The following is a 92466-nucleotide window of genomic DNA, read 5'->3' as shown; positions in this document are numbered from 1 at the left end:
GAAAACACCTGCCGAAGCACTGAATGAGTATCTAAAGTCTGTACAACAATCCAGTGTTGCGACGACCAGTTGAATCCGCCTTGCGATCCCTGGTCCGAGTGGAATAGCAGATCCGAAGGCCTGCCACGCTGCTCGTAAGCCATATCCAGCGCTTTGATCACCAGCTCAGCGTCTGGCTTTTCCGACAGCGCCCAGCCCACGATCCGACGCGTACAAAGATCCAGGACGACAGCCAGGTAATGCCACTTTCCTTGCGCCCAAATGTAGGTGATATCGCCGCACCAGACTTGATTGGGCGCTGGCACGTCGAACTCGCGGTTCAATGTGTTCGGGATATCCAGTCTTTCTACTGTTGCTCGTTTGTAGGCATGGGAGCCGGGTTGTTTGCTGACTAAATCAAGCTCGCGCATCAAGCTGCGCACTTTGAATCGACCGATCTGCTCACCGTCTTCACGCATCAGCGACAAAATGCTGCGACTGCCCGCAGCACTGCGACTTTGTGAGAACAGCTCACTGACACGACTACGCAATCGAAGCCGTTCAACATCGGGTGAGCGGCGCCGCAGGCGCTGGGCGTAGTAACACGAGCGAGTGACGTCAAACACCTTGCACAGCCAATCAACCGGCTCATGGGCGCTCAACTGGTCAATCAGCGCGAACGCTCGTGATCTTCCGACATCAAGAGCGCGGTAGCCTTTTTTAATATGGATTTCTCTCGCTCAAGCCGAGCGATCCGGGCCTCCAGCTCCTGAATTTTTTGCTGTTCCGGCGTCAGCGCCTTGCTCTGCGGGGTGATGCCTTTATGTTCTTTCTGAATCTGGTCAACCCAGCGGCGCAATGCTGACTCACCAATGCCGAGTGAACGGCTGGCTTCGATGTAGCTGTAGTTTTGTTTGAGCACGAGGTCGGCAGCCTCGCGCTTGAATTCAGGAGTAAAGGAGCGGCGTTGTTTGGTCATCTGACACCTCGATCTGGCGAGCATTCTCGCCTAAATGGGTGTCCGGTTTCATTAGACCACTACAGACGGGCCGACAGCTGGAACAGGCTGATTCGGCGAACAGCATTGCGCATCTTGAGCAATCGTGTTCCCGTCAAATCGGTGACGTGTTCCTGCACTGAAAGCCCCGGTTTTAAAGGGATTCAACCATTCTGGAACACCTTGAACACCAAGAACACGGGATTTTACGGAGGTATGGAAAGACATCATCACACTGCCTTGCCGAAGGCAGCTTGAATGACGTTCCCTTTTTCCAGACCATCAAGATAATCGGCATACCATTGCATCATCGTCGTGCGCTGCTCCAAATATTGCGCCTTGTTGTATACCCCGCGCACACCAGGCGCTTTATGGCTGAGCTGCGCCTCAACGTGATCAGAGACAAAACCATGCTCGTTTAAAATTGTGCTGGCGATATGGCGGAAGCCGTGACCCGTCTGACGGCCCTCATAGCCCAGGCGCCGTAACGCCATCAAAAACACAGTGTCACTGCGTGGCTTCGTACGGTCGCTTCTGCCGGGAAACAGCAGCGCGTAACTGCCGGTAAGCCCCTGCAGCTGTTTCAACATATCGACCGCTTGCCGACATAGGGGCACCAGGTGCTCCCGTCCTTTCTTGCGGCCCTTCCGCTCAATAGGGATCGTCCAAAGCTTCTTTGAAAAATCAAATTCTGACCAGCAGGCTTCGCGTAACTCGCTGGGACGAACAGCGAGCAGGGTTAGAAGACGTAAGCCGAGTTGAACGTCTGTGGCATGAGGGTAGGACCGGATTGCACGTAGCAGGGCTGGTAGTTCATCGATACTGACGTGAGCGTAGTTTTCAGCCTTCCCCGATGCCAAGAACTTGTGGACACCCTCTAACGGATTATTCACGGCCCTGCCTGTCACTCGGGCCAGGTCGTATACATCCTTGCAATAAGCTCTGACACGACTCATCTGTTCAAGAATGCCTTGCTGTTCGAGGCCGCGCAGCAGATCCATCCACTCCATGGAAAGAATGCCCGAGTATGGTCGCTTACCAAAAGTTGGGAATACGTGGCGTTCAAGAGCACCCATGATGCGTTTAGCGGTGCCTGCGTCCCATGACCCGTTTCTGGAAGCGTGCCACTCTCGTGCCAACGATTCGAAAGTGTTGTTGCTGGTGGCCTGCTCAGCAGCTATGCGCGCCTGTTTGGTGGCGATAGGATTTTTACCTTCGGCTGCGTCAGTGCGTAGTTCGGAAGCTTTCTGGCGGGCAAGGGCGCCGCTTACCTCAGGGTATCCGCCTAGCCCCAGCCAGCTCCACTTGCCTACCGGCGTTTTGTAACGCAGCTGCCAGGACTTCTGGCCGTCAGGTTTCACACGGAAGTACAGCCCGTTCCCATCCTGCTCCCTGTACTCCTTGCTGTCAGGTTCAAGGCTAGCCAGGGCGGTGTCAGAAAGTGGGCGGCGCTTGATCTCTGAGCGCTTCATGGGCTTGTATCCCCTCGGTTCGATTTTTCATCAAGGATACACAGGGGGATACACGGCGGGAAGATATAGGGGTAGACAAAGAGATACAGCCAGAAACAAGAAAGCCCGCACAGGGCGGGCTTCTTGGGGTTGTTTAGAGACTCATGGAGACATCTGTAAACAGGTACTTGGTGGCTACACAGGGACTTGAACCCCGGACCCCAGCATTATGAATGCTATGCTCTAACCAACTGAGCTATGTAGCCAAGTGGCGCGCATTATTCGCTCAGATCAAAGATGTGTCAAGCATCTCTTTAAAGATTTTACGCGTGTGATCAATCGGTTAGGGTTTTTACGTACTCATTCCCTATGTAGCGCTGTGCTCTCGTCACCTTAGTGACAGTTTTGCCGAGCGCCCTGAGTGATTTTGCCCCACTTTCGTGCATTTCTTATGCACCGTTCTTGTTCGCGCGCCCATTTAGATGGCTTCTTGCTATCGGTCCGTTTCTTGCTTATGCCAGCCACATACGCTTGTTCCAACGCGGGGCATTGATGCGTCTGCAAGATACCGCCCATCGCTCCTCGACACAGGGGACAGGCGGTGGTCGTTTTTGAATCAAAGACATGGCATTTTGCCGGTAAGAATGTGAGGCAACGTCTATCGTGGTCACGAGCTGCGGCAGGGGTTGTCCGTGAGGAGTAGTCGGACATGCAAAGTCTTTTGTCGCCAGGTATCCGCCTGCTTGGACGTTTCGGGTTTGCACGCAAGTTTCAGGTGCTTTTCTTTCTGTTCATGCTGCCGCTGGCTGGCAGCCTGTGGATGATCGGACAGGACTACCGAGGCAAGCTGGCAGTGATTTCCGGCGAACAGTCCGGCGCTCGCCAGTTGTTGGCGCTGGAGGGGCTGGATGCGCAATTGACCGCGCAGCGCAATCTCGCCGCCCGCTGGAAAGCCGCTGACATCCTGCATGACCCCACCCCGGCCGCGAAAGCCGCCATGGCCGCGCTCGATGCTGCCAACCCGACACTCACTCAAACCCTGGCCAAGTTGGGCGATGAACTCAAGGCATATAAGGCTAGCCCGGACACCATGGCTCGTTACCAGTCCCTGCTGGCCTTGGTCAAAGGCATGGATTCGGAGTCGCTGCGCACGATCGGCTGGTGGCCCGATGGTTACGACCGTTTCACCTCCGCGCTGACGGCGTTGCAGAGCTTGCGCGAGCAGATTGCCATGGACAGCGGCCTGATCCTCGACCCTTGGCTTGAGACTTATTTGCTGATGCAGGTCGCGACTCAGCAGACTCCGGACCTGATCGAGCGCGTTGGTCGCATGGCCAGTATCGGTCAATCGTCGATCGCGTCCGGGCAGTTCTCCCTGCAAAGCCGCTTGCAGATGCGTGATCTGCGCGGTCGTATCGGGGATGCGCGCGATCAACTGGTCAAGGCGGTGGCGTCGCTGCAAGCCAAGGCTTATCCAGGCATGGAGAGCTGGGCCCGCCAGTACAACGACAGCCTCCAGCGCCTGGACAGCGAGCTGAAGGTGCTGGATGACGGCGTCTTCGGTGGCACGATCAAACTCGACACAGTAGCGTTCGAGCGCAGTGTCGACGGCACCCTGGAAGCCCTCGCTGCATTGCGCAATCAGTCGCTGACCGCACTGGACAGTCGCCTGGATTACTACCACGACCGTGCGATCAAGCAGTTCATCCCGGTTGCCGCGACGTTCAGCATTCTCGCGCTGGCTGCGTTGTATTTGTTCATGTGCCTGCAGGCCTCGATTCGTCGCAGTGCCAAAGGCATCACGACCCTGGCCGAGTCGCTGCGTGACGGTAATCTGTGCGTTGAAGTGGCCGTGGAAGGGCGCGATGAGCTGGCCGCGATCAGCACTGCTTTGAACGTGGCGGTCGTGCAGCTGCGCACCAGCCTGCTGGGTGTGAATCACGAAACCCAGCAGTTGGGTTCGGCGGTCCTGACGCTCAATTCCCAGTCCGGCAGCACTCTCAACGAGGTCGAGGATCAGCAGCAACAGATCAGTCAGATCGCTGCGGCCGCGACGCAATTGGCTGCGACTTCCCTGGGCGTTGCCAAAAGCTGCGAGGAGGCTTCCGGCAGCGCGCAGCAGACGCGCCGGATTGCCGAGGACAGCAGCCGCGACAGTCAGCGCACTACGGCGAGCATCCAGCAGCTCAACCAGAAACTGACCGACACTGCCAACGCGTTGGGCAAGGTCAGCGAGCAGGGCCAGCAGATCCAGTCGGTGGTGGACACCATTCGCGGGATTGCCGAGCAAACCAACCTGCTGGCGCTCAACGCAGCGATCGAAGCGGCGCGCGCGGGTGAGCAGGGTCGTGGCTTCGCGGTCGTGGCCGATGAAGTGCGCAGCCTTTCGCAGCGGACCCAGGCATCCACCGCGCAGATCGCCGGGACAGTCGACAGTTTGCGTTCCACCGTGAGCCAGGCGGTCAGTCTGATGGAAGCGGCGTGCGGCCAGGCCATCACCGACGCACAATCGGTGACTGGCCTGGGCGAACGACTGGGCGAAATTGCCAGCGCGGTGCAGATTGTCACCGACACGCTGGCGCAGATCGCCACCGCCGTGGAAGAGCAGGCTGCAACAGCGGATGAAGTCAGCGGCAATATCCAGCAGGTCGACCAGGCCGCCGGGCGGCTGCTCGACGGCGCGCGGGCAGTGAATCACGCCGCAGACACCCTGAGCAAAGGCAGTCGGGCGCTGAGCGACAATACCTCCAGATTCCAGTTGGGTTAACCCGGGCGCTGTGAGCGAGAGACGCTTTGCAAGACATAAAGCCTTGGCGAAGGGGGAGGGCCATCGATTTTATCCGTGCCCGGGTGTATTGCTGTTTCGAGCGGTTCAGCCCATCGTCTGAGCGTTGCCTTTGAGGGAGAGGCAACGCCGATGAGTCGCAAGGGGCGCTCAGTCCTGTTTCGGTAGATTCGCGGACGTCTGGCCGAACAGGATCTTCTTGCCCTCCTCGGTGACGGTCGCGCGGTTCTGCGATAGCGCCTCACCTTGCGCATAAGCCCTCGCCGTCGCGGGCCGCGCCTGAACAGTAAGGAACCAGCGCTTGAGATTGGGAAAGTCATCCAGGTTCTGTTGCTGACGCTGCCACGGCACGATCCATGGATAAGCCGCCATGTCCGCGATTGAGTAATCATCCCCGGCAATGAACGTGCGTCCTTCGAGGCGCCGATTCAGCACGCCATATAGGCGGTTCGTCTCGTTGACGTAACGATTGATCGCATACGGCAGCTTTTCCGGCGCGTACACACCAAAGTGGTGATTCTGGCCTGCCATCGGCCCCAGTCCGCCCATCTGCCACATCAGCCATTCGGTCACGGTCTTCTTGCCGCGCACGTCGGCAGGCTGGAACTGACCAGTCTTCTCCGCCAGATACAACAGAATCGCGCCTGACTCAAAAACGGTGATCGGCTCACCGCCGTCAGCGGGCGCGGTGTCGATGATTGCCGGCATGCGATTGTTGGGTGAAAACTTTAGAAACTCGGGCTTGAACTGATCCCCAGCACTGATATCGACGGGATGAATGCGGTACGCCAGGCCAGCTTCTTCGAGAAACAGTGTGATTTTGTGCCCGTTGGGCGTGGGCCAGTAAAAGAGCTCGATCATCGGTGTGCCTCCGTCAGAGGAGTAGGAATGGGGGCGGCCGTGCTGCCGGAATCGTCCGCATCAAGCAGAGCCATGACCGGCCTGACGACGCTTTCCAGCAACGAGCGTTGAGGCTTGGCGCGTGCCAGAACGCGAATACCCAGCAACACGCCGAGCAACAGGCGGCCGAGGTCAGCGGCGGGCTGGGCGCGGGAAATGCTGCCGTCGTTCTGACCAGCCTGCACGCAGCGGTGGAAAAAACCTTCTGCGCGGGTCAGGAAGTCATCGATGATCGCCTGCGCATCAGGGGCATCGGGCACGGCTTCCAGGGCCGAGTTCACCATCAGGCAGCCGCGATGCAGTGAGTCATTCATCGACCGATCGATGACCTCCACGAAAAACATCTCGATCGCCTGGCGTGGTGCGAGGGTGCTTTCAAGCCGGATGACGCGCTCGCCGAAGCTGCGTTCGAGGTAGTGCTCCAGCGCCCGGCGATACAACGCGCGCTTATCGCCGAACGCGTTGTAGACGCTGGCGCCGGTGATCCCCATGCAGTCGATCAGATCGCGCATTGATGTTGCCTCGAAGCCCTTGCCCCAGAAGCACTGAATCGCGGCATCGAGCACGATTTGTTCGTCGAATTCTCTTGGCCTTGCCATTGCTGATTTCCTTTTGGTGCACACGCAGGCGTTGCGCGCTGCTCCACAGTTCGCCTAATCTAAAACAATCGTTCTAAAACGCAAGACCGTTTTCTTTCTCGACCCACGTCCACAAGAGATGAACGCCATGATCCGTTTTTATTTCCATCCGACCCCCAATCCTGCCAAGGTCGCGCTGTTCCTTGAAGAGTCAGGGCTGGCCTACGAACTGGTGCCCATAGACACCAGCAAGGGCGAGCAGCATCGGCCTGAATTCCGCGCCGTGAACCCCAACGGCAAGGTGCCGGCGATCATCGACCCCGAAGGGCCGGGCGGCAAGGAAGTGCGAGTGTTCGATTCCAGCGCGATCCTGCTGTACCTGGGCGAGAAGACCGGGCAGTTCCTGGGAAAACCTGAGGACAGGCCGGAGCTGCTTTCCTGGTTGTTCTTCATCGCGTCAGGGCTGGGGCCGTTTTCCGGGCAGGCCGTGCATTTCCAGTACGCGGCGCCGGAGGGCAATGATTACGCCGTAAATCGTTACCGCCGTGAGATCGAGCGCCACTATGAGGTTCTCGACACGCATCTGGCCGGCCGTGAATACATCGTCGGCGACGAGTACACCCTCGCCGACATGTCCACCTGGGGTTGGCTCATCCGCGCGCCCCGTGTGATGAAGGGCGCAGAAGATGCGCTGGCTGACTTCCCCAATCTCAAACGCTGGTTTCAACGCATCGACGCCCGTCCGGCTGCTGCGAGAGCGCGGGATGTGGGCAAGGAACTGGCGTTCAAGAAAGACCTGGATGAAGAGGCCAGGCGTGCGCTGTTTCCGTCGAATTATCCGAAGGGAAATTGAGTCAGGGCCTTAAAACGCGGCTCAATAAAAAAGCCCCCTGATGGGGGCTTTCGGCGCCGATGTCTGGCTGGTGAGCAGCGCTCTAGACGTTGAAGCGGAAATGCAACACATCACCGTCCTTGACGATGTAGTCCTTGCCTTCCAGACGCCATTTGCCTGCTTCCTTGGCACCGGCCTCGCCCTTGTACTGGATGAAGTCGTTGTAGGCGATGCATTCGGCGCGGATGAAGCCTTTTTCGAAGTCGGTGTGGATTACGCCAGCGGCTTGTGGTGCGGTTGCACCGACGCGGACGGTCCAGGCGCGGACTTCTTCGACACCAGCGGTGAAGTAGGTCTGCAGATGCAGCATTTCGTAGCCGGCGCGGATCACGCGGTTCAGCCCAGGCTCATCGAGGCCCAGGGCTTCGAGGAACATGTCTTTCTCTTCGCCGTCGTCGAGTTCGGCAATCTCGGCTTCGATCTTGTTGCAGACCGGTACCAGCATGGCGCCTTCTTCTTCGGCGATGGCGCGAACCACGTCCAGGTGCGGGTTGTTCTCGAAACCGTCTTCGGCAACGTTGGCGATGTACATGACTGGCTTGGTGGTCAGCAGGTGGAAGCCCTTGATCACAGCCTTCTCATCGGCGCCCATGTTCTTCATCAGGCTGCGCGCTGGCTTGCCTTCGGTAAAGTGCGCGATGAGTTTTTCCAGCAGGCCTTTCTGGACCACCGCGTCCTTGTCGCCGCCCTTGGCGTTGCGCGCGACTTTCTGCAGCTGTTTTTCGCAGCTGTCGAGGTCGGCGAAGATCAGTTCCAGGTCGATGATCTCGATGTCGCGTTTCGGGTCGACGCTGTTGGAAACGTGAATCACGTTCTCGTCTTCGAAGCAGCGGACCACGTGGGCGATGGCATCGGTTTCGCGGATGTTGGCCAGGAACTTGTTGCCCAGGCCTTCACCTTTCGAGGCGCCCGCGACCAGACCTGCGATGTCGACGAATTCCATCGTGGTCGGCAGGATGCGTTTCGGATTGACGATGTCGGCCAGCGCCTGCAGGCGTGGGTCGGGCATGGCCACGATGCCGCTGTTCGGTTCGATGGTGCAGAAGGGAAAGTTCTCCGCCGCAATACCGGATTTGGTCAGGGCGTTGAACAGGGTGGACTTGCCGACGTTGGGCAGGCCGACGATGCCGCAGTTGAATCCCATGGTGTTTCCCCTCGAGTGATGTCAGGCCTTCTGGCTGTGCAGGACGCGCATCGCCTTGGCGAAGTCGCCTGCGAGGACATCCGGCAGCACGCCGAGGGCAAAGTCGATACTGGCTTCCAGTTTTTCCTGTTCGGCGCGCGGCGCACGACCCAGGACAAAATTGGAGACCAGGCTGGCATCGCCGGGATGGCCGATGCCGAGCCGCAGGCGATGAAAGCCGTTCTGGTTGCCGAGCTGCGCGATGATGTCGCGCAGACCGTTATGCCCGCCGTGCCCGCCACCCAGTTTCAGTTTGGCGACGCCCGGAGGCAGGTCGAGTTCGTCGTGGGCCACCAGAATGGCCTGCGGAGGAATCCGGAAGAAACCCGCCAACGCCGCGACGGACTGGCCGCTACGGTTCATGTAGGTGGTGGGAATCAACAGACGAACGTCTTGGCCCTGATGACTGAATTTAGCCGTCAGGCCGAAATACTTGCGGTCAGCGGTCAGATTGACGCGCTGGGCGCTGGCAATACGCTCAACGAAAAGAGCCCCTGCGTTATGCCGGGTCTGTTCGTATTCGGGGCCTGGATTTCCCAGGCCGACGATCAGTTGGATGGCGGTCACGTCAGGGGCTCTTCCTTGGGTCGAGTGTGATGGCGCAAAGCACCATCACGGGTTCAACCGGCGTGCGAGTAATGAATTACTCGGCTGCGCCTTCTTCACCTTCTTCAGTTGGAACGATGCGTGGAGCGTGGACGTTGGCGATAGCCAGGTCGGTACCGTGCGCCAGAGCAACGAACTCAACACCTTTCGGTGCTTTCAGGTCGGACAGGTGAATGTTGTCGCCAACTTCCAGCGCACCCAGGTCAACTTCGATGAACTCAGGCAGGTCTTTAGGCAGGCAGGTCACTTCCAGCTCAGTGGTAGTGTGCGAGATCTCGCCGCCTTTCTTGACCGGAGCTTCTTCGTTGATGAAGTGCACAGGAACGGTTGCAGTCAGCTTCTGGCCCGCAATAACGCGGATGAAGTCGGCGTGCATGATGAACTGCTTGGCAGGGTGACGTTGCATCGCTTTAACGATCACGTTCTGCTTGGCGCCATCAACGTTCAGTTCGATAACGTGGCTGAATGCAGCTTCGTTTTCGAACAGTTTGGCCATTTCCTTGGCTTCGATGGTGATCGAAGCAGCGTCTTTGTTACCACCGTAGACAACGGCCGGAACTTGCTTCGCGTGACGCAGGCGGCGGCTCGCACCTTTCCCCAGGTCAGTACGCGCTTGGGCGTTCAGAGTAAAATCGTTCATGTTGTATCTCCAAAATAGCCATTCCCGAGTGACGTTTGCGACCAGCGCCAACACGGTATGGGCAAAAAAGCCCCGCCCCAACAGTGATTGTTGGGGCGGGGCGCTTTTCGTCAACGGATGATTCGAGAGGGCAGGGCCCTTAACGGAACATCGCGCTGATCGATTCTTCGTTGCTGATGCGACGCATCGCTTCAGCGACTACCGGTGCGATATCCAGTTGACGGATACGGTCACAGGCTTGTGCTGCAGCGGACAACGGGATGGTGTTAGTGACCACCAATTCGTCCAGCACGGAATTTTCGATGTTCTCGATCGCACGGCCCGACAGCACAGGGTGTGTGCAGTAGGCGAAGACCTTGGCGGCACCATGTTCTTTCAAGGCCTTGGCCGCGTGGCACAGAGTGCCGGCGGTATCGACCATGTCATCGACGAGAATACAGGTACGGCCTTCGACGTCGCCGATGATGTGCATCACTTCGGAGTGATTGGCCTTCTCGCGGCGTTTGTCGATGATTCCGAGATCCACGCCCAGGGATTTGGCAACGGCACGTGCGCGCACGACACCGCCGATATCCGGGGAAACGATCATCAGGTTTTCGAAACGTTGGTCTTCGATGTCATCCACCAGAACCGGGGAGCCGTAGATGTTATCTACCGGAATATCGAAGAAGCCCTGAATCTGGTCAGCGTGCAGGTCAACGGTCAGCACACGGTCGATACCGACAACAGTGAGCATGTCCGCAACCACTTTGGCGCTGATAGCCACACGTGCGGAGCGCGGACGGCGATCCTGACGGGCGTAACCAAAGTAAGGGATAACAGCGGTGATACGAGTGGCCGAGGAACGGCGGAAGGCATCAGCCATCACGACGAGTTCCATCAGGTTATCGTTGGTCGGAGCGCAGGTCGGCTGAATAATGAAGACGTCTTTACCGCGAACGTTTTCATTGATCTCAGCGGTAATTTCGCCGTCGGAGAACTTGCCGACAGAGATGTCACCGAGAGGAATATGCAGCTGACGTACGACACGCCGAGCCAGATCGGGGTTGGCGTTCCCCGTAAAGACCATCATCTTGGACACGCGCAGTACCTGGAGGCTTAGGGTATGCCTGGATGACTATAGGAAAATGGCAGGGGCGGCTGGATTCGAACCAACGCATGGCAGGATCAAAACCTGCTGCCTTACCGCTTGGCGACGCCCCTGTATCTGTTGCACGAGTGCCTGACACTCGGTTCTCTTAGAGCAGTGTTTGTAACTTACGGTGCAACATCGAAATGTTGCTTCCTTTCGCCACAAACCCTGTAAGGGTCTCTGTAAGAAGGGCCGAGACTTTATCAGCTTCAGCTTTGTTTGGGAAGGCCCCAAACACACAACTTCCAGTTCCGGTTAATTTTGCTTCGGTAAATTTACCTAACAAATTCAATGCGTTACGAACATCTGGATAACGCCTTGCTACAACCGGTAAGCAGTCATTTCGACTGTTTCCCTTGGGAACGGGGCGCACTTTAATGGGCGGCGTGTCACGTGTCAACAGCTGATCTGAAAAAATTTCTGCTGTACTTACAGATACTTGCGGCACAAGCACGACATACCATGGTTCTTCGGGAGTTACAGGCGTGAGGATTTCGCCGACACCCTCAGCAAATGCGGCGTGTCCGCGCACGAAAACCGGCACGTCAGCCCCGAGCTTGAGCCCCAGCGCCGCAAGACGATCTTCATCCCAGCCCAGTTGCCAGAGATGATTGAGACCCAACAACGTGGTGGCCGCATCCGAACTTCCGCCGCCAATGCCGCCACCCATGGGCAGCACTTTCTTCAACCAGATGTCGACACCCAGCGGCGAACCGGACTGTTCCTTGAGTGCGCGCGCGGCTTTGACGATCAGGTTGCTGTCGTGGGGAACGTCAGGGATTTCCGTCTGCAGGCGAACGTCACCGTCCTCGCGCAGAGCGAAGCTGAGTTCATCGCCGTAATCGAGAAACTGAAAAAGGGTCTGCAGCTCGTGATAGCCGTCAGCTCGCCGGCCGAGAATGTGCAGCATCAGGTTCAGCTTGGCAGGCGCAGGCAGGGTCAGCAGTGGCTGGGACATGATCATTGCCCCAGTTTGCGCGGTTGCCAGTCCTTGACGACCAACGTGACGTCCAGATCCTGACCGTGCAGTTTCATCCGCTCAGGCAGCCAGTAGCCGTTTTGTTCGCTGTAACTCAGGTATTCGATCTGCCAGCCGTCCTGCTCCAGATTGGACAAGCGACTATCGCCGTCCAGGGTCAGGCTGCTTTTGCTGTCGGGGGCGGGCAGGCCGCGGACCCACCAGACCAGATGCGAAACAGGCAGTTTCCAGCCCAATTGATCCTTGAGCAGGGTTTCCGGATCCGGCGCATCGTAGCGGCCCTGATTGGCCACTTCCAGCGAGACCGCGCCAGGCCGACCGGTCAGGCGTGCGGCGCCGCGACCCAGCGGGCCCGAGAGGCGAATGTCGTAGTAGTCCTGACGTTGCAACCAGTACAGCGTGCCGCTGCCGGAGTCTTTGGGGGCGCGAATGCCAACCTTGCCGTTGATTTCCCAGCCGTCGAGGCTGGTGAGCTGTAACTTGTTGGCCTGCCATTTATTGGCGTCGCCCTTGCCCTGCACCGCTTCATCGGAAGTGATACCGGCGCAACCGGCGAGCAGGGCAATCAGACTGAATGCAAGTACGTGGCGCAATAGCATAAATCAAAGAGTCTCGGAGCCGGTCAGGCGTTTGAGGGTGCTGCGCAGGACCGGGCTGTCAGGTTGTTGTTCGAGGGCCTTGCCCCACACTTTACGGGCTTCGCGCTGTTCGCCCTTGGCCCAGAGCACTTCGCCCAGATGCGCGGCAACTTCGTGGTCGGGGTAGCGCTCCAGGGCTTCACGCAGCAGGCGCTCGGCTTCGTCGAGATTGCCCAGGCGATAGTTGACCCAACCCAGGCTGTCGAGCACGGCCGGATCGTCCGGGTTCAGCTGATGGGCGCGTTCGATCAGTTCCTTGGCTTCGGCGTAGCGCGTGGTGCGATCGGACAGGGTGTAACCCAAAGCGTTCAGGGCCATGGCGTTGTCCGGCTCACGCTTGAGGATCGCCCGCAGATCAGCCTCCATCTGCTTCAGGTCGTTGCGTTTCTCGGCCAGCATCGCGCGGGTGTAGAGCAGATTGAGATCGTCCGGGTACTGCTTGAGCGCCTGAGTCAGCACTTGCCAGCCGCGGTCGCTCTGGTTGTTGTTGGCCAGGGTTTCGGCTTCGATCAGGTACAGCTGGATGATGTAATCCGGCTGGTCGGCTCGGGCCTGGGCCAGACGTTTCGAGGCCTCGGCGGTGTTGCCGTTGCTCATCAGAATGTCGGCCTGACGCAGTTGCGCCGGCAGATAGTCGCTGCCCGGCCCGACCTGCGCATATTCGCTGAGTGCGGTTTGCGGGTCGTTGCGCTCTTCATAGATGCGACCGAGGTTCACATGGGCCGAGTCAACGTGGCTGCCACGGGCGACCAGATCCTCCAGATAGCCTTGCGCTTCATCCCATGCCTTGTTTTCCAGGCACACCAGCGCCAGCGAATAGCGCAATTCGTCGTCGTCCGGGTACTGCTGAACGAGGCTGGAGAACTGCACTTTCGCGTCTTCCATGCGGTTCTGTTCAACCAGCATGCGTGCGTACGTCAGGCGCAGGCGTTTGTCGTCCGGGTATTTCTTGATGCTTTTTTCCAGCAGCGGGATCGCTTCCTTGCCACGGTTCATGCTTTGCAGCAGACGGGCGCGCAGCAGAATCGGAGCGACTTCGCCTTCACCCGGCGGATTATCTTCCAGCAGCTTGAGCGAGGCCGCGCTATCGCCTTCCTGTTGTAGCAACAGCGCCTTGCCGAAAATCAGTTGACCGTTTTTCGGGTATTTGGCCAGCAGACGATCGAAGCTATTGAGCAGGCCCTTGCGCGTGTTGGAGTCGGTTTCTGCCGCCGACAGCGCCAGGAAGTCGAAATGGGTATCGCCCTGACCTTGCAGGACCTTCTCCATATAGCGCATGGAGTCGTCATAGCGTCCGGCGCGGGCCAGTTGGATGGCTGCGGCGCGTTGCGCTTCCAGGTTGCTCGGGTCATTCCTGGCCCAGATCAACGAGGTGTCCAGGGCAGCCTGATCGGCGCCCAGGTACTCGGCGATGCGGTAGGCGCGTTCGGAAATCCCCGGATCCTGGGTCTGGATCGCTTGGGTCACGTAGTTGTCCAGCGCAATGTCGAAACGATTGCGTTGCCCGGCGAGTTCGGCGGTCAGTAGGCTGACGACCGTTTCCTGGGTGAACGAACCATAAACCTGCGGCTTGGCTTCAGGCGTGGGCGTCGTTTCTTCCGTCGAAGCAGCAGGCTCCGTGGAAACGGGGGCCGTAGACTGACAGCCACCAAGAACGACAAGGGCAAGGAACAACGCGGAGGATTTATTCATATAAGAGAGAGGGCGGCTTACCTGCGGTTTGAAAGCATCATGACACAAGGCAGGGAGCAAACCCACAGCCCACTTGAAAACCCGGACCCGCCGTTTACAGCCCGCGCTTGGACATTTTGTCGCAGGTGCATGGCTGCAAAGCGGATCTCTATAGGGACAATAGACTGTCCCGGACGTTCTGAATGTATTGCGGTGGTTGTTCTGAATCTATTGAAGTAGGACAATTGCCGGCTTCACGTCACCATCAGCGACCTTGAATGGCCTTTCTTGCTCTGGGTATCAACCATAAGACTGCATCAGTGGATGTCCGCGAGCGCGTGGCATTTACCCCTGAGCAGCTGGTTGAAGCATTGCAGCAGCTTTGCCGCCTGACCCAGAGTCGCGAGGCAGCTATCCTGTCGACCTGCAATCGCAGCGAGCTTTACATAGAGCAAGATCAGCTGACCGCCGATGTAGTGCTGCGCTGGCTGGCCGATTATCACCACCTCAACATCGACGAACTGCGCGCCAGTGCCTATGTGCACGAGGAAGACGCGGCCGTGCGCCACATGATGCGCGTGGCCTCGGGCCTGGACTCCCTCGTGCTGGGTGAGCCGCAGATTCTCGGTCAGATGAAATCGGCGTACGCCGTGGCGCGCGAAGCCGGAACCATCGGCCCGCTACTTGGCCGGTTGTTTCAGGCGACCTTCAGCGCGGCCAAACTGGTGCGCACCGATACCGCCATTGGTGAAAACCCGGTTTCCGTGGCCTTTGCCGCCGTCAGCCTGGCCAAGCAGATCTTCAGCGACCTGCAACGCAGTCAGGCCTTGCTGATCGGTGCCGGGGAAACCATCACGCTGGTCGCCCGGCACCTGCACGACCTGGGGGTCAAGCGTATCGTGGTCGCCAACCGGACGCTGGAGCGCGCGAGCATCCTGGCCGAAGAGTTCGGCGCCCACGCGGTGCTACTGGCCGATATCCCGGCGGAACTGGTCAATAGCGACATCGTCATCAGTTCCACGGCCAGCCAGTTGCCCATTCTCGGCAAGGGCGCGGTGGAAAGCGCGCTCAAGCTGCGCAAGCACAAACCGATCTTCATGGTGGACATCGCCGTCCCGCGTGACATCGAGCCGGAAGTCGGCGAGCTTGACGACGTTTACCTGTATACCGTGGACGATCTGCACGAAGTCGTCGCCGAAAACCTGAAGAGTCGTCAGGGCGCAGCCCAGGCCGCCGAGGAACTGGTGAGTGTCGGCGTCGATGATTTCATGTCGCGTCTGCGCGAACTGGCGGCGGTCGATGTGCTCAGGGCCTATCGTCAGCAAAGCGAACGTCTGCGCGACGAAGAGCTGCAAAAGGCCCAACGCATGCTCGCCAACGGCAGCAACGCCGAAGATGTATTAATGGCGCTGGCACGCGGCCTGACCAATAAATTAATGCATGCGCCAAGCGTGCAACTGAAAAAGCTGTCCGCCGAAGGCCGCGTCGATGCGCTGGCCATGGCCCAGGAACTCTTTGCCCTCAATGAGGGCTCCACGGATAAACCCCCGCAATGAAAGCTTCACTGCTCAATAAGCTGGACGTGCTCAGCGATCGATTCGAGGAATTGACCGCGCTGCTTGGCGATGCCGAAGTCATTTCCGACCAGACCAAATTCCGCGCCTACTCCCGTGAGTACGCCGAAATCGAGCCCGTGATCCAGGCGTACAAGCAACTGCAGAAAGTGCAGAGTGACCTCGAAGGCGCGCAGGCGCTGCTTAAGGACAACGACCCCGACATGCGCGAAATGGCAGTCGAGGAAGTGCGCGAAGCCAGGGATCAATTGGTGCTGCTGGAAGGCGATCTGCAGAAGATGCTGCTGCCCAGGGACCCCAACGACAGTCGCAACGTGTTTCTGGAAATCCGCGCCGGCACCGGTGGCGATGAAGCCGCGATCTTCTCCGGCGACCTGTTTCGCATGTACTCGCGTTACGCTGAGCGTCGCGGCTGGCGGGTCGAGATCCTGTCCGAGAACGAAGGCGAACACGGCGGCTTCAAGGAAGTCATCGCCCGTGTAGAAGGCGAGAATGTGTACGCAAAGCTGAAGTTCGAGTCCGGCGCGCATCGCGTGCAGCGTGTTCCCGAGACCGAGTCCCAGGGTCGGATCCACACCTCTGCCTGCACCGTCGCGGTGTTGCCAGAGCCTGACGAGCAGCAAGCCATTGAAATCAACCCGGCGGACTTGCGCATCGACACCTACCGCTCCTCTGGTGCGGGTGGGCAGCACGTGAACAAGACCGACTCGGCGATCCGCATTACGCACTTGCCGACCGGTATCGTCGTCGAATGTCAGGAAGAACGTTCCCAGCACAAGAACCGCGCCCGGGCCATGGCCTGGTTGTCGGCCAAGCTCAACGACCAGCAAACCGCTGCGGCCGCCAATGCGATCGCCAGTGAGCGTAAATTGCTGGTGGGTTCGGGCGATCGTTCGGAACGTATCCGCACGTACAATTTTCCACAGGGGCGAGTGACGGATCATCGCGTGAACCTGACCTTGTATTCGCTGGATGAAGTTTTGGCCGGCGGGGTCGATGCAGTGATAGAACCGTTGCTCGCCGAGTATCAGGCAGACCAACTTGCGGCACTGGGTGAGTAAATGACCATCATCGCCAGCTTGTTAAGAAACGCTGAACTGCCGGATTCTCCGACAGCCCGTCTGGATGTCGAACTGCTGTTGGCGGCCGCCCTGGGCAAGCCGCGTAGCTTTTTGCACACCTGGCCTGAGCGTATTGTCAGCACCGAAGCCGCTCAGACGTTCGACGGCTATCTGCAGCGTCGTCGCGCTGGCGAGCCGGTGGCGTACATTCTGGGGCAGCAGGGCTTCTGGAACATCGACCTCGAAGTCGCGACGTACACGCTGATTCCTCGTCCGGAAACCGAAATGCTGGTGGAAACCGCATTGGAGTTGCTGCCCGGCGCGATCCCTCATCGTTTACTCGACCTAGGCACCGGCACGGGCGCCATTGCCCTGTCGCTGGCCAAGGATCGGCCGCAGTGGAACGTGACGGCAGTCGATCGGGTGCAAGAGGCTGTCGCGCTGGCCGAGCGCAATCGCCAGCGTCTGCATCTGGACAATGCCCAGGTACTGACCAGCCATTGGTTCAGCGCAGTGGAGGGCCGGCGTTTCGACCTGATCCTGAGCAACCCTCCTTATATAGCTTCCAACGATCCGCACCTGGTCGAAGGCGACGTGCGTTTCGAGCCGAGCAGCGCGCTGGTGTCCGGCTCGGATGGCCTGGATGACCTGCGTCTGATCGTCTCCCAGGCGCCTGCACATCTGGAGCCCGGTGGCTGGTTGCTGCTGGAGCATGGCTACGATCAGGGCGCGGCGGTGCGTGAGTTGCTCAGCCGTCATGGTTTCGAGCAGATCCAGACCCGACGCGATCTCGGCGAACACGAACGCATTACCTTCGGGCGCGTGCCGTGCTGAGCGACGAAGAACTGCTGCGCTACAGCCGGCAGATCCTTGTGCAACAAGTCGATATCGCGGGGCAGTTGCGCCTCAAGCAGAGTCGCGCGCTGATCGTCGGCGTTGGCGGCCTGGGCTCGCCGGTGGCGCTGTACCTTGCGGCTGCCGGGGTCGGTGAGCTGCATCTGGCGGATTTCGACACGGTCGACCTGACCAACCTGCAACGCCAGATCATTCACGACAGCCAAAGCGTGGGGCAGAGCAAGGTCGATTCGGCGATCACCCGTCTGACGGCAATCAATCCCGAAATCACGCTGGTGCCCCATCGCGCGGCACTGGATGAAGATTCGCTGGCGGCTGCCGTTGAGGCTGTGGACCTGGTGCTCGATTGCTCGGACAATTTCGCCACCCGCCAAGCGGTGAACGCAGCCTGTGTTGCGGCGGGCAAGCCGCTGGTCAGTGGCGCGGCAATTCGTCTGGAAGGGCAGTTGTCGGTGTTCGACCCGCGCCGCGCCGAGAGTCCGTGTTACCACTGTTTATACGGTCACGGCAGCGAAAGCGAACTGACCTGCAGCGAAGCAGGGGTCATCGGGCCGTTGGTAGGGCTGGTGGGCAGCCTGCAAGCGCTGGAAGCCCTGAAGCTGTTGGCCGGATTCGGCGAGGCGATGGTCGGCCGCCTCCTGTTGATCGACGCCTTGGGTACGCGCTTTCGCGAGCTGAAAGTCAAACGTGATCCGGGTTGCAGCGTCTGCGGCGCAGCCCATGAATAAAACGGTCGAGCATGGCTAGAGACAGCGACGCGCCTGTTGGGGTTTTCGATTCCGGTGTCGGCGGATTGTCCGTGCTGGGCGAGATCCATCAGTTATTGCCCAACGAATCCCTGCTCTACGTTGCCGATTGCGGGCATATTCCCTATGGCGAAAAGACCCCGGAGTTCATTCGCGCGCGTTGTGTCGCCATCGCCGAATTCTTTCGTGAACAGGGCGCAAAAGCCTTGGTGCTGGCCTGCAATACCGCGACCGTCGCGGCCGTCGCCGACCTGCGCGAGCGTTATCCGGACTGGCCCTTGGTTGGTATGGAGCCTGCGGTCAAACCGGCAGCGGCGGCCACGCGAAGTGGCGTCGTCGGCGTACTGGCGACGACAGGCACCTTGCAGAGCGCTAAGTTCGCAGCCTTGCTGGACCGCTTCGCCGCCGACGTTAAGGTGATCACCCAACCCTGTCCCGGCCTGGTGGAGCTGATTGAAACCGGTGATCTGGCAAGCCCGGTCATGCGTCAGTTATTGCAAGGCTATGTCGACCCGCTGCTCGCTGCGGGCTGTGACACCATCATTCTCGGCTGCACCCACTATCCCTTCCTCAAGCCGCTGCTCAGCGAAATGCTCCCGGCGTCCATTTCCCTCATCGATACCGGCGCCGCGGTAGCCCGCCAATTGCAGCGGTTGCTCAGCCAGCGCGAGTTGCTGGCGAGCGGTCGGCCTCATCCGACTCAATTCTGGACCAGCGGCGATCCGGCCAATTTCAGAAAAATCCTACCTTTGTTGTGGAAAAAATCTGACAGTGTGCGAAGCTTCGTTTCGTGAAAAAAACGTGAATAGCACTGGTCCCGGCTGAACTAAAGCTCACCGTCAGATTTCTATAGCCAGTCTTTTGTTATAAAAAATTTCTAACTACATTCGTAAATAGGATGTTTCAGATGAAGCGACTGTTTTGTTTGGCTGCGATTGCGGCCGCGTTGTTGGGGCAAAGTGCGATCGCACAAGCTGATGGGGTCGAGTTTTCGGTGGGCCAGACCGGGGAATCGACGATGACCTATCGTTTGGGCGCGCAATTTGATTGGGATAAAAGCTGGTGGCAGACCGGTGTCGGTCGTCTGACCGGTTACTGGAGCGGCGCCTACACCTACTGGGAAGGCGACAAGAATTCCAGTAACAACAGCCTGTCGTTTTCCCCGGTATTCGTTTACGAGTTTGCCGGTGACAGTGTGAAGCCTTACGTTGAAGCCGGTATCGGAGCTGCTGTGTTCCAGCGCACGGAAGTCGAGGGCAATAAACTGGGCAGCGCCTTCCAATTCGAAGACCGTATTGGCTTCGGTCTGCGTTTTGCCGGTGGTCATGAAGTGGGCCTGCGCGCCACTCACTATTCCAACGGCGGCATGACCACCAACAACGACGGTATCGAAAGTTACGCGATCCATTACACGATGCCGTTCTAAGCGATCAGTCGCTGCGACGCTTCAATCTGTGGGAGTGAGCCTGCTCTCTAACGAGCTGGTACATCCACAGCGGATGTAGGGTCTGGAAGACTGCCTTCGCAAGCAAGCTCACTCCAACAGCTGTGCTCGGTGTCTGTGGCGTTCACAGATACGCCGTGGCAATTCCTTCACGCTCGGTGATGCATTCCGGCGCACCCATCTCGAATTCCCTGCATATCAACGGCCTTTTGTCGTAGATCGTGCACATCATCGTGTCGCGATCCAGCGCCGCACACCAGCCGTCGTCCAGGCGTAGCATGACCTCGCCGCCCCAGTCGTCGGTATCGATGAATCGCTCAGGCACACCCGTGTCGGTGATCAGCATCACCTCCAACTGGCAGCAGCAGGCCGCGCAGGTCGAACAGGTGACGGCGGGCTCGGCGGGTTCGGCAGGGAGTTGCAGCAGGGGAATGACAGTCATGTGCGGCAGTGTAAAGCAGTGGGGCGGCGGTCGGGGGGCTGTCTGACGGGCGCAGGGTTCATGCTAGTCTTTTCTTGAGCCACCCGATCATCCTGCCCAATACGGGCAGGTGCTCATAAAGCAGCGCCCCGGCGTCGAAGAAGTCGCGCTGCTGGAATACCCGATTTTCGGTCCACAGCAAATGCGAGCAGCCCTGTACCGCGATCGGCTCGCCCTTGTTGAGGCGGGGGTGCCGGTAAGTCATGGCCCACCGCAGATCGCCCTTGCCTTCGCGCACCTGATCGTAGGCGTGAAACTCGACCTGCAAATCGCGGACGTTGGCGTAGAGTTCGGCGAAGTATTTGCGCAGGTCGTTCAGGCCGTGAATATCATGCAGCGGGTTGGCGAAAGCAATGTCTTGGGCTATACAACTCGCCGAGCAGTTGCAGATTGTTCCTGTCGAGTTCGGCGAAGCGCCGGGCGTAATCGCGCAGGAATTCACTCATGGCTTTGAGGCTCTGCTTGTCGATGAGGCAGGGATTTGAACGCGGTCAGGGCGCGTTCCCGACTGGATTTGATATCCACGATCGGTGCCGGATAGCCGTCGACGCCGAATAACCTGCCCAGCGCTGAGGGGTAATGGACATCGCGGTTGTTCAGGTCGGCAAGTTCCGGCACCCACTTCTTGATGAACACGCCTTGCGGGTCGAAGCGCTCGGACTGGCTCAGCGGATTGAAGATGCGGAAATACGGCGAGGAATCGGTTCCGGTCGAAGAGCTCCACTGCCAGCCACCGTTGTTTGAGGCCAGGTCGCCGTCGATCAGGTGCTGCATGAAAAAACGCTCGCCCTCACGCCAGTCGATCAGCAGATTCTTGGTCAGAAACATCGCCACGATCATGCGCAGGCGGTTGTGCATCCAGCCAGTTGCCAAGAGCTGGCGCATGGCCGCGTCTATGATCGGCAGCCCGGTCCGGCCTTGTTGCCACGCCTCCAGCTCCTCAGGCGCATGACGCCATTTCAGCGCTTCGGTTTCCGGACGGAAGGCGCGATGACGCGAGACGCGAGGAAAGCCGACCAGCACGTGCTTGTAGAACTCTCGCCACAGCAGCTCGTTGATCCAGGTCACCGAGCCGACATTGCCGGTCTCGAACTCTCCGTTATTACTGCGCAACGCTGCGTGCAGGCACTGCCGTGGCGAGACGACCCCTGCCGCCAGATACGCCGAAAGCTGACTGGTACCGGGTCTGGCGGGGAAGTCGCGTTCGTCGTTGTAGTAGTGCACCTGATCGTCGGTGAAATGCTCCAGACGCTTGCGCGCTTCGTCCTCGCCGGCCGGCCAGAGCGCCCGCAGCGCTTGGGGAGGTGTCGCGAAGCCCTGGACGCTCTCGGGCACTTCGTCACTTTTGACGTGCATGGGCGATTGCTTCTTCGGCAGGCGCACCAGCGACGGCACCGAGTGATGCAGGCGCGCATAGCAGACCTTGCGGAACTGGGTATAGACCTTGAAATAACCGCCGCTCCTGGTCAGCACACTGCCCGGTTTGAAGAACAGCTGATCCAGGTATCGGGTGAAGCCAATGCCCTGTTTGTCCAGCGCAGCCTCGACGGCTAGATCGCGCTTCTCTTCGTTGACGCCGTATTCCTCGTTGACGTGCACCTGCTCGATACCGTGGTGCATGCACAGTTCCAGCAGAGCTTTTGGCGCCTTGTCCCAGGTGTCGGCATGGATGACCAGCAGCGGGATATTCAGGGCATGCAATTCGCTTTTCAGCGCCGACAGGTTGCGCAGCCAGAAGTCGACCTTGGCCGGCGCGTCGTCGTGGCTATGCCATTGCGCAGGGCTGATCATGTACACGGCCAGCACCGGTCCGCGCTCCATCGCGGCGCTCAGGGCGGTGTTGTCGTGTACGCGCAAGTCGGTGCGCAGCCAGATCAGTTGCATTTTTTTGTCCTCAAATGATGTCCAGACGCTGCAGCGCGCTCTGGGCGCTCAAAGGGTCTTCGGCGAGGATGAGCCCGGCGACCTCACTGACAGATACGGACAGCTCGGCTGAATGGATGCGCACGGTGGGTCCGATAATCAATTTCGGGCAGTCGATGTTGTTCAGCAGGCGCGGCAGCTGGCTCAGGTTCAGCGATTTGCTGGAATACAACAGCACAGCGCGGGGCTTGAGGTATTCGCACGCCAGGCTCAACTCGCCGGCGGGCAAGGGCCAGTCGAAGACTTCCACCGGGCAATCGGCGCTGCTTACCAGCCAGGCGGTCAGCCAAAGGTGCGGTTCAAGCGGCAGGTCGGACTGATTGATCAACAACAGGGGCGCGCCGCTGACCTGGCGATTATTGTGGTACAGCCGTGCGCCGAACTTGCTGCGCAGCCAGGAATAGAAGAACACCCGCTCCAACTGCGCGCCGAACTGTCCCTGCCAGCGTTGCTCCAGCTCGGCCAGTAGCGGCAGCAACAGTTGCTCGCACAGAGTGCGCGGTGGGTACAGCGACATGGCTTGATTCAGAGTGTCGTCCAGACGTCGCTCAGACAGCGTGGTGATCGCTTTCAGCAGGTTCTGGCGCAGTTGGTCCCAATCGTTTTCCAGGCTTGGCGCCGGTGGCTGTTGATGGTCGATCAGTTGCTTGACCTGACTGACCGACACTCCGCGATTGAGCCAGGTGAGAATCGTCAGCACCCGGTCCACATGGGCAGTGCTGTACAGGCGATGGCCCTTGGGTGTGCGATGGGGCACGATCAGCCCGTACCGACGTTCCCAGGCGCGCAGGGTCACGGCATTCACGCCGGTCAGGCGGGCGACTTCGCGGATCGGCAGCCAGCCTTCTTCGACGGCGTGGGCGTAGTCCTGCGGATCGTTAAGCGGTTCGAAGTGGTTATCTTTCATGTCAGATGGCATTACGCAGGCTAAGGTTTTCCGGATGCGGCTGCAGGTACACTTGTAAGGCGATATACGGGGCCGGGTGCTGGCGGAAGTGATGCTTGAGCAGGATCAGGGGCACCACCAAGGGCACGATGCCCTGGCGGTACTGATTGATAACGGTCTGGATTTCCTGCTTGTCTGAGGCACTGATCGTGTCGCGCAGATAGCCGCAAATGTGCTGCAGAACGTTAGTGTGGGTGCGGCGCGTTGCCGGTTTTTTCAGAGCGCTCATCAGCTCGCTGAAATAGCGCGGTGCGATCTCGGTCGGGTCGCTGCGCCCCATGTTGCCCAGCAGGTTGCCCAGCGCCTTGTACTGAATCGGATCGTTGGCCATCACTTGGTATTTATAGCGGGAGTGGAATTCAGTGAGGGCGCGGCGGGTAATGCCTTCCTTGAGCAACTGCTGCCAGGCGGCATAGGCGAAGACGCGAGTGATGAAGTTCTCGCGCAGCACCGGGTCGTTGAGGCGGCCATCTTCTTCCACCGGCAGATCGGGGTGTCTGGCGCAGAACGCTTGGGCGTAGATGCCCCGTCCACCAGCGTCGAATGGCGCGCCGTTTTCGCGATAGACCTTGACCCGCTCCAAGCCGCAGGAAGGGGATTTCTGCATGAAGATATAGCCGCAGATGTCGTCCATCTCGTTGGCCATGTGCTCGCCGTACTCGGCGAGAGAACGGGTGACGTTGAGGACCTGGTGGACAGTGCCGACCGCCTGGGGATGTTCAGGATCACCCACCAGCCGGATCGCCTCGCGGGGGATGCCCATGCCGATGGCGACTTCTGGGCAGGCAGGCACGAAATCGAAATGTTCGTTGAGCGCCCGGGTCAGCAGGTGTGATTCCTTGTGCCCGCCGTTATACCGAACCTCGATGCCCATGAGGCAGGCGCTGACGCCCAGTTTTGGCTTCGATTGGCGTTCCAGGGGCGTATCGGGCGATTGATTCGGGAAGACGGGCATGACAAACCTCGAGGATCTACTTGTACAGCCTTGCGTTGCTGTACAACCTGCTGATCATCATAGGTTTGAACTTGTACAAGTCAAATGAATTGTACAAGTATGTCGGGAGAGGGTCTGGCTTGCTGGCGAACCGCACGGGTCAGCTATGAATGATTGATTGACAAGCCGCCGTTCGCCAACAAACCTGCTCCCACAGGGTACGTAGTCTGTCAGCGCGAGCGAGGTGAGCTCGCTTCCACCCCATCATCCAACTTTCATCATCTTGCAGCGCCTGCCAGACCGGCCGCTTGCTACGCTTGGCCAGCACCGCCTGCAGCTCAAGCTTCAGCAAGGTGCCTTCTTCGTCGCAGAATAGTTCGGTTGCCAGAAATGCTTGTCGCGATTGCGGGGATGGGCTGCTGTCCATTTCGACAGCAGCAATTTGTGCGGATTGAAGCGATTCACTTGAGATGTTCGAGCAAGCGGCGTGCTGCCTCCTGACCGCTGAGCCATGCACCTTCTACGCGGCCCGACAGGCACCAGTCGCCGCACACATACAGACCCAGGTCCGGGTCGGATAGTGCACCAACTTCCCGTCCACCCGCCGGTCGCGCATACAGCCAGCGATGAGCCAGAGTGAACGCAGGCGCCGGCATCGCGCAGTTGATCAGCTCGGCAAACGCGCCGTGCAGATGATCAATCACCTGCTCCTTGGGCATATCAAGATGCTGACGACTCCAGGCGCTGGTGGCGTGCAACACCCACGTGTCCATCTTGCTGTCGCGCCCCGGTTTGCTGCGGTTGCGGGCGAGCCAATCGAGGGGGCTGTCCTGCACGAAACAACCTTCCAGCGGCGTGTGCAACAGCGTGTCGAACGCCAGGGCGACGGCCCAGGTGGGCTCCATTTTCACGCCCGCCACGACGCTGGCCAGCTTCGGGGCCGCCGCGAGCAAGGTCGTCGCTTGCGGCGCAGGAAGGGCGATCACCACCTGGCTGAACGGCCCATGGCCGCGGCCGTCGGCGTCGAGCAGGTTCCAGTGCTCTTCGCCGCGGAAGACTTCGGTGATGCGGCAGGAGAACGTGACCGGTATGTCGCCGAGCATGGCTCGGGTGATGGCGCTCATGCGCGGTGTACCGACCCAGCGCACTTGCTCGTCCGGCGACAGGCTCAGTTTGCCGTCGTGGGAATTGTAGAGCTTGGGTTTCCATTCGGCGACGTGACCGTCGGCCTGCCATTGCTGGACCGCGGCGGCGAAGCGGCGATCGCGTGCAGTGAAATACTGCGCGCCCATGTCCAGGGCACCGGCATCGCTGCGTTTGCTGGACATGCGTCCGCCGCTGCCACGGCTCTTTTCAAAAAGGTGAATGCCATGCCCGGCAGCTTGCAATGCGCGGGCGGCAGAGAGTCCGGCGATACCGGTACCGATGATTGCGATAGGTACAGTCATAGGGGCCTCGTTACCTCGTCTGCACAGACTACGCCGTAGGTAAAACCTGTACAATGTTGTTTTTCGGTATAACTTATCGTCCTTCGACGTTCAGGACGCTGATCACCTTGCGATCAATCTTGAGTGTGACGTTTCACCAGAATCGTTCAACAGCGCGAACGGATCATTCGAACGTACATGGCTCAAACCGTTCTCTATAGCTTGGCCTACGCTTCGTTCACAAGCGCATTGTTTGTGAAGAAATAGACTACCGAATTGCGATGAACGCCACGCGAGGAACACATTCATGCACATCTTGCTGACCGGCGGTACTGGCTTGATAGGTCGTCGCCTGTGTCGACACTGGCTCGCTCAGGGCCATCGGCTGACGGTCTGGAGCCGCAGCCCTGATCAAGTGGCCCGCCTCTGCGGCGCTGGCGTGCGCGGCATCGCCCATCCGGATGACTTGGGCAGCGAGCCGATCGATGCTGTCATCAACCTGGCCGGCGCGCCGATTGCCGACCGTCCCTGGACTCGCAAACGCAAAATGCTGCTGTGGGACAGCCGCATCACCCTCACCGAACAACTGATCACCTGGCTCGAACGGCGCGAGCAGAAACCCTCCGTATTGATCTCGGGCTCTGCAGTCGGCTGGTACGGCGACGGTGGCGAGCGAGAGCTGGACGAAACCGCCCAGCCGGTCAGCGAAGATTTCGCCAGCCGGCTGTGTATCGCCTGGGAAGAAACCGCGCAGAGAGCGCAGGCCCTGGGTATCCGGGTGGTGTCGCTGCGCACCGGCCTGGTACTCGCCAGTGACGGTGGCATGATGCAGCGACTTTTGCCGCCTTTCAAACTGGGCATGGGCGGGCCAATCGGCAACGGGCGGCAGTGGATGCCCTGGGTTCATATCGACGATCAAATCGATGCGATTGATTTTCTGTTGAACAGGGAAGACGCCCAGGGTCCTTATAATGTTTGCGCTCCATCACCGGTTCGCAACCGTGATTTCGCCAAGACACTGGCGGCGCTCCTGCATCGTCCGGCATTCATGCCGATGCCCGCGATCGCCTTGCGGCTGTTGATGGGCGAGTTGTCGATCCTGTTGCTGGGCGGGCAGCGCGCTCGCCCGAGCCGGTTGCTGGACGCCGGCTTCACTTTCCGATTCACCGATCTGCACGCGGCCCTGGAAAATCTGTTGGGCCGCCACTGACATCAAGGTGCTGCATGACCGATCACGCGTTGCTGCTGGTTAACCTGGGTTCGCCAGCCTCCACCGAAGTTGCGGATGTTCGCCGCTACCTCAATCAGTTTCTGATGGATCCTTACGTTATCGATCTGCCGTGGCCCGTGCGCCGTCTGCTGGTGTCGCTGATCCTGATCAAACGCCCGGAACAATCGGCTCATGCCTACGCTTCGATCTGGTGGGACGAAGGCTCGCCGCTGGTGGTGCTGAGCAAACGCCTGCAACAGGCCATGACTAAAGAGTGGACCCAGGGACCGGTCGAGCTGGCGATGCGTTATGGCGAGCCGTCGATTGAAACAGTGCTCACTCGTCTGGCAGCGCAGGGCATCCGGAAAGTCACCCTAGCCCCGCTTTATCCACAGTTCGCCGACAGCACGGTGACCACTGTCGTGGAAGAAGCCAGGCGCGTGATCCGCGATAAAAAGCTCAGCTTCGAATTGGCCCTGCTGTCGCCGTTCTTCGACCAGCCCGAGTATCTGCAAGCGTTGGTGCAGAGCGTGCGACCGCATCTGGCGCAGGATTATGATCACCTGCTGCTGAGTTTTCATGGCCTGCCTGAACGACACATCAACAAGCTCGACCCCACCGGAAACCACTGCTTCAAAAATGGCAATTGCTGTGAGAATGCGACGCCGGAGGTTCTTGCGGTGTGCTACCGCGCGCAATGCATGCGCTCATCAGCCGAATTCGCGAAATTGATGGGCATTCCTGACGGCAAGTGGTCAGTGTCGTTCCAGTCGCGGCTGGGTCGCAATAAATGGATCGAGCCTTATACCGAGGCGCACCTCGCCGAGCTGGCAGAGCAGGGCGTGAAGAAGTTGCTGGTCATGTGCCCGGCGTTCGTGGCCGATTGCATCGAGACGCTGGAAGAGATCGGCGATCGTGGGGCCGAGCAGTTCAAGGAAGCCGGGGGCGAGGAACTGGTGCTGATCCCCTGCCTCAACGACGACCCGAACTGGGCCAAGGCGTTGAACGCATTGTGCGAGCGGGCGCCTGCGATGAGCTGAGGTATGCGCGTGTCAAAACTGTGGGAGTGAGCTTGCTCACGAAGACTTACTTTCAACCGCAGAAGATGTTGCGGATGTTTTAGCCTCTTGGTGAGCCGGCTCACATCCACAGGGGATATCTACATGGGAAAAAAAGGGTGCGTCAGTTACTGGCGCACCCTTTTTTCAATTCCGGTGAAACTAAGGCAACTGATCATCCAGATGCTTGTTCTTCCAGGCGTCGTTGCCCGGCAGAATCAGGTTCAGCACGATTGCGGTCACGGCACACAGCGCAATGCCCTTCATGCCGAAGTCGTCCGGGCCGTTACCGGTGCCGATCAATACGCCACCGATCCCAAACACCAGCGTCACCGAAACGATCACCAGATTGCGCGCTTCGGCCAGATCGACCTTATGGCGAATCAGCGTGTTCATGCCGACCGCGGCAATAGAGCCGAACAGCAGACATAGAATCCCGCCCATCACCGGCACCGGGATGCTCTGCAACAGCGCCCCGAATTTGCCGATGAATGCCAAGGCGATAGCAAAGATCGCTGCCCAGGTCATGATCTTCGGGTTGTAATTCTTGGTCAGCATTACCGCGCCCGTCACCTCGGCGTACGTGGTGTTGGGCGGGCCCCCGAATGCGCCGGCAACCGTCGTCGCAATACCGTCACCCAGCAGCGTGCGATGCAGGCCCGGCTTCTTCAGATAATCACGCCCCGTGACACTGCCGACCGCAATCACCCCACCGATATGCTCGATAGCTGGCGCCAAGGCCACAGGCACGATGAACAGGATCGCCTGCCAGTTGAATTCCGGCGCGGTGAAGTGCGGAATGTCCAGCCACGGCGCTGCAGCGATCTTCGCCACATCGACCACGCCGAAATAGAACGACAGCGCAAAACCGACCAGCACGCCGGAGATGATCGGCACCAGACGGAAAATCCCTTTGCCGAACACCGCCACGATCAGCGTGGTCAGCAGCGCGGCCATCGAGATCACGATCGCCGTGTTGTACGGGATCAGCTCCGCTGCGCCATCGCCCGTTCGACCCATCGCCATGTTGGCGGCAATCGGCGCCATCGCCAAACCGATAGAGATGATCACCGGCCCGATCACCACTGGCGGCAGCAGCCGATCGATGAAACCGGTGCCTTTGATCTTCACCGCAAGGCCGAGGAAGGTATAGACGAAGCCCGCCGCCATCACGCCGCCCATGGTCGCCGCCAGACCGAACTGGCCCTTGGCGAGAATGATCGGCGTAATGAACGCAAAACTCGACGCCAGGAAAACCGGCACCTGACGCCCCGTCACCACTTGGAAACACAGCGTGCCTAAGCCTGCGGTGAACAACGCAACATTGGGGTCAAGCCCGGTGATCAGCGGCATCAGCACCAGCGCGCCGAAGGCCACGAACAGCATTTGGGCACCCGACAGTACGGTACGCCACAGTGGATCGTTGAACTCGTCCTGCTTCATCAGGCGTCCTTCTGCTTGGTGCCGAAAATCTTGTCACCGGCATCGCCCAGACCCGGAATGATATAGCCGTGCTCGTTCAGGCGTTGGTCGACGGACGCAGTGTAGAGCTGCACGTCGGGATGCGCTTTCTCCACGACCGTAATACCTTCCGGGGCCGCCACCAGCACCATGGCGCGGATGTCGCGGCAACCGGCTTTTTTCAGCAGATCGATGGTGGCGACCATCGAGCCGCCAGTGGCCAGCATCGGGTCGATGATCAGCGCCAGACGCTGGTCGATCTCAGGGGCGAGTTTTTCCAGATAGGTATGCGCTTCGAGGGTTTCTTCATTGCGAGCGACACCCACGGCACTGACCTTGGCGCCCGGAATCAGGCTCAGCACGCCTTCGAGCATGCCGATGCCGGCGCGCAGGATCGGCACCACGGTAATCTTCTTGCCAGCAATTTTTTCAACCTGGACGGTCCCGGCCCAACCCTGGATGTCGTAGGTTTCCAGTGGCAGGTCCTTGGTCGCCTCGTAGGTCAGCAGCGCGCCTACTTCCTGCGCCAGTTCACGAAAATTCTTGGTGCTGATATCGGCGCGGCGCATGAGGCCGAGCTTGTGACGGATCAGCGGATGGCGGATCTCACGAATGGGCATAAAGGGAAGGCTCCAGCGGGCGGGCAAAAAAAACGGCTTAGGTTAATCTATTCAGCTGTAACTTGTCTTACCGGTTAGGTTCGGGTTTCTTACATTAATGGGACGGAGCTTCTTCACGATAAAGTCGGCGAGCGAAGGCCAGGCATGGCAAAAAGAGGCGAGCAAGCGAGTTTAGGGGCCTAAATGAGCATTGCGAGCCTGTTTTTAATGCAGCATGGGCGAGCGCAGCCACTTTTCGTGAGGAGTCTGTGCAACGTTAGTCCAGAAACACTTGCTCTGAGGAGGACGGATGCGTACCTTTGCCCGCTTTTCCTTACACAGCCCCCCTGGAGGGTGTCATGTCCGCTGATCTCGAGCATATCCGTCAAGTCATGCGCGAGGCTGACTGCCTCTACACCAACGATGAAGTCGAGGCGTCAATCGCTCGCGTCGGCGAGCAAATCAACAGCGTGCTGGCCGACCGCAACCCGGTCGTGTTCTGCGTGATGAATGGTGGCCTGATTTTCGCGGGCAAGCTGCTGACGCATCTGAGCTTCCCGCTGGAAGCCTCCTATCTGCACGCGACCCGTTATCGCAATGAAACCAGCGGCGGCGAGTTGTTCTGGAAAGCCAAGCCTGAAGTCTCGTTCATCGATCGCGACGTGCTGATCATTGATGACATTCTCGATGAAGGCCACACCCTGGGTGCAATCATCGACTTCTGCAAACACGCCGGTGCCCGCGCAGTTCATACCGCCGTGCTGATCGACAAGGATCACAACCGCAAGGCACGCCCGGATCTGAAAGCCGATTTCGTCGGCCTGCCGTGCATTGACCGTTACATCTTCGGCTACGGCATGGATTACAAAGGTTACTGGCGTAACGCTGCTGGGATCTATGCCGTAAAAGGAATGTAAGCAGGTGCCAGGTTTGCCGTAGGAGCGCGCTTGCCCGCGAAGCGTTGTATGAAGGGCCACCGTCTTGGTTATGCCGATGCCATCGCGGGTAAGCATGCTCCTACAAGACATGTGTCATCCCTGTTAGAGTGCCTGCCACTTTGTTCGGGAGGCACCCATGACGTTATCGTTTCGTAGTACAGCTGCGTTGATGTTGCTGTTGACCCTGCCGCTCCCCGCACTCGCTGAACCCATGCACGCTCAATACCTGCCGCCCGACGAATTGTCCGTGCGTGAAGGTGAGCCCGAGCAGCAGCAATTGCTGCAGATCACCGACTACTCGATCGTTGTCGGTAGTCAGCGTCAGTCGAACCAGCAACCCATTCCCGTCACCTCCCCGCTGAGCCTGCGCCTAAAAGGCAAACCCATGAACAAGGGCGCGACGATTTCCGAGGTGCTGATTCACTTCGACGGCGAGAGTAAAAGCCTGAAAAAGCCGGCTTATGATGAAGCCAGCCGAACCCTGACCCTGTATTACCCGGCGAGCCAATACCGCGTGCTGGTCGATCTGCTGCGCAGCGAAAAGGTTTATTGCCAGTTCCTCAGCTACGCCAACGGCCATGTCTGGGCCGACTTGCACACCGGCAGCGTACGCGCGCGTTGAGCCCGTGGCCGGGCGAGGGGTAAACTGCCCGCCCGTGAAATGTCCCGCAAAGTCAGTTGGAGTCCGCAATGCGTAAAGATAAGAAGCAGGTGATTGGCGATGAAATCGGCGATGCCCAGATCAAACTGTTCCTGGATTTCGAGCCGGTCGATGCGACTTCGCCGTCGCTGCACAAACTGATCAAGGCCTATCGCGGCCTGCGCGTTGGCGACTTCGAGCGTTTTTTGCGGTTCTTCAAGGAAGCAGGCTACGACCTGGATGGCAAGGATGAACAGGGCAATGACTTCGTCGCTCTGATCAAGGATCAGCGCAACGCTGAGGAATATATCGAGTTGATCGACAAAGCACGAGGCTGATTACCGGCCTGTTTTGGCTATTCCTATCGCCTTGATAAGGCGCAAAGACTGGAAACCCCGCTGCGTGGGCGGGGCTTTCAGTTTTTTCACCCATTCAGAAAAATCTCTGAATCAGGCAAAGCTTGCCGCCGGGCTGCTTGAAACCAGGTCCAGGCTCTCGTCGCTCTGGGCGCTGACACGCTGATACAACTGCGCGTCGGTTTCCAGGGCTTTTTCCCGAGCCGGGAAGATTTCATTGAGCTTGGCGGCCCATTCGGTTTTGGTTTTTTCGGGGAAGCAGCGTTCGATCAGGTCAAGCATGATCGAAACCGTCACCGAAGCACCTGGAGAGGCCCCCAGCAGCGCTGCAAGGGAACCGTCCTTGGCCGACACCAGTTCGGTACCGAATTGCAGGACGCCGCCTTTCTTCGGGTCTTTCTTGATGATCTGCACGCGCTGACCGGCCACTTCCAGGCGCCAGTCTTCGGCCTTGGCCTGCGGGTAGAAACGACGCAGGGCTTCCAGACGTTGGTCCATCGACTGCCGCACTTCGCTGATCAGGTATTTGGTCAGGTCCATGTTGTCGCGAGCCACGGCCAGCATTGGCGCGATGTTGGCGGCGCGGATCGACAGCGGCAGGTCCATTAGCGAACCGTGCTTGAGGAACTTGGTGGTGAAACCGGCGTAAGGCCCGAACAGCAGCGAGGTCTTGCCGTCGACGACGCGGGTGTCCAGGTGCGGAACCGACATCGGTGGCGAGCCGACGGCCGCCTGGCTGTAGACCTTGGCCTGGTGGTGCTTGACCACTTCAGGGTTGTCGCAGCGCAGCCACTGGCCGCTCACCGGGAAGCCGCCGAAGCCTTTGCCTTCTTCGATGCCGGACATTTGCAGCAGCGGCAATGCCGCACCGCCCGCGCCGAGGAATACGAATTTGGCGTCGATTTCGCGAGTGCCGCCGCTGTTGACGTCCTTGATGGTCACGCTCCAGCCAGCGCCCTTGCGGGTCAGGCCGGTGACACGCTTGCAGTACTTGACCTGCGCATTAGGTGCGCTGGCCAGGTGCTTGAGCAACTGATTGGTGAGGTTGCCGAAGTTGACGTCGGTGCCATGCATGACACGGGTCGCGGCGATCGGCTCATCGGCAGGGCGGCCCGGCATCATGAGCGGCATCCACTCCGCCAGTTTGGCTTTGTCTTCGGTGTATTCCATCGACGCGAAGGCATGGTGCTTGCGCAGCGCTTCGTAGCGTTTTTTCAGATACGCCATGCCTTTTTCGCCCTGCACGAAACTCAGGTGCGGGACCGGCGTGATGAAGGAGCGCGAAGAACCGAAAGTGCCCGTGCGAGCCAGGTAGGCCCAGAACTGCTTCGAGACTTCGAACTGGGTGTTGATGTGAATTGCTTTCTTGGTGTCGATCGAGCCATCGGCCGCTTCCGGCGTGTAGTTCAGCTCGCACAGGCCGGCGTGGCCGGTACCGGCATTGTTCCAGGGGTTGGAACTCTCCGCGGCACCGGAATCCATCAGCTCGACAACCTCGACTGTGAGGCTTGGGTCGAGCTCCTTTAGCAGCACTGCGAGGGTGGCACTCATGATGCCTGCCCCGACCAGTACTACGTCGACTGCTTCGTTATGCGCCATTAACGCGTCTCCAAAAAATCTGCAGCACCAAATTGACGGCATGGGTTCCCGAGGTCAGTTGCCGGGGGCGGGCGGCGCGTTTTCGCGCAGTGCCTCGTACCACCCGACCGGGAGCGTCATGTCCGATTCTTCGCAATTTTTTGCATTTCAGCGCACGCCTTGAGAGGGCCTGGTTGATGCTTTTGTGGAAAGCATGAACTCATTTTTTGGCCTGGACAGCCATTCGACCATCGTCAACACGCACGATCATGCAACCAAATCCGTAGTGGACAGGCTCAGGCTCTGGTTGTGGAGGCTGCGCTGCGCTCGGTCCTGTGCAAGGGGGCTGGGTCAGACGTTAACGGTGCATTTACAAACGCGTAACTATTCATTTGCTTGCCACACTCTTGTGAAGTTGTGAAAACCCGTTTTTTTCACGCTCTTTTGGAGACGCGAACCTCAAAAAAGGGGCTGCGCGATGGCAGCTCCGGCAGATCAGGTTCGAACTCAGTGTGGGCAATGGTGGGCGCGAAAGGTTCGAGTCAATCGACACTTTCATGCTCGCAGGGCGGCACACCGGGCTGCACATGTCTGTGTGGAAGGCTCTCTGTGGGCGATACGGAGGAGCTGATAACAGGTATCAGCGGTGCTGCGAGGCCCGATCAGGAGACGTCCTTATAATCGGGGGACGATTATAGCGATGAAACGCGCAGAAATGATCCAGAAAAAATGACTTTTATTCGCCGTTCGGTCAGATGCTGAGCAATTGCCGGGCGGTAATCGCACGTAGGCGGGGGCTGACGCGGGCGCTGGCGGGGAGAGGCTTGTGCAGCCAGTTCAGGTTGGGCTCGCTGATTTCGACCCATTCATGGCCCTGCGGCGCGTTGGGGCAGTGCTTGAACGACAGGCAGATGCCGTGCTGATCGAGGCGGGCGTAGTGGCGGTGGCGGCGTTGCGGCGAAAACAGGAACCAGAGAAAGTCCACGGCGAGCACTCCGGGTTTTGGGCAGTTGTGAAAAGTATGTCGTGCGGCGATGACATCGCTGTGACGTTGCTGTTGCGCGATGATGTCGTGATGACGCTTGATGGCGTTGGGGCCTTGTCAGGGCGGGAACCGCGAAGGTGGCACTATGTCGTATCTTTACGCTAGTGAGCGACCTTAGGAGGTCGTTATACTGCCGCACAATTTGTGCCTTGGCCCATGGAGAGATGAGCATGTTGCGTCGTGTTTTGTTCGGTTTGCTTGCTGTCGGCAGTCTGACGCTGGTGGGATGTGCCCACAGTCCGCAATCACTTAACCCGCAACCCAAGCTGAACGCCCAGCTGGCGCCAGTAGGGCACGGTCAGCAAGTGGTGGTGCGGGTCGTTGACGGTCGCCCTTCGCCGACCCTCGGAACGCGTGGCGGCCTGTACCCTGAAACCAGTTCGATCAGCGTCGATGGCCAGCAGCTTGTTCCACAGCTCCAGGCCCAGGCAGAGGCGGCCGTGCGCCTGCTGGGCTTCACCCCGGTTCAAGGGGGCAACGGCCCTCAACTGACAGTGACCCTGGCCGAGCTGAAATATCAGTCCCCCAAGGAAGGTTTGTACGTAACCGAGGCCAACATCAGCTCGACATTCCGCGCAGACGTGCAGAATAACGGTCACAGCTATAACGGCCGCTATGCCGCTTCCCTTGATCAACGTTTCGGCATGGCGCCCAACGAAGAAACCAACACCAAGCTGATCGGCGACGTACTCAGCGATGCGCTGACCCGTCTGTTCCAGGATCAGACCATCGGCCGACTGTTGGGCCAGTAAGCCTTCAAGGCAGTTTCGAAAAGCCCCGGTATTGTGAGATGCCGGGGTTTTTCATGCCCGGTAGATCCTGGGCTCAGGCTGTATTCGATCCGAGCGTCGATCAAAAGATATCCAGCAGATGCTTAAGCCGTCTGATAAAAATCCAGAATGCTGACCCCCGTCATCAGATCCACCTCAGGCAAATCGTGGTGTTGATGCCCGCCCAGGGCGCAATAGACCAGCCAGTGGCGATCCTGAACGTTGAACGCCAGGCCATCGATCAAGGCTTGTTGCTCATCGCTGGGGGCGATGAGGTAAAGGCGGTCCTGGTTATGGGCATGCAGCATGGAAACTCCGGTCTGGATGGGGCTGATGAGGCGCTACACAGTGACCGGTTCAGGTGACGTTAAGGTGACAGGCGATACCGTAATCGGTAGACCCCACCGAACTGCGGCGCCCCTGATCTTGCGCCATCGAGGCCCCATGTCGCTCATCCAGCATTCCCCCAGGATGGTCATCAATCTGTTCGCGCTGCTGGCGGCGGGCCCCGGCATCTGGCTGTTACACACCACTCGCAGCCACGAGCAGCGCCAGACCACGCACCTGAACAACCTCACCGAACAGGCGCCGATCGATGAGCCCATGCATATGATGGATGTGCCCACGCTGCGCATGATCCGATTCAGCTACCGGATCGGGGCCGCGTGCCTGGCGTTTGCGTTGATGTTGTCGTGGGTGAGTACCAAGATCTAGTCCAGAGGATCTGCGGCGCGAGCCCGTGTTCCGATGTAAACGCGGCCCCTGCAGGTTTTGCATCGTCGGGGCGTTATCTGTGAAGCAACAAAAACGGCGCTTTTTGAGCGCCGTTCTTCAAGCTGCCGTCATCAGAGCGCCAACCCCGCCTTGACCCGATACTGATTGCGCACCGGCGTGGCGTATTGCAGCACCAGATACGGACGATGCTCTTGCGGGCAGCCATCGAGTCGTCGCTGCCATTCTTCCTGCGCGCGCTCCAGCTCGTCGGCCGGAAACACTTCGGCGGCGCTTGGCACGTTCAAACCTGGATCGGCATCGGCCCATTGCGCATACGCCAGGTAATGCACGGGGAACAGGCGATAGCCGCCAAGGATCTGCCGGTCCATTTCGATCGCCAACTGCTTGGTGTCTTCAAACACTTCAGTGATCGGCGGGGCAAAGTTGACGTGCACCCGGCCTTTGTAGCCGGTGATGCCCAGGGCGATGCTGACGTCATCTTCGCCCGGAGCCTTGGTGTAGCCGCCGGTAGTGGCGCGGATGTACAGCTCGCGCGCCTTGGCGTGATCGCAAGGGTCGTATTCGTAGCTGATCGATACAGGCGTGAGGTTCAGCGACTGAATGACTTCGCCGAACGGCTCGTCCTTGCGGCTCATATGAAACATCTTGAGGATCGCCGATTCAGTGCGGTCGTCGCCGTCTTTGGCGCGACCTTCAGCCTGGGCGATCCAGATCGACTGGCAGTCATTGCGAATCGAATGGTTGATGTAGGCCGACAGCAACTGATACGCCGCCATCTTTTCCCGGCGCCCGGTGATGGAGCGATGCACGATGAAACTCTTGTTCAGGCGCATCAAATCGCTGACGAAAGGCTTCTGCAGCAGGTTGTCGCCGATGGCAATACGCGGCGTCGGCAGGCCTGCGTGGTAGACCGCGTAGTTGACGAATGCCGGGTCCATCACAATATCGCGATGGTTTGCCAGAAACAGATAGGCCACCCCGGACTTGAACTGCTCAACGCCGGTGTAGGTCACACCATCGGTGGCGCGTTCGATTGTATGGTCAACGTAATGTTCGACCTTGTCCTGCAAGGCCGCTACCGAATCGATACCGGCGAACTGACGGCGCAGCTTGCGCGCGATGGCAGGCTGCAGGATCCAGCCCAGGGAGCCGGCCAGACGCGGAAAACGGAAATGCGTGAGAATCGCGAGGAACGCCTTGTCACCCAGCAGCCGATTGAGTACGGCTTTTACTTCGGTGTCGTCGTAGGGTCGGATGGCATCGAATTCGCCCATCATGCTCTCTTGTTGGAAACGGCTAGGGTAATGGTAGGTCGAGTTGGTTTCGAAGAATCAAACCCGGCCTGCAAACAAGTCGGCGATTATACGCAAAACTGCTCTCGGAGACTGTGATGCACGAAATACAACCAGCAGCGCCTTACGAGTGCCCCTATTGCGGCGAGCCGGGGGAAACGGTTCTGGATCTCTCGGAAGGTGACAATAATTTCATCGAAGACTGTGCTGTTTGCTGTCGTCCGATCGAATTTCATCTTGAAACCGATGGCGAACAATGGGATCTGGAAGTCCGTGCCGAGAACGAATGATGCGCAAAATCTATGAGCCGGAAAACATGATGGAGGGCGAGCTGTTGCAGTTGATGCTCGCCAGTGAAGGCATTGAATCGCATATTACCGGCCGCCATCTGCTGGGCGGGATCGGCGAGCTGCCGGTGTTCGGCCTGCTTGGGCTTGCGGTGAACGACGATCAGGCCGAGCGGGCGCGGCAGTTGATCACTGGGTACAATGGTGCCTTTCCGTTGTCGGGCGATGAGCCGGACAGCTATCCCGATGTGCTGTTGTGCTGAAACCGGTGCGGCGTCGCTTGATTCGCCTTTCAAAAGAGTGGCCCTGAGCCCATGTGTGGACGTTATGCGCTGTTTCGTTGGACGCCCGCCTTCGCGGCCTTGCCGGGATTTCCCGCAGACCAACAGGCGCAATGGAACATTTCCCCCGCTGATTCGGTGCTGATGCTACGCCGAATGCCGGGCGAGGAGGGTAGTCGGGAGCTGGCAAGAGCGCGCTGGGGGCTGACCCCGCCGTGGTTGACCGATATGTCACGCACCCCGGCTCATGCGCGTGCCGAAACGCTGGCGGAGCAGCCGATGTTTCGGCAGGCCTTTCGTGAGCGTCGGTGTCTGCTGCCGGCCAATGGGTTCTACGAGTGGCGTGGGACGGTGCGCAAGCGGCCGTTCTGGCTGACACCGGGGGAGGGTTCTGCGCTGTACTTTGCGGCGATCTGGGAAGCCTATCCGGTGCAGGGTCACACTTATCTCAGTGTGGCGGTGGTGACACAACCGGCCATGAGCCAGCGCCGGCCGCTGATTCTCGACGCCGAAGGGCAAGCCGCGTGGCTCGACCCCGACAGTTCGTTGGTGACCCTGCAATCGCTGCTCGCCGCGCCGCAGATGCAGTTGCGCGAGCGTCCGCTGGCGAATCTGGTGAACGATCCCAAGCTCAATGCGCCGGAATGCCTGACGCCACTCTAGCGTTATAAGGCATGCTCGCGATCGTCAGCGCATGCAAACCGTGGGAGTGGGCTCGCTCACCAAGACGGCCTTCCAGACCCTATATCTGATGTGGATGTACTGGCTTCTTCGTGAGCAAGCTCACTCCCACAGAGTCAAACCCGGCCTCTTCGTGAGCAAGCTCGCTGCCACAGGGGCGACCACGGTGCATATGGCGAACGGCTGCCATCTGGCATGCGCATGGCCTAGGATGTGCGCCTTGTTTCCAGGGAGATACAAAATGCGCAGGACCTTTGTTCTTTGTGCCTTGAGCGCAGCTTTGCTCGTTGCGGGCTGTCAGTCCGTCAACACCACCAGCGGAGATTCGGTGGGCGTCGAACGCAAGCAATACATGTTCAGCATGTTGTCGACCGATCAGGTCAATCAGATGTACGAACAGTCCTATCAGCAGACCGTCACCGAGGCCACGACCAAGGGCGTGCTCGATAAGGACAGTGCAGAAGCCAAACGCGTGCAGACGGTGGCCAACCGCTTGATCGCCCAGGCGCCGAAGTTGCGCCCGGATGCCGCGCAGTGGCAGTGGGAAGTGAATCTGATCAAGAGCGACGAACTGAACGCCAACTGCGGCCCCGGCGGCAAGATCATCGTTTATAGCGGCCTGATCGATACGCTCCAGCTCAGCGACGACGAGTTGGCAGCAGTCATGGGTCACGAAATCGCCCACGCCCTGCGCGAGCATGGTCGTGAAGCCATGTCCAAGGCCTACGGCGTCGAGATGGCCAAGACAGGCGCCGGGTCCTTGCTTGGTCTGGGCAAGGACAGCCTCGCGCTGGCCGATACGGTGGTCAATTACAGCCTGACCTTGCCGAACAGTCGGGCCAACGAGAACGAGGCTGATCTGCTTGGCCTGGAGTTGTCGGCCCGTGCTGGTTACAACCCCAATGCGGCGATCACTCTATGGCAGAAGATGCAGGCTCAGGCCGGAGCATCGCAGCCTGAGTTCATGAGCACCCACCCGGCTTCGGCCAACCGGATTGCCTCTTTGCAGGCGGCGATTCCGAAGGTGATGCCGTTGTATGAACAGGCGCCAAAGGGCTGACGTCGTAGCTAAGCGCGATCGGTTGGTGCTGATCCTGTAGGAGCGCGCTTGCCCGCGATTGCGGTGTGTCAGCCAGCATGCAGACAGACAAAGTGCATCGCGGGCGAGCGCGCTCCTAAAACGGTGGCGTCAAACCCAGCCGCTCACCTGCATCGCCTTGTACACCGCGACGACCGCCAGGATGAAGAACGCGCCCGCCGCCAAGCGACGGATCAGCGTCAAAGGCAGTTTTTCCGCCGCAAAATTACCCGCCAGCACCACCGGGACGTTGGCCAGCAGCATGCCCAGCGTCGTGCCCAAAATCACCAGCCACAGATAGGAATACTGCGCCGCGAGCATCACCGTGGCGATCTGTGTCTTGTCGCCGATTTCCGCGAGGAAGAACGCGATCAGCGTGGTCATGAACGGGCCGAATTTGCGTCCGGTGTTCGCTTCATCGTCATCCATCTTGTCCGGCACTAGTGTCCACAAGGCGGTGGCGGTGAAGCTCGCGGCCAGAATCCAGTGCAGCATGGCGTCGGAGAGAAAACTGCTGAACCAGGCACCCACCGCGCCGGCGGCAGCGTGGTTGGCCAGGGTCGCGGCGACAATACCGGCGATGATCGGCCAGGGCTTGCGAAAGCGAGCAGCGAGAATGAGCGCGAGGAGTTGGGTCTTGTCACCGATTTCGGCCAGGGCGACGACCGCGGTTGGGACCAACAGGGATTCCAGCATCAGGATTTTCCTAAGGGGCGGGTCAACACGGCTATGACACGTACAACCTCCCCGCCCCGGGTCAGGATGTTCGTGTCATAGGTCTTGTCAAACCACCGATCCGTCTGTGCGGATCTGGGTCGCACGCACCATGGTCTGAGGACCAAGTATGTTGATGCGCGCCGGACGAACGTGATGCTCGTGGGAGACTACTCCCCTAGGACGGAGCGGATTCTGCCTTCGAGAATCCGGTTCGGCAAGCGTTAATTTCAGGCACGTTTGGCGCGGTAAATCCGGAAGCCATTACCTTCGGCCATGACGGCACATACGCCAAGATGCTGTTCGATGATCGGCAGGTAGCGCAGGAAGCTGTTGGCAACCAGGCGCAATTCGCCTCCTTTTTTCAGATGTTCGCGGGCTTTTCGCAGCAGGTTTTCTGTTGCGGCGTAATCGGTGTGCACCCCGGTATGGAAGGGCGGGTTGGTCAGGATCACGTCCAGGTGTTTTGGCGCGGCATCGATGCCGTCACCAGTAATTACCTCAGCTTGAAGACCATTGGCAGCGAGCGTCAGACGGCTGCTGGCGGTGGCGAACGCGTCGACATCGAGCATCGTCACGTTCATGTCAGGGTTGCGACGTTTGACGGTAGCGCCCAACACGCCCGCCCCGCAACCGAAGTCAAGCAGGTGGCCGGTGGGCAGTCGATCGAGATTTTCCAGCAGCAGGGCAGAACCGCGATCCAGACGGCCGTGACTGAACACGCCCGGCAGGCTGACGACTTTCAACGGGCCGCTTTCGATCTCGATGTCGAAGTGTTTGGCCAGTGTGTTCAGCTCCACAGCTTGCGGGGCATTTTCCACAGTGACTTGCCAGAGCTGGCAATGGCGCGCGCTGTCGAGTTTGCGTGCGCGGCCGAAGGGGCTCAATTGACGGGCGGCCGCTTCGATGCCCGTGCGCTTTTCACCGACCAGAAACAGCTCGCGACCGGCCAGACGGGAGGCTAGTGCGTTGAGCAAGTAGTCGGTGAGGTCGCGGGCTTTGGGCAGAAACAGCACCGCCGCTTCGAAGGGCTCGGCGGGGGCGTCTGTGCCGAAGTGGGTGCGTTCGCTGAACCGGGTGTCCAGCGCGACGAAATCCCCGGCATGCCAACTCCAGCCCCGCGCATTGGGCAGCGTGCCCAGCAGATCGTCGGCAGGCAGGCCGGTCAATAGCAACGAGCCCTGAAACAACTCGGCCTGACGGAGTAACACTTCACTGCGCGGGTCCATCATCGGCTCCTGAAAAAAGGGCGCAGTTTAGCAGGTGAATGGATCGAGGGGCTGTAGCAGCACGGCTTGCCAGCGGCGGTGTCTTTGGAGCCGATACCGCCGGCAAACGGAACGTTGTCCGGCCGTACTGCTACAGGAGATAGGTGCACGGCCAAATATCAGCTGACAACCCGAATCGGCGTACCGGCATAGAACGCCTGCGCATTTTCATTGATTTGCCCGACGATGCGCTGGCGTGCTTCCTGGCTGCCCCAGGCGCTGTGCGGGGTAACGATCAGACGCGGGATGTCACCAGATAGCAGCGGATTGCCGTTGACTGGAGGCTCGACGGTCAGCACATCGGTCGCCGCACCGCCGAGATGACCATTGCGCAGCGCATCCGCCAACGCCTGCTCGTTGATCAAACCACCCCGGGCCGTGTTGACGATGAAGGCTTTGGGCTTCATCAGGCCAAGTTCGTGGGCGCCGATCATGTCGCGAGTGTGTTCGTTGAGCGGGCAATGCAGGGTCAGGGCGTCTACCTGGGGCAGCAATTCGTGCAGCGGCACGCGATCAGCGCGGGCAGGGCGGCCGGGGATCTGCCCGGAGACGACGCGCATGCCAAATGCCTCGGCAAGCTTTGCTACCGCTCCTCCCAGTTCTCCATGCCCGAGCAGCCCCAGGGTCTTGCCTTCCAGCTCGACGATCGGGAAGTCCAGTAGGCAAAACTGTTTCGACTTCTGCCATTGACCTTGATGGATGGCTTGCTGGTAATCCGGCAGGCGGGTCGCCATCGCCAACAGCAGCATCAAGGCGTGTTGCGCCACCGACGGCGTGCCGTAACCCTGGCAGTTGCTCACCACCACGCCATGCTTGCGCGCGGCTTCGAGGTCCACGTTATTGACCCCGGTAGCCGTCACCAGTACCAGCTTGAGCTCGGGGCATGCAGCGAACGCGGCGGCATCGATCATGATCTTGTTGGAAATCGCCACTTGAGCGCCCTGCAGTCGTTCGATCACCTGATCAGGGCTGGTACTGGAATGCAGCACCAGTTCGCTGAACGTTTCGCGCCAGGGCGCAAGGTCGAGATCACCGAGATCCAAAGAGGTGTGATCCAGAAAAACTGCTCTGTTTTGACTCGACATCAGCTGTACCTTTTGCTCGGTGAGTGGGAGGCGTAAGGTAGCGAGCGTACCAGAGCCTGCCGCTCGTCAAAACGCCTGGAGACCTACGATGTACTGGACGGAATTCTTTACCGTTGCCCTGATCCACCTGCTTGCCGTTGCCAGCCCCGGCCCGGATTTTGCGGTGGTGGTGCGTGAAAGCGTAACTCATGGCCGCAAGGCCGGAACCTACACCGCCATGGGCGTGGGAACGGCGATCTTCCTGCACGTCGGCTATTCGCTGCTTGGCATCGGGTTGATCGTTTCTCAGTCCATCGTGCTGTTCAACGCCTTGAAGTGGGCAGCGGCCGCCTATCTGCTTTACATCGGCTTCAAGGCCCTGCGCGCCAAGCCGGCCAATGCTTCGGATGCGCCGGTTGATCTGGCCAAGGGTGAGCGCACGGCGCGCGGTGCCTTTACGGCGGGTTTCGTGACCAATGGCCTGAATCCGAAAGCGACGCTGTTCTTTCTCTCGCTGTTCACCGTAGTGATCAACCCGCATACGCCGCTGCTGGTTCAGGCCGGTTATGGGGTGTATCTGGCGGTGGCGACGGGTGTGTGGTTCTGTCTGGTGGCCCGTCTGTTCAGCCAGGAGCGTGTACGAGCCGGTTTCGCACGAATGGGACACTGGTTCGACCGCGCAATGGGCGGCGTACTGGTGGCGTTGGGGGTGAAGCTGGCGTTGACCGAGATGCATTGATCGAACGCTGATTAGCTTTTCAGGAGCGCGCTTGCCCACGACGGCATTTGTCCAGACACCTCGAAGGTCACTGCCACAGCGCAATCTCGGGCAAACGCGCCTACAACGACGGGTAATACCTACCGCTTCAATTCACTCAACTGCCGCAAGGCTCCCAGATACTCCCGGGGGCTTTCGCCCAACAGGCGGCTGAACATCGCGCTGAACGCCCGGGCGCTGCCGTAGCCCAGGTCGTTCGCCACCCGCTGCACACTTTCTCCATCCAGCAATCTCGGCAGTGCTTCCATAAGCCGCAGTTGCTGACGCCACGCATTGAAGCTCACGCCCAGCTCCTGGTTGAACAGCCGCGTCAACGTGCGTGAACTGGCGCCCACTTGCTGCGCCCAGTCTTCCAGTGTGTTGCCGTGATCCGGGGTCTTGAGCAGGGCGGTGCAGATGCTTTGCAGGCGTCGGTCACGAGGCATGGGGATGTGCAGCGGCAGGTTTTCAAGGCCCGCGACCTCTTCGAGCATCAAGCGTTGAATCAAGGGATTGGCCGCGTGCTCGGGTCCTCGAGTCGCCCTCACGATCAGTTCGCGCAACAGCGGCGTCACGGCCAGCACGCAGCAGCTGTTCAAGCCCGACGGACAATGCTCGGCGCCGATGAACAGCGAGCGCATCAACACCTCGCCGGACATGAAAATCTCGTGCTCGACCATCGGCGGAATCCACACCGCGCGGCTCGGCGGAATCACCCAGGCGCCGCTCTCGGTGATCAGTCGCATCACGCCGCTGACTGCATACAGCAACTGCGCTTCGGGATGAAGGTGACGGGGTTGATGCGCGCCGTCGGGGTAATCGGCGGGATGTGCCGTGACCGGACTGTGACTGAGAAGGCTGATCAACATGGCGGGTTCGATGACTTTTCTGTCTGAAATGCAAATTGTCGCCAACTTAGCATGAGCATCCACAACCACTGCAAGCCCAGGTGCAGAGTCATGAGTCAATCCAGACAAACCAATTCCCCGCAACGTGTAATCCATTTCATCAACGCTGCCCACGTTATCGATCACATGTTCATGCTGATTTTCCCGGCGGCGGTGCTGGGCATGACCCAGGCCTTCGCGCTGGATTACGCGCAACTGATCGGCCTTTCGCTGGGCGGCTTCATCGCCTTCGGTGCCTGCTCGCTGCCCGCCGGCTGGCTGGGGGATCGCTGGAGTCGGCGACACATGATGCTGCTGTTTTTCTTCGGCATCGGTGCGGCGTCGATTATCACCGGGCTGAGCACCAGCACGACGATGCTGGCTGTCGGCATGACGCTGGTGGGGGTATTCGCCGCCATTTATCACCCTGTGGGCACCGCGATGCTGGTGGCGTACGCGCAGAATCGCGGCCGCGAAATCGGCGTCAACGGCATGTGGGGGAATCTTGGCGTGGCGTTTTCAGCGTTACTCACCGGGTTTCTGGTGGCGCAATTCGGCTGGCGCTCGGCGTTCATTCTGCCGGGCAGCGTGTCGATCCTGATCGGGATGCTGTTCGCCTGGCAGGTCAAGGATGAGCCGATTCCGCTGCGTCCGCACGCGGCCCCCAGGGGCAAGTCCGGTCAACGGATTTCCATGACCATGGTCTTCACTGTGCTGGCCATCGCCACTGCCACCGGCGGCGTGGTGTTCAACGCCACCACCATGACTTACCCGAAGCTGTTTCAGGATCGCCTGCATGACCTGTTCGCCTCACCGCAGACCCTGGGCCTGATCGTCAGCCTGGCCTATGCCTTCGGCGCCGTCGCGCAATTGACCATTGGCCGCTTTCTCGATCGCTTCAGCCTGAAATGGCCATTCGTGATTCTGACCGTATGCCAGGCGCCATTCCTGTTCGCGCTGGCCTACGTCGACAGTTGGCCGGTGATCGTGCTGGGCGCCGGGTTCATGTTCGTGGTGTTCGGTCAGGTCACGGTCAATGACGCGATGGTCGCCAACTTCGTCGCTGCGCAATGGCAATCCCGCATCTTCGCATTGCGTTACTTCCTGTCCTTCGGCGCCAGCGCCACGGCCATTCCGCTGATCGCGTATGTCGAGCCACGTCATGGCTTTGCCGGGCTGTATCTGATTCTCGCCGGGTTCGCCGCATTGACCTTTCTCGCCGCAGCTGTGTTCCCGCGCACGCCCGCCGAAAACCGCTCTGCGCAGCTGGCCTAGGACCTTTTCGCCCGTCAAATGGCGTAACGCCTGCATTGTCGCTCGTCTTTCGAATCATCCCTTTGGCTGATTTGACTGGCGAGTGAAGGCTCTAGAGTGCATATTTTCAGCACCGCCAATGCATCTTGAAAAGGGATTCCTATGCTGCAGACACGCGTGATTCCGCCAGCCGATGGCGCGTACCAGTATCCTCTGTTGATCAAAAGCCTGCTGATGTCGGGCAGCCGCTATGAGAAAACGCGGGAAATCGTTTACCGGGACCAATCACGCTATTCGTATCTGACGCTGAACGAGCGGATCTGCAGGCTGGCAAATGTGTTGACCGAGGCGGGGGTAAGGGCGGGCGATACCGTGGCGGTTATGGACTGGGACAGCCATCGTTACCTGGAATGCATGTTTGCCATCCCCATGATCGGTGCGGTAATCCACACCATCAACGTGCGCCTTTCGGCCGATCAGATCCTCTTCACCATGAACCACGCCGAAGACAAGTTCGTGCTGGTCAACAGCGAGTTCGCGCCCCTCTACAATTGCTTCGCCAACAAGCTGACCACGGTCGAGAAGACCCTGCTGCTCACCGACACCACCGACAGGACCGCTGATTTACCGAACCTGGTGGGTGAGTACGAAACGCTTCTGGCGGCAGCAAGCCCGCAGTACCGGTTCGAGGATTTCGACGAGAATTCGGTGGCGACCACTTTCTACACCACCGGCACCACGGGCAACCCGAAAGGGGTGTACTTCACCCATCGGCAACTGGTGCTGCACACGCTGGCGGTTGCCACGATCATGGGCAGCGTCGAGGGTTTGCTGGGCACCGACAAGGTCTATATGCCGATCACGCCGATGTTCCATGTGCATGCCTGGGGTGTGCCATACGCGGCAACCATGCTCGGTGTGAAACAGGTCTACCCCGGCCGTTACGATCCAGAGTTGCTGGTCGAGCTGTGGCGCAGGGAGAAGGTGAATTTTTCCCACTGCGTGCCGACCATCATGCAGATGGTGCTCAATGCCAAGGCCGCCAGGGATGTCGATTTCACCGGCTGGAACATCATCATCGGCGGCAGCTCGCTTAATCGTTCGCTGTATGAGGCTGCCAAGGCCAAAGGCATTCAACTGACCGCCGCCTACGGCATGTCGGAGACCGGGCCGCTGGTGTCGGTGGCGCATTTGAATGATGAACTGATGGCGGGCAGCGAAGACGAGCGCACCACATACCGGATCAAGGCCGGCACGCCTGGGGTGCTGGTCGAGGCGGCGATCGTCGACAGCGAGGGTAACTTCCTGCCATCCGATGGCGAGACCCAGGGCGAACTGGTGTTGCGCGCGCCGTGGCTCACCGAAAGTTACTACCGCGAGCCGCAGAAGGGTGCCGAACTGTGGGCCGGCGGCTGGCTGCACACCGGTGACGTGGCGACGCTGGACAGCATGGGCGGCATCGATATCCGCGACCGTATCAAGGACGTGATCAAGACGGGCGGCGAGTGGGTCTCTTCGCTGGAACTGGAAGACCTGTGCAGTCGCCATCCCGGCGTGCGCGAAGTGGCAGTGGTCGGGATCGCCGATCCGCAATGGGGTGAGCGCCCGTTCGCGTTGCTGGTCGCCCACGAAGGGCACGTGATCGACGCCAAGGCGCTCAAGGAGCACCTCAAGCCGTTCGTGGAACAGGGTCACATTAATAAATGGGCGATACCGAGCCAGATCGCCCTTGTTACCGAAATTCCCAAGACCAGCGTCGGCAAGCTCGACAAGAAGCGAATCCGCCTGGACATCGTCGAATGGCAAAGCACTAACAGCGCTTTTCTCTCCACCCTCTGAAGTTTTTTTCGCGCACATTGCCCTGATTTCGGTCATGGCAATGTGTCGCGAAGGCTCTGCGCCGGCGTCTGCCTTACCTTATTTCGAAATTCAGCCATCCTCGCTTTACCGCGCCAGTCAGTCCGCCGAAATCGGCGGGTTAGAGGCTTTGACGCTTTAAATCACACTTTAGAGGGATCAAGCAGTAGCACCTGCTGGCTATAGTCGGCAGTAGGTTGGACCGGAGAAAAACGCCGTTTCGCTTCGCAGCTTTACATGGGTTGCCCGAAACGCGTTGACACCCAGGCACTGCGGATCGATCCGCCTGAGTCGTTTCTGGAAGCACCCACTGCCATAAAAATAAAAGCACATGGAGTAGCGTCGATGACATCAGCAAACCTGTTCTGGCGCCGGGCAAAACTGCCTCTGGCCGTCAGCCTCGCTTCCACGCTCGCCGGTCCTGCATTCGGCGTCAGTTTCAACATCGGTGAAATCGAAGGTAATTTCGACTCGTCGCTCTCCATAGGCGCCAGTTGGTCCACCGAGAACGCCAACAAGAACCTGATCGGTTCGAACAACGGCGGACACGGCCTTTCCCAGACCTCCGATGACGGCCACCTGAACTTCAAAAGTGGGGAAACCTTTTCGAAGATCTTCAAGGGCATTCACGATCTGGAGCTCAAATACGGCGACACCGGCGTATTCCTGCGGGGCAAATACTGGTACGACTTCGAACTCAAGGATGAAGGCCGCGAGTTCAAGGACATCAGTGACTCGGGCCGCAAGGAGGCCGCCAAGTCTTCAGGTTTCGAACTGCTCGACGCGTTCGTCTACCACAACTACTCCATCGGCGATGAACCGGGCTCGGTGCGTCTGGGCAAGCAGGTGGTCAACTGGGGTGAGAGTACGTTCATCGGCGGTGGCATCAACAGCATCAACCCGATCGACGTCTCGGCATTCCGTCGTCCCGGTTCGGAAATCAAGGAGGGCCTGATTCCGGTCAACATGTTCTACCTGTCGCAGAACCTGACCGAAAACCTCTCGGCCGAAGGTTTCTACCAGCTGGAGTGGGACCAGACCGTCGTCGACAACTGCGGCACCTTCTTTTCTCAACCTGACGTGATCGCCGATGATTGCTCCAACAACCTCGCGGTATTGCGTACTCGCAACAGCCTTAACTCCGCATTGCCTGCGGCGCTGCGCGCGCCAGTGCAAGCCACGCTGGCGGCGCGTGGGGTGAACTTCGGCAACCCTGACGAGGGCGCCGTGGTTGCCCGTGGTCCTGACCGTGACGCCCGCGACAGCGGCCAGTACGGCCTGGCCATGCACTACAACTTCGAGCCGCTGGACACCGAGTTCGGCGCTTATTACATGAACTACCACAGCCGCTTGCCGATCTTCAGCGGCAAGGGCGGGCCAGCCAGCGCCTATAGCGCGTCGGGTCTGGTCGGGGGGCTGGTGGGCCGAGGTGTGCCGCTGGGTGTCGCCACCAGCCTGGCACCCACGTTGCTGCCAGTGGTGGTGGCTGGCAACTCCAGCTACTACGTCGAATACCCGGAAGACATACATCTGTTCGGTCTGAGCTTCTCGACCACGCTGCCGACAGGGACCGCATGGAGCGGCGAATTGAGTTATCGCCCGAATGCGCCGGTGCAGCTCAATACCACCGACATTCTGTACTCGGGCCTGACCCCGCTGAACCCTAGCGCTGCCTTGCTGCAAGGCGCGCCGGGTCAGGATCAGAAAGGCTATCGCCGCAAGGAAATCAGTCAGGCGCAGACCACCTTCACCCACTTCTTCGATCAAGTGATGGGTGCCGAGCGACTGACTGTGGTCGGCGAAGTAGGCTGGACTCACGTCGGCGGGCTGGAGAGCACCTCCAAATTGCGTTATGGCCGTGACCCGAGTTATGGGCCAGGTCCGCTGCCCAACGGCCAGTGTACTGCCCTCAACGCCAGCACCCTGGTTGGCGCGCCGCTGAACAACCTGAGCCGCTACTGTGAGAACGACGGCTTCACCACCACCGATTCGTGGGGTTATCGCGCCCGTGCCATCTGGGATTACAACAACGTGTTCGCCGGGGTGAACCTCAAGCCAAGTGTGGCCTGGTCCCACGACGTCGACGGCTACTCGCCAGGTCCCGGCGGTAACTTCGAAGAAGGTCGCAAAGCGATTAGCTTGGGTGTTGAGGCGGAATATCAGAACACTTACACCGCCAACCTTTCCTACACCAATTTCTTCGACGGCAAGTACACCACGGTGGATGACCGCGACTTCGTAGCCCTCAGCTTCGGTATGAACTTCTAAGGAACGACCATGGAAATGAAAATAACAAAAAGTCTGTTGCAGGTCGGCCTGCTGGGTCTGTCGTTGCTGGCGACCGGGGTGATGGCTGCGGTGTCCGACTCTGAAGCCGCAAAACTGGGCACCTCGCTGACGCCAATGGGCGCCGAAAAGGCTGGCAACGCTGCCAATACCATCCCCGCCTGGAGCCCGATCGCGACCAATGCCGGTGCCGTCGACAGCAAAGGTTTTCTGGCGAACCCCTACGCCAATGAAAAGCCGTTGTTCACCATCACCGCGCAGAACGTTGAGCAGTACAAAAACAATCTGGCACCGGGTCAATACGCGATGTTCAAGCGTTATCCGGATTCCTTCAAGATGCCGGTCTACCCTTCCCACCGTGGCGCGACAGTGCCGGCCGACGTGTTCGCTGCCATCAAAAAGAACGCCACCAACACCAGGCTGGTCTCGGGTGGCAACGGGCTGGAGAATTTCGAGACGGCGGTGCCGTTTCCGATTCCGCAAAGCGGTCTTGAGGTGATCTGGAACCACATCACCCGTTATCGCGGTGGCAGCGTGAAGCGTCTGGTGGTGCAGGTCACGCCGCAAACCAACGGGTCATTCAGCCCTGTGTATTTCCAGGATCAGTTCGTTTTTCGCGACAAGATGAAAGACTTCGATCCGAAGAACCCAGGCAACATCCTGTTCTACTTCAAGCAGGAGGTGACCGCTCCGGCGCGTCTGGCCGGTTCCGTACTGCTGGTACATGAAACCCTCGATCAGGTGAAGGAGCCTCGCTCTGCGTGGGTTTACAACGCCGGTCAGCGTCGCGTGCGTCGGGCGCCTCAGGTCTCTTATGACGGTCCGGGTACTGCAGCTGACGGCCTGCGTACCTCCGACAACCTCGACATGTATAACGGCGCACCGGATCGCTATGACTGGAAACTGATCGGCAAACAGGAGATGTACATCGCCTCCGACAGCTACAAGCTGGACGATCCGAAGCTCAAGTACACCGACATCGTCAGACCTGGCCACATCAACCAGGACCTGACGCGTTATGAGCTGCGTCGCGTCTGGCACGTGACCGCGACCCTGAAGGAAGGTCAGCGCCACATTTATGCCAAGCGTGATTTCTTCATCGACGAAGACACCTGGCAGGCGGCGGTGATCGATCACTACGACGGTCGTGGCCAACTGTGGCGCGTAGCCGAAGCTCACGCTGAGAACTACTACGACAAGCAAGTACCGTGGTATGCAGTGGAAACGCTGTACGACTTGCAGTCCGGCCGTTACCTGGCACTGGGCATGAAGAACGAAGAGAAGAGCGCTTACGACTTCGGCTTCACTGCCACTACCAGCGACTTCTCACCTAACGCCTTGCGCCAGGAAGGCGTGCGCTGATCCAGCTTTTGAATTGGCGCAGAGCCGTGCACCGTTGATAACAGCAATCGAGCACCCGTTGTACTGCGCCGCTTTATCCTATGGCTGAACCCCATAGTCGCAAGAAGAAGCGCCCCGATTCGTCGGGGTTTTTTATGACCGGCCTGGTCGGCCTGTGGGAGTGAGCGGATGAAGGTTCTTGACGTCAGCCTTCGTGAGCAGGCTCACTCCTGCATCGGTAATGTGTCCGCAGCTAAATCTCCCCAAACATATAAAGCAACATTCGCCTTGTTGATCGGATATGTTTTCTTACAGTCTTTCGTCGAACATTCTTCAAAAGCTCTGACATAGCCGCTAGTCTCCCGACATCTGAACGCCGAATAACAAGCACTTCTAACAAGAGCCGGCCATGACTGATCTGTCGCGTTTGCAAGGAATCGCAAATCACGCAGTCACTGCGTTGGAAGGACGTTTCTTCCGCCCACCCCTGCCAGAGGGCTACGTGCGCAGGACCAGGCTGTGCGAGCGGATGAGCGTGGGGTTGTCCGGGCGTCTGCTGTTGGTCAGTGCGCCTGCCGGATTCGGTAAGAGTTCGTTGGCCGTGGAATTCTGCGAAAGCCTGCCCGACCAGTGGCAAAACCTCTGGCTCGGCCTCAGCCAGCGTGACAGCGATCCCGGCAAGTTCCTCGAACGCCTTCTTTCCGGCCTTCAACAATTCTTCCCTCAGCTTGGCAATCAGGCGCTGGGCCTGTTGAAAATGCGTCAGCGGCATCAGCCATTTGCCTTCGAAGAGTGGCTCGACAGCCTGCTCGACGAGCTGGCGATGCACCTGATGTTGAGCAAACCGCTGCTTTTGGTGCTGGACGACTACCACCTCGTGCAAGGCCCGGTGCTTGATCGCTGCCTTCAATTTCTGCTTAACCATCTGCCGGCCGGCATGATCGTCATGGTCACCAGCCGTCAACGTCCAGACTGGCATCTGGCGCGGCTGCGCCTGTCGCGGCAACTGCTTGAGCTGTCAGAACAGGACCTGCGCCTGACTGACGACGAATCAATCGCGGTGCTGGATCAGCACAGTAGCTCGCTGACCGAGGAAGCACTGCACACCCTGCTGCAACGCAGCGAGGGCTGGGTCGCCGGATTGCGTTTCTGGCTGCTCACCGCTGCCGAGGCTGGCAGCAATACCCTGACTCAGGAACTCAACGGCGGCGAGGGTCTGATTCGCGACTATCTGCTTGAAGAAGTCATCGATTGCCTGCCCGCCGACGTTCAAGTCTTTTTATATGAAACGGCCTGCCTGGAGCGCTTCTGCAGTGCTTTGTGCGATGCGGCCCGCGACGGCCACGACAGTGCTGAAATGCTCGCTTTCCTGCAGGCGCATCAGGTGTTTCTCGTGCCGCTGGATGAAAGTGGGCGTTGGTTCCGCTATCACCATTTGTTTTCCGACCTGTTGCGGGCGCGGGCGGGCAGCACCGTTGCGCCCCAGCAAAGGCGCCTGCACCTGAACGCTTGCCGATGGTTCAGTGAACAAGGTTTGTTGGATGAGGCGATCGAACAGGCATTGCGCGCCGGCCACCACGACGTCGCTGCCAATCTGGTGCAAAACCTTTCCGAAGAACAGCTGCTGGCCGAACAGAACGTCGGCATGCTGCTGCGCTGGAAGATGGACCTGCCCGACAGCCTGCTGATCAGCACGCCACGTCTGATCGTCTTGTATGCGTGGGCGTTGGGGCTTGCCTGTCAGCTCGATGCCGCCGAGGAGTTGGGCAATCATCTGAGCCGCTTCCTGCCCGCGCCGTCGGCCACGGCGCAGAAATCCATGCTGGCGCAGTGGCTGGCGCTCAGCGGCATCATCGCCCGGGGGCGCGGCGACAGCGCAACCGCCCACCGTTATTGCAGCGAGGCGCTGGCCAGCCTGCCGCAGAAACGCTATGGGCAGCGCCTGCTGTGCCTCTCGACGCTGGCCAATCTGGCGCTGGCCGAGGGTGACCTGTGGCGCGCCAGGGCGCTGAACCGCGATGCTCTGGAATTGGCGCAAAGAGTCGCCAACCCGCTGTTCGAAGCGTTGGCGCATTACGACCGGGCGCGCACGTTACAGGCTCGCGGTGAGGCATTGCGCTCGCTCGAGGAGGTGCGCCAGGGGTTGCGTCGGTTGAACGGGCTGTCGTCGCAACGACTCTACGCGGTGCGCGCGCGGCTGACGTTATACGAAGGTTATCTGCTCGTTCAGTGCCTGCAGCCCGAAGCCGGGCGCGCTCGGCTCAATGCCGGTCTGGCCGAAGCGCGAGCCTGTCGCGACATCAGCGTATTGATCGGTCATTGCGTCATCGCCGGGCTTGAAGGCCGGGAAGGGCGATTCGCCGAGTCCTTCGCCGAACTGGCCGAGGCCGAACGCCTGATGCATATCTGGGATGTGCCACCGGTTTATTACCTGGCGATGATCACCCTGGCCAAATGCGAGCTGTGGCTGGCGCAGGGGCGGATTGATCTGGCGGATGCCTGGCTGCTGCGGCTGGGGCAGACCTACGGCGGTGATCAGCCTGCCGCGGCGCCCGAATGCATGCCGCAGCTGCCGCAGCACATCGAGTTGCTGAGCGCCATGCTCGACAAGATTCAGGGCCGGGTCGAAGACTCTGCCCAGCGCCTGACGCGATTGGAAGAGCACGCCCAACAAATCGATGCCGGGCTGATGGGACTGAATGCCCTCAGCCAGCACATCTTGCTCGCGCTTGATACGCAGGACAGAACCAAAGCGCAAACCCTGCTCAATCGCAGCCTTCAAAGCGCAATGGGCGGCGCTGTGTTGCCATTGCTCGGCGTCGTCCGCCAACATCCGCAGTGGCTACGCGAGCAACTGCTCAAACGCCCGCGCTGCCGACTCGTGGACTATCTGCTCAATCAGCTGCCGCCCGACACTGGAAAAGAACCGCCTTGCGCGCGAGAAAACAGCGACCCCGTTCCCTGTCCCGGCGGCGAAGCCCTCAGCGCGCGTGAACTCGGCGTTCTGCAACTCATCGCCCAGGGTTGCTCCAATCAGGAAATCAGCGAACGGTTGTTCATCTCGCTGCACACGGTCAAAACCCACGCCAGTCACATCAACAGCAAGCTTGGCGTAGAGCGCAGAACGCAGGCCGTGGCGCGAGCGCAGGAGCTGGGGTTGTTGGGGTAAATCGTGATTTGGGCATTAAATTGCTTGCTCAGAGCGCCGCCGCCCCCGCCCACATAGTCTCCACACCCTGCACACCCCAGTCCTTGGCCAGCTCGAACTTGACGATCGCGTCCTGTTCGTCGGAACTGGCAAGGTCGATGATTTCCGGCTCGAAAGCGATTCGGGTTCGGGTGGACAGGAAAACCTTCACTTTCGGATGCAGCAGCGATTTTTCGCCTTGTTCGACAACCACGCCCAGACGCTCGCTTTTCAGGCGCACCAGCGCACCGACGGGATAGATGCCGACGGTCTTGACGAAGTGCTGGAAGATCGTTTCGTCGAAATGGCCTTTCCATGACGCCATCTCGCGAATGGATTGCGCGGCGTTCCAGCCCCTTTTGTAGGGACGGTCCGAGGTGACGGCGTCGTAGACATCGCAGATCGCCCCCATCCTGGCGAACAGGCTGATTTCTTCACCTTTGAGCCCGTGAGGATAACCGCTGCCATCGACTTTCTCGTGGTGATGCAGGCACACATCTCGAACAGCATGGGTGACTTGCTGGCAGTTTTGCAGAATTTCCAGCCCCGCTTGCGGATGGTGTTTCATGACTTCGTATTCGTCGTAAGTGAGGCGATCGGCTTTGTTGAGGATCGCTGGCGCGATCTTCATCTTGCCGACATCGTGCATCAACCCGGCAACCCCCGCTTCGCGGACCTGTTCTTCGCTCAGGTCCATTCGCTGCGCGAGCGCCACCATCAGCGCGCAGACCGCGACCGAGTGCATGTAGGTGTATTCATCGGACGTTTTCAGACGCGACAGGCTGATCAGCGCGTGAGGATGGCGCATGACCGAAGTCGAAATTTCTTCAACCAGAAGGTCGACATCCTGGGCGTTCATCGCGCGGCCCATGCGGGCATCGGTGAACATTTTCATGACCGCATCTTTTGCACGGCCGCAGATCAATCTGGCGCGAGCCAGCTCTTTCTCCATGCTGGCAGGGGTAGTGTCGGTGTCGCAGACACTTCTCGAGGCAACAGCCAGGATGTGTACCTGCACAGTGGGGCTTTTGCCGCGTCGAGTGTCGATCCACACTTCGCGCGTCGATTCCTGAATGCGATGCAGAACCGCCTCGTCGCGCAATTCGCGCTCTACGTGCTGGGTCCAGAATGGATCGTGTACTCGTGGACGACAGAACTCGTGGATGTACATACCCAACGTTAGATCGGAAACCGCGATTTTTCTTAGCATGGAGCCTGCTCGTTTCGCTTTGGGCCTGGGCTGCCTTGCGGGGTCATCGAGTCGACTTCTTATCGTCTCGAACGCTACACCTCTCACTGGTTGCGTAGTGCCAGTATATGAGCGGGTTTTTGAAAAATACATCATTCAAACAACAGGCTTGAACAGCCGGTTTTTTCTGTTTTTATCCTGTTAAACATAAGGTTAGAGAATACGATTCGGACGCCGGCGAAGGTTTAGGAAAATTTATCCGACAAATTGCTTTGCTTGGATGGCGGGAACCACTCGATCGAGTGCAAAAAGCGAACTCAAAACCGTCAGCGACATTGAAGAAAACTACGGCGTCGAAAATGGCTTCATGCCACAGCACCGTTAACGCTCGGCAGCCTGAACACTGGAATAGTGACTGGGCGCACAGCCCACCAAACGCCGAAACATGGTCGAAAAGGCTGCGTGGCTTTCGTAACCAAGGTCCATCGCAATGCGGGTCACCGACTCGCCAGCAGACAGTCGTGACAGGGCCAGCACCACACAGGCCTGCTGTCGCCATTGGCCGAAACTCATCTGTGTCTGCTCGCGAAACAGGCGACTGAACGAGCGCTCGCTGACGAACAGATCCCGAGCCCAGTCCAGCGGTGACTGATGAATGTCCGGACATTGCAAAAAGCCCTGGCAGCGAGCGAGCAAGCGCGGCTCGTCAGGCAATGGAATGTGCAAGGGTAGCGCTCGCGCCTGTTCGATCTCCAGCAGCACCAGCGATATCAGCACCCCGTCGCGGCCCTGAGGGTCATACGCCAGCGGCATTTCCACGGCCTCGATCAGTAGCTGCCGTAGCAGGGGCGAGACGCCGATCACTTCGCAGTCATCCCGCGACAGCGGCACCGCGGTGGGCTCGATGTACAGGCTGCGAGTACTCACGCCGAGCATCAGCACCTCATGCGCAAGGCCCGGAGGAATCCACACCGCTTGCTGGGGCGGCACCACCCAGTCGCCTTGTTCGGTGGAGACCTTCATCACGCCCGTCGAGCCGTACAGCAACTGCGCGCGCCGGTGATGATGCCGGCGCAACAGATACCCATCGGCGTAGTCGTTGCCAATCGCCACGACCGGGCGCGGTGTGCTGTCGAGGGTGTCGATGGAGATATTGCGCATGGCGGTCCCTTCAGAGTCTGGCCGAAACACAAACATGAATGGCCTGAATCCTCAAGCTCAATCTGATGGACCTGTTTATCGTCTGCGCATCTTCTTCAAGGGCTTGGCGCGATGATCTATTTACTTCTGACACTGTTCGGCGGCTTTTCCGGCGTGACGACGGTGCTGTTCGGTTTTGGTGGCGGCTTCGTCGTCGTGCCGGTGCTTTATGGGGTGCTGATCAGTGGTGCGGGTGGCGCGCTGGCCGAGCAAGCTGCCATGCACGTGGCCGTAGCGACTTCCACGTGTGTGATGATCGTCAACGCCGCCCTCAGCACCCGTCGATCAGCCCGTGCCGGAACCCTGCTCAAGGCCTGGCTGTGGCCCTTGGCGGGTTTCATCGCCGCCGGTTCATTGGTCGGCGCCGTAGCAGCAGGATTTGTCAGCGGTGCAGCATTGCGCGTGGCGTTTGTCGTTTATCTGGCAATCACCATCGTCGATTGCCTGTGCAGACGCGGATTCGTCTCATCGACCTTTGAGGGCGAGCCGCATCGCCTGAGCCGCTGGAGCGTCGGGCCAGGCGGTATCGCCATCGGCGCCATTGCAACGTTTTTGGGGGTAGGCGGTAGTGTAATGACCGTTCCTTTGCTGCGCCGCTGCGGCTTGAGCATGACCAAGGCGACCTCCATGGCCAACCCGCTGAGCCTGCCCGTGGCGGTGGTCGGCACGGCGACTTATATGCTGACCGGTTTGGGCAATACAGGGTTGGGGGCGGGATACATCGGTTACGTCAATCTCGGCGCTTTCGCCGCACTCACCCTCGGCGCATGGTTCGGAATGCGCCTGGCCGCTCGGTGGGTGGGACGCATCCCGGATCAACTGCACGCGCGGGCATATGTGGGATTGTTGGCGGTGGTGCTGGTGAGCATGGTTTTGGTGTGAAATCAGGCTTACTCGCCATCACATCAGGTGCCACTGCCTATTGCGTTGCGCGCGTGTTAAAGCAACTACGAGTTGAATGGGCGCAGATTTCGGGGGAACCTTGGCCATCGACTGGCCGGGCAGCGCCCGCACTTCACTCATTGCGTTCAGGTCCTCATGCAACCCACCAAAACCAACCTCATCCGCGAAACTTTCCCCGTCGGCCCTTTGCAGTGTAACTGCACGATTATCGGCGACCCGGTCACCAAACAGGCGATCGTGGTCGATCCCGGTGGCAATCCCGAGCTGATTCTGGCGAAGCTCGAAGCTCACGGATTGAAGGTGGTCAGCATCATTCACACCCACGCGCATCTGGATCATTTTCTCGCGTCGGGGCAGTTGAAAGAGAAGACCGGGGCGACGCTGCATCTGCATAAAGAAGATCAGTTCCTGTGGGACAACCTCGAGACCCAGTGTCAGGTGTTCCGTGTGCCTTATGTGCCAGTCCCGTCGCCGGATCGCTGGCTGGAACACGATGAGGAATTGGTGTGCGGATGCGGTGTGGCGTTGCACACACCGGGGCATACACCGGGGTCGATGAGCTTCTGGTTCGAGGATGCGAAGCTGTTGATTGCTGGCGATACGTTGTTCAAGCGTGGGATTGGGCGCACGGATTTATGGGGCGGCGATCAAGCGACCATCGTGCGCTCGATCAAGGAGCGTCTTTACACGTTGGATGAGGATGCGACGGTCGTGACAGGGCATGGGCCGGACACGCGCCTGGGCGATGAAATGCGCGAAAACCCTTTCGTAAGAGCGTGAATCGTTCAGGCGGCGTTAAGGAATTTTTGACTACTGTCATGCTCTAACCGCGCACATGGCCACGGTTTTGATCGTTGCGCCAAAGCAAGCAATACAGGAGCTTTCCTTGATGTTTACCATTCGCCGTTCGATCATCGCTGCCACCGCGCTCGCTGTCTTGTCTGGCTGCGCGACGCAGAATCCTTACGACAATCAGGGGCAGGCGCAGAATTCCGGCGGCGTGAGCAAGACCGCCAAATACGGTGGTCTGGGCGCGCTGGCCGGTGCCGTCGCCGGTGCCGCCATCGACCACAACAACCGGGGCAAGGGAGCGCTGATCGGTGCCGCTGTGGTCGGCGCGGGCGCAGCCGGATACGGTTATTACGCCGACAAGCAGGAAGCCGCCTTGCGCGCGAGCATGGCCAATACCGGGGTTGAAGTGCAGCGTGAAGGCGACAACATCAAGCTGGTCATGCCGGGCAACATTACCTTCGCCACCGACTCTTCGGCGATTGCCAGCAGCTTCTATTCGCCTCTGAACAACCTTGCCGGTTCCCTGAAGCAATACAACCAGAACATGATTGAAATCGTCGGTTACACCGACAGCACCGGCAGCCGCCAGCACAACATGGATCTGTCGCAACAGCGCGCACAAAGCGTGGCGACTTATCTGACGTCGCAAGGGGTGGATGCTGCTCACCTGTCAGTTCGCGGTGCCGGTCCTGACTCGCCGATCGCCAGCAATGCCGACGTCAACGGCCGCGCGCAGAACCGTCGGGTCGAGGTCAATCTCAAGCCGATTCCTGGTCAGCAGTATCAACAGCAGCAGTAAGTTTGGTGTATAACACCCGAACCCCGGCCCTTGTGCCGGGGTTTTTGTTTTGGGGGTGATTTGTGTCTGCTGTCTGAGCCATTGTTGGGCTGCCAACCCGCAGCTCTGTGGGAGTGAGCTTGCTCACGAAGGCTGACTTCCAGGCCCTACGTCTAATGTGAATGTACTGGCCGCTTCGTGAGCAAGCTCACTTCACAGGTCACCGTGCCTGCTATTTCTATGAGGATTTGCGCGGATAACGTTCATGCATCTCGCCCAGCAGCACATCCTTCTCTTCCCACAAGCGGTTGATCCACTGCTGAAACTCGGCGCGATACGCCTCGTCCTGATCGTAGCTCTTGCCTATGAACTGCCGAGGGATCTGCACTTGCTCGAAATGCGCGACCACCTCGCGAACCTTGCCGCACAGTAAATCCCAGTAACCCGGCTGGCCGGCGGGGTAGTGGATGGTCACGTTAACGATGGACTCCAATTGCTCACCCATGGCATCCAGCACGAAAGCAATTCCGCCCGCCTTGGGCTTGAGCAGATAGCGAAACGGTGAGTTCTGCTGGGCATGTTTGCCTTTGGTGAAGCGCGTGCCTTCGGCGAAGTTGAATATGCCTACCGGGTTGTTGCGAAACTTCGCGCAGGTGCGGCGGGTGGTTTCCAGATCCTTGCCTTTCTTTTCCGGATGTTTGGCCAGATACGCTTTGCTGTAACGCTTCATGAACGGAAAGCCCAGCGCCCACCACGCCAGGCCGATCACCGGCACCCAGATCAGCTCCTGCTTGAGAAAAAACTTCAGCGGACGAATGCGCCGGTTCAGCACGTACTGCAAGACCATGATGTCGACCCAGCTCTGATGGTTGCTGGTCACCAGGTACGAGTGTTGATAGTCCAGGCTTTCCAGGCCACTCAGGTGCCAGCGGGTATGGCCGAGCAGGTTCATCCAGGCATTGTTGTTGCTGATCCAGGCCTCGTGGATGTGGCTCATCAGCCAGTCCGTGACCTTCTGCGCGGCGGGGAAGGGCAGGCACAGTTTGAAGATCGCGACGATGAACAATGGCGTACAGCAGACAATCGTATTGAGCGCCAACAACAGCGAGGCGATGACACCACGCAAAGGGGCGGGCAGGAAATCCATGGGGGACCGAACTCCAGAGGTAAGACAGCCGCCGGTTAATTTCCGGCGGCGTTATTGTGAGTGAAGGGTATTGCAGGCCGACTTTACCGAGGCAAGGTCGCCGCCTGAATCGCAGTGAGGGCGATGGTGTAGACGATGTCATCCACCTGAGCCCCGCGCGGCAGGTCGTTCACCGGTTTGCGCAGACCTTGCAGCATCGGGCCGAGGCTTACGCAGTCCGCACTGCGTTGCACCGCCTTGTACGTGGTGTTACCGGTGTTCAGGTCAGGGAAGACGAACACGTTGGCGCGACCGGCCACCGGACTCTCCGGTGCCAGTTGCCGAGCTACGTTCTCGTTGGCCGCCGCATCGTATTGCAGCGGGCCGTCGATCAACAGACCACGCTGGGTTTCCTGCGCCAGTTGGGTCGCCTCCCGAACCTTTTCCACTTCCTCGCCACTGGCCGAATTGCCACTGGAGTAGCTGATCATCGCCACCCGCGGCGACAGGCCGAAGGCAACGGCAGAATCGGCACTCTGCACGGCGATTTCTGCCAGTTCCTGAGCCGTCGGGTGCGGGTTCATGATGCAGTCGCCATAGACCAGCACCTGCTCGGGGAACAGCATGAAAAATACAGACGACACCAGCGTGCAACCCGGCGCAGTCTTGATCAGTTGCAGGGCCGGGCGGATGGTGTTGGCGGTCGAATGAACCACCCCGGACACCAGACCATCGACCTCATCGAGTGCCAGCATCATGGTGCCGATCACCACCGGGTCTTCCAGTTGCTGCTCGGCCATCGGCGCGTTGAGACTCTTGCTTCGGCGCAGATCGACCATCGGCCCGACGTAGCGCTCGCGAATCTCGTCCGGGTCGAGAGTTTCCAGCCCCGGCGGCAGTTCGATGCCCTGGGCGCGCGCCACTGCCTGCACGTCTTCGGGCTTGGCCAGCAACACACAGCGCGCGATGCCGCGCGCCTGACAGATCGCCGCAGCCTGCACAGTGAGCGGCTCCGCACCTTCTGGCAGGACGATGCGCTTGTTCGCCGCTTGTGCCCGTTGAATCAATTGATAACGGAACACGGCTGGAGACAGGCGCATTTCACGCGGTGTGCCACAGCGCTGATGCAGCCAGTTGGCGTCCAGGTGGCTGGCGACGAAATCGGTGATGATTTCCGCGCGTTCGCGGTCGTCGATCGGGATTTCCTTGTTCAGCTGATTGAGCTGGTTGGCCGTGTCATACGACCCGGTGCTCACCGACAACACCGGCAGTCCGGCCTGCAACGCGCCACGGCACAGGTCCATGATGCGCGGGTCGGGCAGGGTGTCGCTGGTCAGCAAAAGGCCGGCCAGTGGCACGCCGTTCATGGTCGCCAGGCTCACGGCGAGAATGATGTCGTCGCGGTCGCCCGGCGTGACCACCAGCACACCCGGCTTGAGCAATTGCAGCGTATTGAGCACCGTGCGCGCGCAGATGATGATCTTCGACATGCGTCGCTGTTCGTAGTCACCGGCGTTGATGACCTGGGCCCCCAACAGGTCCGCGACATCACGGGTGCGCGGGGCGTTGAGGTCGGCCTGGAACGGGATGCAGCCCAGCAGTCGGAAATCGCCGCTGCGCAACAATGGCGAGTGCTCTTTCAGGCGCGCCGAGAACGCTTCCATGCTTTCATCGGTGCGCACCTTGTTGAGGATCACTCCCAGCACTTTCGGGTCTTTTGGGCCGCCGAACATCTGCGCCTGCAATTCGACGCGGCCGGAAAGCTCGGTCAGCACCTCGTTCTCCGGTGCAGAGACCAGAATCACTTCCGCGTCCAGCGCCTTGGCCATGTGCAGGTTGACCCGCGCGGCATAACTTGCGCTGCGGGTCGGCACCATGCCTTCGACGATCAGCACATCGCGGCCAACCGATGCTTCTTGATAGAGGTTGATGATTTCTTCCAGCAACTCATCGAGCTGACCTTCCCCGAGCATGCGCTCGACATGGGCCAGTCCCAGCGGCTTCGGCGGCCTGAGGCCGTGGGTGCGAGCGATTAGTTCGGTCGAGCGTTCAGGCCCCAGGTCGCCGGGGTGAGGCTGGGCGATGGGTTTGAAAAAGCCGACTTTGAGCCCGGCGCGCTCCAGGGTGCGCACCAGCCCCAGGCTGATGGACGTCAAACCCACACCGAAATCTGTGGGCGCGATAAAGAAAGTCTGCATGCGGGCTTCTCGAAGGTGAGCGTGCAAGGGTCCTGACTCATGAGGGCCAGTGGAACCGGATAAAACAGGACGCTGTTCAGTCGCGGCGTCTCAAAGGGGCACAAGGTTATCGCTATCTGCTCTCTGCGCACACCAGCCACAGCGAAAGGATTGACCTATTTTTTGCTGTCGCTCCTGCACATCGAGCACCCACGCCCGCGACTGCCACGGCGGCTGATGGCGCAGATGCTGGGTATGGCCGCAAGAGAGTTCAGCAACCCAGTGGCCGTCATCATCCCGGTGAAAGCCGATAATCGTGGTGTCGTTCTCAGGCAATGTGGGGTCGTGCAATCGGGGCCGTCCGTCTGAGTTGCGTTCGCTTTCGCGCGAGTGCTTGGTTAGACTTGTTCGCTCATATCTCTATTTGCAAAAGGTCTTGCCCCATGCCGATCGCCGCCAACAAGGCTGTCTCCATTGACTATACCCTGACCAATGACGCTGGTGAGGTCATCGACAGTTCTGCCGGCGGCGCGCCGCTGGTTTACCTGCAAGGCGCAGGTAACATCATTCCGGGTCTGGAAAAGGCACTGGAAGGTAAGGACGTCGGTGACGAGCTGAAAGTCGCCATCGAGCCTGAAGACGCCTACGGCGAATACTCGGCCGAACTGGTCAGCACCCTGAACCGCAGCATGTTCGAAGGTGTCGACGAACTGGAAGTGGGCATGCAGTTCCACGCCTCCGCTCCGGACGGCCAGATGCAGATCGTCACCATCCGCGACCTGGACGGCGACGACGTGACTGTCGACGGCAACCACCCACTGGCCGGTCAGCGCCTGAATTTCCAGGTCAAGATCGTTGCCGTCCGTGACGCCAGCGAAGAAGAACTCGCCCACGGTCACGTGCATGGCGAAGGTGGCCATCACCACTGATTTGTCCTGCTAAGCTCTAGTTAGCTGGCCAGGCGTCCTCGCGGGCTTTGTGAAAAACGCTTTTGTTTTCACGGCCTGACAGGGCGCTTTTTTCGGCCGATGGTTTTTTTGTATGGAGAGCAGGGGAGTTTCGTCATGAGTATATTTCACGACCTGAAATTAAAAGCTCTGGATGGCCAGGAACTGCCTCTCGCGCCACTCAAGGGCAAAGTGGTGCTGGTGGTCAATGTGGCCTCCAAATGCGGCCTCACGCCTCAATATGCAGCGCTCGAAAGCCTCTATCAGAAGTACAAGGACCGGGGTTTTAGCGTCCTCGGTCTGCCCTGTAATCAGTTTGCAGGCCAGGAGCCCGGTAATCAGGAAGAGATTCAGGAATTCTGCTCGCTGAACTACGGCGTGACCTTCCCGCTGGGTGACAAGCTCGAAGTGAATGGCGCTCATCGTCACCGGCTCTATCAGATGCTGGCAGGCGAAGGAGCTGAATTTCCGGGCGATATCACCTGGAACTTCGAAAAATTCCTGGTCGGGCAGGACGGCCGCGTCCTGGCGCGATTTTCGCCGCGTACTACGCCGGATGATCCTGCTGTCATTCAGGCGATCGAAAAAGCCCTGCACTGAGTTCTGTTCCAGTGGCATACCCGTAGCAGTCCGGCTATCGACGGCTGACTTTGCGCAGCGCAACTGCCTACAGGCCATGCGGCACGCTCTCCGCGCGGCGATATCGCGTAATCCGTAGACGTTTCCTTCTAAACCTTAATCACCCAAATCAATAGTGCTGTGCATCGCGCTGCAATCGGCCCATTCTGTATGACCTTCATAATATTTCCCGGTAGCCGAGGATGTTTTGCATGCCAGTCAACGCCTTGTTCAAACCCTTTCACATGGGCAGCCTGGAATTACCGACGCGCGTAGTGATGGCGCCGATGACCCGTTCGTTCTCGCCGGGTGGCGTGCCTAATTCAAAGGTTATCGAGTACTACCGTCGTCGTGCTGCAGCGGGTGTGGGCCTTATCATCACCGAAGGTACCACCGTCGGCCACAAGGCATCCAACGGCTATCCGGCCGTGCCGCAGTTCTTCGGCGAAGCCGCACTGGCGGGCTGGAAAAAAGTCGTCGAGGCCGTTCACGCAGAGGGCGGCAAGATCGTCCCGCAACTCTGGCATGTGGGCGCTGTACGTCAGCTGGGCACCGAACCCGATGGCGCGGTTCCGGCGTACGGTCCGACTGAAAAGCTCAAGGACGGCAATGTCGTCGTGCATGGCATGAGCAAACAGGACATCGCCGACGTCATCGCTGCGTTCGCTCAAGCGGCCAAAGATGCGAAAGCCATCGGCATGGATGGCGTGGAAATCCACGGCGCTCATGGCTATATCGTCGACCAGTTCTTCTGGGAAGGCACCAACCGGCGCACCGATGAGTACGGCGGTGATCTGGCCCACCGTTCGCGCTTGGCCATCGAGCTGATTCAGGCGGTACGCGCCGCTGTCGGCCCCGCTTACCCGATCATCTTCCGTTATTCCCAGTGGAAGCAGCAGGACTATACCGCGCGCCTGGTGCAGACGGCGGAAGAACTGGGGGCCTTCCTCAAGCCGTTGTCTGACGCCGGTGTAGACATTTTCCATTGCTCGACGCGCCGGTTCTGGGAGCCCGAATTCGAAGGTTCTGACCTCAACCTCGCAGGATGGACCCGCAAACTCACCGGCAAACCTACGATCACGGTCGGCAGTGTAGGACTGGATGGCGAGTTCCTGCAGTTCATGGTCGACACCGACAAGGTCGCGAAACCGGCGAGCCTCGACAACCTGCTCAAACGCCTGAACGATGACGAATTCGATCTGGTGGCGGTAGGTCGGGCGCTGCTGGTCGATCCGGATTGGGCGGTAAAAGTGCGTGATGGTCGCGAAGAAGACATCCTGCCGTTCAGCCGCGATGCATTGGATAAGCTTGAATAATTCGGTTGGGGGCTTCGATGCTTCCGGTTTTTTCTGAATGAACACACTGTAGGAGTGAGCTTGCTCACGAAGGCGTTGTGTCAGCCGACATCAGGGCATCTGATCTGACGTATTCGTGAGCAGGCTCGCTGCCACACTGGGGTTTTGGCAAAGAACCGCGCTACACGCCCAACACGACCCCAACCTGCGTCTCACTCGCCGCGCGCAAATAGCATTCGAACGCCTCGATAATCCCCGCCCATCCCTGCCGACTCGCGTGCTGGCGTGCATTCAAACGCACACGGCGCAGCGTTTCGTCGTCCTCCAGCATCCAGCGCGCGGCGTCGATAAACCCTTCTTCATCCCCCGGCATCGCCACCGCGCCGTTATGACCGTGGCGGATATGCTGGGCCGCCGCCGCTTCGTCATACGCGACGACGCCCAAGCCTGATGCCAGCGCTTCGAGGACCACGTTGCCAAATGTCTCGATCATGCTCGGGAACAGGAACAGATCCCCCGACGCATAATGCGCTGCCAGGGCCTCGCCGCGTTGGGTGCCGCAGAAAATCGCGTTGGGCATTTTCTGTTCCAGCGAAGCACGTACCGGACCGTCACCGACGACCACCAGCTTGAGTTTCTTCTCTGGATAAGCGGCCACCAGGCTGTCGAAGCTGATCTGAAGCAGGCTCAGGTTTTTCTCTGGCGCGAGGCGACCCACGTGCAGGACTGCCGTGTCATCGGCTTCCAGCCCCCAGGATTCACGCAGGAAACCGGAGCGCTTGGACGGGTGAAACAGCTGACAATCCACGCCTCGCGACAGCAACTGCAGGCGCTCGAAGCCACGCCGTTCCAACTCGGTCTTCTGACTGACGCTGGAAACCAGCGTCGCGTTCGAGCGGTTGTGGAACCAGCGCAGATACGAAGTCAGCAGACGGGTGATGAAGCCCAGCCGGTACTGGCGCATGTACTGCTGGAAGTTGGTGTGAAAGCCGCTGACGATGGCAATCCGAAGTCGTCGCGCCGCCCGCAGGGCGGACAGACCCAACGGGCCTTCGGTGGCGATGTACAACACGTCCGGCCGGTTGCGTTGCCAGCGGCGCAACAACTTGTGCATCGACGACTGACCCCATTGCAGCCCCGGATACCCCGGCATCGGCCAGCCGCGACACACCATCAGATCCTTCCCGGAGACGCGCGGCTCGTCATTACTCTGCCGCGGCCGGATCACCTCAACCCGATGCCCCCGCAAGCGCAGCCCGTCGCACAGCCGGCCAAGGGTATTGGCGACGCCGTTGATCTCGGGGACGTACGTTTCGGTGATCAGGGTGATGTGCAAGGGTTTACTCATGACAACTAGTTTCAAAGACTGGGGTTGCGCTTGTGTGGCGGTTGGGTGATGGATTTGTGGCAGCTGAGTCAGCGCCCCACGATAAGCGGCATCACCTGCGATTTTCCGATGTTCTCGAACGCCGCCGCTTCAAGGATGTGGTGGGGCTGGACTGGGTTGAGGCTGACCAGATCCCGGTGTGAGCGCGGTTTTTACCTGCCTGGCGAGAGCCGGGGATTCGGCAGGCAGGGTTTTGCAGGTAACGGTTTCTACAGCCTCGGCCAATGCCTGCATGAACTGAAGTGCGTTGGCTCTGGTCTGGGTTTCTGGAGGAGCATGTTTCGATGAACAGCCGTCTCTGACCCATAAAAAAGGCCTCATCCGAGGCCTTTTCATTCAATCAGTGGACCTCTGTTGCGACCGTCTCGGTCCCACGCTCCCTGACCCAAAACAACGTGGCCCCCGCCACGGCCGCGGGCATCATCAGGATGTTGACCACCGGGATCAGCAGCACGAGGTAGACAATCCCGCCAAAGCTCATGCTCTGCCAGCGTTTGGCGCGTAGCCAGGCGAGCATGTCTTGCCAGCTCATTTTGTGGTTATCGGCAGGGTAGTCGATGTATTGGATGGCCATCATCCAAATACCGAAAAGCAGCCAGAGCGGCGCCGCGATGATGTTGACCACAGGGATCCATGAAAGGATGAACAGGCCGATGGCGCGGGGCAGGAAGTAGCCGAGCTTGCGCATCTCGCGGCTCAGGGTACGGGGGATCATTTCGATCAGCTCCCCCCAGCTGAACGCGGGAAAGTCGTCTGTGCCGCGCAGTACCACTTCGACTTTCTCCGAGAGGAAACCGTTGAAAGGGGCAGCGATGACGTTGGCGATCATGGTGAAGGTGAAAAACACCATTAGCACGACCAAAACTACAAACAGCGGCCAGAGGATGTAATTGAGGAAGCTCAGCCAGCCGGGCAAGGTCGGTATGAACGAGTCGACCCAGAGGCTGAACTCGTGACCGGCGAAATAGATCAGCGCACTGAACAGCACCAGATTGATGGTCAGCGGCATCAGGACGAACAAGCGCAGGCCGGGGCTGAGGACCAGTTTCAGGCCCTCGCGCAGGTATTGTGGGCCGGACAGAGCAGGTGCAGGCATATGGGCCTCCAAACGTTGAAAACGCGCCGACCTTACCGGCTTTGCGAGAGTGGCGGTAGCCGGATCATTGCCGAGACATTCGCCGAAACAATCTGGCGGCGGTAAAGTCTATCGACAACAGGCGAGCGGCAGACTCCCGGAATAGGGGCAGCCTATGAACTGGATAATGAAACGGTATTTCCTTAATCTTCGCCGCCCCGATAAGCTTGCGGGCATCTTTTAGACCTATTCCCATACACTTGAACCTTCAAGGAGTCGTCATGAGCGTTCTGGTAAACAAGCAAGCCCCTGATTTCACGGCAGCGGCGGTCCTGGGTGACGGTTCGATCGTCGACAGCTTCCAGCTGTCTTCTCTGCGCGGCAAATATGTGGTGCTGTTTTTCTGGCCGCTGGATTTCACATTCGTGTGCCCGTCGGAAATCATCGCGCACAACAACCGCATTGCTAAATTCCGTGAGTTGGGCGTTGAAGTGGTTGGCGTTTCCATCGATTCGCACTTCACCCACGCTGCATGGCGCAACACTCCAGTTGAGAAGGGCGGCATCGGTGAAGTCGAATTCACCATGGTTGCCGACATCAAGCACGAGATCACTCGCGCCTACGGCATCGAACACGACGACGGCGTAGCGCTGCGCGGTTCGTTCCTGATTGATAAAGCTGGCGTGGTTCAGCATCAGGTTGTGAACAACCTGCCACTGGGCCGTGACGTAGACGACATGGTGCGTCTGGTCGAAGCGCTGCAGTTCACCGAAGAACATGGCGAAGTTTGCCCTGCCGGCTGGCGTCCGGGGCAGAAAGGCATGAAGGCCGACGCTTCTGGCGTGGCCGACTACCTGGCTGAGAACGCCAAGAGCCTGTAATACCGTCGCTGCGATTTCGGTCGCAGCTTCACGTTTGCGGGATGGGCGAGCGGTTCTTCTCCAAGCGCGCTCGCCGATCCGTTTCATTCCAGCCGGTACGCCGGTTAGACCACAGTAACTCCGACCACACGTGACGATGGCCGGTCGATAGGAGTGTGTCATGTCTGATGTACGTCATTCCCGAGTGATTATTCTCGGCTCCGGCCCTGCCGGTTACAGCGCTGCGGTCTATGCAGCCCGTGCCAATCTCAAGCCGCTGCTGATCACCGGCATGCAGGCCGGCGGTCAACTGACCACCACCACCGAAGTCGACAACTGGCCGGGCGATCCCCATGGCCTGACCGGCCCGGTGCTGATGGAGCGCATGCGTGAGCACGCCGAGCGTTTCGAGACCGAGATCGTTTTCGATCACATCAACGCCGTCGATCTGGCCGGCAAACCGTTCAGCCTCAAGGGCGACAGCGGCACCTACACCTGCGATGCGCTGATCATCGCCACTGGCGCCAGTGCTCGCTACCTGGGCCTGCCGTCCGAAGAAGCGTTCATGGGCAAGGGTGTTTCGGCCTGTGCGACCTGCGACGGTTTCTTTTACCGCAACAAGCCTGTGGCGGTCATTGGCGGTGGCAATACCGCGGTCGAGGAGGCGCTGTACCTGGCCAATATCGCCAGCAAAGTGACCCTGGTTCACCGCCGCGATACGTTCCGCGCCGAGAAGATCCTGATCGACAAGCTGCACGCGCGGGTGGCCGAGGGCAAGATCGAGCTCAAGCTCAACGCCACGCTGGATGAAGTATTGGGCGACAACATGGGCGTCACCGGTGCGCGTCTGAAGAACAACGATGGCAGTGCTTCGGAGCTGAAAGTTGACGGGGTATTTATTGCCATCGGCCACACCCCGAACACGTCGTTGTTCGAAGGCCAGTTGGCGTTGAAAGACGGCTACATGGTGGTTCAGGGCGGTCGCGAAGGGAATGCAACGGCTACCAGCGTTGAAGGCGTTTTCGCGGCGGGCGACGTGGCTGATCACGTTTACCGTCAAGCGATCACCTCGGCCGGCGCCGGCTGCATGGCGGCACTGGACGTCGAGCGTTATCTGGATGGCCTGGTGAACGCTACGTTCTGATCAGATGCTCCAAATGAAAAAACCGGTTTTATGACCGGTTTTTTTGTGGCTGTCGAATCGCCCTCAGCCCTTGCGGCGCAATGGCTGAGCGCTGAACTTCACCCCAGCCAGACCGTGTGCGATCAGCGCACGAATGTTGCCGTGGTCGCTGCCTTCAGGAGTCGCAACCACTGAGCGATAGTGCTCGCCAAACGCCAGCAGTGCTTCTTCATCACTCAAGCCTTCCAGCAACGCCAGACCCAGCGTCTTGCACGATCCTTCGTTCTGGCCCGCGGCGTTTTCCACCGGGCCGTTGCTGAACGCTTGCGGTTGGTAATCGTAGTTCGCAGTAACGAAAGCCAGGGTGTCGGCGAAAACGTGCTCGCCGGTTTTCAGGCTGGCGCGCAGGGTATGGAGGTCAGTCATGTTTCTTTTCCTTGGCGAACGTGGCGTGTTGCTCTGCGCTGGCTTCTTTCTGATAGAGGGATTTCCATTCGCTGTACGGCATGCCGTAAACCACTTCGCGGGCTTCATCGAGACTGATGTCAATCTGCTTCTCGTCGGCGGCGGCCTTGTACCATTTGGATAGGCAGTTGCGACAAAAGCCTGAGAGGTTCATCAGGTCAATGTTCTGCACGTCCTTGCGGCTGTCCAGATGCGCGACCAGACGACGAAATGCGGCGGCTTCGAGTTCCAGGCGTTGTTGCTCTGTCATGACGGGCTCTGTGCGAATGAAAGATGGGCGGATGATAAGAGTGCGGCGCGGAGTGGGCAAGGTCGGTGGTCCTGCTCCTTGCTACAGGGGCCGCATGAGCGACCGGGCTCTTAGCGTTCAGCGGCCAGGGTAATCGACACCGATTCGGCAAATCGCAGTGCATGGGGCTTGTCGACTTCTACCTCGGCGTATTGCACGGCTTCGTGGCTCATCACCAGATCGAGCACTTCCTGGGTCAGGCGTTCGAGCAGGGCGAAGCGATTGCTTTCCACGTGCTGGATGATCGCCTTGGTAATGGTCCGGTAGTTGAGTGCGTGGTCGATATCGTTGTCGCGCACCGCTTCCTGGGCCGCGTACAGAATCGTCAGGTTGATCAGCACGTCCTGCTTGTTGAGGATTTCGTCTTCATTGATACCGATATAAGTGCGCAGGCACAGGTCCTTGACCCGGATACGCGCGGTGCCTGGTTCGAGTCTTGGCATGACTACTTGCTCCGTCCAATCAGTTGCAAAAATTCCAGTCGAGTGGTGGGCGATTCGCGGAATGCGCCGAGCATCACCGAAGTGTTCATGGTCGAGTTCTGCTTCTCGACGCCGCGCATCATCATGCACATGTGCTGGGCTTCGATGACGACCGCAACGCCTGCTGCACTCGTCACGCCCTGAACGGCATCGGCGATTTGGCGCGTCAGGTTTTCCTGAATCTGCAGGCGACGGGCGAACATGTCGACGATCCGCGCGATCTTCGACAGGCCAAGCACCTTGCCTGTCGGGATGTAAGCCACATGGGCTTTGCCAATGAATGGCAGCAGATGGTGCTCGCACAGTGAATACAGCTCGATGTCCTTGACGATGACCATCTCGTCGTTGTCCGAGGCGAACAGCGCCCCGTTGACGATTTCCTCCAGTGTCTGCTCATAGCCGTGACACAGGTACTGCATGGCCTTGGCCGCGCGTTTGGGCGTGTCCAGCAACCCCTCGCGCTGCGGGTCTTCACCCAGACCGACAAGGATCTCGCGGTAGTGCTGTGGCAGTGACAGGGTCATAAAAGGTTCCTCGGGGCGGCTTATTTTATGTGCCGTCCGCCGTTTACGGTCAGTGTGGTGCCGGTGACATACGGGTTATCCAACAGATAACGCAGGCTCTGGTAGATCACCTCGGGGCCGGGTTCAATACCCAGGGCCGATTTGGCCAGGGTGCGGGCGCGGTACGCCGCGTCGTCGTCGGGTTGAAACATCAGCATGGCCGGAGCGATGCCGTTGACCTTGATCTTTGGGGCAAACCTGGCAGCGAATGATAGCGTCAGGTTGTCCATGCCCGCTTTGCTGGCGCAGTAAGCGATGTGCTTGCTGCTGCCCTTGCGCGTGACATCGTCGCCGATGTGGATAATGTCCGCCGGATCCGAGCGCTGCAACAGTTCGGCGCAATGCAGATTGATCAGGTAGGGCGCGAGCATGTGCACGTTGAACATGCGCATGAGCACATCGCCTTCATCGTCCTCGGTTTCCGCCAGCCATTCGGAGGCGTTATGAACGATGGCGCGCAGACTGTCGGTCTGCTGCTTGAGCTGTGAGATGAAGCCCAGCACGCTTTGCTGTGATGAAAAGTCTGCCTGAATGGTGACTGCACCCATAGCTTTGAGCCGTTCAACCCCAGGGCGCTGGGAACGGAAGCTGATGATCACCGGCTGACCTTCGCCCAGTAGCCGTTCTGCGCAATGCAGGCCGATGCGCTGGCTGGCGCCAGTGATCAGGACAGGGGCAGGGGAGGAGGCCATGGCAGCTCACGCGTTTGTCAGGGAAAAGAAAACCGGAAAGGTCGCGGGCGTATCGGCTCTGCATGGCGGGCGTCGAAGGCTTTCATTGCGCCATCAGAGAACCAACGTCTGCGGCAAAGTTAACCCAATGGTCAGTGCGGTACAACTGTGGGGGCAGGTGCAGGTCTTCGAAGCGACACAATCGCTGTAGGAGCCGGCTTGCTGCGGGACGCGTTCGCCAGCAAGCCGGTTCCTGCAAGGAGTTCGCAGGGTCAGCGAGTCGAAGCCGATTCGACGGGGGCGACAGGTGGCTGAGTGTTGCTGTGCAGCCATCCGGACAACAAATGGGTCGACAACGGAATGAACCAGAACACCATCAGCGGGGTGAGGATAAGGGTACTGATCATGATCCGCGGCAGCAATTCCAGCTGGCCCAGCAATGGTCCCAGTATGTAATTGAAGATCAGTGACACCGGAAAGAATGCCAGCCAGATGGCCACAGCCTGTTTCCAGCGCGGCGGGCGTTGGCCGACGGTGCCAAACCAACCGTCCATGCCTCGCACACGATGTACCGAGTTTTTCGCAAAAAGCCCGCTGCCACGCACCAACCAGGAGCGTCGAGACGCTGAATGCTCCCACGCGTGCATGGTGGCTTCATCGGCGAAGCGAAATATGATCTGGAATTCGTCGTCTCCCGGAGGTGGTGCGAGAACACCAGAACCCAGGTAGCCGGGGAAGTCGGTGGCGAGCTGTTCGCCTTCATGCAGCCAGGCAATCAGTTCCTGATAGCGGCCATGGGCGACGCGACGGGCAACCATCAGCGTGACGGGTGAGGTAGACATTGTGTATCTCCGATAGACAAGTGAGGTTCCCGGGTAGGGAAATCACATGGCGTAACGCCGGGGTGGTGGCGTTGCGTCAGCTTCGTTGAAAGAAGCAAGCAAGGATTATTCCTGAATCCACGCACAATGCCAGAAGTCTTTGGCGATCTCGGGCCTCAGATGCTCAACGGCAGATGTACAATCCATTCTTCATGATTTCACGACGGACACCTCGATGACCCAACTGCTCAGCGCCTCATGCGACGGCGATGACGAATTGCTGCCCATCCGCGAGGTCTCGCGCCTGACTGGCGTCAACTCGGTCACGTTGCGGGCCTGGGAGCGTCGCTATGGGCTGATCACCCCGACGCGCACCGAGGGCGGCCATCGCCTGTACACCCAGGCCGATGTCGAGACTGTTCGCAGCATTTTGATGTGGACCGAGCGTGGGATTGCCGTCAGCAAGGTCGGCAAGGTGCTGGCAGGCATCCGGGATCTGGACGCCCGCTCCAAAGGGCCGCTGAGCCTGGTCGAAAGCGCCGGGCAGCGGACCTGGCAGGATCAGGTGCGTCAGGCCGTCAACGACTTCGACGAGCAGATGCTCGGTGAAATCTACAATCAGATGCTTGCGCTTTACCCGCTGCCGGTGGTGTACGAACACCTGCTGATGCCGGTATGGCACGACTTTGCCTTGCGTCATGACGCGTTTGGGCAGGTCAGCGAGTGGCTGTTTCTGGACAGCTTCCTGCGTATGCGCAGCCTGCAGCGTCTACAGGTAACCCGTGAAAACGACGCACACCGCGTGCTCCTGGCCACGATTCCTGGCGCCCGCCGGGAGCTGGAGTTGTGGGTCGCGGCCCTGCTGATGGCTTCCGACAACATCACAATCAGCGTATTGGCGCCAGGGCAGCCGCTGGAAGAACTGGGCCTGGTCTGCGGCAAAATGCGCCCGGATGCACTGGTATTGCTTTCCGATCAAATGCCCTCGGCGGATCTGCTCAAACGCCTGGAACGGCTCGGCCTCGGGCTTGGCTGCCCGCTGCTCTTGGCCGGGAAAACCGCAGACATGGCGCAAGACAGCCTCCAAGGTTCGGTGATTGGTTGTCTGGGCAGTGACGCAGTGGTGATGCAAAGGCGGTTACAGCAGTTTCTGGCGGGGCGGCTCGATACCTGAGTCCAGCCCAGCCGCGAGCAACAAACAAGCTTCAAGCGGCAAGACGGGCGGCGCGATCTAATCTCGTAGCTTGCCGATTGATAGCTCGCAGCTGCTTAAAGATGCATCGAAGGGTGGATCTTGCGGTGTTCCTGGAGGATGTACTGGCGCAGCCGGTCGGTGTCTTCCTTGCTGTTCTGGCTCAGGCGATAGGCGGCCAGGCCTTGTTCGGTCAGGCGTTCGAAGGTACCGCGCAGGGCGATGGGAGCAAGGCCGGTGGGAGTGAACCAGGCGGAAAAGTACTTCGGCGGTTTGGTCTGCTTGCGAATTTCCAGCAGGATGCCTTTGAACGAAATCTCATGAACCCACAGTGCCGTCAGCGAGCCTTTTTCGGTTTTGAGGGCGACGGGCTCTGGCAGCGTCAAGCGCCATGGGCGAATGCGCGGGCCTTCTTCAAAGATGCTTGGGGCGCCAAGTTCCAGGTGCAGCGCATGGAACTCGTCTTCGACCAGATGCAGCGGAAACGTCATCTGCTGATTATCGAACTGGGCCTGCAGGGTGACTTGCTCATGGGCAGCCAGACGCGTCAGCAGATCCTGAATCTGCACGCCGCCATTGACCACCAGGCTGCGGGATTTGTCACCCAGGTTCAGCTTGGGGTTGTGCTGCATGTTCTGGATGAAGTCCAGTTCATCCTGCGTGAGGATATCGTCGCGCTGCATGATCAAGCTCGATTAACCGGTTATTGAAAAAGCAGACACTAAATCAGTGTTCGGTTACTGCCGTTCGTCAGGCGCACAATGTTGCCGCTTCAACGCCTCGATCTCTACCCGAGCTTGCGCCAGTTCCGCCTGCAATTCGACAACTTTTTGCTGCGTGAGCACGTGTTCGGTCACGTCTTTCTGAATACCGATGAAATACATCAGCTTTTCAGCGTCGTTGAACACGGGCGTGATCGACAGCTCATTCCAGAAACAGCTTCCGTCCTTGCGATAGTTGCGAAGAATCTGACGGCAGGGCCTGCCTTTATTCAGGGCGTCGCGAATGGCATGGCGTGCGAACTGATCGCGATCATCACCCTGCAACATGCGGCAATCCTGATAAAGCACCTCATCAGCGCTGAAACCGGTCAGGCGCTCGAAGGCCTTGTTGGCATAAATGAGGATGTTATCGTCGCCCTCGTTCTCGGCGATCACGATCCCGTCGTTCGACGCATCGACCGCCAGTTGCATCAGCTTTGCGTTGATCATCAGAAGCCTCCATGCGTATTTGCAGAGGCGGCATTCTAAGACATTGCGTCCGTCTGGGGCATAATGCCGCACGATTTCCTCAGTCACAGGATCACACAATGAAAGTCGCCATTGTTTCGGGCTCGGTGTACGGCTCTGCCGAAGAAGTTGCCCGACACGCCCAGCAGATCATCAAGGATGCCGGTCATGAGGTGTTGTTCAATCCGCGGGCGACGCTGGCCGATCTTCAGGCTTTTGCGCCAGAAGCATTTCTGGCTGTGACCTCGACCACAGGCCTGGGTGAACTGCCAGACAACATCCTGCCCCTGTATTCGCAGATTCGCGACGTGTTGCCTGCGGCGTGGCGTGGCCTGCCGGGCGGTGTCATCGCGTTGGGCGACGCCAGTTATGGCGACACCTTCTGTGGCGGTGGCGAGCAGTTGCGTGAGTTGTTCGTGGAGCTGGGCATTAACGAGGTGCAGCAAATGCTGCGCCTGGACGCCAGCGAAACGGTCACCCCGGAAAGCGACGCCGAGCCGTGGCTGGCGGAGTTCGTCGGCCAACTCGGCGCCTGACCGATCTGGCTGGCATTGGTAATGGGCAGGCTATCGACGAACAAGGGCCAGCCAAGCCTGCGCGGCCTTTGACAGATACGCGCCTTCGCGCCAGATGAAAGCGATGTCCCAGCGCAGATTTTCCGGAGCCTTGAGCGTTACGTGAACGACGCCGGGTCGAACCAGCGCCCGGGCCACGACTTGGGGCAAGAGCACCACGCCTTGCCCGGCGGCCACCAGAGCCGCGAGAAAATCTGCCTGCCCGCTGCGCCCGCCTTCACGCGGTGTGAACCCCACTTGCTGGCATGCCTGGAGTAAACGGTCATTGAGTACGAAGCTGCGCTGATAAAGAAGGAAGGGCGTGTCGGCGAGCTGACTCAGTTCTACTTCCTTTAAATGGGCAAGGGGATGGTCGGCTGGCAACAGGGCGTCCAACGGTTCATCGCAGAAGGGTTGGCAGGCGAAGACCGGGTCATCCGGGGTCAGGCTCGCACCCAGTTCCAACTCGCCGGTCATCACCGCCTGCTCGATGGCGCGGCTGCCACCTTCGATCAAATGCACGGTGACGTTCGGGTAGAGTCGCCGGTATTCAGCAAAGGACTTGGCGAACAGCGTGTCACTGCCCAGCATCGGCAGGCCCAGGCGCAGTTCACCTCGGGCCAGATTGCTGAGATCATCCAGTTCCCGAAGCAGGCCGTTGCGCAGGATCAACATCTCTTCGGCACGATGAAGCACCACCTTGCCTGCCGCGGTAAGGGCGACTTGCGAGCCTTGTCGGTCGAGCAGCGTCACGCCCAGGCTTTCCTCGAGTTGCGCGACCTGCTTGCTCACCGCCGACTGACTGATGAACAGCGTTTTGGCCGCCTGAGTAAAACCACCCTCACGTACCACTTCGATAAAGCTGCGCAGTTGTTTGAATTCCACGATGAGTACTGCTCGATTAATTACCGGACGCCGCATTGTGAATGATGCAATTCCATATTGGAATAGTTGCGAGTCTGACAATTCGTTTTTGGGATGGGTGGTGAATCGATAAACTGCAGTCCTCAGAGGGTTGAAAGATCATGAAACGTCTGTCTCGTCTTGCTCGGTTGGTGGGTGAACTCGTTGCCTTGATCGCGATTTACCAGGTCGGTTGCGAGATCGCGCTATGGCTGAACCTGCCGATCCCGGGTGGCGTAATCGGCCTGGCACTGCTGTTGCTGATTTTCGCCTGCGGCATCATCAAGCCCACGACCCTGCAAACAGGCGCCGGGCTGCTGTTGGCTGAGATGCTGCTGTTCTTCATCCCGCCGTTGATGAGCCTGCTGGATTACGGGACGCTGATGCGCAATGAGGGCTGGCGGATCATGCTGGTGATCGGCTGCAGCACGTTGATGGTCATGCTGGTGACGGCGTTCACGGTCGAACTGGTTTGCCGCATGAGAGACCGCTCGCCGGTGGACGGGGCATGAAATTCGAACCGATGCCGATCTTCTGGCTGCTGGTCACGGTCGTCGCTTATATCAGCAGCCGCTGGTTGTATCGCCGCACTGGCCGTTATTTGCTGTCGCCGCTGATTCTGGTGCCGACCGTTCTGTTGGCTATCGCTGCGCCGATGCATACCGCCTACGCCGAATACTCCGCCAATACCCACTGGTTAATGCTGGTGCTGGGGCCTGTGACCGTTGCCTTTGCGGTGCCGATCTGGCAGCAGCGCGCCTTGCTGGCTCGCCACTGGCCCGCATTGTTGATTGGCATACTGGCGGGCAGCGCGGCTTCGATTGCCAGCTCGTTCGGGCTCTCCAAAGTGCTGGCACTGGACACCTCGGTGGTGATGTCGCTGGTGCCTCGCTCCATTACCACGCCGTTCGCGATGCCGCTGGCCCATGATCTGGGCGGCGTGCCGGAACTGACCGCCGTGTTCGTGATGTGCACCGGCGTTTTCGGCGCGGCGTTGGGTGGCGTGCTGCTCAAATGGCTGCCGCTGCGCACGGCCCTGGCTCGCGGTGCGCTGTTTGGCGTCGGGGCTCACGGGGCCGGTGTCAGTCGCGCGCGCGAAGTGGGCGGCGAAGAAGGTTCCGTAGCCGGCCTGGTCATGGTGCTGACCGGTCTGCTCAACCTGTTCGCGGCACCGCTGCTGGTGTGGCTACTCTGAAAGTCCCGTCCTAGAGCCTTCTGGTGGCTCATGACTCGCCGGGCCACTAAGGTGGCTGCCAAGGCAAGTACCGCTTTTACCCTGGCTGACTAGACTGCTGATCCATGAGAGCAGGACAACCGCCAGGAGAGCAGATCTTGAAAGTCGCCCAGGTCGTCGCCGATTCCAGCAGCCACATCAACCAGAGCGTAAGGGATCACGTCAGCGCCGCTGAATGGCGGGCGCGGGTGGACCTTGCCGCCTGCTATCGACTGGTGGCGATGCATGGCTGGGACGATCTGATCTTCACCCACATCTCAGCCAAGGTTCCCGGCACCGAAGACTTCCTGATCAATCCTTACGGCCTGATGTTTCACGAGATGACGGCGTCGAGCCTGGTCAAGGTCGATCAATCAGGCAAGAAACTCATGGACAGCCCTTACGACATCAATCCGGCCGGCTACACCATCCACAGCGCAGTGCATGAATCGCGTCATGATGTGATGTGCGTCATGCACACCCATACGGCGGCGGGCGTCGCGGTTTGCGCGCAGAAGCAGGGCGTGCTGCCCATCAGTCAGCAATCGCTGTTCGTGCTGGCGAGTCTGGCCTACCACGGATACGAGGGCGTGGCGCTCAATCATGAAGAGAAGGCACGGTTGCAGGCTGATCTGGGCGATTGCAATTTCCTTATGCTGCGCAATCACGGCCTGCTGACATGCGGTTCGACGATTGCCGACACTTTCCTGATGATGTTCACCTTCCAGCGCGCCTGTGAAATTCAGGTGCTGGCCCAGGGTGGCGGCGCTGAATTGATCCCCATCGACGGGCAGATCCTCGCGGGCGCGAAAGCCATGATCGCAGGCGTCACTCGCAGCGCCGAAGGCATGGGCGGCCAGTTGGCGTGGCCGGCGTTGTTGCGCAAGCTCGATCAGTTCTCGCCGGGATACACGCAGTAATGCCGTTGGCGGAGATCCCTCTCAGCGTATGGCGCACTCTCGGGCACGACTTCGTGTTTGGCGGGCAGAACATTCGCTACTGGGTAGCGGGGCAGGGCGACCCTTTGCTGCTGATCCACGGATTTCCCACCGCCAGTTGGGATTGGCATTACCTGTGGCAGCCTTTGTCCCGGCGATATCGGGTGATCGCCTGCGACATGCTGGGTTTCGGCGATTCAGCCAAACCGCGCGACCACCAGTACAGCCTTCTGGAACAGGCCGATCTGCAGCAGGCGTTGCTTGAGCACCTGCAAGTGAATCGGCCGGTGCATGTCCTGGCCCACGACTACGGCGACAGCGTCGCGCAGGAGTTGCTGGCGCGCCATGACGAAGGCCGGTTCGACATGGCCAGCTGCGTGTTTCTCAACGGCGGCGTGTTTCCGGAACAGCATCGGCCACTGACGGTGCAGAAGCTGCTGCTCAGCCGCCTGGGTTGGCTGACCGCCCGTATGTTCAACCGCGACAGCCTGGATCGCGATTTCAGCCGCACGTTTGGCGCCGAAACCCGGCCAAGCGAAAGTGAGCTGGATGACTTCTGGAGTCTGATCTCGGCCAGCCGCGGTCATCATATTCTGTACCGCTTGATCGGCTATATCCCCGAGCGTCTGATCCAGCGTGAGCGTTGGGTGCAAGCAATGCAGCGCACACTGGTCCCGATTCGCTTCATCGCCGGCGCCGCTGATCCGGTCTCGGGCGAGCACATGCTCGAGCGCTACCACGAGCTGATCCCCAACCCCGACACCATTCTGCTCCCCGGTATCGGCCGCTATCCCCACGCCGAAGCTCCCGAGCTGCTCTTGCATCATTACGAAGGATTTCGTGCGGCCGTCGCCGGCTTCCGGCCCGCAGTCGTCGTGCAGCACGTGGCTCAGAACGGCAAGCCCGCCAATCATCCCTTTGCGTTATCGAGCGTCATTCAGAGCGCCTCGTGTTGATTGTGACCATCCTGTGACTGGTTGACACTCGGTTACTGTTCGCCCGTTCTCGATCCTCTGTTGGTTCGCCTTTGCCTCATCGCAAGGCTCGAGAGCGCGCACCATCTCTGGGGAGAGTGACATGAGTGAATCCTTACGTTTCGAAGACAAGGTAGTGATCGTCACCGGCGCCGGTGGCGGGCTGGGGCGCGCGCATGCCTTGCTGTTCGCCCGGCACGGCGCACGGGTGATCGTCAATGACCTGGGCGGATCGGCCCACGGCGAAGGGGCCAACGCTTCGGCTGCCGACCGCGTTGTGGCCGAGATTCACGCATGTGGCGGGCAGGCGGTGGCCAACCATGATTCGGTGACCGACGGCGACAAGATCGTGCAAAACGCTCTCGATGCGTTCGGTCGTGTCGATGTCGTGGTGAATAACGCGGGCATCCTGCGCGACAAGAGTTTCGCGAAGATGGAAGACGCCGACTGGGATCTGGTTTACCGGGTCCACATCGAAGGCGCTTACAAAGTCACCCACGCCGCCTGGCCACACCTTCGCGAGCAGAACTATGGTCGCGTGATTTTCACCTCGTCCACCTCCGGTATTTACGGCAACTTCGGCCAATCCAACTACGGCATGGCCAAGCTCGGCCTCTACGGCTTGACCCGCACCCTGGCCCTGGAAGGGCGCAAGAACAACATTCTGGTCAACGCCATCGCACCCACCGGCGGCACGCGCATGACCGAAGGCTTGATTCCCGCCAGCGTGTTCGAATTGCTCAAGCCGGAGTTGGTCAGCCCGCTGGTGGTCTATCTGGGCAGCGAGCAGTGCCAGGACAGCGCCGGCCTTTACGAAGTGGGTGGCGGCTGGATCGGCAAAGTGCGCTGGGAGCGCAGCCTCGGCGCAGGATTCGACCCACGCGCAGGTTTTTCCCCGGAAGACGTTGCCACGCAATGGAGTGCGATCAATGACTTCACCGACGCTGTGCACCCGGCGGATAACGTTGAGGCATTGAAGGAAATGATGGCGAATTTGCAGAAGTTTGTAGATTGATGTGAAGGGTGAGGGCGGCCGGGTCGAGTGATCGGACTGGCCGCTTGTGTAGAAACTTATTCGGTTGTTTGTAGGATTATTCTCTTTATTCCGAATTCGAATATTTTGTATCAGGCTTTGGCTTGGCCTTCCCGATAGGACGAGAGCAATCGTACCAATCGTGGAGAATAAAAATGCTTTAGATTTTTTCGGAAATTCAGCAGCGACTCAGCTCATGGGCCGTTGTCCCTGATAAACGATTTAGAACTCAGTCTCGCGCCGGCGAGCAGGAAGAAAGCATAAAGTCGAAAGTGCGTGAGTATTGGACGGGCGAAAGTGTTTTCAAGCGAGCAGAATTTAAAAGGTTTAATCCGGATATCTCTGGGTTCGATCTTCGAAATCCGATGACTAACGTTTGAACATATTGTTTTGTAGTAGTGCTACTGATAATGCCGTAGGGAATTTCCGAGAGTGCTTCTATTCAATCCGCACAGGCGTCAGGCGTGATTTCAATGCGCCACTACCGTATCAAGATAGCGGCAAAAAAAAGCCGCTGCAGCGGCAGCGGCTAAACATGACGTTAGATCCAGGAGCTTGAAAATCTACGTCGGGAAATCCCGTCAAAGGTTTGCGGCGTAATAGCCATCAAACAAAAGAAGCGGTGTTTCCGGTTCGCGGCGAGGGCAGCCGCGAAGTGGGTGAATCATAGTTTTTTTCCGTGCGCCTAAACATAGCTGTTTACGACAAGGAGTGTTACTCATGCGGCAACAATTGTGTGAGTTCTCGTAGTCCTATGCTCGACTATTCCTACATGCACTGTCACGGGGTATGACCTGACAATATAAATATGTACCGCAGTCCTACTCCGAGCTACTCGTCTAATAGCGGCTCACTTTCATCGCTCATCTGTGTTCCCGCCCGGCTGGATGCCGCAAGGGGATGAGCGATTTTACCTTGGAGCTTTACCCATGAACGCCGTCATTGATTCTTCCGCCACCTCAAGCGCATCTCAGAGCTTCGATCAGATTACTCAGCATCTGGCGAAACTCGCCGAAGCCAGTTCTGGTTGCCAGCAGGTCCTGGCCCAGAGCCAGAGCTTCCGTGAATGGGCATCGGCGCTGCTCCGTGAGCGAATCAGGCAATCTCTCCCGCAAATTGGGCTGCGCGTTTCCAACCCTGACGCGCTTTTTTTCAACCAGCGCGACGCCGATGGCTCAGTGTCCTCGGTGGCGATGACTGACTTGCTGATCGACGCGATGCGCAATCTCAAGCCCGTGGCCGAAATAGCAGGCGCCGGGTTCCATACGCGGCATGCGACCCTTGACCGCGACCATGCCCTGACCAGCAATCAGAACCAGCAGTTGATCGACGTCATCAACAAGCTCATGCCGACGCTGTCCTCGGCGTACGAGACATATCACCGTGCGTTGTGGCAGCGCAGAATTACCCACCCCGTCGATAGCGAACGCACGGATACAGCCGCCCGGATACTGACGGAGCTGCAACGCGAAGCGCTGCTGAGCGAAATCGAACTGCTCGGCTTGTCCCGTGCAATGAGTGTTGCGGAACAGGGTCGCCTTTCCAGCGTCGTGCGCGGCGGTAGCACCGATGGAGTCTTCGCGGTGTCCTGGGCGTCGCGAAACGGCAGGCAGATCCCGCTGCCCTCCGTATATGTCGTCACCCAGTCCACTCAACCTTCCAGCGAGCCTTCTGGTGTGGTCTTCCTCGTACTGCCGTGCAGAGGAATCGAGCGTGTCGAGTCGATGGCTGTCCTGCGCGAGACGCTGAGCCATCGCCTGACCGGCGCGGATCCCGACCAGCACTATGTCGATAGCCTGTCGCTGTCCGATCAGGGCCGGGTAATCAACCGGCAATCCATCGCTCCCGACGCCTGGCAGTTCACACCCCGGAATCACCCACTGCTGGACGACCACATGCAGTCGGTGCAACGCAAACAGGAAGAGGATCTGAATTTCCTGATGCAGCAACCGGCACTGGATGATGCCGGCTTTCACCTCAGTCTTGGGCGTGTACAGCTCTGTACCTATCTGGATGACGCTCTGGGCCATCGTTTCAATCTGCTCTCGGTCAGAATGGAGGGCTTCGTGCAACCGGAGTGGCGCAAGTACGCCAAACATGCGGATCGGGCGCATCTGCTGGCGCTTGAACAGAAGCATCGTGCACTCAAAGGCAGCGTTGCCCAGCGGCTGGCGAGCGTGGAGTCGTTCGCCGTATTCGCCTACAGCGAACTGACCCGCTACATCCAGGATCGTCTGGGCTGCATGATCGATCCCACCAAGGTGATGATTACCCTGCAGGACACCGTCAGACTCGGCGCCGGCCAGGACTTGAAGACCCGGTACCGGAAATCGCTATTCGAATTCGCCGTCGATGGCATGCCGGATGTCGGTGGGAAGATGGGTTTCGAGCCTGCCGCCGACCAGATTCACGCCGATTTTTCCGACGAGTTCGTCCTTGCGATGATCACCGATCTGAATCTGCATCATCGCTACGGGATTGCCCTGCGTGAGGCTTATGCCGCTCCGGACAATCTGCGCGAAATGGTTCTGCACCGCGACAGCGCCATCGCCCTGAGTGCGTTCACTGCAGCGCTGCAAGGTCATATGATCCAGGACCGCAGCCATGAGCTGCTGAGCATGATTCGCGGTGACAAAGCGAAAGTAGGATCAAGCTACAGCATCGGCAGTCTTTATCTGCTGGAAACCCATACCCGGTTCAACGACTTCATCGTCTTCGCGGACAAGACCCAGTCGTCCGAGCATTTCGTCCTCTATGCGCCGGGCGCCCCCGGAGGTCAGGACTTCTTCGAGTTCAGCTCCTGGCGCCAGCTGTGTTTCGGTGTTGGGGAATGGCTGGCGACGGAGTCGGGCCGGTCCTATATCCACGATCAACTGGCTAGCCCAACGGAGCGCGGGCACAGCGCGGCGATCAACGACATTCAACTGAAACCTTCGCTGTGGGGGCACAACAGTTGTCTTTTCGTGCGCTGCCAAGGCACGACCTTCGAGAGCAATCTGGCCGATCTGGTCAGCCAGAAGGTGTCCCGAGCCGTGCGCGCGGCAGAAGCGACTGCCCCGCAGACCAACACCCAGACTTCTTTCGCCAGCCCCTCGGTCGTTGCTCTGATGGATGCCCGAATCGACGCGCTGAACGCCGAGTTCATCAAGCTCAGCCCTGGCCTGATCGACTTCCGAAGCTATGTCCACCAGCAAACTTCTCGCTTGCTGAACGATTTTCTGCGCAGCGAGGGATACACGCGTCATCTCGACCCAGACACCCTTTATATCGGCCTGGGTTTGCCCCGTCGTGATAACCCGGAATTCGGCGAGCACAGCGAGCTGCATCAGTTGACTCAGCTGATGATGGAAGGAAGCGCGAACATTCTTTCGCACCGGCCGCACATCCATCTTTATTCCTCGACGGGCGTGGACGTATACACGCTCCCTCGCCGGCTGATCCACTTCATGGACAAGCAGATTCGCGGTGCGGATATGGGCGCCCGGTACATGGATTTCCTGGAAAAGACTTTTCTGAGCCGCAATGCCCCCTCCTATGCGCGCCGCAAGCTGTTGATGGCCAAACGTGTCCAATACGACATGACGCGAGGTGCGCTCAAGGAGTTCATGCGCGGAGAGCTGACCGAATCCCAGTATTCCTGGCTACGGCAGACCATTGTCGGGCTTGACCAGGATGCGACGCTTGCGAGTAAGACCAGTAGCGTCTCGGCATTCAGGATTGCCAACCAGATTATCGAAGGCGTGTTTATCTTCCGGGATTTCAGCAAAAGTGATCCCGCCTACAACTTGCTCTATACCCCGAACTCACCGGACGGTATTCACTTCAGACCTCTGACCAATTATGCGCAGTTGCTGGAATCGGCCGAGATGCAGAATTATTACTACCGCCGTGTCGCCTATATGGGACAGCCGATGGTCGGAACGTTCATTGACCGGCTGCACCGCGGCGGTAAGTTCGATGAGCGATTTGTCATGATCATCAACCGACCCGACAGCCGCATCGTCGATGCCGAGCGGCTTTATGGCGACATGATCGAACGCATGATCGCTGATGTCGACGCTCAGACTGTGAGCCTCGCCGAGGCGCGTCTTTCCACGGCCTGGACCGTGATCCAGTGGCTGGGCAATGTGTTGCTGGTGCCGTTCCCCGCAGCTCGCATCGCCTGGGGGATCTTCACCAGTGCAGTCAAGGTTTATCAAGGTGTGGACGCTTATCTTTCCGGTGACCGCGCCACTGCGTTACCCCTGTTGCTCGATGGCGTGATGGGCATCGTGTCCGGAGGGAACAAACTTCGAAAACTGTTCAGCGCCGCACAGCTTGCTGCAACGGGAGTCGGCGTGCCCGTGGGCGTCTGGATATGGAGCAAACGCGAGTTCGAGTCCAAGCTGCAGAAAGCTGTCAATGAACACCTCCAGGGGACGGCAAAGTCACTAATCTTTGGGTGAGCCTGATCCTCTGCACCGGGTCATCGCTTAGCAATAGCGCGTGCTCCAGGTCATAGCGTTCGGCCTGGGGACATTCAAGCGTCTGATACAGGCTGGCACGGGCGAGGTAATCGCTCGTGTTGGCCTGCCCCAATTCAAGAACGCGATTGGCATCTTTGAGCGAAGCAATGAGATCGTCGTTGATCTGATGCAAGTGGCGCAGATTGCGCGATAAACGTTGCAACATGGTCTGTGGGGTTGCGGTACGCAGGTGGTCGGCTTTGAGCGGCATGTCCGGCCCGAACTGACGCAGCAACAACTCACGACAATCCTTGGGGTAAAGCCTGCGACCACCGCACGGGTCCAGGGCATGATCGGCACCGGGCACCCGCAGCAAAAAATGCCCCGGAAAGTTCACACCCTCCAATGGAATTTCCATGCGACGTGCAAGCTCCAGCGCGACTATCGCCAGCCCCAATGGCTGGCCCCGCCGACGCTCGACGATCTTGTCGAGTAACGCGACCTGTGGTTTGGGCTGAGCCACGTCATCCTGCTGAAAGCCGATCGTCGCCATGTGTCGCAACAAGGGTTGAGCGAGTTCCGCGGCAGGCAGCATTGGCAGCGCGGCGCTGATTCGCCGCTGTAGTTGATCGATCCGTTCAAGCGTTTGCCGGGGATCGACTTGGGCATCGTGCTCGACAGAGATCCATAATGCCGCCTCGAAGGTCGAAGGCGGCGTGGAGCGCAGGCTGTCGAGACATTGCTGGCGTGGATTCATCGACTTCTCCATTCGGATCAGGCGTCTGAAATTCAGTCTTGGGAAGACTCGTTGTAGCCCCCGTGACAGTGTTCGTCCAGTGCCGATTGCCTTGCTCAGATCTTCTGCTGTGCAAAGTCTGGGGTGTTTCGAGCAATCGTGCGACGAAGCCGTCTTTTTTTCTGCCAGCGCCTATACTCGCAGTACAAAAAACGGGAGCACTGCCTATGTTCGCTCTCATGCAAAACTCACGCGTTCAAACGTTGCACATGATCGTCGACTCACGGGCCTGCCTCAAAGCCGTGATCGCAATCCACAGCAGCCAGAAGGGCCCGGCTCTGGGTGGTTGTCGCTATCTGTCCTATCCAAACGAAGAGAGCGCCATAGAAGACGCTATCCAGTTGGCGAGGAACATGAGCTACAAGGCCGTCCTCGCAGGCTTGTCGCTGGGCGGTGGAACAGCCGTGATCCTGCGTCCTGCCCACGTGCCGGACCGCGCCGCGCTGTTCGAAGCGTTCGGTCGCTTCATTCAGACGCTCGACGGTCGCTACATTACGGCCATCGACAGCGGCACGTCCCGCGAAGACATGGACTGCATTGCGCAATACACCCAACACGTCACCACCACGACCGAATCGGGTGACCCGACGGCTTATACCGCCCTGGGTCTGTATGCGGGGATTCGGACCACTGCCATGGCGCGGCTGGGCAGCGACAACCTGGAAGGGCTGCGGGTGGCGATTCAGGGACTGGGGCATGTCGGCTGGGCATTGGCCGAACAGCTTCACGCCGCGGGCGCCGAATTGCTGGTGGCCGATCTCGACAGCGGCAAGGTGCAACTGGCGATGGAGCAGATGGGCGCCAAACCCATTGCGAGCGAGGCATTGCTCAGCACCCCTTGTGACATCCTAGCCCCGTGTGGATTGGGCGGGGTGCTCAACAGCCACAGCGTGACCAAGCTGCGCTGCGCCGCCGTGGCCGGTGGCGCAAACAATCAACTCAGTTGCGCCGCCATAGCCGATCAGCTCGAGGCTCGCGGCATCCTTTACGCTCCTGATTACGTCATCAATTCTGGCGGGCTGATCTACGTCGCACTGCAACATCAGGGAGAAAATCAGAACACCATCACCGCACATCTGTCCCAGATAGGGACACGGCTGACTGAAATATTTGCCCATGCCCAGGCCGAAAAGCGCTCACCGGCGCGGGTGGCCGATGCATTGGCAGAGCGCCTGTTGAATCTCGAATAAGCCCTTACCGGGATTTTTTCGAAACACGCTCGCTGCCACAAGCGGCGAGTATGACCATCGCGCGCGATGAACCCGAGACGCGCGCCAGGAGTGTGCAATGTCCAATAACAAGATCGAGCTTGCGTACACCCGTTATCTGTCCCCCGACGGTCAACTGACCGGAGAACTCCCCCACTGGGCCGATGACTTCAATCTTCTCACCCGTCTCTATCGGCAAATGGTCCTCACTCGACTCTTCGACCAGAAAGCCGTCGCGTTGCAGCGTACCGGGCGCATCGGCACCTATGCCCCGACCCTTGGCCAGGAGGCCATCGGCGTGGCGATCGGCAATCTGATGCAGGCCGAAGACGTGCTGATTCCTTATTACCGTGATACGGCCGTGCAATTGATGCGCGGCGTTCGAATGGAAGAAATCCTGTTGTATTGGGGTGGTGACGAACGCGGCAGCGATTATGCCGAGCCCGCTGTGGCTGAGGATTTTCCTCTTTGTGTGCCAATCGCCACTCAGGCGCTGCACGCCTGCGGGGTGGCAAGCGCGTTCAAGATTCGTGGCGAGCATCGCGTAGCGGTCACGACCTGCGGCGATGGGGCTACCAGCAAAGGCGACTTCCTAGAAGCGCTCAACGTCGCAGGCGCCTGGCAATTGCCGGTGGTGTTCGTGATCAACAACAACCAATGGGCGATTTCCGTGCCCCGGCGTATTCAATGCGGCGCGCCGACCCTGGCGCAGAAAGCCATTGGCGCCGGTTTCCACGGCGAGCAGGTTGATGGCAACGACATCCTGGCGGTGTATGACCGCATGCAGGTCGCCCTTGAACGAGCACGCAAGGGCAAGGGCCCGGTGCTGCTCGAATGCCTGAGTTATCGCCTCGGCGACCACACGACTGCAGATGACGCCACCCGTTATCGTGCAGCGGACGAGGTCAAGCAAGCGTGGCAGGAGGAGCCGATCAAGCGCCTGCAATCGTTCATGGCCAGTCAGGGCGTCTGGGATGAGAAGCACGAGCAGGCGTTGATCGCCGAATGCCAGGGCTTGGTGCAGCAGTCTGTGGATAACTTTGAAGGCGCAGGCAATCAGGCGCCGGAATCGTTAATCGACCACGTTTACGCAAAATGGCCGGCTCCGTTGGCCGATCAGCGTGAGTGGTTCCTGGAGCGTGTGGCCCGTCGCAATGGAGGTGCCGGTCATGGCGAATGATCTGTCCACAGACAAACTGCTCACGGATGACCTGCTCCCGAATAAAAAGCTGAGCCTGTTGGAAGCCGTCAATCTGGCGATGCACCGAGCGATGAGCGAAGACGAAAATGTCGTGGTGCTGGGCGAGGATGTCGGGGTTAACGGCGGGGTATTCCGCGCCACCCAGGGCTTGCGCGAGAGCTTTGGCTTCAAGCGGGTGATCGACTCGCCCTTGGCCGAAACCATGCTTGGCGGGCTGGTGGTCGGCATGGCGGCGCAGGGCCTGAAGCCGGTCGTGGAAATCCAGTTCCTGGGGTTTATCTATGCCGCGATGGAGCACCTGGTGTCCCACGCCGCGCGGATGCGCAACCGCACGCGGGGGCGTTTGAGCTGCCCGATGGTCATGCGTTCGCCCATGGGCGCCGGTATTCGCGCGCCCGAGCATCACAGTGAAAGCACCGAAGCGATGTTCGCCCACGTGCCGGGGTTGCGCGTGGTCATTCCGTCATCGCCTGCCAGGGCTTATGGCTTGTTGCTGGCGGCAATCGACGATCCTGACCCGGTCATTTTTCTCGAGCCCACGCGCCTGTATCGCATGAATCCGCAAAAGCTGGTGGACGATGGCAAGCGCCTGCCGCTGGACACTTGTTTCACCCTGCGTGAAGGCAGCGACATCACGCTGATCAGCTGGGGGGCGAGTGTCCACGAATCCTTGCAGGCCGCGGCCGCTTTGGCAGAGCGGGGTGTGTCGGCCGAAGTGGTCGACGTGGCCTGCGTCAAGCCGCTGGATCTCGACACGCTGGAGGCCTCTGTGCGCAAGACCGGGCGCTGCGTGATTATTCATGAGGCGCCACGTTCCGGTGGGCTGGGCGGGGAAATCGCCGCCAGTCTCTACGAACGTGTGCTGCTGGATCTGCAGGCGCCGATTCAACGGGTCACCGCTCCGGACATTCCGCCGCCGCTGTACCGGCTGGAGCAACTGTACATCCCGAGCGTGGAAGACATTCTTCACGCTTGTGACAGCGCCCTGAATTTTGCCTGACGGCCGAGGAGGCTTGCGATGAAATATTTCAAACTGCCCGACTTGGGCGAAGGGTTGCAGGAAGCGGAAATCGTCGAGTGGCACGTCAAGGCTGGCGATACCGTGAAGGCCGATCAACTGGTGGTCTCGGTGGAAACCGCAAAAGCCATCGTCGACATTCCCGCGCCCTATGACGGTGTGGTGGCGAAGGTTTACGGCGGCGATGGCGACATCCTGCATGTCGGCGAACCGCTGATGGCGTTTGAAGGGGAGGGCGATGCGGGGACGGTGGTCGGGCGGCTCGAAGGTGGGGGAAACCGCCAGGACGATGAGTTTTTCGTGGGTGCGGCGCCTTCGACCCGTGAGCATATGTCGACTCGGGCCACGCCTGCGGTTCGACAGCTGGCGCGACAACTGGGCGTCGATCTCAACGCCCTCACTGGATCCGGCAGCGACGGATTGATCACTCGTGCCGATGTAGAGAACGCCTCGCAGGCCGAACGTGACAAGTTCGGTGGCGAAAAGCTTCGCGGCGTGCGTCGCAGCATGGCGCTAAATATGGCCAAGTCCCACGCAGAGGTCGTGCCGGTGAGCTTGTTCGGCGATGCTGATCTGCATCGCTGGGGCTCGGCGCGCGATCCTTTGATCCGCATCGGCAAGGCCATGGCGGCGGCGTGCAAAGTGGAGCCGGTACTCAACAGCTGGTTCGACGGCAAATCGTTGTCGATCAGGCGCCACGACAATCTGGATCTAGGAATCGCCGTGGACACGCCGGACGGCTTGTTCGTGCCGGTTCTGCGGGATGTCGGCAATCGTCAGCCGGCGGATTTGAAAGAGGGTATGAGTCGTCTACGGGCCGACGTCAAAGCCCGCTCGATTCCGCCCCGGGAAATGATGGGCGCCACCATCACCCTGTCCAACTTCGGCACATTGTTCGGACGCTACGCCAACCCGGTGGTCGTGCCGCCACAAGTGGCGATCATCGGCGCGGGAGGCATCCGTGAAGAACCGGTGGCGATGGACGGGCAGGTCGTGGTGCACCCGATCCTGCCGCTGTCGCTGACCTTCGACCACCGCGCCGTAACGGGCGGAGAAGCCGCGCGGTTCTTCAAGGCGTTGGTTGCGGAACTGGAAAAGCCGGAGTGAGGAGCCGAAGCGTGTCTTTATGAGCATGGCTTGCCGGCGGTGGCGCATTTGCGATATCCACCGCCAGCAAGCCGGACTACTGCCGGTATTTGCCTACAACGGCGGCGGTGTATGCGGGCCTATTCTTCAGCCGCATCGTTGAGCAGTTCGTTCAACGCGTCCGGCTGATTCTTGAACGCGCGGGCGAACACGTCGCGGTTTTTCGCCATATAGATGCCAGCCTCTTCAACCTGTGCTTCGGACAGGGACGGCACGGCTTTGCTCAATACGCTGGACAGCAACTCGGCGAGTTCGAGCATTTTGTCATGACGGTCAGCTTCGGCTTTATCCATGAACAAGCGCTCCAGATCTCGGCTGCTGCGGTATACCACTTCGACGGCCATTTACCACCTCATATGCCTTCACGATAATTATCTTTAAGCGGGTACTGTGTTTTTATACAGTGCGCAGCATAAGGGAATCGATGCCGCTTGGGTAGTGGCAATTCAAACGCGTTTCGCCGCCAGCTGTCCCCCGTTGCGACAACGGGTCACGTTCTCAACCATAGCCGATGGCCTCTTTAATGCTTGTCTGCACATGCTTGGCGTAAAGCGCAGGCAAAAGCGTCATGCGCGCGCGGCATCATCCGTTCCGGGCCATTCAAGGAAGTACATCGTGAAAATCAACTGGGCCGAGTCCCTTCGTCAGCACGTACACAGCTGCGCCGAGTCGCTGGGCAATCTGTTCGTGGAGACCTTCCACTATCTGGCGCTGTTCGCCATCGGCGCCGTGACCGCGTGGGCTGCGGTCATGGCCTTTCTGGACATGCTGGATAAGGGGCATATCACGGTCGACGACATCCTGCTGCTGTTCATCTATCTGGAGCTGGGCGCGATGGTGGGGATCTATTTCAAGACCAACCACATGCCGGTGCGCTTCCTCATCTACGTCGCCATCACCGCACTGACCCGCCTGCTGATCTCCGACGTTTCGCACCACGCCCCACCGGATCTCGGCGTCGTGTACCTGAGCGGTGCAATTCTGCTGCTGGCTTTCGCGATTCTGGTGGTGCGGTATGCGTCTTCGCAGTTTCCATCGGTGAAAGTGCCGGATCCTCATGGGAAGACCAAAGGAGCGGTGATTGAGGAGAAGGGGGAGATTTGATTTAGGAGCGAGAGCTCACCCACGGTGCATGGGTGAGCTGGTCCTACCTTCTGATTCTGGCGGCTCGAAACTCATGAATCAGAATTTTTTTGATTTCCAGATTCGGGTGGCTGCTGTGAAAGAAAGTCCCTTGAAGTAAAAAGCCAGATTGTTTACGGCCTCCCATGAGTAGACCCGGTTTGAACTGAAGATGGACGAGCCGTCTTGATTCGAAATCTCCAAAAAATAGCGGTCTTTCTCATAGTCGCCTATTCCATCGTTCTTTAATGCATAGCGCGCTGGACGAATTGTAATAACGCAATCGT

The 92466-nt window shown here is 59.4% G+C and carries 90 protein-coding genes, 2 tRNA genes, 4 pseudogenes and 1 riboswitch; of the genes and pseudogenes, 47 read left to right on the top strand and 49 right to left on the bottom strand.

What is annotated here, in order from left to right:
- Positions 1-74 precede the first annotated feature (74 nt).
- The 3 genes and pseudogenes from CE491_RS10100 to CE491_RS10090 all read right to left on the bottom strand — a co-directional run.
- Positions 75-958, bottom strand: a pseudogene (locus CE491_RS10100) (IS3 family transposase); the annotation flags it as partial.
- A gap of 248 nt (positions 959-1206) precedes the next feature.
- Positions 1207-2448 carry a tyrosine-type recombinase/integrase gene (locus tag CE491_RS10095; RefSeq protein WP_110948214.1) on the bottom strand — a complete coding sequence of 414 codons (1242 nt, stop codon included), beginning with the start codon at positions 2446-2448 and terminating at the stop codon, positions 1207-1209.
- Between the two features lie 168 nt (positions 2449-2616).
- Positions 2617-2693 (bottom strand) — tRNA-Met (locus CE491_RS10090).
- A gap of 443 nt (positions 2694-3136) precedes the next feature.
- On the opposite strand from CE491_RS10090, the gene CE491_RS10085 reads away from it, so the two are divergent.
- Positions 3137-5194, top strand: coding sequence for a methyl-accepting chemotaxis protein (locus tag CE491_RS10085; protein WP_110948213.1), 2058 nt, complete (start codon positions 3137-3139; stop codon positions 5192-5194).
- Positions 5195-5362: 168 nt separating this feature from the next.
- On the opposite strand, the gene CE491_RS10080 is transcribed toward CE491_RS10085, so the two are convergent.
- Positions 5363-6073, bottom strand: a complete 711-nt coding sequence (locus tag CE491_RS10080) for a glutathione binding-like protein (RefSeq protein WP_110948212.1) — start codon at positions 6071-6073, stop codon at positions 5363-5365.
- A complete protein-coding gene (locus CE491_RS10075; protein WP_110948211.1) occupies positions 6070-6711 on the bottom strand; it encodes a TetR/AcrR family transcriptional regulator in 642 nt (213 codons plus the stop codon). The genes CE491_RS10080 and CE491_RS10075 overlap by 4 nt, the downstream gene beginning before the upstream one ends.
- Before the next feature lie 127 nt (positions 6712-6838).
- Here CE491_RS10075 and CE491_RS10070 point away from each other — a divergent pair, with 127 nt between their 5' ends.
- Positions 6839-7543 carry a glutathione S-transferase family protein gene (locus CE491_RS10070; protein ID WP_110948210.1) on the top strand — a complete coding sequence of 235 codons (705 nt, stop codon included), beginning with the start codon at positions 6839-6841 and terminating at the stop codon, positions 7541-7543.
- 82 nt (positions 7544-7625) lie between these two features.
- Here CE491_RS10070 and ychF read toward each other — a convergent pair whose 3' ends face one another.
- The 8 genes from ychF to CE491_RS10030 form a co-directional block, all read right to left on the bottom strand.
- The gene (ychF, locus tag CE491_RS10065) at positions 7626-8726 is read right to left on the bottom strand and encodes a redox-regulated ATPase YchF (RefSeq protein ID WP_110948209.1); all 1101 of its coding nucleotides are present in this window, start codon (positions 8724-8726) and stop codon (positions 7626-7628) included.
- A 21-nt stretch (positions 8727-8747) separates the two neighbouring features.
- Complete coding sequence (gene pth, locus CE491_RS10060; RefSeq protein ID WP_110948208.1) at positions 8748-9332, bottom strand: aminoacyl-tRNA hydrolase; 585 nt, start codon at positions 9330-9332, stop codon at positions 8748-8750.
- Positions 9333-9408: 76 nt separating this feature from the next.
- Positions 9409-10011, bottom strand: a complete 603-nt coding sequence (locus tag CE491_RS10055; RefSeq protein ID WP_110948207.1) for a 50S ribosomal protein L25/general stress protein Ctc — start codon at positions 10009-10011, stop codon at positions 9409-9411.
- Between the two features lie 139 nt (positions 10012-10150).
- Positions 10151-11092 carry a ribose-phosphate pyrophosphokinase gene (locus CE491_RS10050; protein WP_037018241.1) on the bottom strand — a complete coding sequence of 314 codons (942 nt, stop codon included), beginning with the start codon at positions 11090-11092 and terminating at the stop codon, positions 10151-10153.
- Between the two features lie 47 nt (positions 11093-11139).
- A tRNA-Gln gene (locus tag CE491_RS10045) sits at positions 11140-11214 on the bottom strand.
- Between the two features lie 35 nt (positions 11215-11249).
- Positions 11250-12101, bottom strand: coding sequence for a 4-(cytidine 5'-diphospho)-2-C-methyl-D-erythritol kinase (gene ispE / locus CE491_RS10040; protein ID WP_110948219.1), 852 nt, complete (start codon positions 12099-12101; stop codon positions 11250-11252).
- 2 nt (positions 12102-12103) lie between these two features.
- Complete coding sequence (lolB, locus tag CE491_RS10035) at positions 12104-12721, bottom strand: lipoprotein insertase outer membrane protein LolB (protein ID WP_110948206.1); 618 nt, start codon at positions 12719-12721, stop codon at positions 12104-12106.
- Between the two features lie 3 nt (positions 12722-12724).
- Positions 12725-14452, bottom strand: coding sequence for a tetratricopeptide repeat protein (locus CE491_RS10030; protein WP_110948205.1), 1728 nt, complete (start codon positions 14450-14452; stop codon positions 12725-12727).
- A gap of 257 nt (positions 14453-14709) precedes the next feature.
- Between CE491_RS10030 and hemA the strand changes: the two genes are divergently transcribed.
- The 6 genes from hemA to CE491_RS10000 all read left to right on the top strand — a co-directional run bounded on the left by hemA (position 14710) and on the right by CE491_RS10000 (position 20093).
- Positions 14710-15987 (top strand): glutamyl-tRNA reductase, encoded by a 1278-nt coding sequence (gene hemA, locus CE491_RS10025; RefSeq protein ID WP_110948204.1) that lies wholly within the window; start codon positions 14710-14712, stop codon positions 15985-15987.
- On the top strand, positions 15984-17066 hold the full coding sequence (gene prfA, locus CE491_RS10020) for a peptide chain release factor 1 (protein WP_110948203.1): 1083 nt from the start codon (positions 15984-15986) through the stop codon (positions 17064-17066). Before hemA ends, prfA begins: the two co-directional genes overlap by 4 nt.
- On the top strand, positions 17067-17900 hold the full coding sequence (gene prmC / locus CE491_RS10015) for a peptide chain release factor N(5)-glutamine methyltransferase (protein WP_110948202.1): 834 nt from the start codon (positions 17067-17069) through the stop codon (positions 17898-17900). It abuts the gene before it with no gap.
- Positions 17894-18649, top strand: coding sequence for a molybdopterin-synthase adenylyltransferase MoeB (locus CE491_RS10010; protein WP_110948201.1), 756 nt, complete (start codon positions 17894-17896; stop codon positions 18647-18649). Before prmC ends, CE491_RS10010 begins: the two co-directional genes overlap by 7 nt.
- Before the next feature lie 11 nt (positions 18650-18660).
- Complete coding sequence (gene murI, locus CE491_RS10005) at positions 18661-19461, top strand: glutamate racemase (RefSeq protein ID WP_110948200.1); 801 nt, start codon at positions 18661-18663, stop codon at positions 19459-19461.
- Between the two features lie 113 nt (positions 19462-19574).
- Entirely contained in the window at positions 19575-20093 is a 519-nt protein-coding gene (locus CE491_RS10000; protein ID WP_110948199.1) for an acyloxyacyl hydrolase, read from the top strand.
- A 142-nt stretch (positions 20094-20235) separates the two neighbouring features.
- Here the strand turns inward: CE491_RS10000 and CE491_RS09995 are convergent, their stop codons facing one another.
- From CE491_RS09995 to CE491_RS09965, 7 genes and pseudogenes are all read right to left on the bottom strand, one after another.
- Positions 20236-20553: a YkgJ family cysteine cluster protein gene (locus CE491_RS09995; protein WP_110948198.1), complete on the bottom strand. Its 318-nt coding sequence runs from the start codon at positions 20551-20553 to the stop codon at positions 20236-20238.
- Between the two features lie 58 nt (positions 20554-20611).
- Positions 20612-21038 (bottom strand): annotated as a pseudogene (locus CE491_RS09990) (nuclear transport factor 2 family protein).
- On the bottom strand, positions 21031-22476 hold the full coding sequence (phrB, locus tag CE491_RS09985; protein ID WP_110948197.1) for a deoxyribodipyrimidine photo-lyase: 1446 nt from the start codon (positions 22474-22476) through the stop codon (positions 21031-21033). The pseudogene CE491_RS09990 and the gene phrB overlap by 8 nt, the downstream one beginning before the upstream one ends.
- Before the next feature lie 10 nt (positions 22477-22486).
- Positions 22487-23422 (bottom strand): MerR family transcriptional regulator, encoded by a 936-nt coding sequence (locus CE491_RS09980; RefSeq protein WP_234407564.1) that lies wholly within the window; start codon positions 23420-23422, stop codon positions 22487-22489.
- Position 23423: 1 nt separating this feature from the next.
- Positions 23424-24416, bottom strand: coding sequence for a YbgA family protein (locus tag CE491_RS09975; protein WP_110948195.1), 993 nt, complete (start codon positions 24414-24416; stop codon positions 23424-23426).
- Between the two features lie 232 nt (positions 24417-24648).
- Positions 24649-24860: pseudogene (locus tag CE491_RS09970) on the bottom strand (TIGR02450 family Trp-rich protein); the annotation flags it as partial.
- The gene (locus tag CE491_RS09965) at positions 24857-25843 is read right to left on the bottom strand and encodes an NAD(P)/FAD-dependent oxidoreductase (protein WP_110948194.1); all 987 of its coding nucleotides are present in this window, start codon (positions 25841-25843) and stop codon (positions 24857-24859) included. The pseudogene CE491_RS09970 and the gene CE491_RS09965, both read right to left, overlap by 4 nt.
- Positions 25844-26129: 286 nt before the next feature.
- Here CE491_RS09965 and CE491_RS09960 point away from each other — a divergent pair, with 286 nt between their 5' ends.
- The gene (locus CE491_RS09960; protein WP_110948193.1) at positions 26130-27032 is read left to right on the top strand and encodes a TIGR01777 family oxidoreductase; all 903 of its coding nucleotides are present in this window, start codon (positions 26130-26132) and stop codon (positions 27030-27032) included.
- A gap of 14 nt (positions 27033-27046) precedes the next feature.
- Complete coding sequence (gene hemH, locus CE491_RS09955; protein WP_110948192.1) at positions 27047-28072, top strand: ferrochelatase; 1026 nt, start codon at positions 27047-27049, stop codon at positions 28070-28072.
- A gap of 180 nt (positions 28073-28252) precedes the next feature.
- Here hemH and CE491_RS09950 read toward each other — a convergent pair whose 3' ends face one another.
- Positions 28253-29533, bottom strand: a complete 1281-nt coding sequence (locus CE491_RS09950; RefSeq protein ID WP_110948191.1) for a uracil-xanthine permease family protein — start codon at positions 29531-29533, stop codon at positions 28253-28255.
- On the bottom strand, positions 29533-30171 hold the full coding sequence (upp, locus tag CE491_RS09945) for a uracil phosphoribosyltransferase (protein WP_110948190.1): 639 nt from the start codon (positions 30169-30171) through the stop codon (positions 29533-29535). Before upp ends, CE491_RS09950 begins: the two co-directional genes overlap by 1 nt.
- 338 nt (positions 30172-30509) lie before the next feature.
- Between upp and CE491_RS09940 the strand changes: the two genes are divergently transcribed.
- The 3 genes from CE491_RS09940 (at position 30510) to CE491_RS09930 (ending at position 32066) form a co-directional block, all read left to right on the top strand.
- Positions 30510-31067: a hypoxanthine-guanine phosphoribosyltransferase gene (locus tag CE491_RS09940; protein WP_110948189.1), complete on the top strand. Its 558-nt coding sequence runs from the start codon at positions 30510-30512 to the stop codon at positions 31065-31067.
- Between the two features lie 157 nt (positions 31068-31224).
- Positions 31225-31710 (top strand): hypothetical protein, encoded by a 486-nt coding sequence (locus CE491_RS09935; protein WP_110948188.1) that lies wholly within the window; start codon positions 31225-31227, stop codon positions 31708-31710.
- 68 nt (positions 31711-31778) lie between these two features.
- Positions 31779-32066 (top strand): PA4642 family protein, encoded by a 288-nt coding sequence (locus CE491_RS09930; RefSeq protein ID WP_110948187.1) that lies wholly within the window; start codon positions 31779-31781, stop codon positions 32064-32066.
- Between the two features lie 111 nt (positions 32067-32177).
- Here the strand turns inward: CE491_RS09930 and mqo are convergent, their stop codons facing one another.
- On the bottom strand, positions 32178-33683 hold the full coding sequence (gene mqo / locus CE491_RS09925) for a malate dehydrogenase (quinone) (RefSeq protein ID WP_110948186.1): 1506 nt from the start codon (positions 33681-33683) through the stop codon (positions 32178-32180).
- A gap of 730 nt (positions 33684-34413) precedes the next feature.
- Positions 34414-34647, bottom strand: a complete 234-nt coding sequence (locus tag CE491_RS09920) for a hypothetical protein (protein WP_110948185.1) — start codon at positions 34645-34647, stop codon at positions 34414-34416.
- Positions 34648-34877: 230 nt separating this feature from the next.
- Here CE491_RS09920 and CE491_RS09915 point away from each other — a divergent pair, with 230 nt between their 5' ends.
- Positions 34878-35459: a YajG family lipoprotein gene (locus tag CE491_RS09915; RefSeq protein ID WP_110948184.1), complete on the top strand. Its 582-nt coding sequence runs from the start codon at positions 34878-34880 to the stop codon at positions 35457-35459.
- A gap of 122 nt (positions 35460-35581) precedes the next feature.
- On the opposite strand, the gene CE491_RS09910 is transcribed toward CE491_RS09915, so the two are convergent.
- Positions 35582-35785 carry a hypothetical protein gene (locus CE491_RS09910; RefSeq protein ID WP_110948183.1) on the bottom strand — a complete coding sequence of 68 codons (204 nt, stop codon included), beginning with the start codon at positions 35783-35785 and terminating at the stop codon, positions 35582-35584.
- A gap of 136 nt (positions 35786-35921) precedes the next feature.
- Between CE491_RS09910 and CE491_RS09905 the strand changes: the two genes are divergently transcribed.
- Positions 35922-36191, top strand: a complete 270-nt coding sequence (locus tag CE491_RS09905) for a hypothetical protein (RefSeq protein WP_110948182.1) — start codon at positions 35922-35924, stop codon at positions 36189-36191.
- A gap of 131 nt (positions 36192-36322) precedes the next feature.
- Here CE491_RS09905 and CE491_RS09900 read toward each other — a convergent pair whose 3' ends face one another.
- The gene (locus CE491_RS09900; RefSeq protein WP_110948181.1) at positions 36323-37486 is read right to left on the bottom strand and encodes a 1-acyl-sn-glycerol-3-phosphate acyltransferase; all 1164 of its coding nucleotides are present in this window, start codon (positions 37484-37486) and stop codon (positions 36323-36325) included.
- A gap of 116 nt (positions 37487-37602) precedes the next feature.
- Here CE491_RS09900 and CE491_RS09895 point away from each other — a divergent pair, with 116 nt between their 5' ends.
- The 4 genes from CE491_RS09895 (at position 37603) to CE491_RS09880 (ending at position 39813) form a co-directional block, all read left to right on the top strand.
- Positions 37603-37794: a CPXCG motif-containing cysteine-rich protein gene (locus CE491_RS09895; protein WP_110948180.1), complete on the top strand. Its 192-nt coding sequence runs from the start codon at positions 37603-37605 to the stop codon at positions 37792-37794.
- The gene (locus tag CE491_RS09890) at positions 37794-38054 is read left to right on the top strand and encodes a putative signal transducing protein (RefSeq protein ID WP_110948218.1); all 261 of its coding nucleotides are present in this window, start codon (positions 37794-37796) and stop codon (positions 38052-38054) included. The genes CE491_RS09895 and CE491_RS09890 overlap by 1 nt, the downstream gene beginning before the upstream one ends.
- 51 nt (positions 38055-38105) lie before the next feature.
- Positions 38106-38735: an SOS response-associated peptidase gene (locus CE491_RS09885; RefSeq protein ID WP_110948179.1), complete on the top strand. Its 630-nt coding sequence runs from the start codon at positions 38106-38108 to the stop codon at positions 38733-38735.
- A 259-nt stretch (positions 38736-38994) separates the two neighbouring features.
- Positions 38995-39813 (top strand): M48 family metallopeptidase, encoded by an 819-nt coding sequence (locus tag CE491_RS09880; protein ID WP_110948178.1) that lies wholly within the window; start codon positions 38995-38997, stop codon positions 39811-39813.
- Positions 39814-39942: 129 nt separating this feature from the next.
- Here the strand turns inward: CE491_RS09880 and CE491_RS09875 are convergent, their stop codons facing one another.
- The 3 genes from CE491_RS09875 to CE491_RS09865 all read right to left on the bottom strand — a co-directional run bounded on the left by CE491_RS09875 (position 39943) and on the right by CE491_RS09865 (position 42898).
- A complete protein-coding gene (locus CE491_RS09875; protein ID WP_110948177.1) occupies positions 39943-40527 on the bottom strand; it encodes a TMEM165/GDT1 family protein in 585 nt (194 codons plus the stop codon).
- A 72-nt stretch (positions 40528-40599) separates the two neighbouring features.
- Positions 40600-40737, bottom strand: a riboswitch (yybP-ykoY riboswitch).
- A 38-nt stretch (positions 40738-40775) separates the two neighbouring features.
- Positions 40776-41774: a class I SAM-dependent methyltransferase gene (locus CE491_RS09870; RefSeq protein WP_110948176.1), complete on the bottom strand. Its 999-nt coding sequence runs from the start codon at positions 41772-41774 to the stop codon at positions 40776-40778.
- Between the two features lie 158 nt (positions 41775-41932).
- Positions 41933-42898, bottom strand: a complete 966-nt coding sequence (locus CE491_RS09865) for a 2-hydroxyacid dehydrogenase (protein ID WP_110948175.1) — start codon at positions 42896-42898, stop codon at positions 41933-41935.
- 88 nt (positions 42899-42986) lie between these two features.
- On the opposite strand from CE491_RS09865, the gene CE491_RS09860 reads away from it, so the two are divergent.
- A complete protein-coding gene (locus CE491_RS09860) occupies positions 42987-43616 on the top strand; it encodes a LysE family translocator (RefSeq protein WP_110948174.1) in 630 nt (209 codons plus the stop codon).
- A gap of 119 nt (positions 43617-43735) precedes the next feature.
- Here the strand turns inward: CE491_RS09860 and CE491_RS09855 are convergent, their stop codons facing one another.
- Positions 43736-44503, bottom strand: a complete 768-nt coding sequence (locus tag CE491_RS09855; protein WP_110948173.1) for an AraC family transcriptional regulator — start codon at positions 44501-44503, stop codon at positions 43736-43738.
- Positions 44504-44593: 90 nt separating this feature from the next.
- Between CE491_RS09855 and CE491_RS09850 the strand changes: the two genes are divergently transcribed.
- The 5 genes from CE491_RS09850 to CE491_RS09830 all read left to right on the top strand — a co-directional run bounded on the left by CE491_RS09850 (position 44594) and on the right by CE491_RS09830 (position 54428).
- Entirely contained in the window at positions 44594-45796 is a 1203-nt protein-coding gene (locus tag CE491_RS09850) for an MFS transporter (protein WP_110948172.1), read from the top strand.
- Positions 45797-45937: 141 nt separating this feature from the next.
- Complete coding sequence (locus CE491_RS09845) at positions 45938-47614, top strand: fatty acid--CoA ligase (protein ID WP_110948171.1); 1677 nt, start codon at positions 45938-45940, stop codon at positions 47612-47614.
- A 363-nt stretch (positions 47615-47977) separates the two neighbouring features.
- On the top strand, positions 47978-49900 hold the full coding sequence (locus tag CE491_RS09840) for a DUF1302 domain-containing protein (RefSeq protein ID WP_110948170.1): 1923 nt from the start codon (positions 47978-47980) through the stop codon (positions 49898-49900).
- Positions 49901-49915: 15 nt separating this feature from the next.
- Entirely contained in the window at positions 49916-51280 is a 1365-nt protein-coding gene (locus CE491_RS09835; RefSeq protein WP_199885048.1) for a DUF1329 domain-containing protein, read from the top strand.
- Positions 51281-51668: 388 nt separating this feature from the next.
- Positions 51669-54428 carry a LuxR C-terminal-related transcriptional regulator gene (locus CE491_RS09830; RefSeq protein WP_110948168.1) on the top strand — a complete coding sequence of 920 codons (2760 nt, stop codon included), beginning with the start codon at positions 51669-51671 and terminating at the stop codon, positions 54426-54428.
- Positions 54429-54456: 28 nt separating this feature from the next.
- Here the strand turns inward: CE491_RS09830 and CE491_RS09825 are convergent, their stop codons facing one another.
- Both CE491_RS09825 and CE491_RS09820 read right to left on the bottom strand, forming a co-directional pair.
- Positions 54457-55656, bottom strand: coding sequence for an HD-GYP domain-containing protein (locus CE491_RS09825; RefSeq protein WP_110948167.1), 1200 nt, complete (start codon positions 55654-55656; stop codon positions 54457-54459).
- 360 nt (positions 55657-56016) lie between these two features.
- Positions 56017-56796 (bottom strand): AraC family transcriptional regulator, encoded by a 780-nt coding sequence (locus CE491_RS09820; protein ID WP_110948217.1) that lies wholly within the window; start codon positions 56794-56796, stop codon positions 56017-56019.
- 111 nt (positions 56797-56907) lie between these two features.
- On the opposite strand from CE491_RS09820, the gene CE491_RS09815 reads away from it, so the two are divergent.
- The 3 genes from CE491_RS09815 to CE491_RS09805 all read left to right on the top strand — a co-directional run bounded on the left by CE491_RS09815 (position 56908) and on the right by CE491_RS09805 (position 59329).
- Positions 56908-57717, top strand: coding sequence for a sulfite exporter TauE/SafE family protein (locus tag CE491_RS09815; protein ID WP_110948166.1), 810 nt, complete (start codon positions 56908-56910; stop codon positions 57715-57717).
- 156 nt (positions 57718-57873) lie between these two features.
- On the top strand, positions 57874-58518 hold the full coding sequence (locus tag CE491_RS09810) for an MBL fold metallo-hydrolase (protein ID WP_110948165.1): 645 nt from the start codon (positions 57874-57876) through the stop codon (positions 58516-58518).
- 109 nt (positions 58519-58627) lie between these two features.
- Positions 58628-59329: an OmpA family protein gene (locus CE491_RS09805; protein WP_110948164.1), complete on the top strand. Its 702-nt coding sequence runs from the start codon at positions 58628-58630 to the stop codon at positions 59327-59329.
- A gap of 217 nt (positions 59330-59546) precedes the next feature.
- Here the strand turns inward: CE491_RS09805 and CE491_RS09800 are convergent, their stop codons facing one another.
- From CE491_RS09800 to CE491_RS09790, 3 genes and pseudogenes are all read right to left on the bottom strand, one after another.
- Positions 59547-60455, bottom strand: a complete 909-nt coding sequence (locus CE491_RS09800) for an acyltransferase (protein ID WP_110948163.1) — start codon at positions 60453-60455, stop codon at positions 59547-59549.
- An 83-nt stretch (positions 60456-60538) separates the two neighbouring features.
- Positions 60539-62632, bottom strand: coding sequence for a phosphate acetyltransferase (pta, locus tag CE491_RS09795; RefSeq protein WP_110948162.1), 2094 nt, complete (start codon positions 62630-62632; stop codon positions 60539-60541).
- 90 nt (positions 62633-62722) lie between these two features.
- Positions 62723-63056 (bottom strand): annotated as a pseudogene (locus tag CE491_RS09790) (DUF3565 domain-containing protein).
- Here CE491_RS09790 and CE491_RS09785 point away from each other — a divergent pair.
- From CE491_RS09785 to CE491_RS09775, 3 genes are all read left to right on the top strand, one after another.
- On the top strand, positions 63055-63540 hold the full coding sequence (locus tag CE491_RS09785; protein WP_110948160.1) for an FKBP-type peptidyl-prolyl cis-trans isomerase: 486 nt from the start codon (positions 63055-63057) through the stop codon (positions 63538-63540). The pseudogene CE491_RS09790 and the gene CE491_RS09785 sit on opposite strands and share 2 nt — an antisense overlap.
- Positions 63541-63675: 135 nt before the next feature.
- Complete coding sequence (locus CE491_RS09780) at positions 63676-64158, top strand: glutathione peroxidase (protein ID WP_110948159.1); 483 nt, start codon at positions 63676-63678, stop codon at positions 64156-64158.
- Positions 64159-64388: 230 nt separating this feature from the next.
- Positions 64389-65492: an NADH:flavin oxidoreductase gene (locus CE491_RS09775; RefSeq protein ID WP_110948158.1), complete on the top strand. Its 1104-nt coding sequence runs from the start codon at positions 64389-64391 to the stop codon at positions 65490-65492.
- Between the two features lie 160 nt (positions 65493-65652).
- On the opposite strand, the gene CE491_RS09770 is transcribed toward CE491_RS09775, so the two are convergent.
- Positions 65653-66819: a glycosyltransferase family 4 protein gene (locus tag CE491_RS09770; protein ID WP_110948157.1), complete on the bottom strand. Its 1167-nt coding sequence runs from the start codon at positions 66817-66819 to the stop codon at positions 65653-65655.
- Positions 66820-66875: 56 nt separating this feature from the next.
- On the opposite strand from CE491_RS09770, the gene CE491_RS30960 reads away from it, so the two are divergent.
- Positions 66876-67001 (top strand): hypothetical protein, encoded by a 126-nt coding sequence (locus CE491_RS30960; RefSeq protein ID WP_267894479.1) that lies wholly within the window; start codon positions 66876-66878, stop codon positions 66999-67001.
- Positions 67002-67198: 197 nt separating this feature from the next.
- Here the strand turns inward: CE491_RS30960 and cysZ are convergent, their stop codons facing one another.
- Positions 67199-67954, bottom strand: a complete 756-nt coding sequence (gene cysZ / locus CE491_RS09765) for a sulfate transporter CysZ (RefSeq protein WP_110948156.1) — start codon at positions 67952-67954, stop codon at positions 67199-67201.
- Positions 67955-68214: 260 nt separating this feature from the next.
- Here cysZ and CE491_RS09760 point away from each other — a divergent pair, with 260 nt between their 5' ends.
- On the top strand, positions 68215-68814 hold the full coding sequence (locus CE491_RS09760; RefSeq protein ID WP_110948155.1) for a peroxiredoxin: 600 nt from the start codon (positions 68215-68217) through the stop codon (positions 68812-68814).
- A gap of 160 nt (positions 68815-68974) precedes the next feature.
- On the top strand, positions 68975-69937 hold the full coding sequence (gene trxB / locus CE491_RS09755; RefSeq protein WP_110948154.1) for a thioredoxin-disulfide reductase: 963 nt from the start codon (positions 68975-68977) through the stop codon (positions 69935-69937).
- Positions 69938-70000: 63 nt separating this feature from the next.
- Here the strand turns inward: trxB and CE491_RS09750 are convergent, their stop codons facing one another.
- From CE491_RS09750 to CE491_RS09725, 6 genes are all read right to left on the bottom strand, one after another.
- Positions 70001-70342 (bottom strand): HopJ type III effector protein, encoded by a 342-nt coding sequence (locus CE491_RS09750; RefSeq protein ID WP_110948153.1) that lies wholly within the window; start codon positions 70340-70342, stop codon positions 70001-70003.
- A complete protein-coding gene (locus CE491_RS09745) occupies positions 70335-70631 on the bottom strand; it encodes a DUF1244 domain-containing protein (protein ID WP_110948152.1) in 297 nt (98 codons plus the stop codon). The genes CE491_RS09750 and CE491_RS09745 overlap by 8 nt, the downstream gene beginning before the upstream one ends.
- A 110-nt stretch (positions 70632-70741) precedes the next feature.
- Positions 70742-71113 (bottom strand): dihydroneopterin triphosphate 2'-epimerase, encoded by a 372-nt coding sequence (folX, locus tag CE491_RS09740; RefSeq protein ID WP_110948151.1) that lies wholly within the window; start codon positions 71111-71113, stop codon positions 70742-70744.
- Between the two features lie 2 nt (positions 71114-71115).
- Complete coding sequence (gene folE, locus CE491_RS09735) at positions 71116-71676, bottom strand: GTP cyclohydrolase I FolE (RefSeq protein WP_110948150.1); 561 nt, start codon at positions 71674-71676, stop codon at positions 71116-71118.
- 20 nt (positions 71677-71696) lie between these two features.
- On the bottom strand, positions 71697-72407 hold the full coding sequence (gene folM / locus CE491_RS09730; RefSeq protein WP_110948149.1) for a dihydromonapterin reductase: 711 nt from the start codon (positions 72405-72407) through the stop codon (positions 71697-71699).
- A gap of 251 nt (positions 72408-72658) precedes the next feature.
- Positions 72659-73228, bottom strand: coding sequence for an antibiotic biosynthesis monooxygenase (locus tag CE491_RS09725; RefSeq protein WP_110948148.1), 570 nt, complete (start codon positions 73226-73228; stop codon positions 72659-72661).
- A 214-nt stretch (positions 73229-73442) separates the two neighbouring features.
- On the opposite strand from CE491_RS09725, the gene CE491_RS09720 reads away from it, so the two are divergent.
- On the top strand, positions 73443-74381 hold the full coding sequence (locus tag CE491_RS09720; RefSeq protein WP_110948147.1) for a MerR family transcriptional regulator: 939 nt from the start codon (positions 73443-73445) through the stop codon (positions 74379-74381).
- Positions 74382-74476: 95 nt separating this feature from the next.
- On the opposite strand, the gene CE491_RS09715 is transcribed toward CE491_RS09720, so the two are convergent.
- Entirely contained in the window at positions 74477-75082 is a 606-nt protein-coding gene (locus CE491_RS09715) for a hypothetical protein (protein ID WP_110948146.1), read from the bottom strand.
- A gap of 54 nt (positions 75083-75136) precedes the next feature.
- On the bottom strand, positions 75137-75610 hold the full coding sequence (locus tag CE491_RS09710; protein ID WP_110948145.1) for a PAS domain-containing protein: 474 nt from the start codon (positions 75608-75610) through the stop codon (positions 75137-75139).
- Between the two features lie 98 nt (positions 75611-75708).
- On the opposite strand from CE491_RS09710, the gene CE491_RS09705 reads away from it, so the two are divergent.
- Positions 75709-76164 (top strand): flavodoxin, encoded by a 456-nt coding sequence (locus CE491_RS09705; protein ID WP_110948144.1) that lies wholly within the window; start codon positions 75709-75711, stop codon positions 76162-76164.
- 30 nt (positions 76165-76194) lie between these two features.
- Here the strand turns inward: CE491_RS09705 and CE491_RS09700 are convergent, their stop codons facing one another.
- Positions 76195-77067 (bottom strand): LysR family transcriptional regulator, encoded by an 873-nt coding sequence (locus CE491_RS09700; RefSeq protein WP_110948216.1) that lies wholly within the window; start codon positions 77065-77067, stop codon positions 76195-76197.
- Positions 77068-77207: 140 nt separating this feature from the next.
- Between CE491_RS09700 and CE491_RS09695 the strand changes: the two genes are divergently transcribed.
- The 6 genes from CE491_RS09695 (at position 77208) to CE491_RS09670 (ending at position 85688) form a co-directional block, all read left to right on the top strand.
- Positions 77208-77597 (top strand): CidA/LrgA family protein, encoded by a 390-nt coding sequence (locus CE491_RS09695; RefSeq protein ID WP_110948143.1) that lies wholly within the window; start codon positions 77208-77210, stop codon positions 77595-77597.
- Positions 77594-78280, top strand: a complete 687-nt coding sequence (locus tag CE491_RS09690) for an LrgB family protein (protein WP_110948142.1) — start codon at positions 77594-77596, stop codon at positions 78278-78280. Before CE491_RS09695 ends, CE491_RS09690 begins: the two co-directional genes overlap by 4 nt.
- 176 nt (positions 78281-78456) lie before the next feature.
- The gene (locus CE491_RS09685; RefSeq protein WP_234407565.1) at positions 78457-79218 is read left to right on the top strand and encodes a class II aldolase/adducin family protein; all 762 of its coding nucleotides are present in this window, start codon (positions 78457-78459) and stop codon (positions 79216-79218) included.
- Positions 79218-80192: an alpha/beta fold hydrolase gene (locus CE491_RS09680; RefSeq protein WP_110948140.1), complete on the top strand. Its 975-nt coding sequence runs from the start codon at positions 79218-79220 to the stop codon at positions 80190-80192. The genes CE491_RS09685 and CE491_RS09680 overlap by 1 nt, the downstream gene beginning before the upstream one ends.
- A 121-nt stretch (positions 80193-80313) precedes the next feature.
- Positions 80314-81225 carry an SDR family oxidoreductase gene (locus CE491_RS09675; RefSeq protein ID WP_110948139.1) on the top strand — a complete coding sequence of 304 codons (912 nt, stop codon included), beginning with the start codon at positions 80314-80316 and terminating at the stop codon, positions 81223-81225.
- Positions 81226-82172: 947 nt separating this feature from the next.
- Positions 82173-85688, top strand: a complete 3516-nt coding sequence (locus CE491_RS09670) for a dermonecrotic toxin domain-containing protein (protein ID WP_110948138.1) — start codon at positions 82173-82175, stop codon at positions 85686-85688.
- Here CE491_RS09670 and CE491_RS09665 read toward each other — a convergent pair.
- Positions 85642-86445, bottom strand: a complete 804-nt coding sequence (locus tag CE491_RS09665; protein ID WP_110948137.1) for a SirB1 family protein — start codon at positions 86443-86445, stop codon at positions 85642-85644. The two genes, CE491_RS09670 and CE491_RS09665, sit on opposite strands and share 47 nt — an antisense overlap.
- A 206-nt stretch (positions 86446-86651) precedes the next feature.
- Here CE491_RS09665 and CE491_RS09660 point away from each other — a divergent pair, with 206 nt between their 5' ends.
- From CE491_RS09660 to CE491_RS09645, 4 genes are all read left to right on the top strand, one after another.
- Complete coding sequence (locus tag CE491_RS09660; RefSeq protein WP_110948136.1) at positions 86652-87674, top strand: Glu/Leu/Phe/Val dehydrogenase family protein; 1023 nt, start codon at positions 86652-86654, stop codon at positions 87672-87674.
- Between the two features lie 97 nt (positions 87675-87771).
- A complete protein-coding gene (gene pdhA, locus CE491_RS09655) occupies positions 87772-88872 on the top strand; it encodes a pyruvate dehydrogenase (acetyl-transferring) E1 component subunit alpha (protein WP_110948135.1) in 1101 nt (366 codons plus the stop codon).
- Complete coding sequence (locus CE491_RS09650) at positions 88862-89893, top strand: alpha-ketoacid dehydrogenase subunit beta (protein ID WP_110948215.1); 1032 nt, start codon at positions 88862-88864, stop codon at positions 89891-89893. Before pdhA ends, CE491_RS09650 begins: the two co-directional genes overlap by 11 nt.
- A gap of 18 nt (positions 89894-89911) precedes the next feature.
- Positions 89912-91018, top strand: coding sequence for a dihydrolipoamide acetyltransferase family protein (locus tag CE491_RS09645; protein WP_110948134.1), 1107 nt, complete (start codon positions 89912-89914; stop codon positions 91016-91018).
- 119 nt (positions 91019-91137) lie between these two features.
- Here the strand turns inward: CE491_RS09645 and CE491_RS09640 are convergent, their stop codons facing one another.
- A complete protein-coding gene (locus CE491_RS09640) occupies positions 91138-91401 on the bottom strand; it encodes a YebG family protein (RefSeq protein WP_110948133.1) in 264 nt (87 codons plus the stop codon).
- A 271-nt stretch (positions 91402-91672) separates the two neighbouring features.
- Between CE491_RS09640 and CE491_RS09635 the strand changes: the two genes are divergently transcribed.
- Positions 91673-92161 carry a phosphate-starvation-inducible protein PsiE gene (locus CE491_RS09635; protein WP_110948132.1) on the top strand — a complete coding sequence of 163 codons (489 nt, stop codon included), beginning with the start codon at positions 91673-91675 and terminating at the stop codon, positions 92159-92161.
- A gap of 78 nt (positions 92162-92239) precedes the next feature.
- Here the strand turns inward: CE491_RS09635 and CE491_RS30725 are convergent.
- On the bottom strand, positions 92240-92466 hold a 227-nt coding region (locus tag CE491_RS30725), incomplete at its 5' end, for a hypothetical protein (RefSeq protein WP_234407563.1).

Origin of the sequence: Pseudomonas bohemica, assembly GCF_002934685.1 — a bacterium.
In the GTDB taxonomy this organism is placed as follows: Bacteria; Pseudomonadota; Gammaproteobacteria; order Pseudomonadales; family Pseudomonadaceae; genus Aquipseudomonas; species Aquipseudomonas bohemica.
This window is presented reverse-complemented; position numbering and strand designations above follow the sequence as displayed.

Bases quoted from the DNA above. Each gene is read 5' to 3' on its own strand.
- CE491_RS10080 (WP_110948212.1), bottom strand. From the start codon at position 6,073: ATGATCGAGCTCTTTTACTGGCCCACGCCCAACGGGCACAAAATCACA.
- CE491_RS09720 (WP_110948147.1), top strand. From the start codon at position 73,443: ATGACCCAACTGCTCAGCGCCTCATGCGACGGCGATGACGAATTGCTG.
- CE491_RS09775 (WP_110948158.1), top strand. From the start codon at position 64,389: ATGCCAGTCAACGCCTTGTTCAAACCCTTTCACATGGGCAGCCTGGAA.
- CE491_RS09815 (WP_110948166.1), top strand. From the start codon at position 56,908: ATGATCTATTTACTTCTGACACTGTTCGGCGGCTTTTCCGGCGTGACG.
- mqo (WP_110948186.1), bottom strand. From the start codon at position 33,683: ATGGCGCATAACGAAGCAGTCGACGTAGTACTGGTCGGGGCAGGCATC.
- CE491_RS09960 (WP_110948193.1), top strand. From the start codon at position 26,130: ATGCACATCTTGCTGACCGGCGGTACTGGCTTGATAGGTCGTCGCCTG.
- CE491_RS09935 (WP_110948188.1), top strand. From the start codon at position 31,225: ATGACGTTATCGTTTCGTAGTACAGCTGCGTTGATGTTGCTGTTGACC.
- CE491_RS09870 (WP_110948176.1), bottom strand. From the start codon at position 41,774: ATGGACCCGCGCAGTGAAGTGTTACTCCGTCAGGCCGAGTTGTTTCAG.
- CE491_RS09845 (WP_110948171.1), top strand. From the start codon at position 45,938: ATGCTGCAGACACGCGTGATTCCGCCAGCCGATGGCGCGTACCAGTAT.
- CE491_RS09825 (WP_110948167.1), bottom strand. From the start codon at position 55,656: ATGCTAAGAAAAATCGCGGTTTCCGATCTAACGTTGGGTATGTACATC.
- CE491_RS09835 (WP_199885048.1), top strand. From the start codon at position 49,916: ATGAAAATAACAAAAAGTCTGTTGCAGGTCGGCCTGCTGGGTCTGTCG.
- CE491_RS09640 (WP_110948133.1), bottom strand. From the start codon at position 91,401: ATGGCCGTCGAAGTGGTATACCGCAGCAGCCGAGATCTGGAGCGCTTG.
- CE491_RS09860 (WP_110948174.1), top strand. From the start codon at position 42,987: ATGTACTGGACGGAATTCTTTACCGTTGCCCTGATCCACCTGCTTGCC.
- CE491_RS09690 (WP_110948142.1), top strand. From the start codon at position 77,594: ATGAAATTCGAACCGATGCCGATCTTCTGGCTGCTGGTCACGGTCGTC.
- CE491_RS10070 (WP_110948210.1), top strand. From the start codon at position 6,839: ATGATCCGTTTTTATTTCCATCCGACCCCCAATCCTGCCAAGGTCGCG.
- CE491_RS09780 (WP_110948159.1), top strand. From the start codon at position 63,676: ATGAGTATATTTCACGACCTGAAATTAAAAGCTCTGGATGGCCAGGAA.
- CE491_RS09850 (WP_110948172.1), top strand. From the start codon at position 44,594: ATGAGTCAATCCAGACAAACCAATTCCCCGCAACGTGTAATCCATTTC.
- ychF (WP_110948209.1), bottom strand. From the start codon at position 8,726: ATGGGATTCAACTGCGGCATCGTCGGCCTGCCCAACGTCGGCAAGTCC.
- CE491_RS10095 (WP_110948214.1), bottom strand. From the start codon at position 2,448: ATGAAGCGCTCAGAGATCAAGCGCCGCCCACTTTCTGACACCGCCCTG.
- CE491_RS09940 (WP_110948189.1), top strand. From the start codon at position 30,510: ATGTCCGCTGATCTCGAGCATATCCGTCAAGTCATGCGCGAGGCTGAC.
- CE491_RS09805 (WP_110948164.1), top strand. From the start codon at position 58,628: ATGTTTACCATTCGCCGTTCGATCATCGCTGCCACCGCGCTCGCTGTC.
- CE491_RS10075 (WP_110948211.1), bottom strand. From the start codon at position 6,711: ATGGCAAGGCCAAGAGAATTCGACGAACAAATCGTGCTCGATGCCGCG.
- CE491_RS09915 (WP_110948184.1), top strand. From the start codon at position 34,878: ATGTTGCGTCGTGTTTTGTTCGGTTTGCTTGCTGTCGGCAGTCTGACG.
- CE491_RS10000 (WP_110948199.1), top strand. From the start codon at position 19,575: ATGAAGCGACTGTTTTGTTTGGCTGCGATTGCGGCCGCGTTGTTGGGG.
- CE491_RS09880 (WP_110948178.1), top strand. From the start codon at position 38,995: ATGCGCAGGACCTTTGTTCTTTGTGCCTTGAGCGCAGCTTTGCTCGTT.
- CE491_RS09650 (WP_110948215.1), top strand. From the start codon at position 88,862: ATGGCGAATGATCTGTCCACAGACAAACTGCTCACGGATGACCTGCTC.
- CE491_RS09675 (WP_110948139.1), top strand. From the start codon at position 80,314: ATGAGTGAATCCTTACGTTTCGAAGACAAGGTAGTGATCGTCACCGGC.
- cysZ (WP_110948156.1), bottom strand. From the start codon at position 67,954: ATGCCTGCACCTGCTCTGTCCGGCCCACAATACCTGCGCGAGGGCCTG.
- CE491_RS09680 (WP_110948140.1), top strand. From the start codon at position 79,218: ATGCCGTTGGCGGAGATCCCTCTCAGCGTATGGCGCACTCTCGGGCAC.
- CE491_RS09810 (WP_110948165.1), top strand. From the start codon at position 57,874: ATGCAACCCACCAAAACCAACCTCATCCGCGAAACTTTCCCCGTCGGC.
- CE491_RS09875 (WP_110948177.1), bottom strand. From the start codon at position 40,527: ATGCTGGAATCCCTGTTGGTCCCAACCGCGGTCGTCGCCCTGGCCGAA.
- CE491_RS09770 (WP_110948157.1), bottom strand. From the start codon at position 66,819: ATGAGTAAACCCTTGCACATCACCCTGATCACCGAAACGTACGTCCCC.
- ispE (WP_110948219.1), bottom strand. From the start codon at position 12,101: ATGTCCCAGCCACTGCTGACCCTGCCTGCGCCTGCCAAGCTGAACCTG.
- hemH (WP_110948192.1), top strand. From the start codon at position 27,047: ATGACCGATCACGCGTTGCTGCTGGTTAACCTGGGTTCGCCAGCCTCC.
- hemA (WP_110948204.1), top strand. From the start codon at position 14,710: ATGGCCTTTCTTGCTCTGGGTATCAACCATAAGACTGCATCAGTGGAT.
- CE491_RS09855 (WP_110948173.1), bottom strand. From the start codon at position 44,503: ATGTTGATCAGCCTTCTCAGTCACAGTCCGGTCACGGCACATCCCGCC.
- CE491_RS09865 (WP_110948175.1), bottom strand. From the start codon at position 42,898: ATGTCGAGTCAAAACAGAGCAGTTTTTCTGGATCACACCTCTTTGGAT.
- CE491_RS09785 (WP_110948160.1), top strand. From the start codon at position 63,055: ATGCCGATCGCCGCCAACAAGGCTGTCTCCATTGACTATACCCTGACC.
- CE491_RS09965 (WP_110948194.1), bottom strand. From the start codon at position 25,843: ATGACTGTACCTATCGCAATCATCGGTACCGGTATCGCCGGACTCTCT.
- CE491_RS09750 (WP_110948153.1), bottom strand. From the start codon at position 70,342: ATGACTGACCTCCATACCCTGCGCGCCAGCCTGAAAACCGGCGAGCAC.
- CE491_RS09695 (WP_110948143.1), top strand. From the start codon at position 77,208: ATGAAACGTCTGTCTCGTCTTGCTCGGTTGGTGGGTGAACTCGTTGCC.
- CE491_RS09830 (WP_110948168.1), top strand. From the start codon at position 51,669: ATGACTGATCTGTCGCGTTTGCAAGGAATCGCAAATCACGCAGTCACT.
- upp (WP_110948190.1), bottom strand. From the start codon at position 30,171: ATGCCCATTCGTGAGATCCGCCATCCGCTGATCCGTCACAAGCTCGGC.
- CE491_RS09930 (WP_110948187.1), top strand. From the start codon at position 31,779: ATGCGTAAAGATAAGAAGCAGGTGATTGGCGATGAAATCGGCGATGCC.
- CE491_RS09995 (WP_110948198.1), bottom strand. From the start codon at position 20,553: ATGACTGTCATTCCCCTGCTGCAACTCCCTGCCGAACCCGCCGAGCCC.
- CE491_RS10085 (WP_110948213.1), top strand. From the start codon at position 3,137: ATGCAAAGTCTTTTGTCGCCAGGTATCCGCCTGCTTGGACGTTTCGGG.
- CE491_RS09890 (WP_110948218.1), top strand. From the start codon at position 37,794: ATGCGCAAAATCTATGAGCCGGAAAACATGATGGAGGGCGAGCTGTTG.
- CE491_RS09905 (WP_110948182.1), top strand. From the start codon at position 35,922: ATGTCGCTCATCCAGCATTCCCCCAGGATGGTCATCAATCTGTTCGCG.
- CE491_RS09660 (WP_110948136.1), top strand. From the start codon at position 86,652: ATGTTCGCTCTCATGCAAAACTCACGCGTTCAAACGTTGCACATGATC.
- CE491_RS09910 (WP_110948183.1), bottom strand. From the start codon at position 35,785: ATGCTGCATGCCCATAACCAGGACCGCCTTTACCTCATCGCCCCCAGC.
- CE491_RS09980 (WP_234407564.1), bottom strand. From the start codon at position 23,422: ATGAAAGATAACCACTTCGAACCGCTTAACGATCCGCAGGACTACGCC.
- CE491_RS09895 (WP_110948180.1), top strand. From the start codon at position 37,603: ATGCACGAAATACAACCAGCAGCGCCTTACGAGTGCCCCTATTGCGGC.
- CE491_RS09820 (WP_110948217.1), bottom strand. From the start codon at position 56,796: ATGCGCAATATCTCCATCGACACCCTCGACAGCACACCGCGCCCGGTC.
- prmC (WP_110948202.1), top strand. From the start codon at position 17,067: ATGACCATCATCGCCAGCTTGTTAAGAAACGCTGAACTGCCGGATTCT.
- CE491_RS09840 (WP_110948170.1), top strand. From the start codon at position 47,978: ATGACATCAGCAAACCTGTTCTGGCGCCGGGCAAAACTGCCTCTGGCC.
- CE491_RS09900 (WP_110948181.1), bottom strand. From the start codon at position 37,486: ATGGGCGAATTCGATGCCATCCGACCCTACGACGACACCGAAGTAAAA.
- trxB (WP_110948154.1), top strand. From the start codon at position 68,975: ATGTCTGATGTACGTCATTCCCGAGTGATTATTCTCGGCTCCGGCCCT.
- pdhA (WP_110948135.1), top strand. From the start codon at position 87,772: ATGTCCAATAACAAGATCGAGCTTGCGTACACCCGTTATCTGTCCCCC.
- lolB (WP_110948206.1), bottom strand. From the start codon at position 12,721: ATGCTATTGCGCCACGTACTTGCATTCAGTCTGATTGCCCTGCTCGCC.
- murI (WP_110948200.1), top strand. From the start codon at position 18,661: ATGGCTAGAGACAGCGACGCGCCTGTTGGGGTTTTCGATTCCGGTGTC.
- CE491_RS09710 (WP_110948145.1), bottom strand. From the start codon at position 75,610: ATGATCAACGCAAAGCTGATGCAACTGGCGGTCGATGCGTCGAACGAC.
- folE (WP_110948150.1), bottom strand. From the start codon at position 71,676: ATGACCCTGTCACTGCCACAGCACTACCGCGAGATCCTTGTCGGTCTG.
- pta (WP_110948162.1), bottom strand. From the start codon at position 62,632: ATGCAGACTTTCTTTATCGCGCCCACAGATTTCGGTGTGGGTTTGACG.
- CE491_RS10030 (WP_110948205.1), bottom strand. From the start codon at position 14,452: ATGAATAAATCCTCCGCGTTGTTCCTTGCCCTTGTCGTTCTTGGTGGC.
- CE491_RS09975 (WP_110948195.1), bottom strand. From the start codon at position 24,416: ATGCCCGTCTTCCCGAATCAATCGCCCGATACGCCCCTGGAACGCCAA.
- CE491_RS10055 (WP_110948207.1), bottom strand. From the start codon at position 10,011: ATGAACGATTTTACTCTGAACGCCCAAGCGCGTACTGACCTGGGGAAA.
- folX (WP_110948151.1), bottom strand. From the start codon at position 71,113: ATGCCAAGACTCGAACCAGGCACCGCGCGTATCCGGGTCAAGGACCTG.
- CE491_RS09800 (WP_110948163.1), bottom strand. From the start codon at position 60,455: ATGGATTTCCTGCCCGCCCCTTTGCGTGGTGTCATCGCCTCGCTGTTG.
- CE491_RS09670 (WP_110948138.1), top strand. From the start codon at position 82,173: ATGAACGCCGTCATTGATTCTTCCGCCACCTCAAGCGCATCTCAGAGC.
- CE491_RS09745 (WP_110948152.1), bottom strand. From the start codon at position 70,631: ATGACAGAGCAACAACGCCTGGAACTCGAAGCCGCCGCATTTCGTCGT.
- CE491_RS09665 (WP_110948137.1), bottom strand. From the start codon at position 86,445: ATGAATCCACGCCAGCAATGTCTCGACAGCCTGCGCTCCACGCCGCCT.
- CE491_RS09705 (WP_110948144.1), top strand. From the start codon at position 75,709: ATGAAAGTCGCCATTGTTTCGGGCTCGGTGTACGGCTCTGCCGAAGAA.
- CE491_RS09950 (WP_110948191.1), bottom strand. From the start codon at position 29,533: ATGAAGCAGGACGAGTTCAACGATCCACTGTGGCGTACCGTACTGTCG.
- prfA (WP_110948203.1), top strand. From the start codon at position 15,984: ATGAAAGCTTCACTGCTCAATAAGCTGGACGTGCTCAGCGATCGATTC.
- phrB (WP_110948197.1), bottom strand. From the start codon at position 22,476: ATGCAACTGATCTGGCTGCGCACCGACTTGCGCGTACACGACAACACC.
- CE491_RS09645 (WP_110948134.1), top strand. From the start codon at position 89,912: ATGAAATATTTCAAACTGCCCGACTTGGGCGAAGGGTTGCAGGAAGCG.
- CE491_RS09725 (WP_110948148.1), bottom strand. From the start codon at position 73,228: ATGTCTACCTCACCCGTCACGCTGATGGTTGCCCGTCGCGTCGCCCAT.
- CE491_RS09885 (WP_110948179.1), top strand. From the start codon at position 38,106: ATGTGTGGACGTTATGCGCTGTTTCGTTGGACGCCCGCCTTCGCGGCC.
- folM (WP_110948149.1), bottom strand. From the start codon at position 72,407: ATGGCCTCCTCCCCTGCCCCTGTCCTGATCACTGGCGCCAGCCAGCGC.
- CE491_RS09760 (WP_110948155.1), top strand. From the start codon at position 68,215: ATGAGCGTTCTGGTAAACAAGCAAGCCCCTGATTTCACGGCAGCGGCG.
- CE491_RS09715 (WP_110948146.1), bottom strand. From the start codon at position 75,082: ATGCAGCGCGACGATATCCTCACGCAGGATGAACTGGACTTCATCCAG.